95 protein-coding genes and 1 tRNA gene (2 of these 96 cut by a window edge) are annotated in these 113,813 nt (G+C 70.8%); 44 read left to right on the top strand and 52 right to left on the bottom strand.

Annotated features, from left to right (window positions below; genetic code table 11):
• Positions 1–610, bottom strand: partial view of a Kelch repeat-containing protein gene (locus tag I3V78_RS09180; protein ID WP_204486103.1) — the 5' portion only. The gene continues 488 nt to the left of window position 1, outside the view; the window shows 610 of its 1,098 coding nt (coding positions 1–610); the start codon lies at positions 608–610; the stop codon falls past the left edge of the window.
• A gap of 142 nt (positions 611–752) precedes the next feature.
• Here I3V78_RS09180 and I3V78_RS09175 point away from each other — a divergent pair, with 142 nt between their 5' ends.
• Complete coding sequence (locus tag I3V78_RS09175; RefSeq protein ID WP_204486101.1) at positions 753–1,922, top strand: hypothetical protein; 1,170 nt, start codon at positions 753–755, stop codon at positions 1,920–1,922.
• A 72-nt stretch (positions 1,923–1,994) separates the two neighbouring features.
• A complete protein-coding gene (locus I3V78_RS09170; RefSeq protein WP_204486099.1) occupies positions 1,995–3,251 on the top strand; it encodes a cellulase family glycosylhydrolase in 1,257 nt (418 codons plus the stop codon).
• Here the strand turns inward: I3V78_RS09170 and I3V78_RS09165 are convergent, their stop codons facing one another.
• The gene (locus tag I3V78_RS09165; RefSeq protein ID WP_204486097.1) at positions 3,252–3,620 is read right to left on the bottom strand and encodes a YkgJ family cysteine cluster protein; all 369 of its coding nucleotides are present in this window, start codon (positions 3,618–3,620) and stop codon (positions 3,252–3,254) included.
• Positions 3,621–3,780: 160 nt separating this feature from the next.
• Here I3V78_RS09165 and I3V78_RS09160 point away from each other — a divergent pair, with 160 nt between their 5' ends.
• Positions 3,781–4,038, top strand: a complete 258-nt coding sequence (locus tag I3V78_RS09160; RefSeq protein ID WP_204486095.1) for a hypothetical protein — start codon at positions 3,781–3,783, stop codon at positions 4,036–4,038.
• A gap of 15 nt (positions 4,039–4,053) precedes the next feature.
• Here I3V78_RS09160 and I3V78_RS09155 read toward each other — a convergent pair whose 3' ends face one another.
• Both I3V78_RS09155 and I3V78_RS09150 read right to left on the bottom strand, forming a co-directional pair.
• Entirely contained in the window at positions 4,054–5,307 is a 1,254-nt protein-coding gene (locus tag I3V78_RS09155; RefSeq protein ID WP_204486093.1) for an O-antigen ligase family protein, read from the bottom strand.
• Between the two features lie 49 nt (positions 5,308–5,356).
• Positions 5,357–6,658, bottom strand: coding sequence for an OprO/OprP family phosphate-selective porin (locus tag I3V78_RS09150; RefSeq protein WP_338023508.1), 1,302 nt, complete (start codon positions 6,656–6,658; stop codon positions 5,357–5,359).
• A 398-nt stretch (positions 6,659–7,056) separates the two neighbouring features.
• Between I3V78_RS09150 and I3V78_RS09145 the strand changes: the two genes are divergently transcribed.
• From I3V78_RS09145 to I3V78_RS09135, 3 genes are all read left to right on the top strand, one after another.
• The gene (locus tag I3V78_RS09145) at positions 7,057–8,355 is read left to right on the top strand and encodes a porin (RefSeq protein ID WP_338023507.1); all 1,299 of its coding nucleotides are present in this window, start codon (positions 7,057–7,059) and stop codon (positions 8,353–8,355) included.
• A 90-nt stretch (positions 8,356–8,445) separates the two neighbouring features.
• Positions 8,446–9,822, top strand: coding sequence for a glycoside hydrolase family 26 protein (locus I3V78_RS09140; RefSeq protein WP_204486089.1), 1,377 nt, complete (start codon positions 8,446–8,448; stop codon positions 9,820–9,822).
• Between the two features lie 195 nt (positions 9,823–10,017).
• Positions 10,018–12,342 carry a glycoside hydrolase family 3 C-terminal domain-containing protein gene (locus tag I3V78_RS09135; RefSeq protein ID WP_239576362.1) on the top strand — a complete coding sequence of 775 codons (2,325 nt, stop codon included), beginning with the start codon at positions 10,018–10,020 and terminating at the stop codon, positions 12,340–12,342.
• Positions 12,343–12,387: 45 nt separating this feature from the next.
• Here I3V78_RS09135 and I3V78_RS09130 read toward each other — a convergent pair whose 3' ends face one another.
• The 3 genes from I3V78_RS09130 to I3V78_RS09120 all read right to left on the bottom strand — a co-directional run bounded on the left by I3V78_RS09130 (position 12,388) and on the right by I3V78_RS09120 (position 18,590).
• Positions 12,388–14,100, bottom strand: a complete 1,713-nt coding sequence (locus I3V78_RS09130; protein ID WP_239576361.1) for an ABC transporter substrate-binding protein — start codon at positions 14,098–14,100, stop codon at positions 12,388–12,390.
• 257 nt (positions 14,101–14,357) lie between these two features.
• Positions 14,358–16,259, bottom strand: a complete 1,902-nt coding sequence (locus tag I3V78_RS09125; RefSeq protein WP_204486087.1) for a glycoside hydrolase family 30 protein — start codon at positions 16,257–16,259, stop codon at positions 14,358–14,360.
• A 186-nt stretch (positions 16,260–16,445) separates the two neighbouring features.
• Positions 16,446–18,590: a hypothetical protein gene (locus I3V78_RS09120; protein ID WP_204486084.1), complete on the bottom strand. Its 2,145-nt coding sequence runs from the start codon at positions 18,588–18,590 to the stop codon at positions 16,446–16,448.
• A gap of 240 nt (positions 18,591–18,830) precedes the next feature.
• Between I3V78_RS09120 and I3V78_RS09115 the strand changes: the two genes are divergently transcribed.
• Positions 18,831–20,894, top strand: a complete 2,064-nt coding sequence (locus tag I3V78_RS09115; RefSeq protein ID WP_239576360.1) for a glycoside hydrolase family 55 protein — start codon at positions 18,831–18,833, stop codon at positions 20,892–20,894.
• A gap of 30 nt (positions 20,895–20,924) precedes the next feature.
• On the opposite strand, the gene I3V78_RS09110 is transcribed toward I3V78_RS09115, so the two are convergent.
• Both I3V78_RS09110 and I3V78_RS09105 read right to left on the bottom strand, forming a co-directional pair.
• The gene (locus tag I3V78_RS09110) at positions 20,925–22,319 is read right to left on the bottom strand and encodes a sensor histidine kinase (protein ID WP_204486082.1); all 1,395 of its coding nucleotides are present in this window, start codon (positions 22,317–22,319) and stop codon (positions 20,925–20,927) included.
• Positions 22,320–22,328: 9 nt separating this feature from the next.
• The gene (locus tag I3V78_RS09105; RefSeq protein ID WP_204486080.1) at positions 22,329–22,994 is read right to left on the bottom strand and encodes a response regulator transcription factor; all 666 of its coding nucleotides are present in this window, start codon (positions 22,992–22,994) and stop codon (positions 22,329–22,331) included.
• Between the two features lie 108 nt (positions 22,995–23,102).
• Between I3V78_RS09105 and I3V78_RS09100 the strand changes: the two genes are divergently transcribed.
• The 4 genes from I3V78_RS09100 to I3V78_RS09085 are packed head-to-tail and all read left to right on the top strand — an operon-like array spanning position 23,103 to position 28,344.
• A complete protein-coding gene (locus I3V78_RS09100; protein ID WP_239576359.1) occupies positions 23,103–24,185 on the top strand; it encodes an ABC transporter substrate-binding protein in 1,083 nt (360 codons plus the stop codon).
• Positions 24,186–24,204: 19 nt separating this feature from the next.
• On the top strand, positions 24,205–25,875 hold the full coding sequence (locus tag I3V78_RS09095; RefSeq protein WP_204486078.1) for an ABC transporter permease: 1,671 nt from the start codon (positions 24,205–24,207) through the stop codon (positions 25,873–25,875).
• Positions 25,868–26,923, top strand: a complete 1,056-nt coding sequence (locus I3V78_RS09090) for an ABC transporter ATP-binding protein (RefSeq protein WP_204486076.1) — start codon at positions 25,868–25,870, stop codon at positions 26,921–26,923. The genes I3V78_RS09095 and I3V78_RS09090 overlap by 8 nt, the downstream gene beginning before the upstream one ends.
• A complete protein-coding gene (locus I3V78_RS09085; RefSeq protein ID WP_338023506.1) occupies positions 26,911–28,344 on the top strand; it encodes an OprO/OprP family phosphate-selective porin in 1,434 nt (477 codons plus the stop codon). Before I3V78_RS09090 ends, I3V78_RS09085 begins: the two co-directional genes overlap by 13 nt.
• Before the next feature lie 54 nt (positions 28,345–28,398).
• Here the strand turns inward: I3V78_RS09085 and I3V78_RS09080 are convergent, their stop codons facing one another.
• On the bottom strand, positions 28,399–28,992 hold the full coding sequence (locus I3V78_RS09080) for a CAP family protein (protein ID WP_204486074.1): 594 nt from the start codon (positions 28,990–28,992) through the stop codon (positions 28,399–28,401).
• A 376-nt stretch (positions 28,993–29,368) separates the two neighbouring features.
• On the opposite strand from I3V78_RS09080, the gene I3V78_RS09075 reads away from it, so the two are divergent.
• The 5 genes from I3V78_RS09075 (at position 29,369) to asnB (ending at position 34,109) form a co-directional block, all read left to right on the top strand.
• Complete coding sequence (locus I3V78_RS09075) at positions 29,369–30,436, top strand: M12 family metallopeptidase (protein ID WP_239576358.1); 1,068 nt, start codon at positions 29,369–29,371, stop codon at positions 30,434–30,436.
• A gap of 200 nt (positions 30,437–30,636) precedes the next feature.
• A complete protein-coding gene (locus tag I3V78_RS09070; RefSeq protein ID WP_204486070.1) occupies positions 30,637–31,266 on the top strand; it encodes a DUF6249 domain-containing protein in 630 nt (209 codons plus the stop codon).
• A 12-nt stretch (positions 31,267–31,278) separates the two neighbouring features.
• Complete coding sequence (locus tag I3V78_RS09065) at positions 31,279–31,827, top strand: RNA polymerase sigma factor (RefSeq protein ID WP_204486068.1); 549 nt, start codon at positions 31,279–31,281, stop codon at positions 31,825–31,827.
• Complete coding sequence (locus I3V78_RS09060) at positions 31,824–32,120, top strand: hypothetical protein (protein WP_204486066.1); 297 nt, start codon at positions 31,824–31,826, stop codon at positions 32,118–32,120. Before I3V78_RS09065 ends, I3V78_RS09060 begins: the two co-directional genes overlap by 4 nt.
• Before the next feature lie 30 nt (positions 32,121–32,150).
• Positions 32,151–34,109 (top strand): asparagine synthase (glutamine-hydrolyzing), encoded by a 1,959-nt coding sequence (gene asnB, locus I3V78_RS09055; RefSeq protein WP_204486064.1) that lies wholly within the window; start codon positions 32,151–32,153, stop codon positions 34,107–34,109.
• Here asnB and I3V78_RS09050 read toward each other — a convergent pair.
• From I3V78_RS09050 to I3V78_RS09040, 3 genes are read right to left on the bottom strand one after another with little or no spacing between them, the layout of a single operon-like run.
• Positions 34,080–35,066 (bottom strand): 1-aminocyclopropane-1-carboxylate deaminase/D-cysteine desulfhydrase, encoded by a 987-nt coding sequence (locus tag I3V78_RS09050; protein WP_204486062.1) that lies wholly within the window; start codon positions 35,064–35,066, stop codon positions 34,080–34,082. The genes asnB and I3V78_RS09050 overlap by 30 nt on opposite strands.
• Complete coding sequence (locus I3V78_RS39860; protein ID WP_204486060.1) at positions 35,063–36,457, bottom strand: phospholipase D-like domain-containing protein; 1,395 nt, start codon at positions 36,455–36,457, stop codon at positions 35,063–35,065. Before I3V78_RS39860 ends, I3V78_RS09050 begins: the two co-directional genes overlap by 4 nt.
• The gene (locus I3V78_RS09040) at positions 36,454–37,335 is read right to left on the bottom strand and encodes a hypothetical protein (RefSeq protein ID WP_204486058.1); all 882 of its coding nucleotides are present in this window, start codon (positions 37,333–37,335) and stop codon (positions 36,454–36,456) included. The genes I3V78_RS39860 and I3V78_RS09040 overlap by 4 nt, the downstream gene beginning before the upstream one ends.
• A gap of 104 nt (positions 37,336–37,439) precedes the next feature.
• Between I3V78_RS09040 and I3V78_RS09035 the strand changes: the two genes are divergently transcribed.
• Positions 37,440–37,922: an anthrone oxygenase family protein gene (locus I3V78_RS09035; protein WP_204486056.1), complete on the top strand. Its 483-nt coding sequence runs from the start codon at positions 37,440–37,442 to the stop codon at positions 37,920–37,922.
• Positions 37,923–37,932: 10 nt separating this feature from the next.
• Here the strand turns inward: I3V78_RS09035 and I3V78_RS09030 are convergent, their stop codons facing one another.
• Positions 37,933–38,112, bottom strand: a complete 180-nt coding sequence (locus tag I3V78_RS09030) for a hypothetical protein (RefSeq protein ID WP_204486054.1) — start codon at positions 38,110–38,112, stop codon at positions 37,933–37,935.
• A 286-nt stretch (positions 38,113–38,398) separates the two neighbouring features.
• Here I3V78_RS09030 and I3V78_RS09025 point away from each other — a divergent pair, with 286 nt between their 5' ends.
• A complete protein-coding gene (locus I3V78_RS09025) occupies positions 38,399–39,364 on the top strand; it encodes a hypothetical protein (RefSeq protein WP_204486052.1) in 966 nt (321 codons plus the stop codon).
• A gap of 84 nt (positions 39,365–39,448) precedes the next feature.
• Here I3V78_RS09025 and I3V78_RS09020 read toward each other — a convergent pair.
• Positions 39,449–39,525: transfer RNA gene (locus I3V78_RS09020), tRNA-Pro, on the bottom strand.
• Positions 39,526–39,778: 253 nt separating this feature from the next.
• Between I3V78_RS09020 and I3V78_RS09015 the strand changes: the two genes are divergently transcribed.
• Entirely contained in the window at positions 39,779–40,183 is a 405-nt protein-coding gene (locus tag I3V78_RS09015; RefSeq protein WP_204486051.1) for a response regulator, read from the top strand.
• Here I3V78_RS09015 and rpe read toward each other — a convergent pair.
• The gene (gene rpe, locus I3V78_RS09010) at positions 40,172–40,825 is read right to left on the bottom strand and encodes a ribulose-phosphate 3-epimerase (protein ID WP_204486049.1); all 654 of its coding nucleotides are present in this window, start codon (positions 40,823–40,825) and stop codon (positions 40,172–40,174) included. The genes I3V78_RS09015 and rpe overlap by 12 nt on opposite strands.
• Positions 40,826–40,971: 146 nt before the next feature.
• Here rpe and I3V78_RS09005 point away from each other — a divergent pair, with 146 nt between their 5' ends.
• Positions 40,972–42,495: a GAF and HD-GYP domain-containing protein gene (locus I3V78_RS09005; RefSeq protein ID WP_338023849.1), complete on the top strand. Its 1,524-nt coding sequence runs from the start codon at positions 40,972–40,974 to the stop codon at positions 42,493–42,495.
• A 48-nt stretch (positions 42,496–42,543) separates the two neighbouring features.
• Here I3V78_RS09005 and pyk read toward each other — a convergent pair whose 3' ends face one another.
• The 5 genes from pyk to I3V78_RS08980 form a co-directional block, all read right to left on the bottom strand.
• The gene (pyk, locus tag I3V78_RS09000; protein WP_204486047.1) at positions 42,544–43,974 is read right to left on the bottom strand and encodes a pyruvate kinase; all 1,431 of its coding nucleotides are present in this window, start codon (positions 43,972–43,974) and stop codon (positions 42,544–42,546) included.
• Between the two features lie 89 nt (positions 43,975–44,063).
• On the bottom strand, positions 44,064–44,876 hold the full coding sequence (locus I3V78_RS08995; protein WP_420840417.1) for a hypothetical protein: 813 nt from the start codon (positions 44,874–44,876) through the stop codon (positions 44,064–44,066).
• Between the two features lie 150 nt (positions 44,877–45,026).
• Positions 45,027–45,590, bottom strand: coding sequence for a hypothetical protein (locus I3V78_RS08990; RefSeq protein WP_204486043.1), 564 nt, complete (start codon positions 45,588–45,590; stop codon positions 45,027–45,029).
• Entirely contained in the window at positions 45,587–47,050 is a 1,464-nt protein-coding gene (locus I3V78_RS08985; RefSeq protein ID WP_204486041.1) for an NFACT RNA binding domain-containing protein, read from the bottom strand. Before I3V78_RS08985 ends, I3V78_RS08990 begins: the two co-directional genes overlap by 4 nt.
• An 89-nt stretch (positions 47,051–47,139) precedes the next feature.
• The gene (locus I3V78_RS08980) at positions 47,140–47,379 is read right to left on the bottom strand and encodes a hypothetical protein (protein ID WP_204486039.1); all 240 of its coding nucleotides are present in this window, start codon (positions 47,377–47,379) and stop codon (positions 47,140–47,142) included.
• Positions 47,380–47,682: 303 nt separating this feature from the next.
• On the opposite strand from I3V78_RS08980, the gene I3V78_RS08975 reads away from it, so the two are divergent.
• Positions 47,683–48,987, top strand: coding sequence for a glycoside hydrolase family 1 protein (locus I3V78_RS08975; RefSeq protein WP_204496555.1), 1,305 nt, complete (start codon positions 47,683–47,685; stop codon positions 48,985–48,987).
• Here I3V78_RS08975 and dusB read toward each other — a convergent pair.
• Positions 48,966–49,979 (bottom strand): tRNA dihydrouridine synthase DusB, encoded by a 1,014-nt coding sequence (gene dusB, locus I3V78_RS08970; protein ID WP_204486037.1) that lies wholly within the window; start codon positions 49,977–49,979, stop codon positions 48,966–48,968. The two genes, I3V78_RS08975 and dusB, sit on opposite strands and share 22 nt — an antisense overlap.
• 89 nt (positions 49,980–50,068) lie before the next feature.
• Between dusB and I3V78_RS08965 the strand changes: the two genes are divergently transcribed.
• From I3V78_RS08965 to I3V78_RS08935, 7 genes are all read left to right on the top strand, one after another.
• Positions 50,069–51,502 (top strand): TPR end-of-group domain-containing protein, encoded by a 1,434-nt coding sequence (locus I3V78_RS08965; RefSeq protein WP_204486035.1) that lies wholly within the window; start codon positions 50,069–50,071, stop codon positions 51,500–51,502.
• A 168-nt stretch (positions 51,503–51,670) separates the two neighbouring features.
• A complete protein-coding gene (locus I3V78_RS08960; protein WP_239577470.1) occupies positions 51,671–52,600 on the top strand; it encodes an acyl-CoA desaturase in 930 nt (309 codons plus the stop codon).
• Positions 52,601–52,758: 158 nt separating this feature from the next.
• Positions 52,759–53,286 carry an RNA polymerase sigma factor gene (locus tag I3V78_RS08955; protein WP_204486030.1) on the top strand — a complete coding sequence of 176 codons (528 nt, stop codon included), beginning with the start codon at positions 52,759–52,761 and terminating at the stop codon, positions 53,284–53,286.
• A complete protein-coding gene (locus I3V78_RS08950; RefSeq protein WP_204486028.1) occupies positions 53,283–54,068 on the top strand; it encodes a DUF1109 domain-containing protein in 786 nt (261 codons plus the stop codon). The genes I3V78_RS08955 and I3V78_RS08950 overlap by 4 nt, the downstream gene beginning before the upstream one ends.
• Before the next feature lie 115 nt (positions 54,069–54,183).
• Entirely contained in the window at positions 54,184–56,271 is a 2,088-nt protein-coding gene (locus I3V78_RS08945) for a chloride channel protein (protein ID WP_204486026.1), read from the top strand.
• Between the two features lie 42 nt (positions 56,272–56,313).
• Entirely contained in the window at positions 56,314–57,531 is a 1,218-nt protein-coding gene (locus tag I3V78_RS08940) for a CPBP family glutamic-type intramembrane protease (RefSeq protein ID WP_204486023.1), read from the top strand.
• Between the two features lie 21 nt (positions 57,532–57,552).
• Positions 57,553–58,347 (top strand): hypothetical protein, encoded by a 795-nt coding sequence (locus tag I3V78_RS08935; protein WP_239576355.1) that lies wholly within the window; start codon positions 57,553–57,555, stop codon positions 58,345–58,347.
• Here I3V78_RS08935 and I3V78_RS08930 read toward each other — a convergent pair.
• A complete protein-coding gene (locus I3V78_RS08930) occupies positions 58,332–59,666 on the bottom strand; it encodes a serpin family protein (protein ID WP_204486022.1) in 1,335 nt (444 codons plus the stop codon). The two genes, I3V78_RS08935 and I3V78_RS08930, sit on opposite strands and share 16 nt — an antisense overlap.
• 140 nt (positions 59,667–59,806) lie before the next feature.
• On the bottom strand, positions 59,807–61,087 hold the full coding sequence (locus tag I3V78_RS08925; RefSeq protein ID WP_204486019.1) for a serpin family protein: 1,281 nt from the start codon (positions 61,085–61,087) through the stop codon (positions 59,807–59,809).
• Between the two features lie 170 nt (positions 61,088–61,257).
• Between I3V78_RS08925 and I3V78_RS08920 the strand changes: the two genes are divergently transcribed.
• A complete protein-coding gene (locus I3V78_RS08920; RefSeq protein WP_204486017.1) occupies positions 61,258–62,733 on the top strand; it encodes a glycoside hydrolase family 6 protein in 1,476 nt (491 codons plus the stop codon).
• 7 nt (positions 62,734–62,740) lie between these two features.
• On the opposite strand, the gene I3V78_RS08915 is transcribed toward I3V78_RS08920, so the two are convergent.
• Positions 62,741–64,417, bottom strand: coding sequence for a pseudouridine synthase (locus I3V78_RS08915; RefSeq protein WP_204486014.1), 1,677 nt, complete (start codon positions 64,415–64,417; stop codon positions 62,741–62,743).
• Between the two features lie 114 nt (positions 64,418–64,531).
• On the opposite strand from I3V78_RS08915, the gene I3V78_RS08910 reads away from it, so the two are divergent.
• The 3 genes from I3V78_RS08910 to I3V78_RS08900 all read left to right on the top strand — a co-directional run bounded on the left by I3V78_RS08910 (position 64,532) and on the right by I3V78_RS08900 (position 67,431).
• Positions 64,532–65,743 carry an AAA family ATPase gene (locus I3V78_RS08910; protein ID WP_204486012.1) on the top strand — a complete coding sequence of 404 codons (1,212 nt, stop codon included), beginning with the start codon at positions 64,532–64,534 and terminating at the stop codon, positions 65,741–65,743.
• Positions 65,709–66,425 carry a hypothetical protein gene (locus I3V78_RS08905; protein ID WP_204496964.1) on the top strand — a complete coding sequence of 239 codons (717 nt, stop codon included), beginning with the start codon at positions 65,709–65,711 and terminating at the stop codon, positions 66,423–66,425. Before I3V78_RS08910 ends, I3V78_RS08905 begins: the two co-directional genes overlap by 35 nt.
• 142 nt (positions 66,426–66,567) lie before the next feature.
• Positions 66,568–67,431, top strand: a complete 864-nt coding sequence (locus I3V78_RS08900) for a hypothetical protein (protein ID WP_204486009.1) — start codon at positions 66,568–66,570, stop codon at positions 67,429–67,431.
• Positions 67,432–67,465: 34 nt separating this feature from the next.
• Here the strand turns inward: I3V78_RS08900 and I3V78_RS08895 are convergent, their stop codons facing one another.
• The 10 genes from I3V78_RS08895 to I3V78_RS08850 form a co-directional block, all read right to left on the bottom strand.
• Positions 67,466–68,581, bottom strand: coding sequence for a CgeB family protein (locus I3V78_RS08895; protein WP_204486007.1), 1,116 nt, complete (start codon positions 68,579–68,581; stop codon positions 67,466–67,468).
• Positions 68,582–68,636: 55 nt separating this feature from the next.
• On the bottom strand, positions 68,637–69,755 hold the full coding sequence (locus tag I3V78_RS08890) for a glycosyltransferase family 4 protein (RefSeq protein ID WP_338023505.1): 1,119 nt from the start codon (positions 69,753–69,755) through the stop codon (positions 68,637–68,639).
• A gap of 236 nt (positions 69,756–69,991) precedes the next feature.
• Complete coding sequence (locus I3V78_RS08885) at positions 69,992–70,567, bottom strand: hypothetical protein (protein ID WP_204486002.1); 576 nt, start codon at positions 70,565–70,567, stop codon at positions 69,992–69,994.
• Between the two features lie 3 nt (positions 70,568–70,570).
• On the bottom strand, positions 70,571–71,119 hold the full coding sequence (locus I3V78_RS08880) for a peroxiredoxin (RefSeq protein WP_204486000.1): 549 nt from the start codon (positions 71,117–71,119) through the stop codon (positions 70,571–70,573).
• A gap of 13 nt (positions 71,120–71,132) precedes the next feature.
• The gene (locus I3V78_RS08875) at positions 71,133–72,413 is read right to left on the bottom strand and encodes an amidohydrolase family protein (protein WP_204485997.1); all 1,281 of its coding nucleotides are present in this window, start codon (positions 72,411–72,413) and stop codon (positions 71,133–71,135) included.
• 165 nt (positions 72,414–72,578) lie between these two features.
• Entirely contained in the window at positions 72,579–74,111 is a 1,533-nt protein-coding gene (locus I3V78_RS08870; RefSeq protein ID WP_204485988.1) for a ricin-type beta-trefoil lectin domain protein, read from the bottom strand.
• Between the two features lie 141 nt (positions 74,112–74,252).
• Entirely contained in the window at positions 74,253–75,767 is a 1,515-nt protein-coding gene (locus I3V78_RS08865; protein WP_204485986.1) for a ricin-type beta-trefoil lectin domain protein, read from the bottom strand.
• Between the two features lie 262 nt (positions 75,768–76,029).
• Positions 76,030–77,493: a glutamate synthase subunit beta gene (locus I3V78_RS08860; protein WP_204485984.1), complete on the bottom strand. Its 1,464-nt coding sequence runs from the start codon at positions 77,491–77,493 to the stop codon at positions 76,030–76,032.
• A 3-nt stretch (positions 77,494–77,496) separates the two neighbouring features.
• Positions 77,497–82,053, bottom strand: coding sequence for a glutamate synthase large subunit (gltB, locus tag I3V78_RS08855; RefSeq protein ID WP_204485982.1), 4,557 nt, complete (start codon positions 82,051–82,053; stop codon positions 77,497–77,499).
• Between the two features lie 113 nt (positions 82,054–82,166).
• On the bottom strand, positions 82,167–84,101 hold the full coding sequence (locus I3V78_RS08850; RefSeq protein ID WP_204485980.1) for an ATP-binding response regulator: 1,935 nt from the start codon (positions 84,099–84,101) through the stop codon (positions 82,167–82,169).
• 179 nt (positions 84,102–84,280) lie between these two features.
• Here I3V78_RS08850 and queF point away from each other — a divergent pair, with 179 nt between their 5' ends.
• Positions 84,281–84,688, top strand: a complete 408-nt coding sequence (gene queF, locus I3V78_RS08845; RefSeq protein WP_204485972.1) for a preQ(1) synthase — start codon at positions 84,281–84,283, stop codon at positions 84,686–84,688.
• Positions 84,689–84,697: 9 nt separating this feature from the next.
• Here queF and I3V78_RS08840 read toward each other — a convergent pair whose 3' ends face one another.
• From I3V78_RS08840 to I3V78_RS08830, 3 genes are all read right to left on the bottom strand, one after another.
• On the bottom strand, positions 84,698–85,711 hold the full coding sequence (locus tag I3V78_RS08840; protein ID WP_239577466.1) for a serine/threonine-protein kinase: 1,014 nt from the start codon (positions 85,709–85,711) through the stop codon (positions 84,698–84,700).
• A gap of 193 nt (positions 85,712–85,904) precedes the next feature.
• Positions 85,905–86,267 (bottom strand): response regulator, encoded by a 363-nt coding sequence (locus I3V78_RS08835; protein ID WP_204485970.1) that lies wholly within the window; start codon positions 86,265–86,267, stop codon positions 85,905–85,907.
• Complete coding sequence (locus I3V78_RS08830) at positions 86,264–87,919, bottom strand: DUF7125 family protein (RefSeq protein ID WP_204485968.1); 1,656 nt, start codon at positions 87,917–87,919, stop codon at positions 86,264–86,266. The genes I3V78_RS08835 and I3V78_RS08830 overlap by 4 nt, the downstream gene beginning before the upstream one ends.
• A gap of 256 nt (positions 87,920–88,175) precedes the next feature.
• On the opposite strand from I3V78_RS08830, the gene I3V78_RS08825 reads away from it, so the two are divergent.
• The 3 genes from I3V78_RS08825 (at position 88,176) to I3V78_RS08815 (ending at position 93,405) form a co-directional block, all read left to right on the top strand.
• On the top strand, positions 88,176–90,431 hold the full coding sequence (locus I3V78_RS08825; protein ID WP_204485966.1) for a family 2 encapsulin nanocompartment cargo protein terpene cyclase: 2,256 nt from the start codon (positions 88,176–88,178) through the stop codon (positions 90,429–90,431).
• Positions 90,432–90,552: 121 nt separating this feature from the next.
• Positions 90,553–91,968, top strand: coding sequence for a family 2B encapsulin nanocompartment shell protein (locus tag I3V78_RS08820; RefSeq protein WP_204485964.1), 1,416 nt, complete (start codon positions 90,553–90,555; stop codon positions 91,966–91,968).
• Between the two features lie 27 nt (positions 91,969–91,995).
• Positions 91,996–93,405: a family 2B encapsulin nanocompartment shell protein gene (locus I3V78_RS08815; RefSeq protein ID WP_204485961.1), complete on the top strand. Its 1,410-nt coding sequence runs from the start codon at positions 91,996–91,998 to the stop codon at positions 93,403–93,405.
• 3 nt (positions 93,406–93,408) lie between these two features.
• On the opposite strand, the gene I3V78_RS08810 is transcribed toward I3V78_RS08815, so the two are convergent.
• On the bottom strand, positions 93,409–94,119 hold the full coding sequence (locus I3V78_RS08810; protein ID WP_204485959.1) for an Imm52 family immunity protein: 711 nt from the start codon (positions 94,117–94,119) through the stop codon (positions 93,409–93,411).
• Between the two features lie 136 nt (positions 94,120–94,255).
• Between I3V78_RS08810 and I3V78_RS08805 the strand changes: the two genes are divergently transcribed.
• Positions 94,256–95,761, top strand: coding sequence for a Ppx/GppA phosphatase family protein (locus I3V78_RS08805; RefSeq protein ID WP_204485957.1), 1,506 nt, complete (start codon positions 94,256–94,258; stop codon positions 95,759–95,761).
• Between the two features lie 13 nt (positions 95,762–95,774).
• Here I3V78_RS08805 and I3V78_RS08800 read toward each other — a convergent pair whose 3' ends face one another.
• Entirely contained in the window at positions 95,775–96,386 is a 612-nt protein-coding gene (locus tag I3V78_RS08800) for a 2OG-Fe(II) oxygenase (RefSeq protein ID WP_204485955.1), read from the bottom strand.
• Between the two features lie 41 nt (positions 96,387–96,427).
• On the opposite strand from I3V78_RS08800, the gene I3V78_RS08795 reads away from it, so the two are divergent.
• Positions 96,428–97,045 carry a DUF4230 domain-containing protein gene (locus I3V78_RS08795; protein WP_204485952.1) on the top strand — a complete coding sequence of 206 codons (618 nt, stop codon included), beginning with the start codon at positions 96,428–96,430 and terminating at the stop codon, positions 97,043–97,045.
• 14 nt (positions 97,046–97,059) lie between these two features.
• Here the strand turns inward: I3V78_RS08795 and I3V78_RS08790 are convergent, their stop codons facing one another.
• The 6 genes from I3V78_RS08790 to I3V78_RS08765 form a co-directional block, all read right to left on the bottom strand.
• The gene (locus I3V78_RS08790) at positions 97,060–98,355 is read right to left on the bottom strand and encodes a tetratricopeptide repeat protein (RefSeq protein ID WP_338023503.1); all 1,296 of its coding nucleotides are present in this window, start codon (positions 98,353–98,355) and stop codon (positions 97,060–97,062) included.
• Between the two features lie 11 nt (positions 98,356–98,366).
• Positions 98,367–99,002, bottom strand: coding sequence for a TIGR02265 family protein (locus I3V78_RS08785; protein WP_204485949.1), 636 nt, complete (start codon positions 99,000–99,002; stop codon positions 98,367–98,369).
• Positions 98,977–99,600 (bottom strand): TIGR02265 family protein, encoded by a 624-nt coding sequence (locus I3V78_RS08780; protein ID WP_204485947.1) that lies wholly within the window; start codon positions 99,598–99,600, stop codon positions 98,977–98,979. The genes I3V78_RS08785 and I3V78_RS08780 overlap by 26 nt, the downstream gene beginning before the upstream one ends.
• A gap of 245 nt (positions 99,601–99,845) precedes the next feature.
• Complete coding sequence (locus I3V78_RS08775; protein ID WP_204485945.1) at positions 99,846–100,532, bottom strand: HAD family hydrolase; 687 nt, start codon at positions 100,530–100,532, stop codon at positions 99,846–99,848.
• 13 nt (positions 100,533–100,545) lie between these two features.
• Positions 100,546–101,166, bottom strand: coding sequence for a TIGR02265 family protein (locus I3V78_RS08770; protein ID WP_204485943.1), 621 nt, complete (start codon positions 101,164–101,166; stop codon positions 100,546–100,548).
• Positions 101,167–101,326: 160 nt separating this feature from the next.
• Positions 101,327–103,366, bottom strand: coding sequence for a hybrid sensor histidine kinase/response regulator (locus tag I3V78_RS08765; RefSeq protein WP_204485941.1), 2,040 nt, complete (start codon positions 103,364–103,366; stop codon positions 101,327–101,329).
• Between the two features lie 79 nt (positions 103,367–103,445).
• Between I3V78_RS08765 and I3V78_RS08760 the strand changes: the two genes are divergently transcribed.
• The 4 genes from I3V78_RS08760 to I3V78_RS08745 all read left to right on the top strand — a co-directional run bounded on the left by I3V78_RS08760 (position 103,446) and on the right by I3V78_RS08745 (position 107,374).
• Positions 103,446–104,228: a DUF2270 domain-containing protein gene (locus I3V78_RS08760; protein WP_204485939.1), complete on the top strand. Its 783-nt coding sequence runs from the start codon at positions 103,446–103,448 to the stop codon at positions 104,226–104,228.
• A 66-nt stretch (positions 104,229–104,294) separates the two neighbouring features.
• Positions 104,295–105,299, top strand: coding sequence for an isocitrate dehydrogenase (NAD(+)) (locus tag I3V78_RS08755; RefSeq protein ID WP_204485936.1), 1,005 nt, complete (start codon positions 104,295–104,297; stop codon positions 105,297–105,299).
• Positions 105,300–105,413: 114 nt separating this feature from the next.
• Positions 105,414–106,877: an AlkA N-terminal domain-containing protein gene (locus I3V78_RS08750; RefSeq protein WP_204485934.1), complete on the top strand. Its 1,464-nt coding sequence runs from the start codon at positions 105,414–105,416 to the stop codon at positions 106,875–106,877.
• Complete coding sequence (locus I3V78_RS08745) at positions 106,874–107,374, top strand: methylated-DNA--[protein]-cysteine S-methyltransferase (protein WP_204485932.1); 501 nt, start codon at positions 106,874–106,876, stop codon at positions 107,372–107,374. The genes I3V78_RS08750 and I3V78_RS08745 overlap by 4 nt, the downstream gene beginning before the upstream one ends.
• On the opposite strand, the gene I3V78_RS08740 is transcribed toward I3V78_RS08745, so the two are convergent.
• Genes I3V78_RS08740 through I3V78_RS08730 form a run of 3 tightly spaced genes read right to left on the bottom strand, consistent with a single transcriptional unit; the run spans position 107,361 to position 109,410 of the window.
• The gene (locus tag I3V78_RS08740) at positions 107,361–107,741 is read right to left on the bottom strand and encodes a translation initiation factor (RefSeq protein WP_204485930.1); all 381 of its coding nucleotides are present in this window, start codon (positions 107,739–107,741) and stop codon (positions 107,361–107,363) included. The two genes, I3V78_RS08745 and I3V78_RS08740, sit on opposite strands and share 14 nt — an antisense overlap.
• A 20-nt stretch (positions 107,742–107,761) precedes the next feature.
• The gene (locus I3V78_RS08735; protein WP_204485928.1) at positions 107,762–109,087 is read right to left on the bottom strand and encodes a vitamin K epoxide reductase/DsbA family protein; all 1,326 of its coding nucleotides are present in this window, start codon (positions 109,085–109,087) and stop codon (positions 107,762–107,764) included.
• Positions 109,084–109,410: a cupin domain-containing protein gene (locus I3V78_RS08730; protein WP_204485926.1), complete on the bottom strand. Its 327-nt coding sequence runs from the start codon at positions 109,408–109,410 to the stop codon at positions 109,084–109,086. The genes I3V78_RS08735 and I3V78_RS08730 overlap by 4 nt, the downstream gene beginning before the upstream one ends.
• A gap of 38 nt (positions 109,411–109,448) precedes the next feature.
• On the opposite strand from I3V78_RS08730, the gene ygfZ reads away from it, so the two are divergent.
• On the top strand, positions 109,449–110,516 hold the full coding sequence (gene ygfZ, locus I3V78_RS08725) for a CAF17-like 4Fe-4S cluster assembly/insertion protein YgfZ (RefSeq protein ID WP_204485924.1): 1,068 nt from the start codon (positions 109,449–109,451) through the stop codon (positions 110,514–110,516).
• Between the two features lie 15 nt (positions 110,517–110,531).
• Here ygfZ and I3V78_RS08720 read toward each other — a convergent pair whose 3' ends face one another.
• Positions 110,532–111,257 carry an SDR family oxidoreductase gene (locus I3V78_RS08720; protein ID WP_204485922.1) on the bottom strand — a complete coding sequence of 242 codons (726 nt, stop codon included), beginning with the start codon at positions 111,255–111,257 and terminating at the stop codon, positions 110,532–110,534.
• 146 nt (positions 111,258–111,403) lie between these two features.
• Here I3V78_RS08720 and mutM point away from each other — a divergent pair, with 146 nt between their 5' ends.
• Entirely contained in the window at positions 111,404–112,282 is an 879-nt protein-coding gene (gene mutM / locus I3V78_RS08715; protein WP_204485913.1) for a DNA-formamidopyrimidine glycosylase, read from the top strand.
• 3 nt (positions 112,283–112,285) lie between these two features.
• Here the strand turns inward: mutM and I3V78_RS08710 are convergent, their stop codons facing one another.
• Together I3V78_RS08710 and I3V78_RS08705 are read right to left on the bottom strand one after the other, a co-directional pair.
• A complete protein-coding gene (locus I3V78_RS08710) occupies positions 112,286–113,662 on the bottom strand; it encodes a sigma 54-interacting transcriptional regulator (RefSeq protein ID WP_204485911.1) in 1,377 nt (458 codons plus the stop codon).
• Positions 113,663–113,692: 30 nt separating this feature from the next.
• Positions 113,693–113,813, bottom strand: partial view of a serine/threonine-protein kinase gene (locus I3V78_RS08705; protein WP_204485909.1) — the final stretch only. The gene runs 2,576 nt beyond the window's last position; 121 of the gene's 2,697 nt are visible here — the last part of the coding sequence; the start codon falls outside the window, past its right edge; the stop codon is at positions 113,693–113,695.

Below are 113,813 nucleotides of genomic sequence, written 5' to 3'. Positions count from 1 at the left end.
AGTGGACGCCCTCGACGATGGCGAACCCGAAGCCGTTGTCGCGCCCGCCGGCGATGAGCGCGCGCGACCCACTCACGCACACCGGACCGGGGTGGAAGAGGCGCGCCGTCTGTCCCGCGGGCGCCCAGGCCTCCGCCTCGGGTCCGAGGAACTCCGCCCGCGTGCCCCGCTCGAAGTCCTCGTCGAAGTCCGTCCCGAGCACCAGCACCGCCCCGTCCGCGAAGCCCGCGGCGATGGGGCCCGAGCGCGCCGCGAGCAGGGGCGGCCCCTCCTGGAAGCGGCGGCTTCCGGGCTCCCACACCAGCGTGGTGCGCGATTCGTGCGCCTCGGGCGTCTTGCCGCCCAGCACCCGCACCCGCCCGTCCGGCAGGGCCACCGTGGCATGACCCAACCTCGGCTGGGGCAGAGGTGGCAGGGGATGCCACTGGCGGGTCGCCAGCTCCCAGAACAGCACGGTGTCGGAAGGCCGACAGGTGGCGCCGATGCCGTCCGGAAACCAGGCATTGCCCCCCACCAGGAGCGCGCCGCCCGCGACCGGCACCAGACCAAACCCCTCGAGCCACAGCGACGCGTGGGGAACCTTTCCAACGACAGGAAGGGAGGAAGACATGGCGCCATCATTCTCCAATCCCCGCGCGCGTCACACAAAGGACAGCGGCCCCGGTCGGCGGGACACCTGCGAACGGCCTGGAAGAATGAATTCAATGACGCGGGGCGCTGTCGACCTCCCGCCGCCCCATGAGGACACCCGCATGCGTGACACGAAATGGGGACGTTCGCTGGTCGCCGCGCTCTGGATTCTGGGGTGCGGAGCTCCCCCCCCGGGGGGCGAGCCCCCCCTCACGGACGAGCCCCGACGCGCCCTTCTCACGGCGTCCCCCGGCGCGAGCGCCGAATGGAAGGGCTGCCTCTACTCGCTGACGGCGGAGGCCCGCGACGGCGCGAGGTCAGCCGCCCCCGTCCACGATATCCGCCTGCACCGCACGAGCCTGGGCACCTGTCCCTTCGAGGAGCAACACCGCCTGCTGGACACGTCCCACGCGCCGCCCACGCTCTCGCTCGTCGCCGGGGACAAGGGCCTCGCGGTGGGCCATTCCCTGACAGGCGACTCCCCGGCGGCCACGGGCAGCCGGTTCAATCTGTGGCACCTCGCCCCCGACTCGCTCGACGTCCTGCGACGCGAGAGCTTGAGCGCGTCCATCTGTCCTCGCGGCATGGGCACCTGCCTGCCGGGTGGCATCACCCAGGCCAGCCTCGCGGTGTCAGGGGACGCGCTCGTGGTCGAGGGCACCAAGTCCGGCATCATCCCGGGAGAGGTGGGCGAGGGCACCCGGTTCACGGCCACCTACCCGGACTTCTTCACCACCCAGGCGGCGCCCACGGTGCTGGCGCCCCCGGACGAGCACGCCTCGTATGCGAGCGTGGAATGGTCGGGCTGTCACTTCTTCGCGTGGAGCGCGCCCGAGCGCTCCGACACGCCCACCGCCGAGTCCCTCGTCTACGTCACCCGGCTGCCGGGCCGCGGCTGCCCCTGGCGGGCGGAGAGCCGGCTCATCGACCGCACCTTCCAGCCCGGCCCCGTCGCGCTCATGGGCGGCGCCTCGGGGCTCGCCGTGGGCTACAAACGCCACCGCTCCGCCACCGCGGACGCGCCCGTGTCCCTGCGCCTGCTGCAACTGTCCTGGGACGCCCTCCAGGCCGGGCGCGAGGAGAACCTGGAGGTCTGGAAGGACACGCACGGCTTGAGCCGTCCGGGCGCCATCTCCCTGGTGCACCTGTCCGTCCTGCGCGACGAGTCGCTCGTGGTGCTCGGACACAAGGACGGCACCTTCGACGGAGAGCCCGGCAGCGCGCTGCGCTTCCAACTGTCCTTCCAGGATTTTTTCACCAGCACCCGACCGCCCACCTTCGGGGCCTTCTAAACGAGTAAATCCACAAATACCAGGAATCCGGTGTTATACGGGCGCCCTCACCGCTGAAAGGAAGGCTTCCGCATGAACCGGTTCCTCGTGGGGATGAGCATGCTGTCCGTGCTGGCCGTGGCACCCGAGGCCAATGCCAGACGCGCTCCGGAGTCCCTGACCCTCTCCAACAAGCAACTGCTGGTCAACGCCAAACCCTTCACCGTCAAGGGCGTCAACTACCACCCGGTCCCCCGGACGGGGCCCAACAACTGGCCCGATGACTGGACGATGAACCGGGCGGTGGCGTTCAGCGACCTGGCCAAGATGAAGGAGATGGGCGTCAACACCCTGCGGGTCTACGTCCTGTACGACCGGCTGTTCCAGAACTGGGAGGAGCAGAACGATCCCTCGACGGACCCCTCGCGGGTGGATGCCACGGTGCTCGCCAACTACCGCGCCGTGCTGGACGAGGCGGACCGGCAGGGCATCTACGTCATCATGAACTACTTCCTGCCCGCCAACGTGGACCTGCGCTCGGGGCAGCAGGTGAAGTTCGGCAAGGACGCGCGCACGCGGCACAAGCTGCGCTTTCGCAACATCATCAACGTCTTCAAGAACCGCACCGAGTTCCCCATGGTGCTCATGTGGGCGTTCGGCAACGAGAACAACTTCGAGTGGAACCGCGGGCCCATCTCCGCCGAGGCGATGTTCGACTTCTACGGCGAGGCCATCCGCGAGGCGGACCAGCAGGCCGACGCCGCCCATCCCTACACGGTGGTCATCGGGGACAACCCCCAGCTGGACATCCACAACAGCGGCCTGCTCAACCGGGCGCCGCTCGTGGATGTCTGGTCCATCAACATGTACAACACCGAGCAGGGCTTCAAGAACATCATCCAGGGCTACCCGCTCAACAAGCCGCTCCTGTTCACGGAGTTTGGCTATGACGCCTGCCAGCACAACCAGGGCTGTGACACCTCCAACCCCGAGGGCCGGGGCTCGACGTTCGCGCAGCAGCAGCAGGCCGCGTTCTACAAGAGCCGCTGGGAGAACACGATGCTGCCCAACCTCAGCGCGCGCTCGACGAGCAACAAGCTGCTGGGCGGCGTGGCGTTCGAGTGGAACGACGAGTGGTGGAAGGACGGCGCCGGGCCTCGCGATGTCCACAACACCGGGGGCTACACCAACGCGAACCTCGGCCCCGACTACTTCCTGAACGAGGAGTGGTTCGGCCTGTCCACGGCGCTCTTGGACGGAGAGACCAGCGGGCGCTACTACCGCTCCGCGTACAGCGAGCTCAAGCGGATGTGGACCGCGACCACGCTCCAGGCCACCCAGGCCGAGTAGTCACGGCCGCCTGCCGAAGTGGAACGAGAGGTAGCGCTCCCGGACAGCCTCGGGGGCGCCCTCCTGGCCCAGCGCCCGCGCCTGGGTGACCACCGCGAGCGCCTCGTCCAGGGACACCTCCCCCGAGCGCAGCGCCCCGAACAGCAGGCACTCGTACCGGCGGCAGGCGAGCGGCCGCTCGGCATAGACCTGACACACCGTGCCCGAGAGCGCCGCGCACCGCTGGGGCACGTGGCGCCCCCCCTTGTCGTTGGTCACCACGGCGAGCGCGGTCTCGGGCACGCGCTCCGAGGGAGCCAGGGGCACCCGGGAGAACAGCGAGCCGTCGCAGCACAGGCCGCAGGCGCGGCAAAGGGTCTCGAGCGACATGGCGCGGCAGCGTATCCGCCCCCTCCAGGGACGCCAATGGCACGCTCGCCTGCCTGGCCGCTGACGAAATACTTCGACATCCCACCGGTCCGAATAAGGCACCGGGCGCCTCGTCGGACTCAGCACGACACGGAGCGAGCCAACTCCGAGGAGCCTCCCCATGAAGACCGTGTTCACGTGGATGTCCATCGCCTTCACCCTGTACGCGAGCATGCCCGCGCTGGCCGATTCGAGGCGCGACCCCCGCCCGCCCAGTGGCCACCCGGCAACGGTGGACCCCGCGAACCGCGAGCGTGAGGCCCGTGAGCGCGCCGAGCGCGAGCGCCGTGAGCGCGCCAAGCGGGAGCGCCATGAGCGTGAGGCCCGCGATCATGGGCGGCGGGGCACGCACGGCGCCACGGCGGTGGACGCGCGCTGAACGTCACACGACGGCTCAGTCCCGGAGGATCTCACCGCCCTCGCTCAATCCCAGGCCCCACACGAACGCGAAGGACAGGTGCACGCTGGAGTGGAAGGGCAGGTAGTGGACGAGCGACAGGATGTGAAAGCCCACGAAGGACAACAGCGCCCCCGTGGCGGCCAGCGAGCCGCCGCGGTGGCGGCGCAAGAGGGCCCGGGCCAGGAGCCCATGGACCGCGGCCTGTAACACGAGGCCGATCAGCCCCGTCTCCGCCCACGTCGTCAGCCACAGGTTGTGCGCGTCCGTGGCCAGCAGATCCGTGATGTGGGTCTCCGCCTGGGTGCGCAGGGCCGCGGGCTTGTGGTTGCCGAACCCCACACCCACGAGTGGATGCTCGCGCACCAGGCGCCAGCCCACGGACATCGCCAGGGCACGCTCGCCACTCACCACGTTCTCGAGCGCCCGGCCCGCCCGCTCGCTCCAGGCGGGCGTCACCAGCACCGCGACCACCAGCGCCACGGCCACCCCGAGCCCCACCCGGCGCGCGGTGCCGCGCATCAACAACAGCAACGCCAGCACGCACACGACCACCGCCGCGCCGAGCGCCGCCCGCGCGAAGGACACGTAGGTGGACACGAGCAGGGCCAGCACCACGAGGGCCGCCAGGCCCCGGGTGCGCAGCGACCGGGCGCGCCCCACCATCGCCAGGGCGGGACCGAGGACGGAGACCGCGCCATGCGCGAAGCGCAGCCGGTGGAAGAAGAAGCCGCCGGAGGCGTAGTGGGGAGACTCCTCGGTGCCGAAGTTCTCGTGCAGCCGCTCCCGGCTCAGCTTGAGGAAGGCGGGCGGCTCCCACGCCCAGGGCACGAAGTGCTGGTACACCCCCAGCACCGCCGCCACGCCCCACCCCACCGCGACGATGACGCCCAGGGCCACCCAGGGCACGCCCAGCGTGCCGACGCACGCCACCGCCGCGCCCGCCAGGGTGTCCAGCGTCTGGCCGTAGCGCGAACTCCGGGGCCACCGCTCGGCGGCCCCCGTCAGCAGGGCCACCCCAGGAGACACGAGCTGCCACAGACACAACGCGCCGCTGGCCAGCGCGTAGGCCCGTACGTCGGGCGCCAACCGGAGCCGACGCGAGACGAGCAGCCCCAGCGTCAGCGCCACCGCCAGCGCGGCCCCCGCCTGCAAGACCCCCTCCGCCAGGAACAGACCCACCGCGTACAGGCAGAGCGCGGCGGTGGCGAGGGAGCGCGGGCGGGGGCTGGAGGCAGGTGCGGAACCCATGGGGGCGCGCACAGTACCTCACCCGCCCGGGTCCCCGGCGGACCGTCGCCTAGAAGTAGGCCTGGACGCGGTTGAAGAAGGCGATCTCCGTGGGACGGTCGCCGCCATCCGCCGCGCCGCCCGCGAAGGTGGTGCGCTCCGTGCTGAAGGTGATGCGGGCGTTGCCACTCAAGTACCAATGGGCGACGGCGCCCCAGGACTGCGCACCGCTGGCCGAGCGCGAGGGGTCCGCGAAGAGCGGGAAGGCGCGCGGGTCGACGCGCAGCCCGGAGTAGCGGGCGCCCACCTCCACGGCGCCCCAGTGGCCCTCGCTGGGGAGCACCGGGTGGAAGGGCTTCACGCCCTCGTAGGAGGCCTTGCCGCCGAAGAGGACGTAGGAGGCGGACAGCTGCCAGGCGTCGTTCGTCAACCGGGCCACGTCCGCGCCCCGCCGCACGTCCTGCGTGGAGGAGGCGTACTCGGCCATCAGCCCCAGGGGGCCGTTGTAGTAGTAGGCCTGCGGGGAGAAGCGGTAGTGACGACCGCTGGCGACCACCGTGGTCTCCAGGGTGGTGCCCGTGAGGTACGAGAAGAACGTCTGCTGACCCTCGGCGCGCAGCACGGACTCCTGGGTGGCGCCCAGGGTGCCGTACTCACTGCCCGCCGTGCCGGAGATGCCCAGGCCGAGCCCCTTGAGCGCATCCACCGAGCCATTGCGGAACGGGTGCGCGAAGAGCCGGCCCTCCAATTCCACGTTGTCGTCGACGTTGAGGTCCGCGGCGCCGTTGTCGGGCGAGCCGTTGAAGGCCCCCAGGGCGTAGCTCAGCACACCTCCGGAGAAATCTCCGGCGAACTGGATGCCCACCTCGCGGTTGGGCACCAGGCTGGTGGGCAGCGCGAACTCCGGGAAGAGGAGGGCCGTGACGGGCTGGAGCCGCTCGAGGCCCACCGGGGCCTTGAACTTGCCCACCCGGATCCGGAACTGGCGGGCCGGGTGGATCTCCGCGTAGCCGTCCTGGATGGGTTGGGAATTGGGGGCCAGATCCAGCTGGAACCGGAAGTCGACCAGGCCCGCCAGCGTGCCGTCGAAGGTCGGCTGGAAGCGGCGCACCAGGAAGGTGTTGTTGCCCGCGCGCTCCTTGCCCTGGGCGAAGAAGCGCGCATCCGACTGGAGGATGCCACGCAGTTTGAGTTGGTATTGCTTGTCCGCGCTGGAGAGAGTGAAGCCCTCGGCGCCCGCGGTGAAAGAAGGGGGCGGCGTGGACGCGGGAGGAGGCACGGGCGCGGGAGGGGGCGCCGCGGTCGTGGCGGGATTGAGGGCGGGGTCTCGCGGCGTGTCGTCTTTCGGCGGATCCGCATGGGGTTGGGGCACGGGCCCCTGCTGGGCCCAGGCGCCCGCGGACAAGACCAGGCAGGAAGCGGTCAACACCGACCGGGCGAGGGAGGGACGAAGAAGACGACCAGGAAGCCAGGGCCTGCGCATCAAGGCATTCACGTTGGGGATCCGGGGGCGGTTCACGAAAAGGATTCGCCCGTCCTGATGGAACGATTCGCCCCGGGGTTCCCCGGAATCGGCCGACACCGCCCGTGTGACCGGGCAAGCAGCGTGTTGGTGACACTTTCGACACAGAAGCAGGTGCCCGGTGACACTTTGGCGACGCGGTCGTCCCACCGTTGTCCCCTCATCCGCGACTGTGTACGTGAGGGATCGCGCTCCGCACCGGGTGCCCCTCCCCGGCGGATCCGCTTCTTCACGCCATGCACATTCCCGTGTCCCTCCGTACCCTCCTCTTCGTGCTCCTGCAGACCCCCGCCGCGCTCGCCCAGCAGTCCGAGCCCGCCGCCCCGGATCTCCAGCCGCCCCCCGCCGCGGAGCAACCCAAGACGCCCGCCGAGCCTCCCTCTCCGGCGCTCCAGCCGCCCCCCGCGGAGCCGAAGAAGGAGTCGCACTGGTACGACAAGCTTCGCATCCGCGGCTACACCCAGTTCCGCTACAACCGGCTGCCGAGCTTCCGCGTCAACGAGGAGCTCATCAACGACCAGGGTGACCGGTTCCTCGGCAAGAACACGGGCTTTGGCATCCGGCGCGCGCGCGTCATCCTCTTCGGAGACGTGCACGAGCGGGTGTCTGTCTACCTGCAGCCCGACTTCGCCTCGGTCATCTCGGACCAGTACAACGTCGCCATCATGCGCGACTGGTACGCCGACGTCTTCCTGGACTCGCGCAAGGAGTTCCGCCTGCGCGTGGGTCAGTCCAAGGTGCCGTTCGGCTTCGAGAACCTCCAGTCGAGCCAGAACCGCCTCCCCTTCGACCGCAACGACGCCATCAACAGCGCGGTCAAGGACGAGCGCGACCTGGGTGTCTTCTTCTACTGGGCGCCGGACGAGATCCGCCAGCGCTTCAAGCACCTGGTCGACAGTGGCCTCAAGGGCTCGGGTGACTACGGCGTGGTGGGCACGGGCATCTACAACGGCCAGACGGCCAACCGCGCCGAGCGCAACGACACGCCCCACGTCGTGGCCCGCGTGACCTGGCCCTTCCTCTTCGGCAAGCAGTTCGTCGAGGTGGGCGTGGGCGGCTATTACGGCCGCTACAACGTCACGGTCACCCCCACCGCGACGGCGCCCTACGCCCTGCTCGACGGGGCCAATGATCTCGTCGACACCCGCGCCAACCTCAGCCTGATGATCTACCCCCAGCCGCTCGGCTTCGTCGCCGAGTACAACGTGGGCCGTGGGCCGTCGCTGGGCGGCGGGGATGAGGCCTTCACCGTGGCCAGCCGTCCCCTGCGCGGCGGCTATGCGCAGCTCATGTACAAGCTGGATGGCGTGCTGGGCGTCACCCTCATCCCCTACGTGCGCGGGACCCTCTACGAGGGCGGCAAGAAGTTCGAGACCAACGCCCCGCGCTACGACGTCCGCGAGCTGGAGATGGGCGTGGAGTGGCAGATCTACAAGGCGCTCGAGCTGACGGCCGCGTACGCCATCTCCGATCGCACCTCCTCCCGCGCGCCCTACATCCAGCAGCGCGGAGACCTGACGCGCGTGCAGCTCCAGGTGAACTACTGAGCGCGGCGCGTTGACACGGGACCCATCGCATCCCACACTCCGACAAAACGGGAATAACGGCGAAAGCCGCCTCCCTGGGAGATGCCTGCGATGACCCTCAAGTCCCTCTGTCTCACCCTCGCCTCGACCCTGGCCTGCGCGGGCCTGGGCGTCGCCACGAACGCCTCGGCGCAGCCCCTCACGGGGGTGTACCGGGGCGAGGTGTTTTCCCAGCCCAACGCCGTCAACGCCTACTCCATGTGGCTCGGCTACGACGTGCGCATGGGCCAGGGACACCAGGCCAAGGACTCCTGGAACAACATCGAGAACCCCACCTGGCAATTGCAGTCCTGGAGCGCCTGGGTGCAGGCCAAGGCGGGCCGGCGGTTCAACTACTCGGTGTCCATGTTCCCCAGCGGCCAGGGCTCGCTCGCCCAGTGTGCCCAGGGCGCCTACGACACGCGCTTCCGGACGCTCGCCAACAACCTCGTCGCCTACAAGCTGCAGGGCACCATCATCCGCCTGGGCTGGGAGTTCAGCGGCAGTTGGATGCCGTGGTACTCGGGCAACGGACAGCAGGCGAACTTCGCGGGCTGCTTTCGCAAGATCGTGACGGCCATGCGGGCCGCGCAGCCCTCGGCCGGCTTCGAGTTCGACTGGAATCCCAACTACGACATCGCGGCGGGCGACCTGTCCACCACCTACCCGGGTGACGCGTATGTCGATTACATCGGCCTGGACATGTATGACCAGGGTTGGAATGGCCAGTACCCCATTCCGGCGGGGTGCACGGGCACGTGCGCGCTGAGCCGCTGGCAGGGCGTCTGGAGCAGTCAGTTCGCGCCGGCGCTGCTCAAGTTCCGCGACTTCGCGCGCGCCCACGGCAAGCGGCTGTCCATTCCGGAGTGGGGCGTGAACGACGCCGCCACCACGGGCGGCGGGGATGACACCTACTACGTCGGGCAGATGCTCGACTTCATCTTCGACCCCACCAACAATGTCGGCTACCACTCGTACTTCGACGTCCAGGCGGGGGATGGGCACCACCAGTTGTCGAACGTCGACGACAGCGGGGGCAACACCTTCAAGACCGAGTTCCCCAACGCGGCCGCCCTCTTCAAGAGCCGCTTCACGCAGTCGCCGCCCACCAACCCGGCCCCGCAGGTGACCACCACCCAGGCCACCGTCAGCGCCAACCCCGTCACCCGGGGCCAGGGCTTCCAGGTGAACGCCAGCGTCACGTCGCCGGACGCCACCACCGTGGTGGTGAAGTATGAGATTCGCAATGCCTCCACACGCGCGCTGATCTCCGAGAAGGCCTACACCGCGCAAGCCTTCACGGCGGGACAGACGCGCGCCTACGGCTCCACGTTCGTCATCCCCACGTCCGAGCCCACGGGCACCTACCGCGTCGACACGCTGGTGTTCACCGCGGACTGGTCGAAGACGTTGCTGTACCGCAACGACACGACCTTCACCGCGAAGTAGGCCCCTGGCGGCCGGGGAGGACACGCCCCCCGGCCGCCGCGACGCACCGTGTTAGGCCTTTGCGGCCGTTGGGGCGAGAAGAATCCAGAGGTATTGCTTTTCGGTGTGGATTTCTCTGGAGCCCGGAGGCGGACATCCTCGTGTAGTGTTTCCGGCCCGCAACCGCCGCACACGGCGCCGAGGGCCCCCAACGACATGTCCGCACCTTCCAGCGAGTCCAAGAAGTACAAAACGAAAGCCCAGGGACTGGTGTCCCAGATGACCGTGGAGGAGAAGGCCCGGTTGTTGTCTGGGAATGGCGCGTGGACCACGCACGCCATCGAGCGGCTGGGCGTGCCCTCCATCTTCATGGCGGACGGTCCGCACGGACTGCGCCGGGCCACGGGGCCCAACACCGCGGACAGCGTGCCCGCGACGTGTTTTCCGACCGCCTCGGCGCTCGCCTCCAGCTGGAACACGGAGCTGCTCAAGCAGGTGGGCGAGGCACTGGCGCGCGAGGCCCAGACCCACGACGTGCAGTTGCTGCTGGGCCCGGGCATCAACATGAAGCGCTCGCCCCTGGGCGGCCGCAACTTCGAGTACTTCTCCGAGGATCCCCTGCTGGCCGGGCAGCTCGCGGCCGCGTACATCCAGGGCGTGCAGGGCCAGGGCGTGGGCACCTCGCTCAAGCACTTCGCGGTGAACAACCAGGAACACGAGCGGATGATCAGCAGCTCGAACCTGGACGAGCGCACGCTGCACGAAATCTACCTGCCGGCGTTCGAGATCGCGATCAAGGAGGCGCAGCCGTGGTCGGTGATGTGCGCCTACAACAAGGTCAACGGCGTGTACGCCTCCGAGAACGACGTGCTGCTCGAGCGCATCCTCCGGGATGAGTGGGGCTTCGAGGGCTTCGTGGTCTCCGACTGGGGCGCCGTGAGCGACCGGGTCCAGGGCGTCAAGGCGGGCTTGAACCTGGAGATGCCCGGCAGTGGCGAGGTGAACCGCCAGAAGATCATCGCCGCCGTGGAGCAGGGTCGGCTGTCCGTGGAGCGTCTGGACGAGGTCGTCACGGGCCTGCTCACCGTCGTCCTGCGGGCGCGGGACAGCCACCGGCCGGGGACCACCTACGAGGTGGAGCAGCACCAGGAGCTGGCGCGCCGGGCCGCGGGCGAGAGCATCATCCTGCTCAAGAACGAGCAGGGCGTGCTGCCGGTGGACCCGCGCGGCACGGGCAAGGTGGCCGTGATTGGCGCGTTCGCCAAGACGCCGCGCTACCAGGGCGCGGGCAGCTCGCAGGTCAACCCCACGCGCCAGACGCGCGCCTATGACGAGCTGGTGCGGATGGGCGGCGGCGAGGCGCGCTTCGGCTACGCCGCGGGCTATGACCTGGAAGGCATCACCTCCGAGACGCTGCTGGAGGAGGCGCGCACGCTGGCGCGCGGCGCGGAGGTGGCCATCGTGTTCGCGGGCCTGCCGGACAGCCACGAGTCCGAGGGCTTCGACCGCGCCAGCCTGGACATGCCCGAGGGCCACGTGCGCCTCATCGAGGCGGTGAGCCAGGTGCAGTCGCGCGTGGTGGTGGTGCTGCTCAACGGCTCGGCCATCACCATGCCCTGGGCGGACAAGGTCCAGGGCATCGTCGAGGGCTACCTGACCGGACAGGCCGGAGGCGCCGCGCTGGCCGACGTGCTGCTGGGCCAGGTGAACCCCTCGGGCAAGCTGTCCGAAACGTTCCCCATGCGCCTGGAGGACACGCCCACCGCGCTGGAGTTCCCCGGGCTGAACCAGCAGGCCAACTACGGCGAGGGCATCTTCATTGGCTACCGCTACTACGACAAGCGGGCCCTCACGCCCCTGTTCCCGTTTGGCTTTGGCCTGAGCTACACGACCTTCGCCTACTCGGACCTCAAGCTCGGCGCGGCCTCGCTCCAGGAGACGGAGACGCTGAGCGTCGAGCTGAAGGTGAAGAACACGGGCAAGGTGGCGGGCAAGGAAGTCGTCCAGCTCTACGTGCGCGAGGTCCAGCCGCGCGTGGTGCGTCCGCCCAAGGAACTCAAGGCCTTCACCAAGGTGGCGCTCGAGGCGGGCCAGGAGAAGACGGTGCGCTTCGAGCTGAGCCGGCGCGACTTCGCCTACTTCGACAGCACCCAGCATGACTGGGCGGTGAACTCCGGCGCGTTCGAGATCCTCGTGGGCGGCTCGTCGAGGGATCTGCCGCTCCACCAGACCGTGCAGGTGCAAAGCACCCGGCGCGCGCCGGTGACGCTGACGCGCGACTCCACGGTCAAGGAGTTCCTCGACCACCCCAAGGGCAAGGCCGTGTACTCGCGCCTGCTGGAGTCCTTCCTGGGCTACTCCCCGGACAACAAGCCGCCCGAGCCTCCGGGCCTCACCGAGGAGCAGCGGGCGGCCCGGAAGAAGGGCGAGGACTCCACGCTCGTCTTCATCCACGACATGCCGGCCTACAAGGTGGTGAACTTCACCCAGGGCAAGCTGACGGACGCGACGCTGGACGCGTGGATCGCCACCCTGAAATGAGACGACGGGGAGGAGGGCCCCTCGGGGCCCGCCTCCCCCGCCGCATCAGTTGGGCTTCACCTCGGTGAGAACGAAGAGGTTCTCCGGAGGGCTGTTGGGCGACAGCTTCGCGTAGGGGTTCTGCGCGTTGGGGAAGCCCGTGAAGCGGCGCGTGTTGTACTCACCCCAGGACGGGTTGGGGTAGAGCGGGATGGCGGGCGCGTTCTGCACGAAGAGCACCTGCATCTGGTCGGCGAGCTTGCGCTGCTCGGCCTCGTCGCTGGTGGTCTCGAAGGCCTTGAAGAGGGCGTCGGCCTCCTTGCTCGAGAAGCGGTGCCAGTTGCGCGCGGACAGCTCGCCCACGGGCTTGAGGGTCTCGGGGCTCATCAGGTCCCGGTAGAAGTAGTAGGGCGAGGGCTCCTCGGACGTCCAGCCGATGGTCAGGTCGAACTCCCCCTTCTGCATGCGCTCGAAGTAGGGGCTGAAGTCATACGTCTTGAGCGTGGCGTCTACACCCAGGGCCTTGAGGTTCTGCGCCATGATCTGCACGGCGCGCACCTGGTCCGACCAGCCCGTCACCACGTTGATGTCGTAGCGCAGGGGCTTGTTGTCCGGACCCACGCGCACGCCGTCCGCGCCGCGCTTGTAGCCGGCCTCGTCGAGCATCGCGTTGGCCTTCTCCACGTTGAGCTTGGTCCAGTCCCCGGCGCCATCGGCCAGGGCCGCGGCGTTGCGCCAACGCTCGTGGGTGTCACACAGGCCCGAGGCATCCGCGGGCTTGGTGTAGTTGTACATGGCCACCTTGACGAGCTGGTCGCGGTCGATCGCCATGCTGAACGCCTTGCGCACGCGCACGTCGTCGAAGGGCTTCTTGGTGGTGTTCACGTAGAGCATCACCGTGTTGCCCACCAGCGGGAACCAGTAGTGGTTGTGCTCCTTGTTCTTGCTCACGTAGACCTTGTCCACGTCGGGCACGAAGTTGCCCGCCCAGTCGATCTCGCCATTGAGCAGCGCGAGGTTCGCCTGATCATTGCCGGGGTAGGCCGGGAAGCGCAGGCCCTCGATGGCGGGCTTGCCCGGCTGCCAGTAATTGGGGTTGCGGCCGAGCTCGAAGATCTGGTTCTGGAAGACCTTCACCTCGGTGAACGGGCCCGTGGCGACCGGGTTCTCGTTCTTGTAGGTGACCGGATCCTCCACGTCCTTCCACTTGTGCTCGGGCACGATGGGCTGCTGGGAGATGTAGATGAGGCCGGGCACGTAGGCGCGCGTCAGCGTGAACTCGACCGTGTGCTCGTCCGGAGCGGTCACGCCCTCCACGAAGGACCACACGCCGAACAGGTCCAGCGCCTTGTGCTTGCGCAGCAACTCGAACGTGAACACCACGTCCTTGGCCACGAAGGGCTGACCATCCGACCACTTCACCTCAGGCCGGAGGGAATAGGTGACCTTCTTGTTGTCCGCGCTCCACTCATACTTGGACGCCAGCCAGGGCACGTTCTCGCCCTTGAGCGTGTTGAAGACGAACAGGGGCTCATAGACACCCGAGCGCGAGGGCCAGCGCGCGGTGCCCGGCGCGAGCAGGGGATTGAAGTTGCGAATCCACGAGGCCTGCGCCTCCTGGGCGACCGTGAGCACCTTGCTCTTCTGCACCGGAGCCGCGGCCGTGCCCTTGCCCTCCCCTTCCTGCTGCTTGCTCTTCGAACAGCCCGCGAGCCCGCCCCACGACAAAAGGGCCATGCCCATCACGAGCATCCGGCGCGGCATCCATTGCGTCTTCATCACGTGCGCTCCTTATCTTGGATTGAGGAGGACACGCGCCCGGACATCGCCCGAGGGGGCAGGGGTGGTGCGGTCTCCTACCCAGGCGCGCTCTTAGCATGGTTGGCCCGCGTCTCAACCTCTCAACGAGGGAGAAGGGCTGACACACCATGACGCGGCGCACCAGATGCCACGCGGTGCCATGAAGGTGGAAGTCAAACAGCCTGACTGCACCCACGGCGGACCGGTCCGGGGAGCCGGACCGGTCCGCGCGGGGACTAGTTCTTCACCAGCTCGAAGTTGTCGAACGCCGCCCAGTTGGAGGCGTTGGCATCGGTGTAGACGCCCACCTCCACGCTGCCCGTGGTCACCGGGATGTTGTTGATGACGTACTGCGTGTAGTTCGAGACGACGCTGGCACCGATCTCCGCGGTGAGCTCGGCGCCGCCGTGGCCCTTGGCATACAGGCGCAGGATCTTCTGTCCGCCACCCGAGCGCACCCAGACGCTGGCCCGGTAGGTGCCATTGGCCACGCTCTTCACCTGGCCGAACACCTGCTGGTAGGCGGAGGGGGCGAACAGGGTGAGCTTGTAGCTGCCCGCGTAGGGGTAGTCGGTGTCGACCTTGTAGCCCACCTCACCGCTGTGCCACTCCGAGCCCCAGCTCGACGCGGCCGTGCCGGTCTCGAAGCCCGGGTTGGCGAGCAGGTTGGTCGCCGTGCCCGAGCCCTGGCGGGGCCACGTGTACGTGCCCACGGTCTTTGCGGGCAGCGTGGCGAGGAGCTCCTGACCCTCGGAGACGAGCTTGAAGCGCTGGCTCGAGCCCGTCTGGTTGATGACCACGGCCACCAGGCTGTTGTCCGGGTTGAGGAAGGCCACGTTCGTCACGGTGGCGGCCGAGCCGTAGGTGCTGAAGATGCGCCGGGCGCCGGGCTTCACGTACTTGGAGAACTGGCCGATGAGCGAGACCTCGGGCAAGGCCCAGTAGGTGTCGTAGGTATAGGCGTTCTGGATGAACATCGTGGGGCCGGGCGTGCCCGTCCACTGCTCGGGCTTGATGTTGCTGTCCAACATCGTCACCCAGGCGTTGTAGCCGCTGGCCCAGTTGCGGAAGTACTGCGCCATGCGATCCGCGCCGGTGGTGCCCCACCAGGAGCGCTCCGTCATCAGCATGGTCTTGGAGGGCCAGGCATTGCGCACCTGCGTCATGGCGCTCGGATCGCCCGCGTAGTCGTGGAAGGCCACGCCATCCGTGGCGGCGTTGGCCGCCGCGTTGTTGAGGATGGGCGTCACGTAGGACATGGCCGAGTCGAAGTTATGGTCATACGCCCACAGCTTCACGGCGCTCAGGCCATTGGCATTCAACTCATTGCGCACGGCCACGAGCAGCTGCCGCTCCTGGTCCGAGGAGACATAGGTGCTGGGGTAGTCGGGCGCCTGGTACAGGGGCTCGTTCTGCAGCGTCAGGCCATGGATGGGAATGCCCTGGGCCTGGTAGGCCTGCACGGCCCTGCGGAAGTACGTCGCGAGCTGGGGGATATACTGGGACAGCAGGTTGCCGCCGATGAGGCTCTTGTTGTCCTTCATCCACGCGGGCGGGCTCCAGGGGCTCGCGAAGATCTTCAGGTTGGGGTTCACCGCCAGGGCCTGCTTGAGGGTGGCGACGATGTTGTAGTCGATGTCCTTCTGGATGGAGAAGGACGTCAGGTTGGGGTCCGTCTGCCCATAGGGCACGTCATCGTAGGTGTAGAACGTCCGGCCGGTGAAGTCCGAGGCCCCGAACGTGATGCGCACCAGGTTCATGCCCGAGCCCGTCGTGGGGTCGAGCAGCTTCTTGAGGACCTCGGTCCGCTTCGTCGCGGACATGCGCGAGAGGTTGAAGACCGTGGACTCCTCGAGGGAGGTCCCGATGCCCAACATGGTCTGGTATTGGTCGCCCGGGTCCACGTTGAGCGTCGTGGCCGCCGTGCTGGTGGGGTTGGTGAACGCCGCGGACGCCTGGGCGCTCAGGGCGTAGGGCACCGTCATGGGCCCGTTGAACCAGGCGCCGTCTCCGGGATTCTTCTCGGAGCTCCAGATGACCTGGGCCGTCGGACCCGCCATCGCGGACGTCCCCGCGAGCAGACCCATGGCCATGGACAGGGAAACGGCTCGTCCCAGCGCGCTGTGATGACTCTTCATGTCGGGATTCCTCGCGTGACGCGCGGCGGCACTCCACCCGCCAGCCGCGCGGCGGCGGAGTAGCGCATACCCCTTCCCACCCTGTCAATTCTTTCAGGTTTTACTTTGAAGACAGCTTCGTGTCTGTCCAGCGCCGGGAGAAGACATGCCGCGGCAAGTCATACCCAGACAGGGAGCGCCCGCGGGTCAGCCGCGCAGGGGGCCGCCCCGGCCAGAAGGAGGTGGGGACGCCGGCGCGGACTCGCGCGCGCCCTGGCTCCGGGAGTCCGCGCGTTGGGCCTCGCGCTTCGCCTCGAGTTGACGCGTCTGGACGATGTGCGTGCGCTCGGCTTCGCGCGCGTTCATCGGCGCCATGCCGGACTTCAGGTCCGCCGCGGGCCGGGGCGGCGGCGCGGGAGGAGGCGCCGCGGCCGGAGGAGGCGCGGCCGACGGCGCCGCGGTGGCCCGGGCGGGCGCCTTCGCGGGCCCCTTCGCGGGCCCTGGCGCGCCTGGGCGTGCGCCCGTCGCGCGCGCGGGAGCGGGCGGCGCGGCCTTGGCCGCCCGTACCGCCTCCCGCTCGGCCTCGAGCTTCTTCACCTCGACGATGTGCGTGCGCTCGGCCTCCGTGGCCTTCATCTTCGGGGCCGCGCCCACGCGCCGCTGCAATCCGGGCTGGGGGGCCGCGAGGGGATCCCGCTCCGCCAGCGCGACGACGAGCGAGCGCAGGCTCTCGACATAGCCGGTGCGGTACGGACTGGGGTTCTTCTTCGCCACGTCCTCCAGCTCCTCGAGGACACGCGCCACCTGGTCCGGTTGGGGATTGCTGCGCAGACGCTCGAGGATGTCCGCGGCGAAGCGCCCGCCGTTCAGGTCCATGCCATAGAGCGGCGCATGCACGCAGAGGGCGGAGCTCAACAACCGCCGGGCCTCCTCCCCTTCCCCCTTCTGGCAGCGCGCCACCACGGGCGCGCTCAGCGCCCGGAAGACCTGGCGGGCCACGCGCTGGATGAACAGCCCGCCCCCGTTCTGGTAGTTCGCGGTGACGAGCCCGCTCTCGGTGATGAGCTGCAACAGGCGCGGATGCCCCAGGGGCCGGGAGACCACGGGCACGATGCCCAGGAAGCTCGGCTCGCCCTGCTCCTCCCGGATGAGCGTGTAGCGCAAGAGCTTCTGCCCGTTGTCCGTGGCGCCCACCGCATCCAGGGCCGCCACGCTCACGAGCGCCTCGGTGACCAGGGGTCCATTGCCGCCCCCGGGCACCGACCCGCGGGCCGCGAGCAGCAGCGCGCAGGCGGGCGTCAGCGCGGCCAGCGGCGCCACCTGCGCGTCGAGCTTCAGGCTCTGCTCCAGCAGCTCGCTCTTGTCCGCCGCGATCTGGACCGCGCGCAGCAGGGGACCACAGCGCTCGCGCGCCTCCCGGATGGCCTGCTGGAGCAGGTCCGCCAGCGTCTGGGCGGGCTGCGGCAGGGCGCGCTCGGTGAGGTTCAACAGCACGCGGACGACCCAGTTGCCGCCCCAGGGCGCGTCGCGCAGCGCGGGGCCCAGGGCCACGGCGAAGCGCTCCGCCGCGTCGGGCCGGCCTCCGCCGAGCGCGCCGTCGAGGAAGATCTTCGCCATCGTGTTGCATTCCATCCGGCCCAGCGTGTCCGCGGCGCGCATGAACTGGAGCAGGACGGCATGCAGTTCCCGCGAGGGCAGGTCGAGCGCCTCCCCCGCGAGCCGCTGGAGCAGGGGGCGGCACTTCTCCAGCACCGCGGCGCGGTAGGGCTGGCTCGCGGCGGCGCGCAACGCGGCCTGGAACTCCTTCGCGGCGGCGAGGGGACCCGTGCGCGCGCACGACTCCAGATACCGCGCCTCGGCGCTGGCCGTGGCGGTGAGCAGCTTCTCGAACGTCGCGGCGCTCTCGCCGCCGGCCAGATGGGCCGAGCGCGCCACGAGCGCGGCCATCTTGCGCCGGTTCTCCGTGGTCGCCTGCTCCACCTGATCCGCGAGCCGATCCAGCTGGGGCCTGAGCTCGCGCGACAGCAGGCCCTTGAACTCCGCGCCCTGGGAGCCGCTGAGCTGCTCGTTGAGCTGGCTCACGATGCGCGCCGCGCCCTCGCCCTTGTGCTCCATCTGCCCGAGCAGCTGCGCTTCCCGCCGGGCCTGATGGAAGGCGGTGATCTCCGTGGCCTCGCCCAGGAGCCGGGTGCGCATGCCCGTGCGGTACCCCGCATCCGTGGGGGCCTCGTCCAGGAACGCGCCGTCCGACGGGCGGACCTCCGGCGCGGGCTCGGGGGCCGACGCGGGCGCCCGTTTCCGGGGAGCGTCCCGGTTGCCTCCGCCCAGCGCGCGGCGCAGCACGCCCTTCAAGCCCCCACCGGACTTCGGAGAAGGGTTCTTCGCGGACCCGGACGACGGGCCGGACTCTGGCGAAGGGGTCTTGGGCATCGGCCCTGGGAGTCTACCCGCTCTCGCCTGGGCGCGTCAGGCACTCGCGGAGGGCACACGAGCACAGGCCGTCCCACACAAAATTACAAGTTAAACTCGTTTTGCGGCTCTACAAACCGTGTCATAAACCGCCGCCAGACTCGTCTCACCCGGGGAAACCAGATGAACGCGAAGCCAGGATTGCGCTCGATGTGCCTGCTCATGGGGGTGGCGTTGGGGACCGCGGCGCCCGGCGAGGCGGACGCCGCCTGGCGCAGCGTGCTGTACCCGACCACCTGGCAGCCCGGGTACACGAACCCGGGCAACTCCGCCCAGTTCCTGCACGACTTCTCCTACGCGGGCTATCGCGCGCGGAGGGCCGAGCCGCCCGTGCGGATGGACGCGGTGATCGACGTGACCGCGGCGCCCTACTACGCGGACCGCACGGGCGCCTCGGACGTGACGGCGGTGCTCCAGCGCGCCATCGATGACGCGGGAGCGCGCAGCGGAGGCGCCGTGGTGTTGCTGCCCGCGGGGACCTACAAGGTGTCGCCGCCCGCCGGCAAGAACCACGCCCTGTGGCTCAACAAGAGCAACGTGGTGCTCCGGGGACACGGCGCCACGGAGACGTTCCTCTACAACGCCGGAACGGACATGCGCGCGCGCAGCGTCATCCGGGTGGCGCCCCAGACGTCGGCGGTCTCCTGGACGCCCTCCTCCGCGACCAGCACCGCGGTGACGGCGAACCTGCCCACCCTCACCACCCGCGTTCCCGTGGCCAGCGTGAGCGGCTTCGCCGTGGACCAGTGGATCGTCATCCGCGCGGATCTCACCGAGGCGCTCAGCCAGGAGCTCGGCATGGGCAGTGACTGGACGTCACTGCCGGGCGCCTCCTTCTACCGGCGCATCACCGCCGTGGACGCCACCGCGAAGACCCTGTCCATCGACATCCCCCTGCGGCTGGACATGAAGACGCGGGACAACGCGCGGGTCTACAAGGTGGCGGCCCACCTGTCCGAGGTGGGCATCGAGAACCTGGCCATCGGCATGCGCGAGAACTCGACGCCGGGGACCGGCGGCACGGACTTCAGCACGCCCGGGACCGGGGCCTACGAGATGCACGACGCCTCGCTCATCCAGCTCAACCACACGGTCGACGGGTGGGTGGTCAACGTCAAATCCTATCGCCCCGCGTCCAACACGCGGGACATCCACATGCTCTCCAACGGCATCGACATGCTCTTCACGCGCAACATCACCGTGGATGCCTGCGAGCTGAACAAGCCGCAGTACAAGGGCGAGGGCGGCAATGGCTACCTGTATTCCATCCGCGGCAGTGACGGGTTGATCAAGGACAGCGTGGCCTTTGGGGGACGGCACAACTTCGACTTCCGCTCCACGCAGGCCACCGGCAACGTGCTGTTCAACAACCGCGCCTCCAATGGCGACCTGGTGTCTGACTTCCACATGCACCTGAGCGCCGCCAACCTGATGGACAACCTCACCCTGCACCAGGAGAAGTTCGAGGCGGCCGACCGCTCGCCCTACGGCACGACGAGCCACGGGGTCACCACCACCCAGAGCGTGTTCTGGAACACCAACGGCTCGCAGTACCGCTCCGGCACCACGTCCATCATCCGCTCCCAGCAGTATGGCCAGGGGTATGTGATTGGCGTGCGGGGCAGCGCCACCGGCGTGGACCTGTCCACCACGACGAAGACGGCCCCGGTGGACTTCGCGGAGACGGCCTCGTCCGGCAATCTCTTGTCCCCGCAGTCGCTCTACGTCGACCAGATCCAGCGGCGGCTGGGAAGCACGGCGGAGCATGAGGGCAACGTGCTGGTCTACCAGGCGGAGAACATCCAGCCCAGCCAGGCCGACGACACCTCCTCGACGAACATCGATGCCCAGGCGGAGAAGGGCAGCCTGCGCTACCACAACACCCAGGCGGTGGGCGGCAAGGTCACCTACGTCCTGTACCCCCGGACGATCGGCGCCTTCCAGGTCAAGGTGCGGACCAAGAAGAACAATGCCCGGGGCCAGTACCAGCTCGACATCGACGGCGCGCCCCAGGGCACGCCCCAGGACGAGTACTCCAGCGGGACGGTCTACGCGGAGACGGACCTGGGCACGGTGACGTTCACGACCCTGGAGCCCAAGGCGTTCACCTTCACCGTGACGGGCAAGAACGCGGCCAGCAGCGCCTACAACATCGCCGTCGACGCCATCCGGCTCATCCGCCAGTAGCCTGTCGCTCCCCCACGCGTCTGCCCGCGGTCAGGCACGCGTGGGCCAGGACTGGAAGCGCACGGCGGCCGTGAGGCCCACGCCCTCCCGGCCGTCGCGCAGGACGACCTCCGCCGCCATGTGCTCCGCCAGCGAGCGGACAATGGACAAACCCAGGCCGCTGCCTGACTGGGATTGATCCCGGGGCAGCCGGTGGAAGCGTTGGAAGACCCGCTCGCGCTCCTCCGGGGGAATGCCGGGCCCGTTGTCCTCGACCTCCAACCAAGGGACCGCGTCCACACACACGACCCGCACCGCCACCAGACCGCCCGGCCGGTGATACCGGAGGGCGTTGTCCAGCAGGTTGCCCACCACCTCGCGCACCAGCACCGGGTCGGCGCGCACGAACACCTCCGACGCGTGCCCCTCGAAGTGGACCTCCACCCGCGCCCGCAGGGCCTGGGGAACGAAGTCCGCCGTCACCTGGGCCACGGCGCCATTCAGCTCCACCCGCTGGAGCGCGGGCAGGGCGCCACGCTCCTCGGCGCGCACCAGCGCGAGGAGCTGCGTCAACAGCCGTTCCAGGGACAGGGTCGCGCCCTCCACGTCACGCAGGGCCGCGGCGCGCTCGGCCTCCGTCGCCTCCGGACGCAGCGCGAGCGCCAGATGCATGCGCAGCACCGCCAGGGGCGTGCGCATCTGATGCGAGGCATCCCCCGTGAAGCGGCGCATGCGCACGGTGGACTCCTCCAGGCGCGCCAGCAAGGCATTGACCGCCTCGACGAAGGGGCGGATCTCCGAGGGCACGGGCGCGAGCGGCAGCGCTGTGAGCTCCACGGGCGCGGCGCGCGCCTTCTCCTCCACCAGGGCACGAGACCTGGCCAGGGGCCGCAAGCCCCAGCGCAGCGCGGGCCGGGCCGCCAGCGCGGCCCCCAGCAACAGCGCCCCCTCCAGGAGCGCCAACCCGCCCACCATGCGCGCGCGCAGCGCATCGCGCGCCTGGAGTGTCTCCGCCACCTGGACCACCACGGCCCCCTTGAGTCGGGGAATCAGCCGGCTCACGGTGGCGATGCGCACCGATTGACCCCGGAACGCCTCGTACCGGAAGGCCACGGTGTCGCGCGGGGGGACGTGCTCGGCGAAGGGCAGGTCGGCGTAGCCGGTGACGAGCCGCCCCTGGTGCCGGACGGCGTAGTAGACGTTGTCGTGCTCGGCGTTCTCCAACATGCCGAAGGCCGCGGGCGGCAGGTCCAGCGTGAGCTCTCCATCCTCCAGGGCCAGGGTCTCCGCGATGGCCCCCACCGAGCCCGCGAGGACCCGATCCCCGCTGCGCTCCACCACCCCATGAATCAGCCAGGCGCCCCCCAGGCCCAGCACGAGCGCCAACACCGCCAGCGCGCCCGCGAGGGCCACGACGAGCCGCGTGGTGAGGGAGGAGGGACTCATGCCGCGACCTCACGACCCGTCGAGCAGGTAGCCGAGGCCCCGGATGGTCCGGATGGTGGGGCCATCCGGCTCCAGCTTCTTGCGCAGCCGCCCCACGTAGACCTCCAGGGCATTGGGCCCCACCGGCTCATCGTGACCAAACACCTCGGCGCTCAAGCGCTCCTTGGTGACGACCTTGCCCGCGCGGATCATCAAGCTCTCCAACACCGACCACTCCCTCCGACGCAAGTCCAGCGGCCGACCATGCAACGTGGCGGTGCCCGCGGAGCGGTCGAACACCAGTCCGCCCAGCGTCAACGCGGGCGCCGCCTGGCCTTGTCCACGACGCAACAGCGCCCGCACGCGGGCTTCCAGCTCGGCGGGCTCGAAGGGTTTGGGCAGGTAGTCATCCGCGCCCAGATCCAACCCCGTCACCCTGTCGGTGAGTGCCGCCCGCGCCGTGAGGATCAACACCGGCGTCGTCGCGCCGCGCTGCCGCAAACGCTTGAGCACCTCGAAGCCGCTCATGTCCGGCAGCCCCACGTCCAGGATCATCAGGTTGTAGGGAACGAGCTCGGATTCCTCGAGGGCCGCGACGCCATGCGTCACGTGATCCACCGCAAACCCAGACGCGCGCAGTGACGCGGTGAGTCCACGCGCCAGGGCCGCGTTGTCCTCGATGAGCAGGATGCGCAAGCGAGCGACCTCCAAACGCGCGACAGGCTGGTGACAGCATCGTTCCATATCGTGAGGCCTTGCAAGTGAAGACGGGTCCCGCAGTTCCCCGACACCCGTGAGGCTCCCTTGAAACGACTCCTGATGGTCTTGCTGGCGGCGCTGCCGCTGGTGGGTTCCGCGGCCGAGGGCCCGGCGCCCTCGCTCCCCGACGGCTATCCCCGCTCCTACGCGCGCATCATCGAGGAGGCGCGCAAGGAAGGCACGGTGAGCATCTACTCGGCCACCGACTCCAGCGAGGTCGCCCCCCTCATCCGCGAGTTCGAGAACACCTACCCCGGGGTGAAGGTCGAGTACGCGGATCAGAACTCCACGGAGATCTACAGCCGCTTCATCGCCGAGGTGGCGGCCGGTCAAGGCTCGGCTGATCTCGTGTGGAGCTCGGCCATGGACCTCCAGGTCAAGCTCATCAATGACGGCTATGCCCAGGCCTACGCCTCACCGGAGAAGCCGAACCTGCCCGACTGGGCGGTGTGGAAGAACGAGGGTTACGGCGTCACCGCCGAGCCGCTCGTCATCGCCTACAACAAGCGGCTGATGCCGGCGGAGGACGTGCCGCACACGCGCGCGGAGCTGGAGACGCTGCTGCGCACCAAGAAGGACTTCTACCAGGGCAAGGTGGCCAGCTACGACCCGGAGCGCAGCGGCGTGGGCTTTCTCTACATCTCCCAGGACGTGGAGATCAGCCGCGACACATGGAAGCTCGTGGAGGCCATGGCGGGCACCTCACCGCGGCTCTACACGTCCACGGGCGCGATGATGGAGCGGCTCATCTCCGGAGAGCACCTGCTCGTCTACAACATGATTGGCTCGTACGCGTTGAGGCGGCAGAAGAAGGACCCGTCCCTGGGCATCATCTTCCCGTCCGACTTCACGCTGACGATGTCGCGCATCGCCTTCATTCCCGCCGAGGCGCGCCACCCCAACGCCGCGAAGCTGTTCTTGGACTTCCTGTTGTCCAAGCGGGGCCAGGCGATGCTGGCCGAGCGGGACATGGAGCCGGTGCGCACGGACATCCCCAACGACGTGCCCAGTCCTCCCGCCGAGCAGATCCGCGCCATCCGCGTGGGACCGAAGCTGTTGGCCAACCTCGACCAGCTCACCCGCCTGCGCTTCCTCAAGCAGTGGAAGCGCATCGTGCGCGGCCGCTGAACGCCCGGAGAGCTTCCGCATGAATCGTTCGACCCGAATCGGGATCGTCCTGGCGTCCGCCGTGGGCATCCTCGCGCCGCTGCTGCTGGTCGTCTGGCAGAGCTTCCTCGACGGCCCCTTCTTCGCCCGCAACGTGCACCCGAGCGTGGGCGCCTACCAGTTCGTCTTCGACGACCCGGACTTCTACCGCGCCCTGGGCAACTCGGTGCTGGTGGCCACGGGCATGTCCCTCATCGCCCTGCCGGTGGGCGCGCTGCTCGCCTTCCTGTTGGTGCGCACCGACCTGCCTGGTCGGCGGTGGCTCGAGCCCCTCATCCTCACGCCGATGTTCATCTCCTCCATCGTGCTGGCGTTTGGCTTCGTGGTGGCGTTCGGCCCGGTGGGTCTGCTCAGCCTGTGGGTGAAGAGCCACCTGGGCGTGCTGCCCTGGGACATCTACTCGCGCACGTCGCTCATCGTCATCGCGGGCCTCACCCACGCGCCCCACGTGTTCCTCTACGCGGCCACGGCCCTGCGCAGCCTGGGCTCGGACGTGGAGGAGGCGGCGCGCTCCACGGGCGCGGGCCCCCTGCGCGTGGCCCTCACCGTCAGCCTGCCGATGATCCGCCCCGCGCTGCTGTACGCCGCCGTGCTGGTCTTCTTCCTGGGCTTCGAGCTGTTCGGCCTGCCGCTCGTGCTCGCGGACCCCAAGGGCGAGCTGGTGCTGGCCACCTACCTCTACAAGCTGACCAACGTGCTGGGCATCCCCTCCTACCAGCTCATGGCGGTGGTGGTGATGGTCATCGTCTTCATCGCGGTGCCGCTGGTGTGGCTGCAGAACAAACTGCTCCAGGGCGCCAACCGGTACGTGTCCATCAAGGGAAAGGCCCAGAGCTCGCGGCCCATCTCCCTGGGCGGGTGGCGCTGGCCCGCGTTGGCGTTCATCACGCTCTGGCTGCTCGGCGTGGTCGTGGCCCCGGTGTGCGCGCTGGTGCTGCGCGCCTTCCTGTCCACCTGGGGCGAGGGCGTGAGCATCACCGGCGCGCTGACCCTGGAGCACTTCCAGGAGCTGGCGAACTACCCCAACCTCGTCCGGGGCATCACCAACACCCTGGTGCTGGCGGCCGTGGGCGGCGCCGCCTCGGTGGCCGTCTACACGCTCATCAACCTCGCGGTGCACCGCTGGCAGTCACGCTGGGCGCGAGCCATCGACTACATGGTGCTCCTACCCCGCGCCATGCCGGGCATCGTCGCGGGTCTGGCCATCTTCTGGGTCTTCTTGTTCTTCCCGCCGCTGCAACCCTTCCGGCAGACGCTGTTGGCCATGTGGGTGGCCTACACGCTGGTGTGGATGGCCTACGGCATGCGTCTGGTCTCCGGAAGCCTGCTGCAGATTGGACCGGAGCTGGAGGAGGCGGGCCGGGTGGTGGGCGCCACGCCGGCGCGCGTCAGCCGGGACGTCACCCTGCCCCTCATCCGCGCGGGACTGGTGGGCAGTTGGCTGCTCGTCTTCATCACCTTCGTGCGCGAGTACTCCACGGGTGTCTACCTGCTGGGCCCGGGCACGGAAGTCATTGGCTCGCTGCTCGTGTCCCTCTGGGCCGCGGGCGCGGTGGACATCGTCGTCGCGCTCTCGGCCATCAACATCGCGATGGTCGGCTGCGGTCTCTTGTTGGTCACCCTGTTCGGAAGGAAGGCACACCATGGCTAGGCTGCTCGTCGAGGACATCCATGTCCGGCTCGGCACCAACGACATCCTCAAGGGCATCACCGCCGACTTCCGGGACGGCGAGGTGGTGGCGCTGCTCGGCCGCTCCGGCAGCGGCAAGTCCACGCTGCTGCGCTCCATCGCCGGGCTGGAGACGCCCATCCAGGGCCGGATCCAGATCGGTGAGCGCAAGGTCTTCGACGCGGCGGCGAAGGTGAACCTGCCGCCCGAGCAGCGCGACCTGGGGCTCGTGTTCCAGTCCTATGCGCTCTGGCCCCACAAGACGGTGTTCGAGAACATCGCCTACGGGCTGAAGCTGCGCCATCAGTCCAAGGCGGACATCGAGCACAAGGTGCGCGAGGTGCTCGAGGGCGTGGGTCTGGCGGGGTATGGCGATCGGCTGCCCAGCCAGCTCTCGGGAGGCCAGCAGCAGCGCGTGGCGCTGGCGCGGGCGCTCGTCTACAGCCCGCCCCTGGTGCTCCTGGACGAGCCCCTGTCCAACCTGGACGCGAAGCTGCGCGAGGAGGCCCGGGTGTGGATCCGCGGGCTCATCAAGCGGCTGGGGCTCACCGCCGTCTTCGTCACGCATGATCAGGTGGAGGCCATGGCCATCGCCGACCGCATCATGCTGCTGGACGGGGGACGCATGGTGCAGGACGGCACGCCGCAGCAGCTCTACACCGAGCCGCGCAGCCTCTTCGCCGCGGACTTCATGGGGGTCAACAACACCCTGAAGGGACGCATCCTCGAGCGCCGGGGCAACGAGGCCCGGTTGGAGATTGGCGGCCTGTCCCTGTGGGGCCGTCAGCAGTCGGCGACCGAGGGCAGCGAGGCGGCCACCGGCGTCATCCGCGTGGAGGAGATCGCCCTGGCGTCCGGCCCGGGCGAGAACCGCCTTCCCGCGCACCTGGCCAGCTCCCTCTACGTGGGGGGCCGGTGGGAGCACCACTTCCAGCTCGCGGGCCATCCCGTGCGGGCCTCCACGCGCGAGGCGCTGTCCCCGGGTGAGTACATGCTCGCGATCCCCCGGGAGCACCTGTGGATCTTCTAGCCCCCGTCGTCGTCGGCGCGCTGCTGCTGGCCACGCCTCCGGACGACGCGGCGGGCGAGCGGCTCCGCGCGCAGCAGGTGGAGCTCGAGATGCTCCGCGCCCGACTGGAGGCGCTCGAGCAGCTCCAGGCGCAGGACCATGAGCAGCTCACGCGGGTGCGCGCTGGCATGACGCCCATCGCGCCGCAGCTCGTGCCACCCGGCCCGGCCACGGCCCCCGTGGAGACGGCCCGGGCCGCGTCCGTTCCCGCGAAGGACCCCGCCGCCAAGGCCACGGACCTGCAAGTCGAGTGGGGCGCCGGCGCGCCCATCTTCCGCTCGGCCGATGGCGTCTTCTCCTTCAAGCCGCGCGGGCGCATCCTGCTGGATGCCTCCCACACGAGCGGCTCGCGCTACGAGGCCCGCGACCTCACGACCACGGGCTCACGCGCGCTGCGACTCGGCATCGAGGGAGGCGTGGGCGCGCACTTCTTCTACCAGTTCGAGACCGACTTCGCGGAGAACGGCATCGACGTGGTCACCGCCTTCCTGGGCTGGCGCCACAAGGTGGTGGGGCTCGACTACGACCTGCGCATCGGCAACCTCTTCAACGACCGGGGACTCGATGCCTCGACGGGCTCGGACGCGACGCCCTTCCTGGAGCGCACCGTCGTCGGCACGGCCATCCTTCCCCAGCGGGGCTTCTACGGCATTGGCGCCCAGGGCCGGCTCTTCGGGCCCACCTGGCATGCCTCCCTCACGCTCACCGGAGACGACGTCGACAGTAATTACTCCGTCAGCGACAGCCGCACCGTGCTCGCCCGCGTCCATTGGAATCCGGTGAAGACGGCACGCGTCGTCCTCCACCTCGGCGCGTGGGGCTTCACCGAGCAACTCTCCCCGGTGGCGGGCACCGTCACCCGCAACACCACCATCGGAGGCCGGTTCAACGGCAACCTGCGCGTGTCGACGGGTCCCCTCACCGGCGCCACCGGAGACACCGGCTACGGAGCCGAGCTCGGGGGGTACGCGGGCCCGGTGTGGCTCATGGCCGAGCTGGGCCAGCGCGAGGTCCGGCTGGAGGCCCCGTCCCCCTTCATCACCCGGGCCTGGAGCGTCGCGGCCGGCTGGTTCATCACCGGGGAGACGCCGCCCTACAACCCCCGCTTCGGCAACTTCACCCAGCCCCAGGTCCGCCGGTCCGTCGTCGACCAGGGACCCGGCGCTCTCGAGCTGACGGCCCGCTACGAGTCCCTGGGCTTCACCCACGCCGCGCCCGCGGGCCGGGGCTGGGCGGCGACCGCGGGGGTGAACTGGTACCTCAACAGCTTCAGCCGTCTGATGTTGAATGCCATCCGCTGGCACACCGACAACCGCGACGGAGACTTCACGGGCGCGGACGATGGCCAGACCGTGAGTCTGCGCGCCCAGGTCTCCTTCTAGCGCGACAGTCGTTGCGCACCTGCGCGCTTCATCGCCGTCACCCCGCGGATTGGCTCAGCCCTTCTTCTTGGGCGGCGGAACGTTCGCGGCGAACTGGCCCATGACATTGCCCGGGGGCTGGTACTCACAGGCGACATACGTCTCCAGCCACTGACTGCCTTTGAGACTGAAGACCGCGCAGCCCACTTCCGTGGTGTTCTTCCAGATCATCTGCGTGAAGTGGCCGACCTTGGGACTGAACGTCGGGTTCTTGTAGTCGTAGTCCTTGATCTCGTCGTACCAGCTCTTGGTCGCGCGCTCGGCGGCATCCGTGGCGGCAGGCACGGCCGAGCCCGCGCCACTGCTGCCCCCCCAGTAGAGGTTCTCCCCATACCCCGGGGCGAGCCCGGAGTGACCCGCGGAGAGGCCGTCCTGCTGGGCCCGCGTCTTCGCGCGCGTGGCCGCGTACTTCGCGATGCTGTCACTCCACTTCAAGGGAGGAACGCCATGCCGGGCCCGATACTCGTTGTGCCGGGCGAGGATCGTCTCCCGGAAGGCCTTGCGGTAGGCGGCGTCCACCGGGAGCTCGGTGGGATTGCGCGCGAAGGCACTCGAGGCGGTGAGCGCCAGCAGGGAGAACGCGGAGAGCACGACTCGAAAGGGACGCATGGACGGGGAGTCCTCGACGGGCAAGGGACAGCGTACCCGTACCCAACACGCACCCCAGGCCTCCATTTCCACCGCGAGGGACCCCCACGAACCGGAATTTTACATTTGAACAGTAAAGCCCATTTATCTGCTTAAACGATTCAAACAGCTCTTGCTGACTTTACCCGTTTACGTCAATTTATCGGCGCCAATCGCGGCAACGACGTCCGGGAGGGTGCGCGAGCCGCACTCCCGCCCCCGTGCCGCACCATCCGACGAGGACAACATGCTCAACCGTGGAATGCGTCACGTGGCTTTTCTTGCCTTGGGTCTGCTGGGGACCGCATGTGGACAGCAGGAGGAGGCCCTCCCGCAACAACAAGCGTCCCAATCGGAGATGAGCGAGCAGGAGCGCGCGGCGGAGAACGACGCCGTGTACAACTCCCAGTACCCGAAAGGACAGTCCTTCCAGGTCCGACTGGCCGGCTTCGAGGCTCCCGTCACGGCGGTCCTCAAGGGCAACTACGCCTTCGTCGGCGATCAGGTGATCGGTGAGGTCTCGGGCAAGCAGGTGCTGAGCGCGGACAAGCAGGTGATCCTGCACCTGGACGGCGCCGAGCGCGTGCGTCCCATGGGCTCCGGCATCGTCAACGCCACCGGTCAGAAGTGGCCCGGGGGCGTCATTCCGTACGAGATCGATTCCGCCGCCTCGTCGGAGACGCGCACGGCCTTCGCCGGCGCCAAGGCCGACTACGACGCGAAGACCTCCATCCGCTGGGTGGCCCGGACCAACCAGACCGATTACGTGCGCATCATCACCAGCGACGGCTGCTGGAGCTACGTCGGCAAGATTGGCGGGCGGCAGGACCTGTCCCTGGGCAAGGGCTGCGGCGTGAACCCCGCCCGGCACGAGCTCGGCCACGCGGTGGGCCTCGCGCACGAGCAGGTGCGTCAGGACCGCGACCAGTGGGTCACCGTCAACGCGGGCGGCAGCCAGAACGAGATCGATCGGGGCTCGGCGGGCACGCCCATCGGCGCGTACGACTTCGAGTCGATGATGCACTACCGCAACTACTACGTGAACGGCCGCTGGGACTACGTGCCCAAGAATGGCTTCCCGCCCGAGCTGGTCGGCAACGACCGCGTCAACAGCTTCACCGCGGGCGACCTGTCGGCCATCCGCGCCATCTACGGCGGCAGCACCACCGCCTCCGGCGTCTGCTTCTACGCCGACGCGGACTACCGGGGCGAGAGCTTCTGCCTCACCGGCGACAACTCCTTCGTCGGCGCGGCGTGGAACGACCGCATCTCCTCGATCAAGGTCGTGACCTCCGGCTACGAGTGGACCGTGTTCAACGACGCCAACTTCCTCGGTGGCGCGCTGGCCTGCGGCTGCGACGTGCCGAACCTGACGACGTACAACTTCAACGACCTCACCTCGTCGATCAAGGTCAAGAAGAAGTAGGCCGTGGACGGGCGCATCCCGTGTGGCTCCCGGGATGCCGCCTGGATGAGAGGAACCCACACCTCAGGAGTCGCTGGACCCGGACTCCTGGCGTGCACCCCGGCACGTCGGGCGGACACGGGAAAAAATCAGCGCCTGAATCCAGGACGCCCTCTCCGCGAGTCTCACCGCCACCAACCGACAGGCGGGATTCCTCGCGTATGAAGCGTCAGATGCTCCAGATGTGTCTCATGGCCACCCTGCTGGGAGCGGGTCAGGCCTGGTCCCAACCCCCTCCCCCTCCCCCTCCCCCCGAACTCGAGGCGCATCGGGCGGCGGTGGAAGCCGAGCTGGCGGCGGTGGAAGCCGAGGTCGACGCCCAGGCGAAGCACCTGGAGTCCTCATCGGGACGGCTCAGCCAGGATCAGCTCTTCTCGCTGCTCCAGTCCCGCGAGTCGCGGCAGGCGCGCTTCGATCCCACGCCCGTGGTCCTCTGCACCGTCTTCTTCAGTTGTGTGCTGACGGGCTTCCTGGCCTGGCTGTGGGCCGCGGATCGCAAGGCGCGCCGGATCCACGAGACGGTGCGGCTGGTGGTGGAGAAGGGGGCGGAGATTCCCCCGGGGTTGCTCACGCCGCCCCGGAACGAGCCCTCCGACCTGCGCCGAGGCATCATCCTGTCCGCGTCGGGACTGGGGCTGGCGCTGTTCCTGGCGATGATCCCGGGAGAGGAAGGGGCCTGGGGCGCGGGCGCCATGCTGCTGTTCATCGGCCTAGGACATGTGCTCGTCTGGCGTCTGCGCAACGGCAAGGGGCCCTGGGCCACCGCGCTTTCGCCCGAGCCTCGGTCCTGAGCGCCTCCGTCCATGTCCCCGTCCCCTGAAGTCCCCTCGGACGCCGAGCTCATCACCCGGGTGCTCCTCCGGGATGACCGGCGGGCCTTTGGCGAGCTGATGCAGCGCCATCAGTCCGCGGTGCGGGGCCTGCTGCGCCGCCTGACCGGGGGAGATGTGGCACGGGCCGATGATCTGGCGCAGGAGACGTTCCTGCGCGCCTACCAGGGACTGAGGGGCTACCGGGGGGGCGCGAAGTTCTCCTCGTGGCTCTACCGCATCGCGTGCAACGCCTTCTTCAGCCGCGACCGAGGCAGTCGCGAGGTCCCCATGGAGCCCCCGCTCCTGGAAGCCGGAGACACCGGGGAGGCCCCGCCGGACATGATTCTGGAGCGCCATGACCTGGAGCGGGCCCTGGTCGCGCTCAAGCCCCGCGAGCGGGCGGCGCTCGTGCTCACCTACGCCAACGAGCTGACCCACGAGGAGGCGGCCCACGTCCTCGACTGCCCCCTGGGGACGCTCAAGACCCACGTCGCGCGCGCCAAGGAGAAGCTGCGCCGGCAACTCGAGGAGGTCCCATGAATGACCGTGATGAGGAGACCCGGCTCGACACGCTCCTGCGGCACCAGGGCCTGCCCTCGCTTCCGGATGATGGCTTCCAGATGCGGGTCCTCCAGCGCCTGCCGCCCCCGGAGCGGAAGGGACGGCGCGCGCTCGTGTTCCTCCTCACCGGAGTCATGGCGATCGGGGTGCTGGTGCTCACCAGCGAGGGCGGAAACGGCGTGAAGTCCTCCCTGGAGGCCGGCAGCCTGCTCGTTCCCAGCAGCCTCGCCACCGCGCTGCTCTGGTACCTCGTGGATCGATCGAGAGGGTAAGTCCCCCGGCGCCGCTGTAGATTCCCGGTCATGTGTGGAATCGCCGGGGCCGTGGACCTGGAGGCAAGGCGTTCGTTTCCCCGCGAGCGCCTCGTGGCCATGGCGCGAGCCCTCGCGCATCGCGGACCGGACGACGAGCATCTTCACCAGGAGCCCGGCCTGGCGCTGTGTGCGCGTCGGCTCGCCCTGGTGGACCCCGAGGGAGGGCGCCAACCCCTGGCCAACGAGCGCGCGGACATCTGGGTGGCCAGCAATGGCGAGCTCTATGACGCCCCCACGCTGCGAGAGGAGTTGAGCGCCCGGGGCCACGTCTTCGCCTCGCGCTGTGACACCGAGGCGTGGGTGCACCTCTACGAGGAACATGGCGCGGGCACCTTCGCGCGGGCCCGGGGTCAGTTCGCCGTCTCGCTGTGGGACCGCCCCCGCCGGACCTTGTGGCTCGCGAGGGATCGCGTGGGCATCTGCCCGCTGTACTACACCGAGCGCGACGGCTGGCTGCTCTGGGCGTCCGAGGTGAAGGCCCTGCTCGCCTCGGGGCTCGTCCCCGCGCGTCCGGATGTCCGGGGGGTGGACCACCTCTTCTGCTTCCTCGCCGCGCCCGCCTTCCGCTCCTTCTTCGAGGGCATCCGGCCCGTGCCGCCCGGCCACTTCCTCGAGGTCCGCGAGGGCCGGGTCCTCCCGCGCCGCTATTGGGACCTCGACTTCCCGGACACGGGCGAGGAGCGCCAGGAGGAGCGCACCGAGGTGCTCGTGGACGAATTGGAGGCCGTGCTCTCGCGCGCCGTGGCCCGCCGACTGCGTGCCGACGCTCCGGTCGGAGCCTACCTCAGCGGAGGACTGGACTCCACCGTGGCCCTGGCGCTCGCGGCCCGCCAGGGTCACCCCGTGCCCCGGGCCTTCACCATTGGCCTGGTGGGGGCGGGGCTCGACGAGCGGCCCCAGGCCACCGCCGCCGCCCGCGCCGTGGGGGCCGAGCTCGACACCGTGGCCCTGGACCCCACCACCATCGCCGAGACCTTCCCCGCGCTCGTCACCGCCGCCGAGGGCCCCGTGTTCGACACCGCCGCGGCGTGCCTGCTGCGACTCGCCGCCCGGGTGCGCGAGCGGGGCCACAAGGCGGTGCTCACCGGCGAGGGCGCCGACGAGGCCTTCGCGGGCTACCCCTGGTACAAATCGCACCGGGTCCTGTCGTGGGTGGAATCGCACGCGGGCGCATGGGGGCCGCGCCTGTTGCGACGCGTGCTCTTCGGGCTCGTGGGGGGACAGCGCCTGCCCCTGCCAGCGCTGCTCGGCCCGGGCCGCGGCGCCCAGGAGGATCTCTTCGATCCACTCTCGCGTGCGCGGGAACACCTCTACGGCGAGGCCCTGTGGGAACGGCTCGGGGACGCCTCGCCCCTCGAGGAGCTGGACCTGCACCACCCGAGGCGCCACCGCTGGCACCCGCTGCACCAGTCCCTCTACGTCGAGTACAAACTGCTGCTCGCGGGCCACCTGCTGGCGGACAAGGGGGACCGGGTCTCCATGCACTCCGGCGTGGAGGCGCGCTATCCCTTCCTCGACGAGGAGGTCATCGACTTCGCCGCGAGCCTGTCGCCGCGCTACAAACTGCGGGGGCTGACGGACAAGTGGCTGCTGCGCGAGCTGGCCGCGCGCCGGGTGCCCGCGACCCTGGCCCGCCGCCCCAAGGCGATGTTCCGCGCCCACCCCGTCTTCCACGGTCCGCACCGGCCCCGGTGGGCCGAGCAGTTGCTGTCGCCCGAGTCCCTGCGTGCCGCCGCCTGGTTCTCCCCGGAAGGCGTGGCCCGGGCCCAGGCGTGCATCGCCCGGCAACCCGCCTTCGCGCCCCGGCGCTACGTGCTGGAGGCGGGCCTGTCCGGGGTGGTGACGACCCAACTCTGGCACCACCTGTTCCTGGGCGGCGGCCTGTGTGAGCTGCCCGTCTGGAGCCCGCCCCCGCTGTCAGCGCAGGAGCGCGCGCACACGCGCTGAGGGAGGCGGTCCCCCCTCGAGCAACGGCCCGAGCGGCGCCGACGAGAGCGAGTGCCAGAAGAGCAGCCGGCGCGGTCCCGAGGGCGCGCGCGCGAGGGCCAGCAATCCCGCGGCGGCCTTGGCGGTATAGGTCAGGTCCAGCGCCACCCCATCCCGGGCGAAGAGGCTCCGGGCCTCCAGGGCCGCCTCGGTGGGCTGTCCATAACCGGCGCCCAACTGTCCCCGCTCCACCTCGAGGGAGCACGGAGCACTCGCGCCGGCCGCGCGGGTCAGGGTGCGCCGCGCCATCCACGCGAGCGCGCCCCGGTGCGCCGCCCAGGCGCTCCAGACGGCCACGCCCACCACCCGGCACGGGCGCCCGACCAGATGCACGCCCGCCGCGAGCCCCGCCAGCATGCCCCCCGAGCCGAGCACGCACACCATCGCCTCGGGCCACTCGGGCAGTTCCCCGCGGGCGTGCTGCAGCGCCAGTTCCTGCACCGCGGCCACGTAGCCCAGGGCCCCCACCACCGAGCTGCCTCCCGGAGGCAGGAAGTAGGGCCTCCGGCCGCGCCGCTTCAGCGCCCACAGCACGCCGAGCAGCCGGGGCACGGCGGCCCATTCGCCGCTCACGGGCAGCAGCCGACAGCCCTGGGCGGCCGTGGCCCGCAGGGAGTCACGCGCCTCGGGGGAGTCGGGGCCCGGGACGACCACGGCGGTGACCTCGAAGCCGGCCGCCCGTCCGTGAACCGCGGTGGCCAGCAGGTGGTGGGAGCCCGCGGCCCCCACGCTGACGAGGTCCGTGGCCTCCCGCGCGCGCGCATCGGCGAGCAGGGTCGCGAGCTTGCGCGCCTTGTTGCCCCCATACAGCGCATGGGTGGCGCCCTCCCGCTTGACGTACACCTCCCGGCCCACCGACTCGGACACCCACCGGGCCCGCTCGACAGGCGTCGGGGTGATGGAGAAGGCGGGCGTCATGGCCGCCATCCACAGCGCGCCAGCAACGCGAGCAAGGCCAGACTCACCTGCGCCCACGGCAATCCCCGAGGTCTCGGGGCCGGAGGCGCGCACGTGGGCAGCCGCCACAGGGCGTCGAAGTGGGCGAGGAAGTCCGCCACCAGCTCGGGACTCTCGACCTCCACGTCCGTCTCCCACCACGCGCCGTTGAAGGAGTTGGGCGTGTAGTTGGCCTGCCCGCCAATGAGCACGGCCCCTTGCTCGCTGGAGAAGGCCGCCGTCTTGAGGTGCATCATCGCCCCCGCGCCCGAGGCGTGGATCCGCAGCTCGAAGCCGGAAGGCGCCCGGGTGCGGGCGGCCTCGATCACCCGACGGTTGACGAACTGGCGCACGGCGAAGGCGTGCGGAGCGGGCAGCGGCAGGGCGCACAGGTCGTCGATGAGCACCCGCACGGAGACCCCGGCACGCGCCGCGGAGAACAGCCGCTCGAGCATCTCCAGGTCCGAGAAGTAGGTGGTGGCCACGGCGATGTGGCCGCCAGGCGGCACGCGCGTGATGGCGGCTTCCAGGCAGGGGCGGATGTGCTCGCTGTCCAGCACCCGGACCCGCGCCCGCCGCGGCGCGGGCGGAGGCAGCGCGGGGGCCTCGGGGGCCGTCAACGCCTCCAACTCGGGGCGCGGGGGCTGGGGCTGGAAGGGGGGCGAGCCCCGGGCCTCGCGGGACAGCAGGGCCAGGAGGGCGGTGCGCTGGGCCTCGTCCAGCCGCTGGGGAATCTCCAGGGCGAGCTGGAGCGCGCGGCGGGCGGTGTGCCACAGGGCCCGCGCGGCCTCGCCGTCGAAGCACAGCAGGTTCTCGTGCCAGGCGGCCGCCGCGTCGAAGAGGTTGTGCGAGGTGACCGCCCCCCACGCGCCCTGATCGATGACGAGGTTCTTGCGGTGGTCCTCCACGTTGTGGAGCGTCTGCCAGCGCTGCTGCCGGGCCACCCAGTCCCGCGCGCCGAACTCGCGCCAGCGCCGATGGAAGTCCATGCCGGGCAGCCAGGTGCGCCGGGCGTCGAAGCGGGTGTGGAAGAGGTTGGCGTTGAGCACCAGCACCCCCGCACGCTCCAGTTGGTGGCGCACCAGCTCACCCGGCAGGCGCACCCGGGTCGGATCATCGGGCGTGTTGGTGTCGAGCAGCACGACGATGAGGACGTGCGGCTCGCGTCGCCGCTTCTCCAGGAGCCATCCGCCGACCGTGCCCGCGAGGGGGAAGGTCGCATGCCCCGGGCGCAGCAGCGACAGATGGCCATCGGCGGCGAAGAGGTACATCTGCAGCACGATGCTCTCGCGCGCCATCTGGATGAGCTCGTGGAGCCGCTGGAGCAGCCCCCGCGGCTCGCCCACGTAGTCCACCTGGGGGAGCGCGCTCACGTCAGTCGGTCCAGCACGGCACGCAGCAGGCGGGCGCCCCCCAGGGGCGAGTGGGCCAGGCGGGCCGAGATGCTGCGCAACCCCATCTCGTCCGAGGTGGACAAGCGCTTGCCCAGGAGCGCGCGGGCCTGCGCGGGGCGAAGTCCCTCCTCGCGGGCGAACTGCTCGACGCCCCGCTTCCAGGCCCGGTTCATCTGCATCCCCACGCTCACGAGCAGTCCGAGCGTCAGCACGACCTGGAGGCTCACGAGCCAGCGGGGTTGCCGCTGGGCCGCGTGGGCGAGCACCCGCTCGTCCAGGGCCACGTGGCCCCGCTCCTCCCGGGCGTGCAGGCGCATCACCTCGTGCAGCGGCGCATAGGACTGCTCGGGCCGCTCGTCCATCACCACCGGGACATAGAGCGTCATCTCCTCGAAGATGGCCGCCAGCAGGAAGAAGGTGACGGACGGAGACACCCGCAGCAGCAGTCTGTCCACCCAGGTCCAGCGGTGCATCCGCAGTTGGCGCCCGGCATGGAGCTCCGGGCGCAGACGCTCCAGGACGGCGTAGAAGGCGTCCACGTGCACGCGCTCCTCGTCGACGAAGCGGCGCACCCGCCGCTCGGTCAGGGGCGCGAGCCGACCCGGGTACTGCTCGAGGTAGTCGATGACGTAGCGCTCGAAGTGGACGAAAGACTCACAACTGAAGCGCACCGCCAGATGGTTGAGGCGCACCCGCTGGCCGGGGGTGAGGAAGGAGCAATCCCCGCGCATGCGGTAGTGATGCTCGGGGATGAGGAAATGGTCGGGGACGGGGGGAGACCAATCGATGCGGCCCCAGGCCCCGGGCAGCGACGCGGACGAGGAAGGCACGGCGCTCGGGCCAACGCGAAGTTCCATAAGGGATCCGGGAGGATAGCGGGTCCGCGCCCACACGCGTAGAAAAGGCCCGCTCGCCCCCGCCCGGGACTCCTCCTCGGCTGGGCGCAAGGAATGGCCTGACGATGAAAACCCTCGTGGCTGGATTGCTCTGGTTCTCCGCCCTCGGCAATGGCCTGCTCGCCGGGCTCTATTTCGCCTTCTCCGCCTTCATCATGACCTCGCTCGCCCGCCTCGACCGGGCGGCGGGCATCTCGGCGATGAACGCCATCAATGTCGAGATCGTGCGCTCGCTGTTCATGCCGGTGTTCCTGGGCACCACGGTCGCGGGCGCCGTGCTCGCGGGTCTCGCCCTCATGCGCTGGGGTGAACCGGGCGCGCTGCCCATGCTGCTCGGTGGCCTCCTGCAGGTGCTCGGCATGTTCGCCGTGACGGTGGCATTCAACGTCCCCCTCAACAACGCACTGGCCGCCGTCGCCCCCACCAGCGCCGAGGGCGCGACGCTCTGGGCCCGCTATCTGGAGGACTGGACGCGCTGGAACCATGTCCGAACGCTCGCCTGCACGGGTGCGACCGCGCTCCACATCCTCGCCCTCGTGGCGCGTTGAAGCGCGGTTTTCAATCCAGCCAGACCGCGAGGGGACAGGCCTCGATGAAGGCGCGCGTGGCGGCGCTCATGCCACGGCGGCTCGGCATCAAGGCCGTGAGGGTCGAGTCGGCGGTGACCCAATCCGGCAGAACGTGCAATGCGAAGGCGTTGATGTTTTGGATGGGGTTGTCCGAGTCCGAGAAGTTCATGGTGACTCGGTCTTCTTGAAGACGGGAACTGCCGGGTCGTTGTGTTTGCCCATCTTCTCCGTGATGGTGACGTGGACGTCCCGTTTCCTCGGGGTGATGCCATACACCGGGCTCTTGCGACGATCGGTGCTCGCATCGCTATTCAGACACAGGCTGACCGTGCTGTCGGGAGCACCTCCATGCTGAAGTCGAGGCAGTCGTCATCCGCGCGAGTGGAGTGGAACGCCGGGCCGCCCGTGGGCACGTTGCCCTTGAGACAGGAGCAGGTGTGGGATTCACTGCCAACATGCGCGAGAAGGTTCCCTTCACCCCGCTCGTTCGTTGCGTTCTCGTTGTCACCGGCATCGCCGTGCTGCACGCGGGTTGCAAGAAGGACGAGCAACCCGCTGCGCCGCCGACGCCCTCCGCTCCCCCCGCCGTGGCGGCACGAGCCGCGCCCGTGCCACCCGAGGAGACCTACACGCTGTCGAACGTGAGGCTCCGCTATGACGAAAACGAGTCGAAGCTGACCCTCTCGTACGACGTCCGCAACCAGGGCGCCCAGCGCGTCCGGGCACTTCTCTGTCTGGATTCCGTGGACAAGGAGGGATATCTGGTCGAGCAGGGAAATGTCTTCGACCGGCTCAGCCTGCGGGCGGGAGACTCCGACCAGGTGACCGACGAGTCGGATTTCCTCTCCGCGGAAAGCTGGCGAGCGGCGGAGTTCTTCCGACTCTACGTGGGCAAGACGTCCTGCCTCCCCACGGCCGAGCGGCTGAGCGCACTCATTCTCATGGACAAATCCGGACAGGAGCTTCCGACCGATGCTCGGCCCGAGCCCAAAGTCTCTCCAGCCGATAGCGGTGAAGCCACCGGTCCCTGGTTCAAGCTCGAGGAGGTTCAGCTCACCCAGAACGAACAGGACGAGGTGACGGTGGCCTACAAAGTCACCAACCTCGTGAAGGGCCGCGTGACTGGGCATTTGTGCGTCCGACTCATCGATGACAAGCGATGCGACTGCAAGAGCCTCGATTACGCAGAGTCCCCGGCGCTCACCCAGGGCTCGGGCGCATCGGAGCGGCGCACCAGCCGACTCGAACTCACCCACGAGGAGAACTGGGACAAGGGACACTACCTCGTCGCGTATATGGCCCAGCTCGGGTGCACGACCCCTGTCGAGCAGAGCGCCAGCAACGTCCTCACCTTGCTCAAGCCCAGGAACATCCACGCACCGGCGAAGCCCGAGGAGCCGGACGCGGAGGAAGAGCACTAGAAGGGCGTGAAAGAGGCGCGTTGCCTGAGAAAGGCGAAGGGCGCGGACCCCGTGGATTTCTCCGTGGGATCCGCGCCCTTCTGATGGTCGGGGAGACAGGATTCGAACCTGCGACCCCTTGGTCCCGAACCAAGTGCTCTACCAGGCTGAGCCACTCCCCGTCACCGTACGTGCCTTCGCCGGAACTGCTTTCGGGCCGTCGAAGCAGGCGGGGATGTACCCGACCCGCCCGGCTGAGTCAACGCCCTTCCCTCCGCTTTTCATCCGCCCCCCGTTTTCCGGGTAGGGAGCGACCCATCGGTCCCGCATGACCCAGGCCCCGCTCGCCTAACCCCTCTATTTTCCCGGAAATCCCGGATGGAACGACGCTTGCTTGGCACTCCTTTGAACCGCGCAGCCACCCCCGAGGCCCCCATGCTCTCTCCGATCGTCCTGATCTCCGATGATGAGCCCCTCGTGGTGTCGGCGCTCGCCCGGGAGGCCCGCCGCACGGGCCTCGCCTCCGTGGCGGACACCACCTCCCGCCACGTGCTGGAGCTGGCCCGGCAGCACCGCCCCGCCGTCATCATCCTCGACATCCACCAGCACGAGGACGGTCGCGATCTGCTCGCCCGGCTCAAGCAGGATCCCGAGACGCGCGCGTGCAAGGTCATCATCCTCAGCGGCGTGGAGGACCAGTTCACCCGCCATGTGTGCTTCGAGCTCGGCGCGGACGCCTACGAGGTGAAGCCGTTCGACCACACCTTCATGATGCGCGTGGCCCGTATGGCGGGCCTGTTCGCCCTGAGCGCGCAGGGCGCCGAGGCTTCACGGGCGTAGCGAGCGGATGGCCGCCGCGTAGTCCTTCGCGCCGAAGACGTACGAGCCCGCCACCAGCACGCTCGCCCCCGCCTCCACCACCTTCTTGGACGTCTCGGCGTTGATGCCGCCGTCCACCTCGATCTCCGTCTGTAGTCCTCGCGCGTCCAGCATCGCGCGCAGGCGCCGCACCTTGTCCACCGTCTGGGGGATGAAGCCCTGGCCGCCAAAGCCCGGGTTGACGCTCATGAGCAGCACCATGTCCACGTCCCCCAGCACCTCCTCGATGGCGGACAAGGGCGTGGCGGGGTTGAGCACCACCGACGGCCGCGCCCCCGCGTGGCGGATCTGCTGAATCACCCGGTGCAGGTGCGTACACGCCTCCGCGTGCACCGTGAGGATGTCCGCCCCCGCCTTCACGAAGGCGTCCACGTACTTCTCCGGCTCGACGATCATCAGGTGGACGTCCAGCGGCCGCGTCGCCGCCTTCTTGATGGCCTCCACCACCACGGGCCCCAGGGTGATGTTGGGCACGAAGCGGCCATCCATGACATCCACGTGAACCCAGTCCGCGCCAGCGGCCTCCACCGCGCGAACCTCCTCGGCCAGGCGACCGAAGTCCGAGGACAACAGCGAGGGCGATACGAGTACGCGACGGGTCATGCCGGCTACTTAGTCACTTCCCGGCGCGCCGGGTACTGGCTCGTTCGAGGAGCGTCCGGGCGGGAGGGGCCGGTTGGTCACGGGCGGGGCCGTGCTAAGAAGAGCCCTTGTCGTCCGCGCGCCCGCCCCTTCCGGAGTCCTCCTTGGTGCTTCCACAGAGCCAGCCGCCGCCCAGCCCCCCCGACCTCAATCGGCGCCTCAAGAAGCTGACGTCCATCCTGGACGTCGCCAAGGCCATGAGCGCCGAGCGGGACCTGGACTTGCTGCTGCCGCTCATCCTCTACGAGGCCAGCAAGGTGGTGGAGGCCGACCGGTGCTCGCTCTTCGTGCTGGACCGCGAGCGCAACCAGCTCTGGAGCAAGGTGGCCCAGGGCTCCAAGAATGAAATCCGCCTCCCGGTGGGCAGCGGCATCGCCGGCCAGGTGGCCGAGACCGGCGAGGTCATCAACCTGCCGGACGCCTACGCCGACGAGCGCTTCAACCGCTCCTTCGACACCCTGAGCGGCTACCGCACCCAGAGCGTGCTCTGCGTGCCCATGCGCGACGCCAACGGCGAGGTGACGGGCGTCATCCAGGCCCTCAACAAGCTCAACGGCCAGCCCTTCGACTCCGAGGACGAGGAGCTCCTGCTCGCCCTGGGCGCCCAGGCCGCCGGCGCCATCGAGAACGCGCTGCTCCACGAGGACATCAACCGCCTGTTCGAGGGCTTCGTCTCCGCCTCCGTGGTGGCCATCGAGTCGAGAGACCCCACCACCGCGGGCCACTCGGGCCGCGTGGCCAACCTCACCGTGTCGCTCGCCCGCGCGCTCGAGCACGTGCACACCGGGCCCTACGCCCACACCCGCTTCAGCCACAGCGAGTTGCAGGAGCTGCGCTACGCCTCGCTCCTGCATGACTTCGGCAAGGTGGGCGTGCGCGAGCCCGTGCTCGTCAAGGCCGAGAAGCTCTACCCCTCGGAGATGGACGCCCTGCAGGCGCGCTTCCAGCTCGCGCGCAAGGACCTCCAGCTCAAGAGCTACCGTCGGCGGCTCGACGCCGTGCGGGTGCGCGGCACCCACCACCTCCCGGAGATCGACGCCGAGGAGGACGCCCGGCTCGTCCAGGAGATGAAGCACCTGGACGAGGTGCTCGAGTTCGTCCTCACCTGCAATCGGCCCACGGTGCTCGCCCAGGGCAACTTCGAGCGCCTGCACGAGCTCAAGCACCTGCGCTTCGACGACGCGTTCGGCCAGGAGCGGCCCCTGCTCATCGACCGGGAGATCACCTCGCTGTCGATCGCCAAGGGCACGCTCTCCGAGGAGGAGCGCCGGGAGATCGAGAGCCACGTGGAGCACACCTACCGCTTCCTCACGCAGATTCCCTGGACGCGCAACCTGCGCCGCGTGCCGGAGATCGCCTACGCGCACCACGAGAAGCTCAACGGCTCGGGCTACCCGCGCGCCGTGCCCGAGCTGTCCATCCCCGTGCAGTCGCGCATGATGTCCATCACCGACATCTACGACGCGCTCACCGCGAGCGACCGGCCCTACAAGAAGGCCGTGCCGCACACGCTCGCGCTCGACATCCTCTCGCGCGAGGTGAAGAGCGGTCAGCTCGACGCCGACCTGTTCCGCATCTTCGTGGAGGCCGAGGTGGCCCAACGCATGCAGAAGGAAGCCCAGTCGGGCTAGGCGCTACCGCCCGGGCCTTCCGAGAAGAAGGCCCGGGGAACTTCCGTCTCAGCCGCCGATGATGTGCAGGCGGAGGCTGTTGATCTTCCCGGGCTGGCCCACGGGCGCGCCGTAGACGATGACCACGCGGTCACCCTTGCGCGCGAGGCCGCGGGACACGAGCTCCTCTTCCACGCGGCGCACCATGGCCTCGGTGTCCTGGATGGGCTCGAGCACCCGGGGCACCACGCCCCAGAGCAGCGCCAGGCGGCGGCGCACTTCCTGGTTGGGGCTGAAGGCCACGATGGGCACCGACGGCCGGTAGTGCGCGAGCAGGCGCGCCGTCACACCCGACAGCGTGAAGGCCGCGATGAGCGAGGCCCCCGACTGCTTGGCGGCGTGGCACGCGCTCGCGGCGATCACGTCCGGGAAGTGCGAGGGCATGCCCACCGGCGTGCTCGAGGGCCGCGTGAGCTGCTGGGCGCGGATGGTGGACTCGGCCGCGAGCACGATGCGGTCCATCATCTGCACCGACTCGATGGGGAACTTGCCGCTGGCCGTCTCGCCCGAGAGCATCACCGCGTCGGCCGAGTCGAAGATGGCGTTGGCCACGTCGCTCGCCTCGGCGCGCGTGGGCCGCGGGTTGTCGATCATCGAGTTGAGCATCTGCGTGGCCACGATGACCGGCAGGCCCCGGAGGTTGCAGCGGCGGATGATGTCCTTCTGCACGCTGGGCACTTCCTCGGGCGGAATCTCCACGCCCAGGTCACCACGCGCCACCATCACGCCGTCCGTCTTGTCCAGGATGGCGTCCAGGCGGGCGATGGCCTCGGGCTTCTCCAGCTTGGCGATGATGGGCACCGACTGGCCGATCTCCGCCATGGCCGCGCGCGCCATGTCGATGTCCGCGGGCTGACGCACGAAGGACAGGGCGATGTAGTCCACGCCCGCCTTGATGCCGAACACCAGGTCCTCGCGGTCCTTGGGGGTGAGCGCGTCCGCGCGCACCGCCACGCCCGGCAGGTTGATGCCCTTGTTGTTCTTGAGCGTGCCGCCGTGGATGACCTTGGTGCGGATGAGCTTCTTCTTGTCCGTCTCCAGGACCTTGAGCTCCAGCAGGCCGTCATCCAGGAGGATGCGGTCGCCCGGGTTCACGTCCGACGCCAGGTGCGCGTAGGTGGTGGAGACGATCTCGTCGGTGCCCTTGACGCTCTCGTCGGTGGTGATGAGGAACTCACCGCCCTCCTTGAGCTCGGTGCTGCCGGTGATGAAGCGGCCGGTGCGGATCTTCGGGCCCTGGAGGTCTCCGAGGATGCCCACCGCCTTGCGGCACTTGAGCGAGGCCGCCCGGAGCTTGGCGATGTTCTCGGCGTGCTGCTCGTGACTGCCGTGGGAGAAGTTGAGCCGGGCCACATCCATTCCGGCTTCGATCAGCGCCTCGAGCATTTCCTGGCTCTGGCTGGCGGGACCAAGGGTGCAAACAATCTTCGCGCGTCGCATGGCGGCGGAGAATCGGGTCGAGCCACACAAAGGGTCAAGCGACGTCGCCGCGAGCCGGTCGATCGGTAAATTGGTAAAGCGCCGAGCGTTCAGCCGCGCAACAAGAGGTTCAGGTTCTCCCGTTCCCAACGCAGTGCGGCAGCGTAGAGGGGGAACGTCTTCTCGCGCTCCCGGAAGGCGCGCGGATGGTGCACGCGGCGGCCCGTGGCGTTGGCGCTGGGGAAGAGCTGGTGGAGCATCTCGTGGAAGATGATGAACTCCACGAAGAAGGAGGGCACCTCGGGGCGATCCAGCGCCGGGTGGATGCGGATCTCCCGCGTCTGGTGATCGTAGACCCCCAGGCGGATGGACTTGCGGCGGCGGCGCGGGGGCATGCGGCCCCAGCCGATGCGCGCCTGGATGGTGTCCTGGAAGCAGGAGCCGTTGAGGCGATCGAAGAGGACCTGCAGGTCGAAGTGGCTGCCGCGCGGATCGAGGTCGGCCTCGGCCGCGTGGCGCTCCTGGCGGATGCGCGGCTGCTGGCCCCGGATGTAGTCGTCCAGCACGCCGCCGGCGACCCGGTTGCCGCGGCCGGCGTAGTCCGCCACCGCGCGCACCACGCCCTCGGGCGCGTCCAGGAACATGTGGTGCAGGCGCAGTTGCAGCACGTTGGCGCTGCGCCGGAAGGACACCATGGTGGAGCGGTTGTCCGTGACCGACAGCCGCACCGGCATGCGCAGGTTGGCGGACAGGTAGTAGGCGAGCGTCTCCGCGCGCGCCCACAGCTCCTCCCGGGTGGGCTCGGGCGTGAAGGCCCAATCCTCGGGCGACTCGGGCGATTCGGGCGCGAGGGCCACCGGCCGCACGGGCGGCTCGCGCGGCACCGAGGCGAGGCGATGGGAAGCGTCGACCCCACGACGCACGGCCGACGACATGCCCTCCTCCGCGGAGGAAGCACGTGGAACGAAGTAGGAAGGAGGGGTCGGGAGCGACGACACGCGGGCCCCATCGTACCCGTCGGCCTCCGGGACTCAAGGCCGGCGGCGCTCGCCCGCCCGGCCACCGTCACCCCGTCAACCCCGGCCGTGTCGCCCCGTCTCACCGGCGAGCACTTCCCCCAAGGCCTCCACCTGCTCGCGCGTGGTGCCGAACAGCTCCAGCACGCCGTCCATGCTGTCGGCCTCCTCCACCGCCAGGCAGGCATCGCCCCCGGCCCGGGCCTCGGACAGGTCCCCGTAGCGGCCCATCTGCACGCTCCAACTGCCGTCCGGCCAGCGCTCGAAGGGGTAGAGCCGACACGCCACGGGCCGCACCTCCGCGGGCAGCACGCAGCCCTTCCCCGGCGCGTGGAACACACAGGCGCCCGCGCGCGTGCGCAGCGTCAGCCGCACCGGCGCGCGGGCGAAGTACCCCCGGTAGAGCGGACGGCGCGCCTCGTACTCCGCCGCCTCCTCGTGCGAGAGGACTTCCTCGTCGACGAAGCGCCGGGCGGCGAGCCGCGTGTGGGCCTGGATCCGCTCCACGTCCGCGCGCGTGAGCGTGGCCAGGCGCTCGCCCTCCTTCACCTCGCAGCACGAGGCCCCGAGCAGCCGCGGACAGCGGGCACAGACGGAGCCCTGCGGCACCTCGCCCGTCATGAGGCCACGGGCGCCTCTCCGCCGCGCGTCTTGAGCAGCCGCTCCAGGCGCTCGGCCTCGCGGCGCACCACCAGCGTCTTCTCGCGGGTGTAGAGCACCTGGCCCGGCGCACCGCCCTTCACCTTCTTGACGAACTTCACCGGCACCCAGCTCACCTCGCCCCGCGGCTCGCCCTTGGCCCCCGAGTGGTGCAGCGCCAGGTGCGCCGCGTCCAGGAGCACCTCCTGGGACACCTCCACCCCCTTGGGCAGGGGCACCACCACGTGGCTGCCCGACAGGCCCCGCGCGTGCAGCCACAGGTGTCCCGGCCGCGCCACCTTGAAGGTGAGCGTGTCGTTGTCCTCGCCGCCCTTGCCCACCCAGATGCGCTGGCCCCCGTGCCCCACGTACTCCTTGAAGGGCCGGGCCTCGGGCGGACCGTCCTCGCCCGCCGGCTGGTGCAGCACCTCCACCTGCGCGAGCAGCGCCGCCTCGTCCATCTCCTCCACCTGCCGCAGCGCCTCCTGGGCGTGCGCCACCTCGCGCGCCAGCTCCGCCTCGCGCTGGCGCGCGTGCTCCACGCCCCGCATCAGCCGCCGGTACTGGTGGAAGTGCCACTCCACCTCCTCCTTGGGCGTGCGCCTGGGGTCCAGCGTCACGTGGACTTCCTCCATGCCCGCCTCCGTATAAGAGGTGAGCACCACCTCCCGGGCCCCGCGCTTGAGCTGGTAGAGGTTCTGCGTGAGCAGCTCGCCGAGTTGGCGGTGCCGCTCGGCCTCCGGGCCCCGCGCCGCCTCCGCGCGCACCTTCTCCAGCGTCCGCCCCGAGCGCTTGAGCCGCGCCCGGTAGGGCAGCGCCAACCGCCGACGGATGATCTCCGCGCGGCTCGCCTTGTCCTTGGGCCCGAGGAGCCGCTCGGCCGCCTCCGCCAGGGGCAGGAGGTCATCCGGCTTGGGCTCCAGCCGGGAGGGTTGGGCGCGCGTGCGGGCGATCACCTCGTCGTTCACGGGCGCGGGCGGGGCCCACAGTCCACCGGGGTGCAGGGCCCGGCGCTGGGCGAGGCCGTCCCCCGAGAGCATCAACACCCGCTGGGAGTCGGCCGCCAGCAGCACCAGGCCCCCCGGCGCGCCCACCTCCAGCACCAGGCGCCGCCGCGACTCGTCGCTCTGCAGGTCCAGCGTCACCGTGCGGCCCGCCTCCGACCAGGAGAGCCCGGCGAGCTTGAGCCCCACCAGTTCCTGGCGCAGCCAGCGCTGGAAGGGCGCGGGCTCACCCGGCGTGGGGAAGCGCTCGGCGGCGACGGAGAGGCGCGACAGCTCGCCCTCCGCGCACAGGCACACGAGGACGGAGCGCCCGGGCACGCGGCACTCCAGGTAGACGAGCCGGGGCAGCGGACACCAGGCCTTCTGCACCACCGCACCCGTCAGCCGCGCGGCCACCTCCGCCACCACCTGCTCCCACTCCGAGGGACGTAGAGCCACGGCACGGCCTCCTCTGGCGCTAGAAACACGAACGGCCCGGCGGAGAATCCGCCGAGCCGTTCAAACTGCGCCAGATCAGTGGGCTGAGTCTAGCCTTCGTCCTCGGCGGGAGCGGCCTCGGGGGCCGTCTTCGCCGTCCGCTTGCGGGCGGGGGCCTTCTTGGCGGCGGTCTTCTTGCCCGCGGCCTTCTTGGCCGTGGTCTTGCCGGCCGCCTTCTTCGCGGTGCGGGGAGCGGCGGTCTTGCGGGTGGTCTTCTTCGCGGCGGTCTTCGCGGTCTTCGCGGTCTTCTTCGTCGCCGGCTTCTTCGCGGTCTTCTTCTTCGCGGCCATCTTAAAGCCTCCGTTTGTTACCGCCACTCGCTAGGAGTGGGGCCTGCACTCGGCTGAGGAGTGCTTGTGGTGAAGAGTAGAGATGCCTTGCCAGTGTGTCAACGCATGGTGATGTAGTGCAACGCGTGGCGTGCCGATTTTTCGGCATCGCGCGCGTTCGAAGGCCCCGAAACGGGGGAATGAACGCCACGCGCGTGCGCTCCGGAGCCGAATTCTCGGCCCTCGCCGCGTTTCGCGGCACTTCGACACAGGGCTTCAGGCCTGTAGCGCGCGGGGATGCGCGTGCGTACTGTCGCGCTCGCGATGAGTGCTCACGACAGGACCTTCCCCCCCGACTTCACCTTCGGCGTCGCCACGTCCGCGTACCAGGTGGAGGGCGGCATCGAGAACGACTGGGCCGAGTGGGAGCGCGGCGGAAAGCTCAAGGAGGCCCACGCGAGATGCGGGCGCGCGGTGGACCACTGGAACCGGTACGAGGAGGACTACGGCCTGGCGCTGGACGTGGGGGCCACGGCCTTCCGCATGTCGCTGGAGTGGGCGCGCATCGAGCCCGAGCGCGGCCTCATCGACGGCGCCGTGCTCGAGGGCTACCGCGAGCGGCTGCTGCGGATGAAGGCCCGGGGCCTGCGCCCGGTGGTGACGCTGCACCACTTCACGCACCCCACCTGGTTCCACCGCGACACGCCCTGGCACCTGCCCCAGAGCGTGGAGGCCTTCCGCGCCTATGCGCGGGCGGTGGCGCCCCTGCTCGTGGGGCTGGACGCCCTGGTCATCACCCTCAACGAGCCCATGGTGCTGCTGCTCGGCGGCTACCTGCAGGGGCTCATGCCCCCGGGGCTCACCGACGGGCCCAAGACGATGGCGGCGCTCACCAACATGGTGCGCGCCCACGTGGCCGCGCGCGAGGAGCTGCTCGCGGTGCTCGGCCGGGTGGAGATCGGCATCTCCCAGAACACGCTCGCCTTCGCGCCGGACCGACCCTGGCACCCGCTGGACCGGGCCATCGTGCGGCTGGGCGCCCAGGCCTACAACCACGCCTTCCACGAGGCCCTGGTGTCCGGGAAGCTGCGGGTGAACATGCCGGGCATCGGCTCGGCGCGCGCGGACATCCCCGGGGCCCGGGGCGCGTGCGACTTCATCGGGATGAACTACTACACGCGCGCCCACCTGCGCTTCCTCACCCGCGCGCCCTTCCTCGCCTTCCAGTTCCGCGACCCCCACGGCCGGGGCCTCACGGACATTGGCTGGGAGCTGTGGCCCGAGGGCTTCGGCCAGGTGCTGCGCGAGCTCAAGCGCTACGGGCTGCCGGTGTGGGTGACGGAGAACGGCGTGGATGACCGCGGGGGCGAGCGCCGCGCGGCCTACCTCCACGACCACTTGAGCCAGGTGCTCGCCGCGCGCGCCGAGGGCGTGGACGTGCGCGGCTACCTCTATTGGAGCCTGCTCGACAACTTCGAGTGGCTGGAGGGCTGGGGGCCGCGCTTCGGCCTGTACCACGTGGACTTCGACACGCTCGAGCGCCGCCCCACGCCGGCGTGCCACTACTACAAGGAGGTGGCGACCACGCGGCGGCTGCCCCCGGTGCTTCAGCCCAGCGCGGCGCGGTAGTCCACGTCCTGCTCCTCGCCCGGGCCCTGGGGGTCCACGCGCGCGGCGGCGAAGAAGCGGCGCACGGCGTCGCGCACGGCCTCCACCGAGTCGAGCTGGTTGACCTCGTGGCGGAAGGCGGCGGCGCCGCGCAGCCCATGGCCGTACCAGGCCAGGTGCTTGCGGAAGGTGCGCACCCCGGACAGGGACTCGCCATCGAAGCGCAGGTGGGCCTCGAAGTGGCGCAGCACGCCCTCGCAGCGCTCCTCGGGCTCGGGGGCGGGCCCGCCGAGCAGCTCCCGGAAGAGCCAGGGGTTGCCGAGCGCCCCGCGGCCAATCATCACGAAGTCACAGCCCGTGGTGTCCAGCATGCGCCGCGCGTCCTCGCACGTCTTCACGTCCCCGTTGCCGATGATGACCTGGTCGGGGAAGTGCTGCTTGAGGTCGGCGATGACTCGCCAGTCCGCCAGGCCCGTGTAGGCCTGGGCCCGGGTGCGCGGGTGCACGGCGAGCGCGGCGCACCCCGCGTCGAAGAGCACCTCGGCCATGCGCAGGTAGTTCTGCTGGGTGGCGTCCCAGCCCGAGCGGATTTTACAGGTGACGGGCAGGCCCGTGGCCTCGCGGATGCCCCGGACGATGAGCCCCGCCCGCTCCGGGTCGCACAGGAGGGCGCTGCCCGCGCCGTTCTTGGTGATCTTCTTCACCGGGCAGCCCATGTTGATGTCGATGATTCGCGCGCCGTGCTGCTGGCCCGTCACCGCCGCGCGCGCCATGGCCTCCGGGTCGCCCCCGTACAATTGGAGGCTGTAGGGGCGCTCCACCTCGGGATCGAAGCGCAGGTACTTCAGGGTGCGCTGGTTGAGGCGCATGAGCCCCTGGGAGCTCACGAGCTCCGTGGGGCAGAGCGCCGCCCCCATCTGGAAGGCGATGACGCGAAAGGGCATCTCGCTCACCCCCGCCATGGGCGCGAGGATGAAGGGGTTGGGCAGCGTGTAGGGGCCGATGCGGAGCATGTGCTGGCCCACGCTAGCGGATTAGCTGGATTGTTCCAGCCCGGGGGCACGGCCTGCGCGAACGGCGGCCTTTGGTTAAGGTCGCCCCCATGCTGCGCTTCCGCCTCGGAGACATCCCCGTCGAGGTCCGCTTCTCGCACCTGCTCTTCTGCGTGCTCCTGAGCACGTTGATGGTGCGGGACATGCCCGTGCTCGAGCCGGGCGTCTGGCCCTACGTCGCGTTGCACGACACGGCCCACCCCGCGTACGGCCGGACCACACTGCTCGTCGCGCTCGGCTGGGTGGGGCTGCTCTTCAGCGCGGTGCTGGTGCACGAGCTGGGGCACGCGCTGATGCTGCGCGCCTTCGGGCTGCGGCCGAGCGTGCGGCTGCTGTGGCTCGGCGGGCACACGCGGCCCCAGACCCCGGCGTCCCTGCGCTGGTACCAGCACGCGCTGTTCACCGCCGGAGGCCCCCTGGCGGGCTTCTTCCTGGCGCTCGGTGCCCTGGGCGCGTGGCGCTACTTGGCGCCCCCGGACGCCCATGCCGCCCGCTTCCTGCTCAGCTGGTGCTTCGTCATCAACTTCTTCTGGACCCTCTTCAACCTCATCCCCGTGCCCACCCTGGATGGGGGCACCCTGGTGACGACGCTCGCCACGCGCTTCTTCGGCAAGGCGGGCTTCCTCGCCGCCCAGTTCGGGGCGCTGGTGCTCTGCGTGGGGGTGGTGGCCTTCGGGGCCCAGCGCGCCCCGGTGCTCGCGCTGCTCTTCGGGCTCTACGGACTGCAGGCGCTGCGGCTGTTCCTCTCCGCGGCGCGGGGCCAGTTGCGGGTGGAGCCGAGCCCGGTGCCCGCCCCGCTCGCCGACGCCCTGAAGCAGGCCCGCGGGGCGCTCGCGGACGGGCGGCTGGACGAGGCGCGCGCGGGGGGCCGACGCCTGCTGGAGACGCCGGAGTTGCCCCCGGAGTTCGTCTCGCGCGCCCACCACCTGCTCGGCTGGGTCGCCCTCAAGGAGGGCCAGGGCCGCGCGGCGTTGGATCACTTCTCCCAGGTGCGGCGCCACCCGGTGGAGACGCACGCGCTCGCCGCGGCCTTCTCGCTCCTGGGCGACGAGCCGCGCGCGCTCGCGTTGTGGGAGATGGCCTGGAGCGAGACGCACCACCCCACCGTGCTGCACGAGTACGCCGGCTCCCTCATCCGCGCCGAGCGGGTGCAGGCGGCGCTCGGGCTGCCTGGCGTCCAGCCGGAGGCGGCCTTCCTGTGCGCCGGACGCACGCTCTTCACCCGAGGCGCCTTCTCCGAGGCGGCGGCGGTGTCCGAGGCGGGGCTCGCGCATGCGCCCGCTCCGCGCCTCGCCTATGACGCGGCGTGCGCGCACGCCCGGGCGCGTCATCTGGGTGACGCGGTGCGCATGTTGCGGCGCGCCGTGGAGCTGGGCTTCGAGGATGTGTCCTATGCCGCATCCGACGAGGACCTGGCCCCGCTGCACGGGCATCCAGAATTCGAAACCTGGCTGGAGGGCCTGCGGAAATCTCCGAGCGCCTGACACGGCCATGACACGGGGAGGTGTTGATGCGGAATGACGCTGGGCGCACGTGTGCCCGGCCCGCTTCCGCATGAGGGCTCCGTGACCGCACCCACCTCCACCTCCCCATCCGAGCGCGACGAGAAGATCAACTGGCTGGCGTCGCTGCCGTTCATCGGCATCCACCTGATGTGTCTCTTCGTCTTCGCCACGGGCGCGCGCCCCGTGGACGTGGCGGTGTGCGTGGGGCTGTACGTCTTTCGCATGTGGGGCATCACCGCCGGCTTCCACCGCTACTTCAGTCACCGGGCGTACAAGGCGGGCCGCGGCTTCCAGTTCTTCCTGGCGCTCGCGGGCACGCTCGCCCTGCAGAAGGGGCCGCTCTGGTGGGCGGCGCACCACCGCCACCACCACCGCCACTCGGACCAGGAGCAGGACATCCACTCGCCCCTGCAGCGCGGCTTCTGGTGGAGCCACGTGTCGTGGATCCTCAGCGACAAGTACAACGCCACGCGCTACGAGAGCATCAAGGACTACGCGCGCTTCCCGGAGCTCGTGTGGCTCAACAGGTGGCACGCCCTGCCCGGGCTCTTGCTCGCCGTGGCGCTCTACTTCCTGGGCGGCTTCTCCATGCTGGTGTGGGGCTTCTTCGTGAGCACCACCCTGCTCTACCACGGCACCTTCACCATCAACTCGCTCAGCCACGTGTTCGGCAAGCGGCGCTACAAGACGACGGACACCAGCCGCAACAACTGGCTGCTCGCGCTCATCACCCTGGGCGAGGGCTGGCACAACAACCACCACTACTACCAGAACACCGCCAACCAGGGCTGGTTCTGGTGGGAAGTGGACCTGAGCTACTACTCCCTCAAGGCGCTGTCCTGGGTGGGGCTGGTGAAGGATCTGCGCACCCCGAGCGAGCAGGTGAAGCTGTCCCACCTCAAGTACACCGCCGAGGAGCGCGCGGCGCTCAACGCCCCCCAGCGCACCTCGTGGTTCGCCCCCATGGCCGCGCGCAAGAAGGCCGCCGAGGAGAAGGTGCGCGAGGCGCTGGCGGCCGCGGCCGACAGCCTGCCCACCTCGGCGCCCACGCCCCAGGCGCTGCTCAAGCGCCGATAAAGCCGGCCGCCCCGTTTCGCGGCCACGCTAGAGTGGGGGACGTCGCACGCCGACGCTCCCCCGCCCCCCTTTCCGTGAAACCGCCCTCCCCGCCCGCGCGTACCGCCCATGTCCCGGCGCCCTCCGACCCCTCCGCCGGTGACTCGGACGAGGTGCTGATGGAGCGGTTTTGCCAGGGCGAGGCCCAGGCCTTCGAGGTGCTCTTCCAGCGTTACGCGGGCCCCCTGAGGGGCTACCTGACGCGGCTCACCGGCCAGGTGCCGGTGGCCGAGGACTTGTGCCAGCAGACCTTCCTGTCCCTCGTCCAGGCACGCGGGCGCTTCGTGCCCGGCTCGCGGGTGAAGCCCTGGGTGTACGCCATCGCCACCAACGCGGCGCGGGACTGGCGGCGGCGGGGCAAGCACCCCGAGGAGCTCACCGACGGGGGGGAGCTGCCCGCGCACGTGGCCTCCGAGCAGGACGGCCCCCGGGACCACGGCCTGGAGCAGTCGGTGCGGCGCGCGCTCGAGCAGCTGCCCGAGGGCCAGCGCCTGCCCATCCTCCTGCACCGCTTCGAGGGCCTGGGCTTCGCGGAGATCGCCCAGGTGCTGGGGCTCACGGAGTCGGCGGTGAAGGTCCGGGCCCATCGCGGCTATGCCCGGCTGCGCGAGTTGCTCGCCTCCCTGCGAGCGGAGATGAACGGATGAGTCCCGACTGTTCGCGGGTCCTCGAGGCCCTGGGCGCGCCGCTGCCCGCCGACCTGGAGGCCCACCGCGCCACGTGCGCGGACTGCCAGGCGCTCCTCGCGGGCTTCGACGCGCTCGGCGCTCCTCCCCCGGCGCCCCCGCCGACGGCGCCCGTCTCTCCGGGTCTGGAGCGGGCCCGTCACCGCGCGCTCGAGGCCCTGGCCGCCCAACCCCTGGCGCCGCCCTGGTGGCACGAGGCGCTGCGCCTGCTCGGCGTGAGCCTCGGGGTCATGGGCGTCGCGCTGGCGGTGTCCTGGCACATGGGTCGACTGCTCAACACCTCGCCCCCGGGGGTGCGGCTCGGACTGGCCGTCCTGGTGCTGCTCGCCCTGGGCGGCGGGCTCGTGGGGGCGCTCCGGCCCGCGCGGCGTCCGGGGCGCCTGGCGGTGCCCGTGACGCTGGGTGCGCTCGGCGTGGGCGGGGCGCTGGTGCTCGGCGGCTCCGGCGTCACCGTGCACACGCTCGTGCCGGGCTGCCTCGGGTGCATCGGCACCAGCCTGCTCGTGTCGGCCGTGCCGGCGGGGGTCACCCTGGGTGCCCTGCGACGGCTCGCCTTCCAGCCTGTCCGTGCCCTGGCGGCGGGGCTGGCCGCGGGGGCGGTGGGCCTCGTCCTCGTGCACCTGCGCTGTCCGGAGGGGGGAGCCGCGCACCTCACCCTGTCCCATGTGGGCCCCTGGCTGCTGGTGGGCGCGCTGGTCCCCTGGGTCCGGGCCTACCTCCCCACCCGGGTTCACGCGCCGTGAAGCCCAGGCGGCCGTCGCGGGCGTGCCATTGGAGCCCTCCCGTCCACGCGGGCGAGCGGCGGCGACTCCAACGTCCTTGAAACCCTCCAGGGGTGGACGTTTATTAGGCACACCAATGAAGGCCGAGCCTCCGCCCGTTTCCCGACTGTTCTCGCGCGAGCATCTGCGGCGCCTGATCCACACGGCCCTGCAGGCCTTCAACCGCATCCGCCTGCCCGGCCCCACGGTGCTGCCCATCGCAGGCGCGGTGGTGGGCCTGTACGCGGGCCTCGCCGCCGGCATCTTCTCCAACCTCATCGGCGTCATCCGGGGCTTCGCCTTCAACGTCGTCTGGTTGATCGATGCCGTGCGCAATCCCGGCTCGCGCATGCTGCTGTCCGCCTGGGACATGCTCATGACGGCGCGCTGGCACCTGGAGTACGCCATCATCGGCGCGCCGCTCGCGGTGGGGGCGCTGGTGCTCGCGCGCATCATCGAGCCGGGCGGTCCCCGGGACGAGGTGAAGCGCCGGCTGCGCCTGCTCGCCCTGCTGGTGCTCGGCGCGCTCGCGCTCTACTACCCGCTGGTGGCGCTCACGGCGCTCAACCGCGTGTTCGGCCACGCGCACAACACCACGGAGATATTGGCCGAGCTGCCCTGGTGGGTCTTCCTGCTGATGCCGTCCCTCGGTGGCCTGGTGGTGGGGCGCATCCTGCGCGACTACCCGGACACCCACGGCCATGGCCTGCCCGAGGTCGTCAAGGCGGTGAAGAGCAACCAGGAGCTGCCCGGCGGCTTCGGCCTGCTCAAGCTCGTCGCCAGCGCCATCACCATCGGCAGCGGTGGCTCGGCGGGCCGCGAGGGCCCCATCGTCTATGGCGGCGCCGCGTTCGCCTCCACGGTGGGCCGCACGCTGGGCTTCTCGCGCCGGGAGCTCGCCATCCTGCTGGCGTGCGGCGCGGGGGCGGGCATCGCCGCGTCCTTCAACGCGCCCATCGCCGGGGCCGTGTTCGCGATGGAGATCATCCTGCGCGAGTTCGAGCTGCGCGTCTTCTCGCCCATCATCCTCGCCAGCGTGGCGGGCACGCTGGTGGGCCGGGGCACGGTGGGCACCGCGTCGATGATCAACCGCCTGGGCTACCAGATGGTGAGCGGCTGGGAGGTCATCTGCTACGTGGTGCTGGGGCTGCTGTGCGGCCTGCTCGCCTACACCTTCGTGCGCATGCTGCACCACTCGGAGGACTTCTTCGCCGGGCGCATGGAGGGGCGGCTGTCACGCTGGCTCGGCCAGCGCACCCTGTCCACGCGCGCGGGGCTCGGGGGCCTGTGCGCGGGCGTGCTCGCCATGCTCACGCCCACCGTGTGGGGCAGCGGGCACGACTACATCAACCTGGCGGCCATCGGGCACTTGAGCCTCGTGTTCCTCGTCACCGCGTGCGGGGTGAAGCTGGTGGCCACCGCCATCACCTTGGGCTCGGGCGGCTCGGGCGGCACCTTCTTCCCCTCGGCGCTCATGGGCACCATGCTCGGAGGCGCGTTCGGCACGGTGGTGCACTACCTGTTTCCCGCCAGCACCGGGCCCAGCGGCGCCTACGCCATCGTGGGCATGGGCGGCGCCATGGCGGCGCTCACCCGCGGGCCGCTCACGGGCATGATGATGCTCTACGAGCTGAGCGGCAATCACGCCATCATCCTGCCGCTCATGGTGACGTGCACCATCGCCTCGGCGCTGTGCCACTACCTCATCGAGCGCCGCGCGCCCAAGCAGAAGACGGACGCGGAGCTCTTGTCCACCACGCCCGTGAGCGCGCTCATGCGCGAGCTGTCCCCCGTGCCCGCCGGCATGCACCTGCGCCCGCTCATGGACCAGGTCATCACCACCGAGAGCGGCACCCTGCCGGTGCTCGATGGCAACGGGCGGCTCTACGGCATCGTGGAGCTGGACCAGTTCCGGGAGATCTGGCGGGACGAGGGGCTCTACCCGGTGCTCGTGGCGAGCGACCTGGCGCGCAAGGTGCCCCTGTTGTCGCCGGAGACGGACCTGGCGCACGCGCTGCAGCTGATGGACCAGGAGGACGTGGACGCGCTGCCCGTGCAGGGCACGCCGGGCAGCCTGACGTGTGGGCTGCTCACCCGCGCGCGCGTGCGGCGCTTCCTCAACTCGTACCACGCGGGCAAGCCGCTCATCCCCCACCCCGTGGCCCCCACGGAAGTGCTCAACTAGAGTGTCCCCCCGAGGCCGGGAAGCGGACTAGCGTGTCCCGCCATGAACTGGTGGACCGCGCGCGACCCCTCCGCGCTCCTTGAACACGCGCCCTCCCGCGGGCGGGCGCTCGCCGAGGCGGCGCTCGTGCTCGCCACGGTCTTCGTCCCGGCCAACCTCGCCCCGCTCGGCCACGCGCCGCTCGTCGCCGTCACCGTCCTGCTCGCGCTCGGGGGCCTCGTGCTGCTGCGGCCCTGGACGGAGTGGCGCGCGGGCCAGCCGGGGCGCGCCGGGGCCCAGGTGCTGCTCTTCCTCGTCGCGCTCGCGGCGTCCACGGGCAGCAGCTGGACCCGGGAGTCCCCCCAATCGCCCGCCCGGCTCGGGGTGCAGCACGAGCGGGCCCCGACCGGGGGCGCGCGCATCACCGCCGTGACGCCGGGCCGCCCCGCCGAGGGACGCCTGGAGGTGGGCGACCGCATCCTCGCGCTCGACGGCGCGCCGCTGTCCGCGGAGGACCCCGCGGGCGACCTGCGCACGCGCATCCGCGAGGCCGGGGGCGGCGCGGAGACGACCCTGCGCTTCACCCTGGAGCGCGCGGGCGAGGAGCGCGAGGTGGCCGTACCGGTGGGGCCCCGCGCGGGAGCGCCGCTCTTCCAGCCCGGGGCCATGACGTGGCTGTGCCTCAGGGCGCTGGGGATGATCCTCCTCGTGGCGCTGCTGCTCTGGCGCAATGGCCAGGGGCCCGCCCAGGTGGGGCTCGGTCGCGAGGGGCTCGGCCGCGAGGTGCTGCTCGGGCTGCCCGCCATCCCCGCCACCTACGCCGTGCACGTCGCCGCCTCGCTGGTCGTGGCCGTCATCGCCGTGCCCTTCAAGCTGGCCGGCCAGGAGACCCTGGCGCGCAAGGAGGTGGCGAGCGCGCTCGTGGACATGGGCCTGAGCGTGCCGGTGTTCGCCGCCGCCATGGTGCTCGTCACCGGCTTCGAGGAGCTCGCCTTCCGCGGCTTCCTCGTGCCCCGGCTGCGCGTGGTGCTCGGCGAGTGGCGGGGCGCGGTGCTCGTCTCGGCGGCGCTCTTCGGCCTGGGCCACGTGTACGAGGGCACGCTCGCGGTCTTCCAGACGGCGGCGCTGGGCGCCTGGTTCGGGGCCGTCTTCGTCTGGCGCGCCCGCCTGCCCTCGGTGATGGTGGCCCACGCGGCCTTCAACACCATCAACTTCGCCCTCATGCTGTGGCTGCACCGCTCGGGCCTGCTCGACAAGCTCACCCAGCTCGCCCCCAAGTAGGCCCCCTCCCCCAGGCACTCCATGTCCGCCCTGCTCTCCCGCCTCCTGCGCCTGTCGCCCCACACGCCGCCCGTCACCCTGGAGACCGTGCCCCGCGAGGCCTTCTCGGACGCGTTCCTCCGGGAGTTGCACGCCTTCGCCAATGGCCTGATGGCCGAGGGGCTGGAGCACTTCGGCGTGCACGCGCGCTCCAACGACGTGGTGCATGTCTTCCGCCAGGGGGACGGCGCGGGGCGCATCGTCGGCTTCCAGTTCTGGAAGGCCGAGCCCCTGGGCCTGCCCCGGGGCCGCGCCATCATCGGCGGCAAGCTGCGCATCCACCCGGACTTCCGTCAGCGGGGCCTGCACCTGCTGTCCGGGCTGACGTTCCTGGTGCAGGAGAAGCTGCGCCACCCCACGCACCAGCACTACCGCCTGTCCATCGCGAGCCCCTTCGGCTTCGTGTCCATCACCGAGGCGCTCGCCTGGTACCGCCCCTTCGAGCCCCGGCCGCGCACCGAGGAGGAGCGGGCCCTGCGCGAGGCCTTCCTCGCCCTGGCCGCGCAGAGCCACTTCGAGGTGGACGAGGCGAGCGGCCTCTTCGACGTCCACATCCACATGACGGCCGAGACGCTCGGGCGCTACCCGCCCGCGTACTTCGAGCGGCCCGCGGCCCGGGCGTACGCGGCGCTCAACCCGGACTTCCGCACCAACGGCCGCTACGTGGGCTTCTGGTTCCGCTTCACCCCGGACAACCTCGCCGCCCTCACGCGCGCCACCCTGCACCGGCTGATGGGGCGGCGCGCGCGGGGCACCCGGGCTCAGGGCGACACGTAGCGTCCGAGGAAGAGCACGTTGCCCGTGGCCACGTGCTCGATGGTGAAGAGGAAGGGCCGGTTGACGGCGAAGGGCTCGGGGACGGACGGCGGGCCCATGCCCACCTCGGTGGCGGCGGCGGCCTCGGTGCCCAGCTCGTTCACGGACACGAAGGCCTTGTGGCTCGCCGAGCTGATCGTCAGCGCCGCGCCGCGCGCCATGCCCGTGAAGTCCGCCTGGCCGGTGAAGGCCACCTCCATGCCCAGCGAGCGCAGCGGCGGGATGAGCGGCAGGGCCGTCTCCACCTCGAAGCGCGGCATCCGGAGGTCCAGGGAGCGCGAGGACAGGCGCGAGCGGACGTCCTTGAGGAAGGCCGAGGACAGCTGGCCCTCCACCTGCGCGAAGCGCCCCGCATCGGGCAGCACCACGAGCATGCGGAACTCCCGGCCCTGGTAGTCCAGGGACACCGCCTCGAAGCCCTGCCCCTTCATGTACTGCCCCGTGCCGCCCCGCATCGTGGGCACCGGGCGCGTCTGGCCGTCGAGCGCGAGGAAGGGTGCGTCGGCGGTGCCCTGCTTGGAGAAGGGCGTGGCCCACGCGCCCTTGAAGTAGAGCGCGTTGACGAGCATCAGCGCCGTGTCGGGCTTCACCCCGCCCACGGGCAACAGCTCCTTGATGCGGTTCATCGTCTGCTCGGCGACCCAGCCGTTGATCTGCTCGCGGATGGCGGGCGCGTTCTGGGAGAAGTCCACCACGCGCATGCCCGCGCCATACTGCCGGGCGAGCACGTCCAGGAAGGCCGGCTCGAACGCGAAGCCCTGCCGGCCCCAGAGGCCATTGACCACCCGGAGCGTGGGCGGCGTGCCCCCGGTGCCGCCCGCCGTGCCCGGCTGCATCGCCAGCTCCACCGCGTTCATGGCGGGGTGGTGCCGCTCCTGGGACAGCGAGAAGCCGAACACCTCGGACATCTGGGCCGCGGTCTCCCCGCGCGCGCCGGCGTACACCATGCTCAGCGCCTGGGAGATGCTGTACGGCGAGAAGAAGACGTTGGCGCCGGGCTGGCTCAGCCGCAGCAGCGCCGCGCCGAAGTCCGTGTTGCCCGCGACGGCCACCGCCATCTCCTGGGACGTGGCGCCGGGCGCCAGCTCCCGGGGCGCCGACGAGGACACGGCCTCGCCCGGCGCGCCCGTGACGGGCACCGGCGGCTCACAGAGGCAGCGCGTGTCCAGCCCCGGCGACTCCGGTGTGGGCGTGGACTCGGGCGCTGGCGCGGGCCCACAGCCCGTGAGCAGCAGCGCGGTGGCACATCCGATGGCGAATCCCCGGCGGTATGAAGTCATGCGTGTCCTCTCGAGACGGCTCGGTTCGCGCCGCGAACAAGCAAACGCCGTGCACATGCCGGGGCCGAACAACTTCAATGCCTTGCGCCCCCGCGCGCCGCCAGGGGCCCTCGGAAATCCGAGGGCCGCCCCCGCTCGCCTCAGGGAGACACGTAGCGGCCGAGGAAGAGCACGTTCTTCGTGGCCGTGTGCTCGATGAAGAAGAGGAAGGGCCGGTCCACGACGAAGGGCTCGGGCGCGGACGTCAGGACCACCCCCACGGCCGTGGCGGCGGCGGCCTCGGTGCCCTCTTCGTCCACGGCCACGAAGGCCTTGTGGCTCACCGGGCCGAGGCTCAGCGCCGCCCGCCGCATGAGGCCCGAGAAGTCCGCCTGCTCGCTGAAGGCGGCCTCCATGCCCAGCGCGCGCAGCGCGTCGCCCAGGGGCAACTCCGACTCCATCTGGAAGCGCGGCAGCGCGATGCTCATGGGCCGGGCCTTCAGGCGCGCGTGGACGTCGTCCAGCAGGCCCGAGGACAGACGCCCCTCCACCTCGGCGAAGCGCCCCGCCGCGGGCAGCACCACGAGCATGCGGAACTCCTCGCCGCGATACGCCAGGGCCACCGCCTCGAAGCCCTCGCCCGCCATGTACTGGCCGCCCTGGCCCCCCGCCATCATCGGCACGGGCTTGGACCCGCCCGACAGCAGGTGGAAGGGCACCTCGCGGGTCGCCCCCTCCTTGAAGGGCTCCACCCAGGCGCCCTTGAAGTAGAGCGCGTTGACGAGCATCAGCCGCGTCGCGGGCGTCACCCCGCCGGACTGGACCAGGTCCCGGATGCGGCCCGCCGTCTGGTCCTCGACCCACGCATTGATGTCCGCGCGGAGGGCCTCGGGCTCCTGGGTGAAGTCCACCGTCCACATCGCCGCGCCGTAGTCGCGCGCGAGCACGTCCAGGAAGGCCGGCTCGAACGCGAGCCCCTTCTGGCCCCAGGTGGCGCTCACCACGCGGAAGGCGGGCAGGGGTTTGCCCGAGCGGTCCTTGTTCGCGCGGGGCTGGAGCGCCAGGTCCAGCGCGTTGCGGGCGGGGTGCAGCCGCTCCTGGGGCAGGGAGAAGCGCAGGGCCCGCGCCATCTGCGCCTCCGTCTCGCCGCGCGCCCCGGCGTACACCATGCCCAGGGCCTGGGTGATGCTGTACGGCGAGAAGAAGACGTTGGTGCCGGGCGCGCTCAGCCTCAGCAGCTCCGCGCCCAGGTCCGTGTTGTCGGCCACCACCGTGGCCATGTCCTCCACGGCCGTGGCCTTGGGCTTGAGCACGCGCTCCTCGGACGAGCCCACGCGCTTGCCGGGCGGATCCTTGAGGGGCGGGAGTTCGGAGTCGGAACAGGCGGAGAGCAGCAGCGCGGCGGCGCAGGCCAGGACGCGGCGGGGGGAGAAGACAGCCATGGGCATTCACCTCGACGGCGAAGGGTTCACGCCCCCGGAAGCAAGGGCCATGCGCGTGGGACCCGCCGAACAACTTCAATGCCTTGCCTCCCCCGGTGCCCGACAACGCCCTCGGAATTCCGAGGCGGCCCCCTTCCCCCTTTCTCCCAAAACGAGATAAAGCCGGATTCATGACCTTCCCGACCAAGACCCGATTCCCTGTGTCGCGCCGGTTCCTGCCCCTCACGCTCGCCTCGGCGCTCGCGCTGGCCTGTGGCCCGGCGCTGCCCGAGACGGGTCCGGAAGCGCCCGCCCTGGAGCACACCACCCAGGCGGCCACCACCGAGCTCGTCCTCAATGGCGGCTTCAACTCCGACACCACGTCCTGGTGGAACGGCGCCAACACGCAGTCGCGCGTGGAGAACGGGCAGTGGCGGATCGACGTCGCCGGGGGCACCACCAACGCCTGGGACGCCCTCGTCGGGCAGAGCGGGCTGCCGCTCTCGAGTGGTCAGGCCTACACGCTGTCCTTCACCGTCACGGCCACGGTGAGCACGAGCATCCGCGCCACGGTGCAGATGGAGAACGCGCCCTACACCGCCACGCTGGACAAGCAGATCGCCCTCGACGGCACCTCGCGCCGCTACTCCTTCCCGTTCACCTCGTCGGTGGGCACCGCGCAGGGCCAGGTGACGTTCCAGTTCGGAGGCCGGGGCGCCTTCGTCGCGCGGATCGACGACGTCTCGCTCACGCGCACCGATGGCGGCACGACCGTCCCCCCCGCCAACCCCATCGTGATGACCAACGGGTTCTACGTGGACCCGAGCTCCAACCCCGCCGTCTGGGCGCGCAACAACGGCGGTGACGGTCGCGCCGCGCGCATCCAGTCGGACATCGCCAGCAAGCCCATGGCGCGCTGGTTCGGCAACTGGAACACGAACATCCAGACCGACGTGGCCAACTACGTGGGCGCCGCCGCCGCGGCCAACAAGCTGCCCGTGCTCGTGGCCTACAACATCCCCGGCCGCGACTGCGGCAGCCACTCGGGAGGCGGCGCGGGCAGCCCCGACGCCTACCGCGCGTGGATCTCCGCCTTCGCCGCGGGCCTCAACGGCCGCCCGGCCCTCGTGCTCATCGAGCCGGACGCGCTCGCCCAGCTCGACTGCCTGCCCGACGACGCCACCCGGCAGACCCGCCTGGACCTGCTGCGCTACGCCACCGAGCGGCTGCGGAGCGCCGGCAACGCCGTCTGGAGCTACATGGACGGCGGCAACGCGCGGTGGATCGCCCCGGACGTCATGGCGCAGCGGCTGAACGCGGCCGGCACGGCCAACATCCGCGGCTTCGTGGCCAACATCTCCAACTTCTACCCCACGGCGGAGACCCTCACCTACGGCAACGCCGTCAACGCGGCGCTCTCCAACCGCTACGGCTACACCAAGGGCTTCGTGGTGGACACCAGCCGCAACGGCAATGGCTCCAACGGCGAGTGGTGCAACCCCGGGGGCCGCAAGCTCGGTACGCCGTCCCAGGCGGGCGGGGGCGCGGACGCGCTCGTGTGGGTGAAGACGCCGGGCGACTCGGATGGCGCGTGCGGCATCGCCCCGGGCACCCCCGCGGGCCAGTTCAACCCGGAGCTCGCCTGGCGCCTCATCCACGGCACCTGAGCAGACGCTAGAAGGGGGCGGGCCGCGTGAACGTCACGCGCTCGCCCGTGCCGGGGTGGGTGAACGTCAACGCCTCGGCGTGCAGCAGCAGGCGCGGCCCCTCGTGCCCGTAGAGCCGGTCGCCGACGATGGGCGCCCCCAGCCCGAGCGGGTGCGCCGCGTGCACGCGCAGCTGGTGCGTGCGGCCCGTGAGCGGAAAGAAGGCCACGCGCGTGCGCGCGCCCCGCCGCTCCAGCACCCGCCAGCGCGTGAGGGCGGGCTTGCCGTGCACCGGGTCGTGGATCTGCCGGGGCCGGTCGTCCAGGTCCACGCGCAGGGGCAGATCGATGAGCCCCTCGTCCGCCGGGACGCGGCCGTCCACCCAGGCCACGTAGCGCTTGTCCACCGCGCGGTGGAGGAACTGCCGCTGGAGGAGCGCGTGCACGGGGGGCGCGCGCGCCGCGACGAGCAGCCCCGAGGTGTCCAGGTCCAGCCGGTGCACGAGCAGCGGGCCCGGGGCCTCGGGGTAGCGCGCGCGGAGCCGGGCGAGCACCGAGTCCGCCAACGCCTCGCCCTTGCCGGGCACGGACAAGAGGCCCTCGGGCTTGTCGACCACCACGAGCCAGGCGTCCTCGTGCACGAGCGACAGGGCCCCGGGCGCGTGGACCGGGGGCACGAAGACGCGCGGGGGCGCCACGGCGAGCCCCTCCAGCATGAAGGGCAGCAGGGGGCCGCACTTGTCCCGGCACGCGGGGTAGAAGGCGCCCGCGACGCGGCCCCCGGAGGCCGGAGGCGCGCCCCACCAGAACTCCGCGAGCGCCACGGGCACGAGGCCGTGCGCCTGGGCCTCGGCGAGCAGCTTGGGCCCGGCGCAGTCGGCGGCGCCGGAGGGCGGCTCGCGCGAGGCGTAGAGGGCGCGCAGGGGCCGGCGCTCCCCCCGGGCATTGGGGATGGAATAGGTGTCGTGGAGCCGCCGCATGAGCGCGCGGCTGACCCCGTGTCGCAGCCGCTCGAGCGCGCGCCGTCGCCGCTCCAGCCGCGCGAGCCCCGGCGCGAGCGCCCCCTGCTCGGCCTCCCAGACCGCCTCGCTCCGGCGCTTCTCGGCCTTGTCCCCCCGGCTTTTCTGGTCGAGCGCATGCAGGGCCTCGCGCCGCGCGGGCTCGGACAGCGCGGCGCCGAGGAGCCGCTCGCGCTCGGCCTGACGCTCGCGCCGGTTCGCCTCGTGGCGCAGCCGCATCGCCTCGCGCTCGCGGGCCTGGTGGGACGTCAATGCCACGACGGCCTCGCGCGCGGTGGTGAGTTCGGCGGAGGCCTCGAAGGCCTCGGCGCGGGCCGCCAGCGCCTTCACCCCCGCCTCGCCCGGCACCTCGAGGTGGGAGCGGGCCTCGGCGTCGAACACGGGCGGACAGTAGCCCGGCACGCGCCACTGGCCCCCGAGCAGGCCGGAGAAGGCGCGCAGGAAGCCCCAGCGGCCCCCGGGCTCGCGCACGACGAGCACCCCGAACATCTTGCCGCCCCCGGGAGCGTCCAGCGGCGCCGCGGACACGCCCGGGGCGATGGCGCCCGCCTGGAGCTCGGCCCGCACCGCGTCGGCGGCCCGGCGCGCCAGGGCGTGGGGGCCCAGCTCGTCGAAGGGGCTGGGGAAGGCCTCCGGCACGTCACCGGCATCGGGCTGGGGCTCGAAGAGGGTCAATCCGGTCCGCACGCCCTCCGGGTAGCACGAAACGGGCTTCCCGACCGCGTCCAGACGTGTCCACGCCCGTGGACCTGGACCCAAACTTTCCGGGTCCCTATCCGTAGGGGCTAAGCTGCGTCCTGCATGCTCGAGAAGATCCACATCCAGAATTTCAAGTCGATCCTCGACTACACGCTCGAACTCGGGCGGATCAATGTCCTCATCGGCGAGAATGGCGCGGGCAAGACCAACATCCTCGAGGCTTTCGCCACGGCGAGCGCGGCTTCGGATGGCTCACTCGAAATCGAGGAACTCTATACGAGAGGCGTTCGGATCGCCAAGCCATCCATCACGATCAGCTCCTTTCTCCAAAAGAAATCCGCTCAAGCCATCGCGTTGACGCTCACCTCCGCACCGAAGGCCCCCAACAACGACGAAGAGGCCCCCTGGCTCAAGCTCACGCTTCATCCTGATGCCAGCAATATTGACTCTGGATGGCAGGTCGACACCGCCTCCGCCAAGGGGCCAATTTCAAATCTCTCGAATAAGCAAGCGTTCATCGGGGAGCTTCTATCCAATCTGCGCGACATGCGCAGAACCCATAGTGATGCTTCCATGCTGCAGTTTCTAGATAACGCAGTTAATCACCGAAGCAATCTCAGCCTCCAGCAGCAGCAATTAAAGAGTTTCTGCATCTACAATCTCAACCCCTTGGCGCTACGTGGCATCCAGAATACCAGTCGCAGGCTGCCGCTCGGCATCAACGGTGAAAACCTCGACGTCTTCCTTGAGGAACTGACCCAGGCCCAGCGCCGCGAACTCGTGCGCTACAGCAAGTTCATCCCCTGGTTCGACAATCTCCTCATCGACACGCAGGACGAACTGAAATTCAAGGGACATAAACTCGGGCGAAGCACCTCCCGGCTCTACTTCCGGGACCGATTCATGAAGAAAGGCAACAACGTGTTCTCGGCGGAGAACGCGAACGAGGGCATCCTCCACATCCTCTTCTACCTGGCCTTGTTCCTGAGCGACAAGACTCCATCCATCTTCGCCATCGACAACATCGAGACCGCGCTCAACCCACAGCTTTGCCGGGAGTTGATGAAGTCCCTCGCGGCCATGGCCAAGGCCCACGACAAGCAGGTGCTCATCACCACGCACAATCCGGCCATCTTGGATGGGCTCGACCTGCACGACGACGACCAGCGGCTTGTCGTCATTCGCCGCAACGACCAGGGACACACCGAAGGGAAACGAATCAAGCTCAAGCCCAAGACCAAGGACGAATCTCAGTACAAGCTCTCGGAATTGTGGATGCGTGGACACCTCGGCGGTATTCCCAACGCGTTTTGAACCGACCATGCGCATTGGAATCATCGCGGAGGGACGCGGAGACCTCGCCGTCATCTACAATATCTTGAGGGGACTTGGATTCGACTCCGCGGACTTCCAGCCACTGCGTCCCCAGTACGCACTCGACGAAACAGACCTCCACAACATGACGGAGGAGCAGTTCAGCAACTGGGGGCTCGTGAAGCAAGAATGCATGACAGGCACTCAGTTGCATGAGTTCTTGAACAGTCCGCTCGACGAGGATCGACTTGTCGTCATCCACATCGATACCGCGGAGGCGGAGCAACTCGGCTATGACGTCGTCCGACCCTCTGGTTCGACAAAGGACTTCGCCATCGAATTGCGCAAGCGCGTCGCGGTGAAGCTCGACGAGTGGCTCTCCGGGCGCCCCTCAGCCACGTTCCACTACGCCATCGCCGTGGAAGAGACAGAAGCGTGGATCCTGACGCTCCATCAGCAGAAGGACACCTCCACGACGCGCGACCCCAAGAAGGCGCTCCGCAGGGCACTGGACCAGCGGCAGTCGGAAAAGGAGCGCAAGAAACTCTCACAGATGAGCGCCTACGACGCCCACGACACCTTGAGCCGGGACTTCCGTAAGCGACGCACGCTCGCGGACTGCGCCACACGCAACCACAGCCTTCGACTCTTCTTGGAACCGTTTTCCTCCCAAGAGGATTGACCGGCGAGAACACCCTCCTGTTTCACACGCAACACCGCTCCCCGCTGGCGGAGCCCACGTGACTTGAAAAGTCGGTCCTCCCCACTACCTTCCGGGTCAATGAGGCGACCCACGCTCCACGAGGGCGAAAGGAGGCGGCGAAGTGAGTGAGTATCAGTGCTACGAATTCGTGGCGCTTGACCGACCCCTGACCGCGAAGGAGATGGCCGAACTGCGCGCGATCTCGACGCGTGCTCAAATCTCGCCCACACGCTTCTGGAATGAGTACCAGTGGGGAGATCTCAAGGCCGATCCTTCAAGGCTCCTGGCACGTTACTTCGACGCGCACCTGTACTTCGCGAACTGGGGTACGCGTCGTTTGATGCTGCGCGTCCCACGAGCCCACCTTGAAGAGAAGACCCTGCGACCGTTCTTCCAGGGTCGGGGCAGCGCTCGGTTGATGCGTTCGGGCAAGCATGTCGTCCTGGACTTCACGTGCCACACAGAGGAAGCCGAAGATGAAGAGGCGAGCCAAGGCTCACTCGCGGCCCTGCTCCCCCTGCGCGCGGAGCTGATGCGAGGCGACCTGCGCTGTGCATACCTGGCATGGTTGCGCATGGTCCAAGAGGGAGACGTGGACGAATCCACGACGGAGCCGCCAGTTCCGCCTGGACTCACCACGCTCACGACCGCGCAGCACGCGCTGGTGGAGTTCCTCGGCATCGACATCGACCTCCTCCTGGCCGCGGCGCGGGCAAGCGCGAGGCCCGCCTCCGACGCGAACGCGTTCCGCCACTGGGTGACGCGCCTTTCTCCCGCGAGGAAGGAAGCATGGCTCCTGCATGCGGCCCGTGAGCCCGAGTTCCCGCTTGGCTCGGTACTTCTGCGTGCATTCCGCGCGGAACAGAGCCCGGCGAAGGAGAAGCACCGCACGGTTGGAGAACTGAAAGCCCTCGCGCGAACACCTCGCCCCCAACGAGTCCCATCCACCCGCCCGAGAAGCTCACGCGCATCCGTCAAGCGGTGACACCTGGAACATCAAGGCACGGAACCTTGCGGCCTCACCCGCGGTGCTCGCGCGGTCCCCCCGGGCCCCCCACGTGGCCCAGCAACGCCTCCACCTGCACGGCCCGATGCGCGTAGGTGTGCTCGGCCAGCACCCGGCGGCGCGCGGCCTGTCCCAGCTCGCGCACGCCCGCGTCCGTGAGGCAGACGACCGCCTCGGCCACCTCCAGCCCGTCGCGCGCCGCCATGCACTCGCGGCCCGGCTCCAGGAACAGCTCGATGCCCTCCCACCCGTCGGTGATGAGGCACGCGCCCGCGCCCGCCGCGGCGAACAGGTGCGAGGCGGGCGAGTAGCCAAAGCGCGCCATGCCCTCGCGGCTCACGTCGAGCACCGTGCGCGCCGTGCCCCGCATGACGTTGTGCTCCCCGGGCGCCACGTGCCCCACGTAGCGCACGTTGGCCGGCCGGGGCCGGTCCTCCCAGCCCTCGCCCCCGAGCAGGAAGGGCATGTCGGGCAGCAGGTTCGCCGCGCGCAGGAAGAAGGACTCCACGCGCCGCTCCAGGTCCGGCAGCCGGTCGTCCAGGAAGGCCAGCGCGCAGTCGAAGCGGGGCTCGGGGGACACGGGGAAGTGCACGTCCGGATCCACCGCGCCGTACACCGGCACGCAGTCGCGCGCCCCCAGGTCCCGGTAGGCGAGCACCACCCGGTCTCCCCCGCCCTGCGTGAGGATGCGGTCATAGCGCGGCACCAGCGCGCGCAGGGGCGCCTCGGGCTCGCCGAGCAGGCGCTCCAGCGTCACCGGCGCGTCCAGGTCCCAGTACACCACCTGCGTGCGCCCCGAGCGCAGCTCCAGCACCCGCGCGTCGAGCCACGCGTCGTGCGCGCCCACCGCGCTGGCCTTCACCACCACGTCCGCGCCCCGGGCCTCCTCCAGGCAGCGCTCCAGGGCCGAGGTGTCCTCCACCGGGTAGACGACGACCCGCGCCCACGGGGCGGGCACCTGCTCCCCGGGACGGCGGCCCGCCAGGTCCGGCTCGTAGAAGGTGATGCGGTGCCCCCGGGCGTGCAGGGCCCGGAGGATGCCGCAGTAGTACATGGCGGCGCCGTTCCACCAGGCCGAGGCGAGGCTCGCGCCGAAGAAGGCGATCCGAAGTCCGTGACCGCGCCGCATGTCCCGCTCCTCGTGCAGAAGTACCGGACGCGGGCCCCACCTCCCCGCGTCCCGCTCAGGTCGCCCGCGCCCGTTGAGACAGGGGGGACGACACCCGCTGGGATTCCTCACCCAGGCGGGCGTAGACCGCAAGGTAGGCATCCGCCAGGCGCTCGGGAGAGAACGCCAGGGCCCGGGTGCGTGCGAGGGTGGACATCCGGCCGCGCAGGGCGGGCTCGGCCACCAGGCGGCGCAGCGCCCGCGCGAGCATGTCCGTGTCGTCCGGTGGCACGAACACCGCCGCGTCCTCCCACCTTTCGCGAAGCGAGGGGATGTCCGCCAACACCAACGCACACCCGGCGAGTCCGGCCTCCAGCGCGGCGACGTCACTCCAGGCCTGGCGCGCGGGCTGGACGAAGAGCGAGGCGCGGCCGAGGTAGCTGGCCTGGGCGGAGGAGGACAGCTCGCCGAGCAGCCGCACGGAGCGGGCCCGCATCTGGCCACCCTCGGGGTGCTCGCGGCCACCGGCCACCAACACGGGCCAGTCCACCCGGGGCGCCACGGCCTCGAGCACCTGGAGGTTGTGGGCCTCGTCCCACCACGCGCCCGTGGCGAGGATGAAGGGCTCGCGCACGCGCGCGGGCGGGAAGTCGGCGGGCGACAGGCCGGGCGGAATGACGCTCGCGGCGGGCAGGGGCCCGTGGTGGCGCTCCAGCGAGGCCAGGAGGTCCACGGAGGGCGTCACCACATGGCCGGCGGCGCGCAGGCCCCGCGTCACCTCCCAGCGGGCGAGCCAGTCGCGCTCGGGCGCCGACGCGCCGCGCACGGCCTCGTTCCACGCCAGGGGGCAGTCGAGCCCCACCACCAAGGGGGCGCGCCGGAAGGGCAGCACACCGTGGCGGGCGCCGCACAGGTGCACGGCGTCCGGCGCGTCGCGCGCCTCCAATTCCAGGAGCCACGCCCCCGCGGCGTCCATGTCCTCCCAGACGGCGTCGGTGGGCTCCGCGCGCCACGTGCTCTGCTCCACGCGCAGGCCGGGAAGGCCCAGCAGGCCGTGCCACTGGGCCGCGGTGAGGGGCGCGCCCAGGGTGGCCAGCGTCACCGCCACGCCGCGCTCCCCCAGCGCCCGGCACAGGGCCAGCGAGGACGCCCATGCCGTCCCCCCGGTGGGGGTGGACAGCAGCACCCGGCGCACGGGGCGCCCTCCGCGGGGATGCGCGGGAACGGGATGCCGGAGGGAGGAACGATCACGCATGGGTAGACCCAGGGGTAACACGGCCCCGGGCCCCCGCCAGACGACTCGCACCGCGGACCGAGGGTCCGGTGAACGGAAGCGCTCGCGCGGCGCCGACTCGTCAACGCTTGGGGTGTGCGGCCGAGGACACCCCGTCCGCCGGTCCCCGCGAGGGGCTTGTCAGCCCCGACTCGGGTTCAGGGCTCGGTGAGCCGTACCTCGAGGCCCTCGGGCATCACGAGCTCGTCCTCCGAGCCATGGACGTACGCCGTGGCGGGCCAGTCCACCGCGAGCACGCCGCCCACGGGACCCCCCTGCCAGTCCAGCTCGAGCTGGAAGGACTGCTCGCACCGGCGTTGCTTCACGCACGCGGGCTTGAACATCAGGGGCGTGGACACGGACAGCGTCCCGACCCCGGGGGTGCCCTCGAGGATGAGCACCTCGGGCTCCAGGGGCGTCCCCGCGCGCACGAGCCGCGCGCGCACCCAGGGCCTCGCGGCGGTGGTCGCGCCCTCCGGGGGCAGCCAGCGCACGGAGAGGTCGACCCGGAACCAGCCCTCCACCTCCTGCTCGTCCTCCTTCGGCTGGGTCACGACGACCCGCAGCGCGCGCCGGGCCTCGGGCGCGCGCGCATCCAGCCACAGGGTGCGGCCCTGGAGGACCGCGTCCTGGCCCCAGTAGTCAGGCGGGGAGGTGGCCAGCAGCGCGGCCGAGCCCAGCAGCAGGACCCCGAGCGCGGCGCATCGTCGGGCGAGGGAGGGAGCCGGACGCATGGGCTACTTCTTGGCCGGAGCCGGAGCCGGGGCCGGAGCGGGCGTCGCCGCGGCGTCCGCCTTGGGCTTGCGCAGGGGGCACGAGGCGATGGCGCCGTTGGGGTCCACCGCGTCCTTGCCCTGGTCCACCTTGAGGATCTTCCGGTCCTCGCCGATGACGAAGGTGTAGCGGTTGGCCAGGTTCATCACCGGCATCTTCACGTCGTAGAGGCTCGTGAGCTTGGCCTCCGGATCCGGCACGAAGGCGAAGGGCGCCTTGAGCGAGTCCTTGAACTTGATGAGGTCCGCGGCCTCGTCGGTGCTCACCGCGAGCAGCTGGCCGCCGAGCTTCTCCACGTCCTTGTAGCGGTCGCGGTAGGCCGTCAGCTCCTTGGTGCAGCCGCCGGTGAAGGCCTTGGGGAAGAAGGCGAGGATGACGGGGCCCGCCTTCACCATCTCCGAGAGCGAGTGGGACTTGCCGGAGGTGTCCTGCACCGTGAAGTCGGGCGCGACCTCTCCAGCCTGGGGGGTGGCTCCCGCGAGGAAGCCGGCGACGAGCGTGGCAGTGAGCATGCCCGCAGGCTTATCACTTCTCGCCCATGCGCGCCCACACGGACGCGGCGGCTTCGCGGGCCTGCTCGGCCACCACGCTCGGGTTGACGGACAGGGGCCGGCGCGCCCACACCCGCCACACCCCGTCCACCATGACCGACTCCACGTGGCGCGAGCCCAGGCCGAACGCCACGTGCCAGGCGAGGTTGTCCGCGGTGAGCGGCGTGGCCGGCAGGTAGTCCATGACGAGCAGATCCGCCACCGCGCCCTCGCGCATGGGGCCCAGTTGCAGCCCGAAGGCCTGCGAGGCCAGGCGCTGGCCGTTGGCCAGGTAGCGCAGCACGTCGATGGGCTGCCCCGCGTCGCGCGAGCGCAGCCAGGCCGCCTGCGCCTCGGCGAACATGTCCGCGCTCACCCCGTCCGCGCCCAGCGTGGCCCGGTGGCCGAACTTCAGGGCCGGGGCGTAGCCCACCTCGGCCTCCATGTTGGAGCGCGGGGTGTGCGCCAGCCACGCCCCCGTGGGCAGCAGCTGCGCCAGCTCCGGCCACGCCAGGTGGCCCACGTGCGCCAGCACCGTCTGCGCCGACACCAGCCCGCCCTCCACCAGCCGCGTCACCGGCGAGGCGCCAAAGCGCTCCGTGGACAGCGTCTCGTCGAGCGGATCCTCCGCCAGGGGCACGTGCAGGCCCGTGCCCGAGCCCTTCAAGGCCTCGGCCAGCCCCTCCAGGGCCTCCTTGCCCACGGTGAAGAGCGGCGCCGAGCCCACCTGCCCGCGCAGCCGGCCCCGCGCCTTGCGCGCGAAGGCCACCGTCTCCTCCAGCCCCTCTTCCCGCCCCAGCGCGCCCCGGCGGTCCGTGACGGCGTAGGACAACACGCCCCGCACACCCACCTCGTGCAGGCCCCGGCCCACCCGCATCAGCGCGCCCTGGACGGCCCGGGGCGAGGAGTGCAGGTCGAACAGGGTGGTGGTGCCGCACTGCAGCGCCTCCAGGCCGCCGGCCGTCGCGGCCACCTGCACCGCGTCCAGGTCCAGCGCGTCCTCGTAGCGCCAGCGCACCTTCTCCAGGAGCTCCTGGTAGCCGTCCAGCTTCGGCCGGGGCATGCCCCGGCCCAGGCTGGCGTAGAGCCGCTGGTGCGCGCTCACCAGCCCCGGGAAGACGAGCTTGCCCGAGAGCGCGAGCACCTCGTCATCCGGCGCGGCGGCCAGGTCCGGTCCGCGCGCCACGATGCGATCGCCCTCGACGCGCAGGTCCACGCGCTCGACGCACGCCGGCTCGAGTTCGACAACGATGCCACCCTTCAGGAGCGTGCCCACCCGTCCCTCCGTCAATCCACGGCTGCCCAACCGTAGCACTCCCCTCCCCCGCGTCCCACCCCCGAGGCACCCGGACCCCGCGTCCAGGGCGCCGAAAACGCACGGGGCCTCCCGTCCGATGGACAGGAGGCCCCTGGGCTCACGACCCGGACGGGTCGGGCGCGCCTACTGGTACCACTTCTGGTTGTTGGCCCCGTTGCACTCCCACTGGTGGAGCTTGGCGCCGCTGCTGCTGTTGATGTTCACGATGTCCACGCACTTGTTGGCCTGGGGGTTCACCAGGTCCCCCGCGCCGCTGAGGATGAACTTCTGGGCCGGGTTGCCGCTGCAGTTGGCGATCTGGATGATGGCGCCGTTGGTGACCGCGCCCCAGGCCACGTCCATGCACTTGCCCAGCGCGCGGACCGAACCATCCGAGTACCACTGCCAGCTCTGCGCGCCCGTGCCGTTGCAGTCCCACATCTGCAGCTGCGTGCCGTCGTTCGTGTTCGAGTTCGGGATGTCGATGCACTTGTTGTTCAGCCGCGACTTGATCGCCTTGCCGCCCGTGCTGCCGCCACCGCTCGTGGTGGTGAGCGCCAGGCCGAACTGGCTCAGGATGGGGTTGAGGGGCTGGTAGAACGAGCGCGTGGCCGAGTTGCCGCAGTTGCCCGTGGTGCCCGAGGTGACGCCCTGGGCCTGGTTGCCGGCGATGAACGAGCCACCGGAGTCACCCGGCTCGGCGCAGGCCGTCGTCTGGGTCATGCCGTAGACGGGGCCGTTGGAGTAGTTCACCGTGATGTTCTTGGCCTCGAGCACGCCACAGCGCCAGCCCGTCGTGGAGCCCGAGCGGCAGAGGCTCGCGCCCACCGCGGCCTCGTTGGAGCCGTGCACGGGCACCAGGCCGTTGGAGTAGTTGTACACGTAGGGCGTGGAGACCCACGAGCCGTTGGTCTGCACCCAGGCCCAGTCGTTGGTCGGGAAGGTGGAGCCGCGCACGGTGCCCTGGGCCACGCCGCTGCCGTTGGTGGCCGTGCCCACGCCGCCGCAGTGGCCCGCGGTCACGAAGCCGCCATTCACCGAGAAGCCGATGGAGCAGCGCGCGTTGCCCGTGCCGTACGCGTCACCCCCGCGGATGTCGTACACCGTCCGGGGCTCGCCCGCGGCGTGCTCCACGCGCACCGAGGCCTCCTCGCCCAGGCCGCTGTCGGCGATGAACGCCTTGGCGAGCGACGGGTCCTCGGCGAAGACGACCACGGTGTTGGTCTTCACGTCCACGTACCAGCCGCCCACGCCGCGGGGGGCGCGCGTGGCGCGCTGATCCAGGGCCGACTGCACCCGGTTGAGCTGGGCCAGGGTGCGCGGCACGAGCTTGGGCTCGGCGCCCGCGCGCAGCACCTGGGGCATGCCCGCCTCGTCGGTGACGGCCACGATGAGGGCCGTGCCCTCCTCGTTCATCCACGCGCCGGCGAACGTGTCGCCCAGCTCCGCCGCCAGGCGCTTCTCGGTGTGCGCCGCGAGCGTCTCCACCGCCATGCGGCGCAGGGACTGCTCGGGGGTGAGCCCCAGGTCGCGCTGCATCGCGGCGAGCACCTCCGGAGCGGTCTCCGGCACGGACAGGGGAACGGCGGCGGGCACGGGGGAGGCCAGGGCGGACATCCCCACGACGCCGGTGCACAGCGCCGTCAGGGTGGAGAACGTGCGGAACATGCGGTTCATCGGGTGTTTCCTTCTGAAGTCTGGGGTTGGGAGGCGGCACGCGGCGGGGGAACCCGGGGGCTCACCCCGCGCGCGCGTTCAACGACGAGAGGGGACGTCACCACCGCGCTGGGAGGGAAGCCCCTCCCAGGGAGCGACGGCCTACTGGTACCACTTCTGGTTGTTGGCGCCGGTGCAGGTCCACTGGATGAGCTTGGCGCCGCTGTTCTGGTTGTGGTCCACGATGTCCACGCACTTGTTGGCCTGGGGGTTCACCAGGTCCCCCGCGCCGCTGAGGATGAACTTCTGGGCCGGGTTGCCGCTGCAGTTGGCGATCTGGATGATGGCGCCCGCGTCCACCGAGCCCCAGGCCACGTCCATGCACTTGCCCAGCGCGCGGACCGAGCCATCCGAGTACCACTGCCAGCTCTGCGCGCCCGTGCCGTTGCAGTCCCACATCTGCAGCTGCGTGCCGTCGTTCGTGTTCGAGTTGGGGATGTCGATGCACTTGTTGTTCAGCCGCGAGCGGATGGCCTTGCCGCCCGTGCTGCCGCCGCCCGAGGTCTTCAGCGTCAGGCCGTACTCCTGGAGGATGGGCTTGAGCGGGAAGAAGAAGGTGGTGCCGCCGGTGGAGCAGTTGCCCGAGCCGCCCGAGGTCACGCCCTGGGCCTGGTCACCGGAGATCCACGAGCCACCCGAGTCACCGCCCTCGGCGCAGGCGTTGGTCTGCACGGCGCCGTACACCGGGCCGTTCGCGTAGTTGATGGTCGCGCCGCGCGCCTGGATGGTTCCACAGCGCCAGCCCGTCGTGGAGCCCGAGCGACAGACGGAGCTGCCCACCGTGGCCTCGTTGGAGCCGGCGACATTGGCCACGCCGCCCGCGTAGTTGTTCACCCAGGGCTGGGCCACCCACGAGCCGTTGGTCTGCACCCAGGCCTGGTCCTTGCCGGGGAAGGTGGAGCCGCGCACGGTGCCCTGCGCCACGCCGCTGCCGGTGGTGTTGGTGCCCACGCCGCCACAGTGGCCCGCGGTCACGAAGCCGCCGTTCACCGCGAAGCCGATGGAGCAGCGCGCGTTGCCCGGGTAGTACGCGTCACCGCCACGGATGTCGTACAGGGGGCGGTACTCCTCGCGCGACACCTCCACGCGCAGGCCCTCCACGTCCGCGCCGCTGTCGGCGATGAAGCCCTTGGCGAGCGCCTCGTCCAGCGCCGTCACCACCACGCTGTTGGTCCGCACGTCCACGCTCCAGGCGAAGATGCCGCGGGGCGCGCGCTCGGCGTTGCGGTCCAGCACGGTGCGCATCCGCTCCAGCTGGGCCAGCGAGCGCGTCACGAGCTTGGGCTCGGCGCCCTGGCGCAGCACCTGACGCATGCTGGACTCGTCGGTGACGGCCACGATGAGGGCGCTCCCGTCCTCGTTCATCCACGCGCCACCGAACGTGTCCCCCAGCTCCGCCGCCAGGCGCTGCTCGGTGTGCGCCGCGAGCGCCTCCACCGCCATGCGGCGCATGGACTGCGCGGGGCTGAGCCCCAGGTCGCGCTGCATCGCGGAGAGCACCTCGGGCGAGGCCTCCGGCACGGACATGGGGACCACGGCGGGGACGGGGGCCGCCAGGGCGGACATGCCGGCGAACAGGGCGGTGAGGGCGGTGAGAGCGGGGAGCTTACGCGTCATCGGACATTCCCTTGCTTGGGGGGAGGAGGAGGAACCTCTGCTTCGTCGTGGAGGAAGCCGGACGCGTACAGGTCGGGCGCCGGGCTTCCACGATTCAGCATTTCTCCTAATTCTTATCCCGTAGTCAAAGGAATTCGGGCAAAACTCTCAAATCCCAATAAGCCTGTAAACTTTCAATCACTTGGTGCCCGCAACGACAACGGGCCCGAAACGACCGGGCCCGTTGGGGGAACCGCGCGGGAGTGAGGGGGCGGAGCGGGGCTCAGCCGATGGCGTAGTCCTTGCCGCGGGTGGGCAGCGCCGAGTCGCCCTGGGCGAGGTAGGCGTCGACGGAGCGGGCCGCCTCGCGGCCGTCGGCGAAGGCCCAGACGATGAGGCTCGCGCCGCGGTGGGCGTCCCCCGCGCAATACACGCCGGGCACGGAGGTGGCGAAGTGCGCGTCCACGTGCACGTTGCCCCGGGGCGAGAGCTTCACCCCGAGCTGCTCGGCGAGCACCCGGGTGTCCGGTCCCGCGAAGCCGATGGCGAGCACCAGGAGGTCCACCTCGAGGGCGCTCTCCGAGCCGGGAATCTCCACCAGCCGGGGCTTGCCCTCGGCGTCGGGCCGCACCTCCACCTTCACCGTGTGCACCGCCTCCAGGCGGCCGTCCCGGCCCGACAGGCGCTTCGTGACGAGGCCGAACTCGCGCTGGCCGCCCTCCTCCTGACTGGAAGAGGTGCGGAAGACGAGGGGCCAGCGGGGCCAGGGGTTCTCCAGGGCGCGCACCTGGGGCGGCGGCGGCGCGTAGGACACCTGCATCACGTGCGCGGCGCCCTGGCGCAGGGCCGTGCCCAGGCAGTCCGAGCCCGTGTCGCCCGCGCCGAGGATGAGCACGCGCTTGCCGGCCGCGTCGAAGCGGGGCTCGAGCGAGGTGAGCCCGGCCAGCACCCGGTTCTGGTGCGTGAGGTAGTCCATGGCCATGACCACGCCGGACAGCTCCCGCCCGGGCACGTCCAGGTCCCGGCCGCGCTGGGCGCCGATGCCCAGCACAATCGCGTCGTACTGCTCGCGCAGCGCGGCGTAGGTCGGCTCGCGGCCCACGTCCACGCCGCAGCGGAACTCGATGCCCTCGGCCTCCATCAGCTTGAGCCGCCGCTCCAGCACGGACTTCTCCAGCTTGAAGTCGGGGATGCCGTGGCGCAGCAGGCCGCCGGGCCGGTCATCGCGCTCGAACACGGTGACCCGGTGGCCGGCCTGGTTGAGCTGCGCCGCCGCGGCGAGCCCCGCCGGACCCGAGCCCACCACCGCCACGCGCTTGCCGGTGCGGTGCGCCGGAGGCCGGGCCGTCACCCAGCCCTCGGCGAAGGCGCGCTCGATGATCTCCTTCTCCAGGTGCTCGATGGTCACCGGATCCTGATCGATGCTGAGCACGCACGCCGCCTCGCAAGGCGCGGGGCACAGGCGGCCGGTGAACTCGGGGAAGTTGTTCGTGCCGCTCAGCGCGACGTACGCCTCCTTCCACCGGCCACGGTAGACGGCGTCGTTGAACTCGGGGATGGGATTGCCCAGCGGACAGCCCTGGTGACAGAAGGGCACGCCACAGTCCATGCACCGCCCCGCCTGGCGCTTGGCCTCCTCGGGCGGAAACGGCAGGTAGAACTCGCGCGAGTCCTTGAGCCGCTCGGCCTTGTCCCGCTTGGGCGCGGAGACGTGCTCCCACTCCTGGAAACCGGTCGTCTTGCCCATGGCTCACTCTCCTCCCACGACGTGCAGGCGCGGCAGCTGGGTCGGCGGCGGGCGGCGCGCCGCCCGGCGGGCCTGGAGCACGCGCTTGTAGTCGGTCGGCATCACCTTCACGAACTGCGGCACCATCAGCTCCCAGTTGTCGAGCACCCGCCGCGCCAGCGTACTGCCGGTGTGGTGCAGGTGCCGCTCGATCATCCCGTGCACGAGCCACAGTTCGGACTCGTCCACCAGCGACTCCAGCTCCACCATCTCCAGGTTGCAGCGCGCGCGGAAGGAGCGGTCGCGGTCGAGCACGAAGGCCAGGCCTCCGCTCATGCCGGCGGCGAAGTTGCGCCCGGTGGGCCCGAGCACCACCACCACACCGCCCGTCATGTACTCGCAGCCGTGGTCGCCCACGCCCTCCACCACCGCCTGGGCGCCGCTGTTGCGCACCGCGAAGCGCTCGCCCGCGAGGCCCCGCAGGTACACCTCGCCGGCCGTGGCGCCGTAGAGCACCGTGTTGCCCACGAGCACGTTCTCCTCGGGCACGAAGCGGCTGTCCTGGGGCGGGTAGACGATGACGCGCCCGCCGGACAGGCCCTTGCCGAGGTAGTCGTTGGAGTCGCCCTCCAGCTCCAGCGTCACGCCGCTGGCGAGGAACGCGCCGAAGCTCTGACCCGCCGAGCCCCGGAGGCGGATGCGCAGCCGGCCATCCGGCAGGCCCTGGGCTCCGTGGCGGCGCACGAGGTCGCCCGAGAGCATGGCGCCCACGGCGCGGTGGGTGTTGCTCACCGGGCGCACGAGCAGCGTGGGCGGCCCGCCGTCCAGCGTGGCGCGCGCGAGCTGGATGAGCTCGTGGTCCAGGTGGTCCGACACGTCCTTGATCTGGGACGTCTCGCAGCGCCGGGACTCGGACTCCGGGGCGCGCGAGGGCGCGAGCAGGCCCGAGAGGTCCACGCGGCTCGCCTTCCAGTGCTTCACCGAGGGAATCTGCCGCAAGAGGTCCACCCGGCCCACCAGGTCGTCGAGCTTGCGCGCGCCCATGGCGGCCATCTTGCGGCGCAGGTCCTCGGCCACCATGTAGAAGAAGTTCACCACGTGCTCGGGCTTGCCGTGGAAGCGCTCGCGCAGCCCCGCGTCCTGGGTGGCGATGCCCACCGAGCAGGTGTTGAGGTGGCACTTGCGCAGCATGATGCAGCCGAGCGCGATGAGGCTCGCGGTGGCCATGCCGAACTCCTCGGCGCCCAGGAGCGTGGCGACGAGCACGTCCTGGGCGGTGCGCAGGCCGCCGTCCACCTGAAGGCGCACGCGCCCGCGCAGGCCGTTGTGCACGAGCACCTGCTGCGCCTCGGCCAGACCCAGCTCCCAGGGCAGGCCCGCGTGCTTGACGCTGGACAGGGGCGAGGCGCCCGTGCCGCCCTCGTAGCCGGAGATGACCACGCCGCCCGCGCCCGCCTTGGCCACGCCCGCGGCCACCGTGCCCACGCCCACCTCGCTCACGAGCTTCACGCTCACGCGCGCCGTGGGGTTGACGGACTGCAGGTCGTAGATGAGCTGCGCCAGGTCCTCGATGGAGTAGATGTCGTGGTGCGGCGGCGGGGAGATGAGCGTCACCCCGGGGGTGCTCCAGCGCACCTTGGCGATGCGCTCGTCCACCTTGGGTCCGGGCAGCTGACCGCCCTCGCCCGGCTTGGCGCCCTGGGCCACCTTGATCTGCAATTCGGCGGCGTTGACCAGGTACTCGGTGGTGACGCCGAAGCGGGCGCTGGCCACCTGCTTGATGGCGCTCTTGCGCAAATCGCCGTTCTCGTCCGGCACGTAGCGCCGGGGCTCCTCGCCGCCCTCGCCGCTGTTGGAGCGCCCGCCGATGCGGTTCATCGCGATGGCGAGCGTCTCGTGGGCCTCGGCGCTGATGGAGCCAAAGGACATGGCGCCCGTGACGAAGCGCCGCACGAGGGCGTCCGCGGACTCCACCTGCTCCAGGGGCACGGGCGTGAGGTCCGGCACCACCTCCAAGAGGCCGCGCAGGTTGCAGTGCGCGCGCGACTCGTCGTCCGCCAGCCGCGAGTACTCGGCGAACGCGGCCGTGTCATGGGCGCGCGCGGCCTGCTGCAGCTTGGCGATGGTGGCCGGGTTCCACTTGTGCGTCTCGCCCCGGCGGCGCCACTGGTACTGGCCGCCCACGCTCAGCTGCGCCACCTCGTGCTCGGCCGAGGGGCCGAAGCCCCGCGCGTGGCGCTCGTCCACCTCGCGGCCCAGCTCGGTGAGGCCCACGCCCTCCACGCGCGAGGGCGTGCCGGTGAAGTGGCGCTCCACCAGGGAGCGCTCCAGGCCGACGATCTCGAAGAGCTGCGCGCCGCGGTAGGACTGGAGCGTGGAGATGCCCATCTTGCTCATCACCTTGAGCAGGCCCTCCTCCACCGCGTGCACGAAGTTGGCCCGCGCCTTGTCCACGGGCAGCTTCAGCTCGCCCGCCTCCACCAGGGCGTCGAGGGTGTCCAGGGCCAGGTACGGGTTGACCGCGGACACGCCGTAGCCGAAGAGGCAGGCGAAGTGGTGCACCTCGCGCGCCTCGGCCGTCTCCAGCACGAGGCCCGTGTACATGCGGATGCCATCGCGCACGAGCCGCTGGTGCACCGCCGACACGGCGAGCAGCGCGGGAATGGGCGCATGGGCCGCGTCCACGCCCCGGTCGCTGAGCACCAGCACGCTCACGCCCGCGTCCACCGCCTCCACCGCCGCGTTGCACAGCTGCTCGAGCGCCGTCGCCAGCGCCTGGGCGGCGTCCTGCCCGTGCACCGGATAGACGAGGCTCAGGCGATGCGGCTCGAAGATGCCGTCATTGCGGATGGCGGCCAGGGTGGCCAGCTGCCCGTTGGTGAGGATGGGGCCCGGCAGGGACAGGCGGTGGCACTGCTCCGGCGTCTCCTCGAAGGTGTTGCCCTCGGGGCCCAGCCCCGTGGCGAGCGTCATCACCAGCGACTCGCGGATGGGGTCGATGGGCGGATTGGTCACCTGCGCGAAGAGCTGGTGGAAGTAGTTGAAGAGCGTGGGCGCCTGGTCGCTGAGCACCGCGAGCGGCGTGTCCGTGCCCATGGAGCCCACGGGCTCCTTGCCGCTCTCCGCCATGGGCTGGATGAGCAGGCGCAGGTCCTCGTCCGTGTAGCCGAAGGCGCGCTGCAGCCGCCACAGCTCCTCGTCCCCGGGCCGCGGGAGCGCGGGCTCCGTGGGCAGGTCGTCCAGGGTGGACACGTTGTGCTCGAGCCAGCGGCGGTAGGGCCAGCGCGTGGTGATGTCGCGCTTGACCTCCTCGTCCTCCAGGATGCGGCCCTCGCGCGTGTCCACGAGCAGCATGCGGCCCGGGGTGAGCCGGCCCTTGCGCCGCACCTGGGCGGCGGGCACGTCGATGACGCCCGTCTCCGAGGCGAGGATGATGCGGTCGTCCTCGGTGACGAGGTAGCGCGCGGGGCGCAGGCCGTTGCGGTCCAGGGTGGCGCCGATGAGCTGCCCGTCGGTGAAGGCGATGGCGGCGGGCCCGTCCCACGGCTCCAGCAGCGCGCTGGAGTACTCGTAGAAGGCGCGCCGGTCATCGCTCATCTGCGCGTGACCCTCCCACGCCTCGGGGATCATCATCATCATGGCGTGGGGCAGCGGCCGGCCGCCCAGGGCCAGCAGCTCCACCATGTTGTCGAACTGGGCCGAGTCGCTCTTGCCCGGGACGATGATGGGGAAGAGCGGCTCCAGGCTCCCGCCGAACTTGGCCGACTGCAACAGGCCGCGCCGCGCGTTCATCCAGTTGCGGTTGCCGTGCAGCGTGTTGATTTCCCCGTTGTGGGCGATGTAGCGGAAGGGCTGCGCCAGCTCCCACGTGGGGAAGGTGTTGGTGGAGAAGCGCGAGTGCACGAGCGCCAGGGCGCTCACGCAGTCCGGGTGCTGCAGGTCCGTGTAGAAGCGCGGCAGCTGGCGCGGCAGCAAGAGGCCCTTGTAGATGAGCGTCTCCGCCGAGAAGCTCGCCACGTGGAACTGGCCGTCCGGATCCAACGCCCGCTCGCGGATGCGGCGCTCGGCCAGCTTGCGGATGCGGAAGAGCTTGCGCTCGAAGGCGCTGGGCACCACGCGGCGCCGGGCCACGAAGAACTGCCGGATGACGGGGGCGGCCTCGCTCGCGAGCTTGCCCAGGTGTCCGGGCTCCACGGGCACGTCGCGCCAGCCGAGCACCCGCTGACCCTCGTCCGCCGTCACCTGCTCCAGGGCCGCCTCGCACGCGATGCGCGCCTCGGTGTCCGCGGGCAGGAAGACCATGCCCACCGCGTACTGGTGCCGCGGCGGCAGGGCGAAGCCCAGGCGCTCCCGCTCGAAGAAGCGGTGCGGCAATTGCATCAGGATGCCGGCGCCATCCCCGGTATCGGGATCCTTGCCCGCCGCGGCCCGGTGGCTCAATCGATTGAGCAGCTCCAGGGCGTCCTCGACGATGCTCCGCGATTTTTCACCCCGGATGTGGGCCACGAACCCCACACCACACGCATCGTGTTCGGTGTCCGGCTCGTACAGTCCATAACGGCCCGGGCCTTGCTCCGACATCTCTACTCCCCTCGCTGCGGATGAACCACGCGTGAACCGCCGACTTTAACGCGTTGCTTCCGACGAGGGTAAGAAAGTCACGACATCCAGGGGCCTGGTAACTCCGCCGCTCTCTAGGGAACCAGACGGGAGGAGGCACGCGACGCAACGGGCGTGGGCGCGTGGAGTACACCAGGAGTCTCATCGACCGGACCCGGGCCGACGTCCTCCCCGTCCTCCCCCAGGTCCATCACCGAGCGCACGGCGGCGAGCAGTTCCGCGTCGTCGTACGGACGGGCGCACTGGGCGCAGTCGGGCTGGGCCCAGGCGGGCCGCGCCGCGCCGGCCAGGACGATGGGGATGGGCCGGGCGCGCGGCAGCTCCGCGAACGCCGCCAGGAAGATGCCCAGGTGGGTGGGCGGCGCGCTCGACGACAGCAGCACCAGGTCCACCGGCTGCGACGAGGCCCGGCGCAGCGCCTCCACGCCGTCATGGGCGGTGAGCACCTCGAAGCCCTCGGCGCCGAGCACCCGCGCGGCCACGGACTCCTGGTGGGGATCCTCGTCCAGCAGCAGCACCCGGCGGGGCAGCCGCCGCACCTCGCCCCCGGCCATGGCGGGCAGTCGCAGGGTGAAGGTGGAGCCCTCGCCCTCGGCGCTCGTCATGGACAGCGCGCCCCCGTGCAGCCGGGCGATCGAGTCGCTGATGAACAGCCCCAGGCCCAGGCCGCCGAAGTGGCGGTGGGACGAGTTGGCGGCCCGGTAGAAGCGCTGGAAGAGGCGCGTCTGGTCGGACGCCGGCACGCCGATGCCCCGGTCGCTCACGTGGATGTGGGCCTGCCCGTCCCGCGACGCCACCTCCACGCAGATGGGCTCGCCCGCGGGGCTGTACTTGTGCGCGTTCTCCAGCAGGTTGACGAGCACCTGCTCCAGCCGGTCGCGGTCTCCCTGGACCCAGACGCGCTCGCGGGGCACGGACAGCGAGAAGGGCCGCTCGAAGGCATGGCGGAACTGGTCCACCACCTCGGCCACCAGGTGGCCCACTTCCAGGGGCGCGGGGTGCAGGGTGAGCCGACCCAGCTCCAGCCGGGACACGTCCAGCAAGTCGTTCACCAGGCCCGCCAGCCGCTCCACCTGGCGCTTGGACTTGATGACGCTGGAGAGCTCCACGGGCTGGCCCTGGGCGAGCCGCCGCTCCATGGAGAAGAGCGTGAGCTTGAGCGGGGTGAGCGGCGTCTTGAGCTCGTGCGAGGCGATGGACATGAACTCCTCGCGCACCTGAAGGGCCGCCTGCGCCTCGCGCAACAGCCGCGCGTTCTGCACCGCCACGGCCACCTGGCCCGCCGCGGCGCTCCACAGGTCCAGCTCGCGCATGGAGAAGGACGGACCGGGCTCCTTGTAGAGCACCAGCAGGCCGAGCGCCCGCTTCTGCGACAAGAGCGGCACCGCAGCGTACAGCGCGCCCGCGCCCTCGCCGCGCTCCACGCCAATCTGCGGCTGGCGCGTGGCGAGCGCCGCGGCGAACGAGTCGGTGTGCATCTCGGGCGGCTCCGCGGCCCCGGTGGCCAGGTCGGACACGGCCACGCGGCGCGGCGGCTGCCCCTCCTCGGCGAGGTACACCTCGGCGCGGCGCACCTGGGCACAGCGCACCACGGCCACCACCGCCGCCTTGCACACGCTGTCCACGTCCAGCGTCTCGCTCACCTCGTGGGCGATCTCCTGCAGCGCCTGGGCGAACGTCACCTCGCTGTCCGTCCCCGAGGGCTCGAAGAGCAGCCACGTGCCCGGCTCCTCCCCCGTGCGACAGGGACGCGCCTGGACCCGCGCCTGCCGGAGGCCCGCGGTGATGACATGGCCGGAGTGACCCCGGCCCTCGCGCAGGGCCCGCTCCAGGGCATCGCGTCCCCACCCGGCCTCCAGGAAGGACAGCACGCGCTCGCCCACCTGTACGGCCAGACCCGTCTTGGCGGTGAAGTCGGGCTCCACCCACGTGACGCTCAAGTCCGCACCAAGCCGCATCATCCCCTGGGGGACGCATGCGAGCAGGTCCTGGAAATCGGGTGGAGGCATGGGCGGGCTGCTCCAGCACATACGCCCCACGCCCCCGCGACCACAAGGCGGTTGGCGGCCCCACGGCCCCGGCGAGGCCAGGGGCGTTGAAGGCCGGACAGCCAGGGGACCTGTCGGGTGGGCGAGCGTTCACCATTGGCGACTGGAAACGGCGGGGTGTGTGCTAGACGACACCCGCTATGGCTTCCCAACCCACCAAGGAACTGAAGACCTTCGTCAACCCCGCGCAGGATCGCGACTACGAGATCGCCTTCGATGTGCCGGAGTTCACCTGCCTGTGCCCGCTGACGGGCCAGCCCGACTTCGCGCGCTTCCGCATCCGCTACGTGCCGGACGAGCTGTGCGTGGAGCTCAAGAGCCTCAAGCTCTACATGTGGGCCTACCGCGACGAGGGCGCCTTCCACGAGAAGGTGACCAACACCATCGCCGACGACATCGTGAAGGCCATCCAGCCGCGCAAGCTCACCGTGGAGGGTGACTTCTTCGTGCGCGGCGGCATCGGCACCGTGGTGACCGTCACCCACGAGAAGCCGGCCGGGCGCCGTCCGGCGGCGAAGAAGGCCGCCGCGCCCGCGCGCCGCAAGTAGCCCTGGGGCTCAGCGCACCGTCAGCCGCTGCACGAGCTCCGCCCAGTAGGACTGGGTGGACACGAGCCCCGCGCCCAGGCCGCCCGTGGCGATGAGCCCCGCGGCGAGCCAGCGCGTCCAGGGCCGCGCGGGGCCCGGCGTCTCGCGGGCCAGCTGCCCCACCCCGGCCAGCTCCTGCTGGGTGAGGTGCAAGAGGGCCTCGCTCTCGGTGAGCCGGTCGCGCTGCCGCAAAAAGCCCACCAGGAAGGCCTCGCAGGACATCGTCACGCGCTCGGCCAGGAAGGCCTCCAGCTCCCGGCGCATCGCGCCGGCGTGGGGGAAACGATCCTCGGGCCGCACGCTCAGGGCGCGCTTGACCACGTCCGTGAGCGGCCGGGGCAGGTGGGGCGCCACCTTGTGCAGGGGCTTGTAGTCCCCCTCGCGGATGCGCGCGAACACCTCGCCCGCGCTGCGGCCCTGGAAGGGGCGCGTGCCCGTGAGCGCCTCGTAGAGCAGCACCCCGAGCGAGAACAGGTCCGTGCGCCCGTCCACCGGCGCGCCCGTCACCTGCTCGGGGGACATGTACGAGGGCGTGCCCACCGCCATGCCCTGCGCGGTGAGCGTCTCGAGCGTGGAGTCCTTGGCCACGCCGAAGTCCATGAGCTTCACGTCCCCCGCCTTGGTGATCATCACGTTGGCGGGCTTGAGGTCGCGGTGGACGATGCGGCGGAAGTGCGCGTGCTCCAGCGCATCCGCGATGCGCGCCCCCACGGCGGCTGTCACCTCGGGCGGCAGTGGCCCTTCCTTGAGCAGCTCGTGCAGCGTGGGGCCGTCCACGTACTCCATCACCATGAAGAGCACGTCGTTCTTCTCCACCAGATCGTACAGGGTGACGATGTTCTGGTGGCGGAAGGCCGCGAGCGCGAGCGCCTCCCGGCGGAAGCGCGACACGGACTCCTTGTCGCGCAGCGGGTCGGCCAGCATCTCCTTGATGGCCACCTCGCGCTGCAGCATCTCGTGGAGGCCCCGGTACACCTGGGCCATGCCGCCGCGGCCCAGCTCTCCGAGCACGCGGTAGGCGCCTATCTTGCGATGTTTGACGACGGGCTTGTCGGTGGAGGGCACGCGCCCGAGGCTAGCCACTCGCCCGCGGCGCGTCGACCCACCGCGCCGCGCGGATCAACACCCTGAACCCTCGCGGGGACAGTCTCGCGGTAGAAGTTGGCGCTCACCACCCTCACGTGAGGGAAACCGGACCCATGACCCGGGTGATGGCATCCAACAGGTGCTCCAGCCGGAAGGGCTTCTTGAGGAAGAACTGCCAGCGCGCCTGGACATGGCGAGGCTCGGTTTCGCTCATGAGGATGACGGGAATCGCGTCCAGGCCGGGCGTCTTGCGCATCACGTCCAGCACCTGCAGTCCGGAGAAGATGGGCAGCATCACGTCCATGAGGACCACGTCCGGCCGGAACTCGCTCAGGTGCTGGAGGGCCTCGCGGCCGGTGCCACACACGAACACCTGATGGCCCTCGTCGCGCAGCACGTCGGCCACGATCTGCTGCACGTCGAACTCATCCTCCACGACGAGCACGGTGCTCATGGGCCGCCCCCGTCCCCGCGGCTGCCCCGTGGACCCCGGCGCGAGCCGCCCGAGCCCCGCGTGGGCTTCGGGCGCGCGTCCTTCTTCTTCGTCGTCTTCTTCGCCGCGCGCGCCTTCTTGGAGCGCGCCGCGGACGCCCCGCCGCGCTCGGTGTCGTCCGGGTCCCGGGCGTCATCGCGCATGCGGCTCATGCCGCTGAGGATGGACTCCGCGGAGCGGAAGGAGTCGGCCACGTCGATGCCGTCCTGGGAGATGCGGAACTCGCGCAGCGAGGTGTCGTAGCGGCTCTCGCGCATCTTCATGATGGAGAGCAGCCGGCGGATCTGCGAGCGCATCTCCACGTAGCGCAGCAGCACCACGCTCTCCACCACGTTGGCCAGCTCGGCGGTGGGCAGGTTGAGCTGGGGCTGGAAGAGCTCCAGCTCGTCCGTCATGACGGTGGTGACGTCCAGCGAGCGCAGCTGGTTGGTCAACGCCGACAGGAAGCGCGGCATGCGCTCCTGGTACACCGCCGCGGCGCGGAAGCCCTCGGCGCCGTCGACGAACAGGCGCCGCAGCCCCTTGGACCCCTCCAACCGCAGGGGCTCCAGGAGCTGCTCGGCGAGCGCGTCCATGAAGTGCTCGAGCGGCGGCTGCCAGACGAGCGTGATGCCGCCCTCGCGCACGTAGCGCCCCAGGGGCAGGCCCACCGCCTCGGCCTTCTCGATGAGGCGGGGCGGCGGCTCGTAGAAACCAAAGTACATGCCCTTCTCGCCGCGGCGCGCGCCCTCCACCAGGAACGACAGCCCGAGCAGCGTCTTGCCCGTGCCCGGCGCGCCCAGGAGCGCCGTGGTGGAGCCCGAGGGCAGGCCGCCCCCCAGCATCTCGTCGAGCCGCGGCAGTCCGAAGGCCATGCGGTGGCGCATCTCCTGTCCGGAGCTCACCGGGTGGGCGAACTGCACCTCGGTGCGCGGGTGCACGACGATGCCCGCGGAGGAGATCTCCACCTCGTGACGGCCGCGCAGGTAGTTGCTGCCGCGGAACTTGTGCACCGTGAGCTCGCGCACCGCGCGCGGGCCGATGAGCTGGTCGGACAGCTCCAGCACCCCGTCCACCAGGGTGTGCTCCACGTGCGTGCGCTCGCGCACGTTGGACAACAGCAGGGTCGTGCACCCCAACAGGCTCATGAGGGCCTGCAACGAGTGGATGAACTCCCCGTAGGCCTGACGCGAGGAAGCGAACTGCTCGGCGCTCTCCATTCCGTCGATGACGAAGATGGTTGCGCGGCGCTCCCGAAGGGTGGCCCGGATGAGCTCCAACAGCCCGGCGAAGCCCTCGTCCCGCACCTTCTGGTAGCCGCTGATGTAGTAGACCTTCTCGGGCACCGACTCCATGCGGAAGAAGCTCAACTGCTCCAGGTGCCGCAGCATCTTCCCGTGCGACTCGATGAGCAGCGTCATGTAGACACACCGCCCGTCATCGCGCGCGATGTGGTTGAAGCAGAACTGATTGGCCAGGATGGTTTTACCGCTGCCCGGAGGCCCCATCAGCGCGTAGGTGCCCCCCTGCTTGAGCCCTCCCTGGAGGATGAAGTCGAGCCGGGGAATACCGCTGGTAACACGCCCTTCGTGCGCCTCCGTGTCGCCTGCTCCACGTGTCTCCGCATTACTCATCGTCCATCCCCTTGGCGGCGCGGACTCGGGAGCCGCTCCTGGCCGTGTGCCACAAGCAGCGGGGTCCGGCCAGCGGGGCCAGCGATGCATTGACATGTCAGTGCACTCACGGAAATTTTCCCGTGGCAGCATTGCATTCAGTGGTATCTATCCATTTCCCAACATCCACGGGCCGGGTGATGTACCCTGGTCCAGGGGATTTGATGTCTGGTGCCACACGCTCGTACGCAGAGTGTGGGTTGGGGGAGGACCCTGCATGTCCAAGTCGCACGCGAAGCAACCCTTTGAGTTGCCCGATTTCTATGTCCCGTGGCCCGCGCGTCTGAATCCCAATCTCGAGGGAGCCCGCGCGCACACCAAGGCTTGGTCGCGCCAGATGGGCATCATCGATCCGCCCGAGCGCGAGCCCGAGATCTGGGATGAAGCGAAGCTGGATGCCATGGATTATGCGCTCCTGTGCGCGTACACGCATCCCGAGGCGCCCGGTCCCGAGCTGGATCTGATCACGGACTGGTATGTCTGGGTATTTTACTTCGATGACCATTTCCTGGAGGTCTACAAGCGGCCCCGGGACATCGCGGGCGCCAAGAAGTACCTGGATCGGCTGCCGTTGTTCATGCCGGTGGACATGTCGCCGCCGCCCGAGCCGACCAACGCGGTGGAGCGCGGGCTGATCGACCTGTGGGCGCGCACGGTGCCCTCCAAGTCGCTCGCGTGGCGGCGCCGGTTCTTCGAGAGCACCAAGGCCCTGCTCGAGGAGTCCAACTGGGAGCTGCTCAACATCAGCGAGAAGCGCGTCTCCAACCCCATCGAGTACATCGAGATGCGCCGCAAGGTGGGTGGCGCGCCCTGGAGCGCGGACCTCGTCGAGCACGCCGTCTTCGTCGAGGTGCCGGACCGCGTGGCCGCCACCCGGCCCATGCTGGTGCTCAAGGACACGTTCGCCGACGCGGTGCACCTGCGCAATGACCTCTTCTCCTATCAGCGGGAGATCCAGGAGGAGGGCGAGCTGTCCAACTGCGTGCTGGTGATGGAGCGCTTCCTGGACGTGGATCCGCCCCGCGCCGCCGAGCTCACCAACGACATCCTCACCTCGCGGCTCCAGCAGTTCGAGAACACGGCGCTCACCGAGCTGCCCTCGCTCTTCGCCGAGTACGGCCTGAACCCCGCGGAGCAGGCCAGCGTGATGCTCTACATCCGGGGCCTGCAGGACTGGCAGTCCGGCGGCCACGAGTGGCACATGCGCTCGAGCCGGTACATGAACAAGGGCAACCGCTCCGGCCCCGAGCTGAACATCCCGCTCGGGCCCACGGGCCTGGGGACGTCGTCGGTGCGCGTGCGGCTGACGCCCGGCGCCCTGGGGCTCATGCGGATGCGCAGCTACGCCCACGTGCCCTACTCGGCCGTGGGGCCGCTCAAGCTGCCCAAGTTCTACATGCCGTACAAGACGTGGGTGAACGGCAACCTGGACGCCGCGCGGCGACACTCCAAGGAGTGGGCGCGCGACATGGGCATGCTCGTGTCCCTGCCGGGCATGACCGGCGCCTACATCTGGGACGACCACAAGTTCGACGTGGCGGACGTGGCCCTGTGCGGCGCGATGATCCACCCGAACGCCACCGGCCCCCAGCTCAACCTGACGGCCTGCTGGCTCGTGTGGGGCACGTACGCGGACGACTACTTCCCGGCCTTCTATGGCAACACGCGCGACATGGCGGGCGCCAAGGTGTTCAACGCCCGGCTGTCCCTGTTCATGCCGGATGACCCCAAGACCCTGACGACCGTGCCCCTCAACCCCGTGGAGAAGGGCCTCGCGGACATCTGGGCCCGCACGGCCGGCCCCATGGAGCCCGAGGCGCGCAACCAGTTCCGCCGCGCCATCCAGGACATGACGTCCAGCTGGTTGTGGGAGCTGGCCAACGTGGCGCAGAACCGCGTGCCGGATCCGGTCGACTACGTGGAGATGCGTCGCAAGACGTTCGGCTCGGACCTGACCATGAGCCTGTCGCGCCTGGCCCACGGCCACGGCATCCCGGCGGCCATCTTCCGCACCCGGCCCATGCGCGCGCTGGAGAACTCGGCCGCCGACTACGCCTGCCTCACCAACGACGTCTTCTCCTACCAGAAGGAGATCGAGTTCGAGGGCGAGCTCAACAATGGCGTGCTCGTCGTCGAGCGCTTCCTGCAGCTCGACTCGCTCGAGGCCGTGGAGGTCGTCAACAACCTGATGACCGCGCGCATGAAGCAGTTCCAGCACATCGTCGCGCTGGAGCTGCCCATCCTCCTCGAGGACTTCGGTCTGGACGAGGACGGCAAGGCCCGGGTGATGCGCTACGTGGAGCAGTTGCAGCAGTGGATGGCGGGCGTGCTCCGGTGGCACCAGGCCGTGGACCGCTACAAGGAGTTCGAGCTGCGCGCCTCCCACAAGCCGTTCCTGCCGCGCTCGGTCCCCAAGGGGCTGGGCACCTCGGCGGCCCGGCTCGCGTCCGTGTTCTCGGGCGGCAAGACCTAGGCCTCGTCGCGTCCGGTGGGCGGGGGGCCCCCGGACGCGCGCACACGCAGTCCCTCTTTCAGTTCTCCGCAGCCGTCGTTTCCGTGTCTTTTCCTCCATATCGAAAGGGAGCAGGTAGGTCATGACCAGTCCAGTGGGCAAGCCGGGTGATGAGAAGCAGCAGCTGAGCCTTGGAACGCAGGCGGCGCGTCAGCTGACGACGACCACCAAGTCGCAGCCGCAGATGCAGGGCATCTCCTCGCGGTGGCTGCTCAAGCTGCTGCCGTGGGTGCAGGTCAACGGCGGCATCTTCCGCCTCAACCGCCGCCTGAGCTACACGCTGGGCGACGGCCGGGTGAGCTTCGTGAGCACCGGCTCCAAGGTGCAGGTCATCCCCATGGAGCTGACCGAGCTGCCCCTGCTGCGCGAGTACGAGGACGTGGAGATCCTCTCCGCCCTGGCCAACCGCTTCGAGCAGAAGGAGTACAAGGCCGGCGAGGTCATCACCCAGGCGGGCCAGGAGGCCGACGCCATCTTCCTCATCGCCCACGGCAAGGTGAACAAGCTGGGCAAGGGCAAGTACGGCGACGAGGGTGTGCTCGAGGTGCTCGCCGACGGCGACCACTACAGCTACCAGGTGCTGCTCGAGTCCCAGGACTACTGGCAGTACACCTACAAGGCCGCCACGCCCTGCACCATCCTGGTGCTCCAGCAGTCCTCGTTCGAGTCCGTGATGGCCCTCTCCCCGTCGCTGCAGAAGCACGTGGAGGGCTTCAAGGCGCGGATGAAGAACAAGAAGCAGGACAGCACGGGCGAGGCCGCCATCGAGCTGGCCGCGGGCCACCACGGCGAGCCCACCCTGCCCGGCACGTTCGTGGACTACGACACGCACCCGCGCGAGTACGAGCTGAGCGTGGCGCAGACGGTGCTGCAGATCCACAGCCGCGTGGCCGACCTGTTCAACGATCCCATGAACCAGACGCAGGAGCAGCTGCGCCTGACGGTCGAGGCGCTCAAGGAGCGCAAGGAGCACGAGCTCGTCAACAACCCGGAGTTCGGCCTGCTGCACAACGCCGACCTCAAGCAGCGCATCCACACGCGCGGCGGTCCCCCCACGCCCGACGACATGGACGAGCTGCTGTCCACCGTGTGGAAGGAGCCGTCCTTCTTCCTCGCCCACCCGCGCGCCATCGCCGCGTTCGGCCAGGAGTGCAACCGCCGGGGCATCTACCCGACGAGCATCGAGTTCAACGGCAACATGATCCCCGCCTGGCGCGGCATCCCGATCGTGTCCTGCAACAAGATTCCCATCAGCGACACGCGCACCAGCTCCATCATGCTCCTGCGCGCGGGTGAGAAGAACCAGGGCGTGGTCGGTCTGCACCAGGCCGGCATCCCGGACGAGATCGAGCCCAGCATGAACGTGCGCTTCATGGGCATCAACGAGAAGGCCATCATCAACTACCTGGTCACCGCCTACTTCTCCGCGGCGGTGCTCGTGCCCGACGCGCTCGGCATCCTCGAGAGCGTCGAGCTCGGCCGTTCGCACAACGACTAGTCCCCCCCGTTCACGAGGAGTCCATTCATGGAGAATCCGACGAATCCGGGCAACGGGGGCGCCCCCGACGGGCGGCAGTTCAGCCTGTCCACGCTCGCCGCCCGGCAGCTGACGACGACGACCAAGTCGCAGCCGCAGATGGAGAGCATCAGCCCGCGCTGGCTCCTGCGCATGCTCCCCTGGGTGCAGGTGTCCGGTGGCGTGTTCCGCGTCAACCGCCGCCTGACCTACCTGGCGGGAGACGGCCGGCTGAACTTCAGCAACATCGGCGCCAAGGTGCAGGTCATCCCCCAGGAGCTGCAGAAGCTGCCGCTGCTGCGGGGCTTCGACGGCGATGACCTGGTGGTGTCGAGCCTGGCCAACCAGTTCGTGCAGCACCAGTTCAAGGCGGGCGATCTCATCGTCCGCAAGGGACAGCCCGCCGAGCACGTGGTGCTGCTGGCCCACGGCCGGGCCAACAAGCTGGGCACGGGCAAGTACGGGGACGAGGTCGTCCTCGACGTGCTGGGCGATGGCGACCACTTCGGCGACCAGTCCGTGGTGGAGCACAACGACTTCTGGTCCTACAGCGTCAAGGCGCTCACCCCTTGCACGGTGATGATGCTGCCCCAGCGCACCTTCGAGCTGCTCATCCAGCAGTCTCCCGCGCTGGGCGTGCACGTCGAGGAGTACAAGGCGCGCCTGCGGCGGCCCCAGGACAAGTCGGGCCAGGCGGCCATCCAGCTGGCCGCGGGCCACCACGGCGAGCCCACCCTGCCGGGCACGTTCGTGGACTACGAGCTGCGGCCCCGCGAGTACGAGCTGAGCGTGGCGCAGACCGTCCTGCGCATTCACACCCGGGTGGCGGATCTCTTCAACGATCCGATGAACCAGGTGGCGGAGCAGCTGCGGTTGACCGTCGAGGCCCTGCGCGAGCGCCAGGAGCACGAGATGATCAACAACCGGGAGTTCGGCCTGTTGCACAACGCCGACCTCAAGCAGCGCATCCAGGCGCGCAAGGGTCCGCCCACGCCGGACGACCTGGACGAGCTGCTCAGCCGGCGGCGCAAGTCGCGCTTCCTGCTGGCCCACCCGCGGGCCATCGCGGCGTTCAGCCAGGAGTGCAACCGCCAGGGCGTCTATCCGACGTGCGTCGAGGTGCAGGGCCGTCAGGTCATCGCCTGGCGCGGCGTGCCCCTCTTGCCGAGCGACAAGATCCCCATCCACCCGGACCGCACCACGTCCATCATCGTGATGCGCACGGGCCTGGAGGATCAGGGCGTCGTCGGTCTGCACAACACGGGCATCCCCGACGAGATCCAGCCCAGCCTGTCGGCGCGGCGCATGGACACGACCCAGCAGGCCATCACCGAGTACCTGGTGAGCGCCTACTACTCGGTGGCGCCGCTGGTGCCCGACGCGCTCGGCGTGCTGGAAAACATCCAGTTGGGCCGCTGAGTCTCACCCCGCGAGCGGCGCCAGGAGGCCCCCGGCCTCCAGCCGCTCGCGGACCAGCGCGGCGAGCGCTCCGTGCGCCGCGTCCTCTCGCCGGAAGGGCTCGGGAGTGAGGGTGATGAGCGTGCCCAGCTCCCCCACGGGCTCCACCCGCACGGGCCGGGGCAGCGACGGCACCCGCCCCCGCGCGCGCGAGAAGTACGTGAACCAGCCGATGCAGTCCCCTCCGGGCTCCGCGAGCCGCTTGGAGGCGGGATCCGCGGCGGAGACCACCACACACCGCTCCGGCTCCCAGGCGCGCACCAGCGCGTGCACCACCCGCTTGAGCACCGGCACCGTGAGCACCCGCTCGGCGGTGGGCCCCGCGCCCGGCAGGTGCAGCAGGCACCCGTTGGCGTAGAAGGGCACGCCCGAGCCACAGGTGAAGTGCAGCTGCCCGCCCCGGCCGGTGTGCTCCTCACCCGTCCAGGCATCGAAATAGAACGCGTCCCGACCCAGCCGGTACTTCTTGCGCTCGAAGAAGCGCAGGAAGGTGTCGCGCGTGGGCTCGAAGGGCAGCGTCAGCGCGTTCTTGCGCGAGTAGGCGTACTCGAACCAGCGGCCATAGGCGGGATCGCTCTCGGCGAGCAGCGCGAAGAGCAGCGCGGCGCGCCGCGCGCAGTCCTCGGCCGACTCCTTGCGTCCCGTCCAGTGGGCTCCCGCCTGGAAACGTTCCATCCCCCATTTCATACCCCATGGGTAACAAGGGCACCATGGGGAAGTGTATCCGGCACCCAACGCTGGCTCCCGACACGGGGACGGCGGATGACCTCATGCGTCGGGCGCCGTCCGAACTTTGATAAGCAGGGAGGCCATGTCCTCCCCCACTCCTCCCCAGACCGTGCTCGCCGCCATCGACGTGGGCACGAACGCCGTCCGCCTGGAGCTGGCCCGGCCCGACGCCGACGGCGCGCTGGAGACGCTCCACCAGGAGCGCGACCCCATCCGCCCGGGCGAGGGCGTGTTCGCCACCGGCGCCATGCCCGAGGAGACGGCGGACCGGCTCCTGTCCACGCTGCGGCGCTACGCGGCGCTCTGCCGTCGGCACAAGGCCCGGGTGCGCGCGGTGGCCACCAGCGCCATGCGCGACGCGCGCAACCAGCAGGAGATCGTCCAGCGGGTGCGCGACGAGGCGGGGCTCAACCTGGAGGTGGTGAGCGGCAAGGAGGAGGCGCGGCTCATCTGCCTGGGCGTGCTGCACCGCAAGCCCGCCAACGCGCGCTCGCTGCTGGTGGACATCGGCGGGGGGTCCACCGAGGTGGCGCTCGCCACCGGGGAGAAGCCCGAGGAGCTGTGGAGCCTGGCGCTCGGCTCGGTGCGCATCACCGAGATGTTCGACGCCTCGGGCAAGGTGACGCCCAAGCAGCTGCGGCTCATGCGCAGCTACGTGGAGGAGCAGCTGCGCAAGGCCATCCCGGAGAAGCTGCCCAACGCGCCGCGCCTGGCCCTGGGCTCCTCGGGCACCATCAACGCCGTGGTGGGCTACGCCGCGAGCGAGGGCACCGCGCACGCCTCCGTGCGCCAGCTCACCAGCGCCGTGGACACCCTGTCGGAGATGACGCCGGAGCGGAGACGCAAGCGCTTCGATCCCCGGCGCGCGGACATCATCGTCGCGGGCGCCACCATCCTCGAGCGCGCGGCCCGGCACCTGGGCGTGGAGAGCATCATCGCCGTGAACCGGGGCCTGCGCGACGGGCTGCTCGTGGACCTGCTCTACCGCCAGGACGAGCACCGCGAGGATCACTCGCTGGCGGACGCGGCCGTGGTGATGGGCCGGCGCCTGTTCTTCGACGAGAAGCACGCGCGGCAGGTGGCCCTGCTCGCGCTCACGCTGTTCGATGACCTGGCGGCGCTGCACAACCTGCCCCTGTCGTGCCGGCCCTACCTGGAGACGGCGGCGCTCCTGCACGACGTGGGCAACGCCGTGAGCTACGAGCGCCACCACAAACACACCTACTACCTCATCCACAACAGCGACATCCCGGGCCTCACCGAGCACGAGCGCGAGCTCGTCGCGCGCGTGGCGCGCTACCACCAGCGCAGCCCCCCCGAGCTCAACCACTCGGGCATGCAGGGGCTGAGCACCGCCGAGGCCCGGCTCGTGCGCAAGCTGGCCACGCTCTTGCGCGTGGCCAACGCCCTGGACAGCGGCCACCACCAGCCCGTGAAGGAATTGCGCGCCACCAACGGCCGGGACGCCGTCACCCTGCACTTCAAGGTGCGCCACCCCGTGGACCTGGAGCTGTGGCAGGTGGAGCACGAGACGGCCCTGTTCCGCCGCGTCTTCGGCAAGCGGCTGGTCTTGCACGTCAGCCGCTAGCCCGCGGGCCGCCCTACCCCGCCGTGCGCCCGTAGTACCAGGCGGTGAGCGCGAGCCGGGGCGCGTGCGCGGCGAGCACCTCGTGCTCGATCCGCTCGCTGAGGAACACCACGAGCGAGTCGAGCCGGGGCGCCACGTCCACCACGCCCTCCCCGGTGTACAGCCGCAACACGCCGCCCTGGGCGGGCTCCCAGCCGGGGTTGAGGTAGTAGATGGCCGTGACGCGCCGGTTGGACTGGCCCGGGAAGGCATCCGCGTGCCGGGCGTACCGCTCGCCCTGGCCCGGGTAACAGGCGAGCTGGAGATCGAAGCGCCCGAGCCCCAGATAGGCCTCCGCCGAGAGCGCCTCGCCGAGCTGGGTGAAAGCCGCGTGCATCCGGGCGAAGGCGGGCTCGTCCGCTCCAGGCTCCACCCAGGTGATGAGGTCGCCCCGGGTGGCGGTGTCCAGGGTGTGGTCCGCGCCCCGGCGAATGCCCGCGGGACGGAGCCGGCCCGCGTCCACCCGGGCGAGCGCCTCGGCGCGCAGGGCCAGGGCCTCTGGCTCGCCCAGCAGGCGATCACGGGTGAACCACCCCCGCTCGCCGAGTGATTGGATGTCTTCGTTTCGCGGGGACACCGGGAGCATGGCGCGGTGAACCCTACCCCAGCCGGTTAGAATCCGGAGCCATGCGCCTCCTCCTGCGGATGTTGCCCGTCCTCCTGGCCCTCGTCGTCGGCGCCGTGGGCGCCTTCCTGTGGACCCGGCCCACCGCCGAGCCACTGCCGGACACGCCCGCGCTCGTCACCCGCGTGCGCGAGGTGGCCCGCCTGGAGACGCTGTCCGTCTCCCTCTACAAGAAGGTGGAGTTCTCCCCGGAGCCCCGGCCCACGGACACGCTGTGGAAGGACGTCATCAACTGGGCGAGCTACAGCCTGCACACGCCCCGGGGCCGCGCCATCGTCTTCGCCGACGTGCACCTGGGCTACGACTTCGGGCGCTGGGACGACACCGCGCTGCGCGTGCAGGGCCGGCGCGTGGACGTGCTCCTGCCCCCGCTCGAGGTGAAGGTGGAGCTCAAGCCCGGGGAGACGGAGATCATCGGCTCCAACCTGGACAGCGCCCAGACGACGCTCCTGCTGGAGAAGGCCCGCGAGGCCTTCGAGCGCGAGGTGAAGGGGGATGCGCGGCTCAAGGCCCGGGCGCGGGCCTCGGCGGAGAACACGCTGCGCGTGCTGTTCCTCTCGCTGGGCTTCCGCGAGGTGCACGTGGTGGACGTGCTGCCCGCGCGCGCCACCGCGGGGTGACGGGACGCGGCGCCTCAGCCCGGCAGGAGCCCGCCGTCCCCGAGCCGGAACGTGCCGGGAATGCCCTCCCCGGCATGACCGAGCCCGCCGAGGGCCGCCACCGCCGCCGCGTCCGCCTCCCGGCACACCAGCGCGAACTCCCGCCAGCCCAGGTGCACGCGCCAGGGGCCCGCGCCCACCTCGGCCTCGAGCCGCCGCCGCTGGGCCTCCGTGAGCAGGCGGGCGCCGTCGTACCCGTCCCCGCCCGCCACGGCCCACAGCCCGCCAGCGCCCCGCGCGAGCACCACCTGGCCCGCATCCACCCGCACGGCCCGCACGGGCGCGGGCGCGGCCTCCAGGTGGCGCCAGGCCCACGCATCCACCTGGGCCGCGGACGGCCCCGCCGCCCCGAGCGCCGACGCCGGCAGGTAGCGCACGAAGGCCGCGTCCTCCAGCACGTAGAAGACCTCCAGGCCGCCGCCCGCCGGACGGTGCAGCGCGCCCCGGGCCTGGTGCACGAAGGCCGCCGGCCGCAGCACGGGCCGCACCCGGGCCTCCAACGCCCCAGGGCCCGACAGGGAGCCCGACATGGCGCCCGACATGGCGCCCGACGTGGAATCCGCCTCGGGGGCCGCCAGCGCCTGGAGCCGCGCCACGCACCCGGCCACGGCCTCCGCCAGGGAGCGCCCGCCCTCCAGGGACTCGGCGTGGAGCGCCGCCATCTCCACCCGGGCCACCTCCCCCGAGGCGAGCTTCACCAGCAGGTGCCGGCCCTGCCGCCGACACGCCACCCCGGCCCGGTGCAGCGCGGCCAGCAGCCCGGCGGAGAACGCCGCGAGGGACACGGGCCCCGCCAGCTCGGGCGGGGGCGCCGCGGCCGCCGCCTCCACCTCCGCCTGGAGCAGGCGCGCCTCGCCATCCAGCGGATCCTTCTCCAGCACCTCGGCCACGAGCGCCCGGGCCCGGGCCCGCTCTCCCCGCTGGAGCGCCAGCACGGCGAGCACCTTGAGGGCCTCGGGGTCTCCCGGGTTGAGGGCGAGCGCCTCGCGCAGCGCCCCTTCCGCCTCGCCCGAGCGCTCCAGTCCGAGCAGGGCCCGCGCGAGCCCCAGACGCACCTGCACCTCCTGGGGGAAGTCGCGCCGCAGGGCCTCCAAGAGCCCCAGGGCCTCGCGCTCGGCGCCCGCGTTCATGAAGGCGTGCGCCAGGGCGAGCCGGAGCATGGGGCCCGGGTCCCCCTGGGCGGCCGCGCGCAGCCGCTCCAATTCGGCGTCCACGAGGGGCTCGCCCGCCTCCACCTTGCGACGAATGCGCTCCAGGGCCAGGAAGTCCACGGCGGCGCAGTCTAGCGCCAGGAGATGTCGAACTCCCGCGCCAAGGGGCCCGTCTGCACGCCCTCCACGTGGATGCGCCGGGTGTCCATGTGCTCGAGCAGCGCCACCAGCAGGCCCTCGTGGAAGGCGGCGGGCAGGACGTCGTGCGTCATGACGAAGCGGCAGTGCTGGGGACCGAGCCACTGCACCGCGCGCGTGCCGGTGAGCGACAGCTGGTAGGCGGCGGGCAGGTGGTTCATCAGCCGCTTGGCCTCGCGGCGCAAGAGCTGGCACATGGCGCGGCCGGACTCGGAGTCCAGGAAGTCACGGCCCACGCAGTTGCCCAGCAGCCACAGGGCGTGCGCCACATCGCCATGGCGCTGGGCCAAGGACGGCACCGCCTCGGCGAGCAGCCGCAAGAGCACGCTGGCCGGGTAGTTGAAGAACTCGAGGAAGTTCGTCTGGCCACACGCCGCGGTGCTGCGCGCCACCAGGGACTCGTCCCCCAGCGCGCGCACGGCCTTGAGCGTGCCGCGCAGGAACAGGCCCCCGACCATGTCCTCGGACGTCGTCAGCGCCAGCGTCCGCGACCACGCGGCCTCCTGGTCCCAGGACGCCACGGCCTCGGACCAGCGCACCGCCTCACTGCCACCAGAAGTCGCATTCACTGTCGAGCCCACCTGTCTGACGACCACTGACCCGCACCGAGCGTCCCCCCCACAGCTCCAACGACGTCTGCATCACGCCCTCGTGAAAGGGATAGGGCATGAAGTCGTGTCTGGAGATGAGCCGCCCGCACTGGGGGCCCATCCACCGCACCGCGTACTCCCCGAAGCTCACCGAGGTGCGCCACGCCACCGGCAGCGTGGACTGGAGCTGGCGCGGACTCAGGGGCCGCAGCGACAGCATCACCTTGCCCGCGCCGAGCCGCAGGAAGCGGTGGCCCACGAGCCGACCCAACTGCCGCAGCGCCTCCTCCGAGCCGCCGTACGCCTCGGCCAGCACCGGCAGCGCCGTGGCCACCATCCGGTAGTGCATCGCCACGGGGTAGTTGAAGAAGTCCAGGAAGCGCGTCTCGCCGCTGTCCGTCAGACAGCGCCGCGCCAGGTCGTGCTCGCCGAGCGCGTGCAAGACATCCATCGTGCCATTGAGGAACAATCCCTTGAGGGTGTGATCCGGAGAGGACAGACAGATGCGCCGCTCGAGCTCGCCTTGCCAGCCGTCTGTCTTTTCCCATCCGGTGCGCGCGCCGAGACCCACGACCATGAGTGCCCCCTTGGTGGCAACCAGTCCGTGCGAGGAGCCCGCGAGAGTAAGTCATCGCGCACGGGCTGTCAGCACTCACCCTCACGCCCGCCTCTCTTTTTCCGAGCGCCGAGGACAAACACGCGCCGTCTGTCCATTCCGCTTGTGGGTTTGCACTCCCGGTAGATGTGTCTACCGGGATGCTGAAAGCATTCAGTCAGATGAAATGACCGGCTACGCCGTGAAATGGGATTACCACGTGCGATTCAGGGCTCGGGCAGGAGCCAGGCGGCCAGCTCCCCAGGCAGGGAAGTGTAGTCATTGATCACCCAGTGGGCCCCCGCCTCGCGCAGGGCCTCGGCGGGCACCAGCGTGGTGACGCCCACGGCGAACATGCCCGCCGCGCGCGCCGCGAGCACGCCGTTGATCGCGTCCTCGAAGACGACACACGCCGCGGGCTCGGCGCCCAGGGCCCGGGCCGCGGCGAGGAAGAGGTCCGGGAAGGGCTTGCCGCGCGTCACGTGCTCGGCGCCGATGACGTGCGGGAAGAAGGTGTCCAGGCCGGTGCCGCCGAGCACGAAGTCCCGGTTGACGCGCGGCGCCGCCGAGGCCACCGCCAGGCCCCGTCCCGCCGCCTTCAGGCGCGTGAGCAGCGCCCGCGCTCCGGCCAGGGGCCGCAGGTGGGGCGCGAAGAGCTCCCGGTAGTGCGCCTCCTTCCGCTCGGCCAGCCGCGTCAGTTCCTCGGGCGCAGGGGTGTGGCCCAGCAGCACGGGGAGGATCTCCTCGTTGCGCTTGCCGGCGAACTCGCGCTCGAAGCGCTCGCCGGAGACCTCGAGCCCGTGCGCGCGGGCGAACGCGCTCCACGCCTGGACGTGGAAGCGCATGTTGTCGACGAGGGTGCCGTCCAGATCGAACAGGGCGGCGGCACAGGGACGGGGGAACGGGGAGGACATGCCCCGGGCCCTATCACGACTCCCAGGACACCTCGTATTCGCTCTCCAGCGTGGAGAGTTGCTGACCGCGCACCCGCGCGTCCCGGGCGCTCGCCTTGTCCAGCACGCCCATGAGGATGCCCTCGTGGAACGGATAGGGCATGAACTCGTGGCGCATGGTGAGCCGGCCCCGGGTGGGACCCGTCCACACCACGGTGCGCGTGCCGAAGCTCACCGAGGCGCGGTAAGTGGAGGGCAGGTGATCCACCAGGCGCCGCACGTCGCCGTTGGCCAGCAGCAAGAGCGCCATGCCCGCCGCGGACGACAGGAAGTTGTCCGCCGCCCGGTAGCCCAGCGCGCGCAGCGCCTCGTCGAGCCCGCCGCAGCGCGCCTCGAGCAGCCGCGCCGCGCTGAACAGCATGCGCAGGTTGGCGCTCACCGGGTAGATGAAGAAGTCCACCGGCTTGTCCTCGCCGCCCGCCCGGAGGCAGTCGCGCACGGCGGACTCGTCCCCCAGACAGCGCACCGCATCCAAGGTGGAGCGCAGGAACATGCCGCGCGCCGTGTCCGTGGGCGACGCCATCGCCAGGCGCAACGCCAGGTCCTCGTCCGAGCCGGGCGTGACCGAGCCCACATGACAGTCGTGCGTGTACATACGTTCCTCCCTTGTAGCGGAGCCCCCAGGGGTGCGCAGCGTAACCGTCTGGATCGCACGTGTCAGCGCGGCGACCTCTGTCGGTTGGCGGGCAGTCACTGCCACCACATCATTGCCGTGGCGCTGTAGACGGGGCGGGAGCCAGCCACGCAATCCCCGCCTAATCGGGAGCGACGCCCTCCGCCGCGGGCTGGCCGAGGAAGTCGTCCAGGGCGCCCACGTCGATGGGCTTGCGGAACACGGCGTCCACCAGGGCGAGGTTGGCGCGGTTCTGTCCACGCACGTCCATGCCCGTCACGATGGCCAGCAGCGCCCGGGGCGAGCGCGCGCGCAGCTCCCGCGCCACCTCCCACCCGGACAGATCCGGCATGACGGCATCCAGCAGGGCGGCGTCGTAGTGCCGCTCGCCCCACATCTTGAGCGCCACCTCGCCGTTGGGCGCCACCCGCACGTCGTAGCCCTCCTCGCCGAGCACCTCCGCCATCATCCGCGCGTTGTCCGGATCGTCGTCCACCACGAGCACCTGGCGCGTGGCGCTCGGACGCCGCACGGGCACTCCGGGGCCCGCCGGGCCCGTGGCTCGCGCGGCGGGCCCGGTGTCCGGCGCGCGCGCGAGCGGCAGGCGCACGACGAAGGCCGTGCCCCGCCCCTCGGGCAGGTTCTCCACCGTGAGCTCTCCCCCCCACCGGCGCACCTGCTCGCGCGACACCGCCAGGAGGAGCGAGCGCTGGGGCGCGCCCACCTCGCGGCTGAGCGGCTCGAACATGCGCGTCATCTCCTCGCCCTCGTAGGGCACGCCCGCGTCCTCCACGCGCAAGAGCGCCTCGCCGCCCGGCGTGGCGCGCGTCTCCACCACCACGCGGCCGCCCCGGTCCCCCAGCCGCTCGCGCTCGGCCAGCAGCAGGTTCACCACCAGCTCGCGGAAGAAGCCGGCGTCGGCCCGCACCGCGCCCGGGTCGCCCAGCCGCGGCTCCACCGACACCGGGTGCTCGCGCTGCTCCAGCTCCGGCCCCGCCAGCTCCAGCGCCTCGCGCACCGTGGCGTCCACCTGCACGTCGCCCAGCTGCTCCTCGGTGCGCTGGACGTTGAACTCCTGCAGCCGCGCCACCAGCTCGCCCACCTGGCCCACCGTCTTGTCCAGGGCGTCCAGGTGCTCGGGGTTGAACTCGCGCCGCAAGAGCGTGATGCGCAGGCGCAGCACGTTGAGGAAGTTGTTGAGCGCGTGCGCCGCGCCCGTGGCGAGCTGGCCCAGCGCCTGGGTCCGGGTGCGCTGCAACAGCCGCCCCTGCAGCCGCCGCAGCTCGTCGTGCGCGCTGAGCAGGGCCTTGCTCTTGGTGGCCGCCTCGGTGCGGTCGGTGAAGGTCTGGATGACGCCGGCCAGGTCCCCGCCCTCGTCGAAGATGGGCGTGGCGCTCAGCTCCAGGCTCACCTCGCCGCCCCCGGGCCGCTCCACCGCCATCCACACCCCGTGCACGGGCGCGCGCTCGCGCAGCGCCCGGGTGAAGGGCATGTCCCCCACCTTGAAGCCCGTGCCCTCCGGGTGGTGCGCGTTCACCTGCGAGAGCACCGTGGCGAGCGCCATGGACGAGCGCGGGCCCACCACCGAGCGCACCGGCACCCCGAGCAGCCGGCTCACCGGCGGCGAGGCGAAGGACACCGAGCCGTCCACCTCCACCAGCATGATGCCCACGTCCACGTGGTGCAGGACCGACTCCATCACCGCGGCCTCGCGAAAGCGCACCTCCTCCGTCTTGAGCGCCCGGGCGTAGGAGGCCTGGGCGGAGGCATGCGCCTCGCCCACCAGCTCCACGATGAAGGAGGCCACCTCCGCCTCCACGCGACGGCCGTTGCGCCGCGCGTACAGGTGCAGCAGCACCTCCTCGAGCGCCTTGAACTCGCGCGCCAGGTCCTCCGCCTCGAAGCGCTGGCTGTAACGCCGTGCGCCATGCGGCCGGACGACCTCGGGCCAGAGCAGCAGGGCGTCCTTTCCCCGGTCCCTGAGCAGCCGGACGAGCTCGTCCATGAGGGCCCGGAGGGGCACCCGCAGGTCCCGGCCGGGCAGGTCCAGCTCGTACGTCTCCACGCGCAGGCGCTTGGCCCACAGGCGCACCACGCGCTCGGGCTCGTCCTCCAGCAAGGGCAGGAGGGCCTCCACGGGATCGACCGGCGACGGGGTGTCTTGGAGGAAGGGAATGCGCATGGTTCCTCCGCGGAACAGTGGGCATGGTGGGCCCGAGAGGCCAGCCAGACCGCCCCCGACAACCCTGGGAGGGGCGCGGATGGCCAACGACATGACCGAGCGCGACAAGGGCGAGGACGCGCCGCCCCCGGTGTCCGACGCGGCCATGGCGCAGCTGTTCCGGGGCGAGCTCAGCCGCTCGGACACCTGGCGCTCGCGCCTGGACACCACCACCAACTGGGCGCTGACCACCAGCGCGGCCGTGGTGTCCTTCGGCCTGTCGAGCACCGGCTCGCCCGTGGTCTTCCTGGTGGGCATCTGGCTGGTGCTCACCTTCCTGCTCATCGAGGCGCGCCGCTACCGCTACTACGACCTGTGGATCCGCCGGGTGCGGCTCCTGGAGAACGGGTACTGGGTGCCGCTGCTGCGGCGCGAGCCCATCGATCCGGACGCCATCCGGGAGCTCGTCACGCTGGTCGAGCGGCCGCAGATCCACCTGTCGCTCTTCTCCGCCATCTCCACCCGGCTCAACCGCGCGTACGGGCCCATCCTGCTCGTGCTGACCACCACCTGGTTCGTCAAGGTGTACAGCCACCCGCGCCCGCCCCGGGACCTGGACGACTTCCTGCACCGCGCGGCCGTGGGGCCCCTGCCCGGCGAGGTGGTGATGGGCTTTCTCCTGGTGCTGATGCTCGGCTTCACCTACCTGTTCGCGGCGTCCTTCTTCACCCGCGCGCCCATGGGCGAATTGCGCACGCTGCCCAGGGGCCGGCGCGCCGCCTTGTGGGAGTCCTTCTACCGGCCCTACGCCACGCGCGCGCCGCGCCGCCGGGGCGGCGCCGGGGCCGGGCCGGGGCCGCGTCAGACTCCGCCCATGCATTAGCCGGGCGGGGGGCGCGGCGGGTTTTCCTCCTTCCGACCCCTCGGGTTTTGTGGTTGAAGCGGCGACATGACGACTCCGCGTACGGTCACGGTCATCAATGGCGACGGCATCGGCCCCGAGGTGATGGCGGCCACCCTTCGCGTCCTCCAGGCGCTCGAGGTTCCCCTGCAGTTCGAGAGCCGGGACGCCGGCGCCGAGTGCATCGCGAAATTCGGCACCAACCTGCCCGACTCCACCGTGGAGTCCGTGCTGCGCAACGGCGTGGCGCTCAAGGGCCCCACGGGCACGGTGGTGGGCGGCGGCATGGCGAGCGCGAACGTGGGCCTGCGCAAGCGCCTGGACCTGTACTCCGCGCTGCGGCCCGTCAAGAGCGTGCCCGGCATCAAGACGCGCTATGACGGCGTGGACCTGGTCGTGGTGCGCGAGAACACCGAGAGCCTCTACGCGGGCCTGGAGCACATCATCGTGCCGGGCGTGGTCGAGTCCCTGAAGATCATCACCGAGAAGGCCAGCACGCGCATCGCGCGCTTCGCCTTCGAGCACGCGCGCAAGCACGGCCGCAAGAAGGTGACGTCGGTGCACAAGGCCAACATCATGAAGCTGTCGGATGGCCTGTTCCTGGACTGCGCGCGCAAGGTGGGCCGCGAGTACCCGGAGATCCAGTACGAGGAGGTCATCGTCGACAACATGTGCATGCAGCTCGTGAAGGATCCGAGCCGCTATGACGTGCTGGTGATGGAGAACCTCTACGGCGACATCCTGAGCGACCTGTGCGCGGGCCTCGTGGGCGGCCTGGGCCTGGTGCCGGGCGCCAACATCGGCGAGCGCACGGCGATGTTCGAGGCGGTGCACGGCACGGCGCCGGACATCGCGGGCAAGGGCCTGGCCAACCCCACCGCGCTGATGATGTCCGCGGTGATGATGCTCGACTTCCTGGACATGGGCCCCGCGGCGCGGCGCTTCGAGGGCGCGCTCGCCAAGGTGCACGCCGAGGGCACCGCCCGCACGGGCGACCTGGGCGGCGGCGCCACCACGCGCGACTTCACCGACGCCGTCATCGCCGCGCTGTAGTCCCCCATCGAAGTCCCCGGCCGTCCTCCGTCCGGGAGGGCGGACCCGATTCTCGCGGTCGGGTCCGAAAACGGCCAGACACGCCCCCGGCGGTCACGCTACGACAGCCGGGTGATGACGCCGCTCGTCCCCGACACCTGCTACCGCGCCCTGAGCGCGCGCGACCGCCGCTTCGACGGGCTGTTCTTCGTGGGCGTGGCCACCACGGGCATCTACTGCCGGCCCGTGTGCACGGCCCGCACGCCCCGCGCCGAGCGCTGCACCTTCTACCGCTCCGCCGCCGAGGCCGAACAGGCGGGCTTCCGGGCCTGTCTGCTGTGCCGTCCGGAGCTCGCCCCGGGGCACGCGCCCGTGGACGCGGGGGCCCGGCTGGCCGCGGCCGCGCTCGCGCGCATCGAGGCCGGGGCGCTCAACGAGGCCTCGCTCGACGCGCTCGCCGGGGAGCTGGGCGTCACCAGCCGCCACCTGCGCCGCGTCACCGAGGCCGCGCTGGGCGTGTCCCCCGTGGCGCTCGCCCAGACCCGGCGGCTCGCGCTGGCCAAGCAGCTGCTCCAGGACACCGCGCTGCCGCTCGCCGAGGTGGCCTTCGCCAGCGGCTTTCGGAGCGTGCGGCGCTTCAACGCCCTGTTCCAGGCGCGCTTCGGTCGGCCGCCCTCGGCCCTGCGGCGCGGCGACGCGGAGCGCCCCGCCCCACCCGCGCTCGTGCTGCGCCTGGACTACCGCCCGCCGCTCGCCTGGGAGACGCTCCTGGGCTTCCTCCAGGGGCGCGCCCTGCCCGGCGTGGAGCACGTGGCCGACGGCGCGTACCGGCGCACGGTGCGGCTGGGTGACACCCAGGGCTGGCTCGTGGTGCGCGCGGACCCCGAGCGGCCCGCGCTCCGGGCCGAGCTGTCCCTGTCCCTCGCGGGCGCGCTGATGCCGGTGGCCGCGCGGCTGCGCGCCCTCTTCGACCTGGACGCCCAGCCCGCCCTCATCGCGGACTGCCTCGCGCGCGAGCCGCTCCTGGCGCCCCATGTCCAGGCGACACCGGGCCTGCGGATGCCCGGGGCCTTCGATGCCTTCGAGATGACGGTGCGGGCCATCCTCGGCCAGCAGGTGTCGGTCCGGGCGGCCACCACGCTGAGCGGACGGCTCGTGGCGCGCTTCGGCGAGCCCGTGGCGTCCCCCGGCCCCCACCCGGCGCTCACCCACCACTTCCCCCGGCCGGAAACCCTCGCCTCGGCCACCGAGGACGCGGTGGCCGCCCTGGGCCTGCCCGGCGCGCGCGCCCGGACGCTCCTGGCCGTCTCCCGCGCCCTCGCCGAGGGCACGGTGCGCCTCGAGCCCCACGCCGACGTGGAGCAGACGCTCGCGGCGCTCCAGGCCCTGCCGGGCATCGGCCCGTGGACGGCCCACTACATCGCGATGCGCGCCCTGCGCTGGCCGGACGCCTTTCCCGCGAGTGATCTCGGCATCCGCAAGGCGCTCGGCGGGGCGACGGCGAAGGCGGCCGAGGCCCGCGCCGAGGCGTGGCGGCCCTGGCGCACCTACGCGGTCATGCACCTGTGGAATTCCCTCTCGACCGGAGCCGGCGGATGAGCCTTGAGACCCCGAACCTCTACAGCACCACCCTGGCCAGTCCCGTGGGCCCGCTGCGGCTGTTCGCCACGGCCGAGGCCCTCACCGCCGTGTACCTGGAGAACCACCGGCACGCGCGCGCCCTCACGGCCACGCCCCACGAGGCCCTGCCCGTGCTGCGCGCGGCGGGCACCCAGCTCGCGCAGTACTTCGCGGGCGAGCGCCAGGGCTTCGAGCTGCCCCTGGCCCCCGAGGGCACGCCCTTCCAGCACGCCGTGTGGGCGGCGCTCCGGGAGATTCCCTGGGGCCACACCTGGTCCTACGCCCAGCTCGCGCGGCACCTCGGCCGGGACGGGGCGGCGCGGGCCGTGGGCTCCGCCAACGCGCGCAACCCCCTGTCCATCCTGGTGCCCTGCCACCGGGTGGTGGGCGCCTCGGGGAGCCTCACGGGCTACGCGGGGGGCCTCGCCGCCAAGCAGTGGCTGCTGGCCCACGAGCGGCGGCTCACCCCACGGTGACGCGGCGCACGCCCCGGGCCTCGAGCAGCGCGGGCAGGCGCTCGCGCTGATCGCCCTGCAAGACCAGCGTGTCGCCCTCCACCGTGCCCCCGCAGCCCAGCGAACCCTTGAGGGCCTTGAGCCACGTGTCGCGCTCGGCCTCGGACAGCTCCAGCTGCTCCACCACCGTCACTTCCTTGCCCCCGCGGCCCTTGCGCTCCATGCGCACCACGGCGCGCGCGGGCCCCCGGGCGGGCGCGGCGGCCTTCACCGGCGCGGGCGGCGGGCCGGGCGGCAGCGCCTCCCGGTTCAGACCCAGCGCGGCGAAGGGGTTGTGGAAGGGCGCCGGGGCGGCGGGCGCCTCCGGCTTCTTGTCACGCTTGCCCATGGGGCGGGGACTCCCGGGGTTCAGTGGGCCTGGTGCGCCTGGAGGGCCCGCGGCGCGGGCAGCGTCTTGAAGGCCTCCGCGTCCGGGTTGCCGTCCGCGAGGATGAGCGCGGTGAGGAAGGGCGGGAAGGCGGCCGCCTCGCGCCCGTTGACGACCACGAGCGGCGTGCCCCGCAGCTCGTGCTGCTTGGCGTAGGCGACGTCCTCCTGGAGCTTGCGCTGGGTGTCCTGCGCGTTCACGCACGCCTCCAGCTGCGAGCGGGGCACCGAGCCCGAGGCCAGGATGTCCATGATGGCCGGGCCGCTCGTGAGCGAGCGCTGGGCCTCGAAGAGCTTCTCGCGCAGCGCCCAGTAGTCCGAGGCGCCCTCGAGGCAGATCTGCCCCTTGGCGGCGAGGCAGCGCGTGCCCGAGCCATCACTGAGCTGCGGCGGCAGGGAGAAGTTGCACGCGCTGTCGAGCGGGAACTGGCGCGCCTCGAGCGACAGCTTGCCCTCGGGCAGGCGCTGCTTGATGACGGCGAGGGCCTCCACCAGGGACTTGCAGTGGGGGCAGCGGCTGTCGGTCCACTCCACCATCTTCACCGGCGCGCTGGCGGGGCCGTACTGGCGGCGGGCGGGGAAGGCGGCGGGCAGGGGCGAGTCCTGGCGGTACTTCGCCAGCGCGTCGGACACGGCCTGCTTCTCCTCGGAGGAGAGGCTGGCCAGGTAGTCCGGCAGCGAGCCGAGCGGCGCCTGGGCCATGGACGCGGCGCCGGCCCCGGCGCGGGGCGTCTGCGCGCCCGGCACGAGCACGGCGACATAGGCGGCCACCGCGAAGCCTCCGGCCCACTTGAGGGTCTCTCCCCACTCGCCGGCCTGGGGCAATACGGCGCCCGGCAGGCCCTTGAAGGCCACGACGGCGAAGGCGGCGGTGAGCGCGTAGGTGCCCAGACACGTGGGGCAGAGCACGCCGACGCTGGCGCTCGCGGCGGCGAACACGCCACAGGCGACCAGGCCCGCGGCGGCCGTCAGGCGCAGCCCGTTGGCGGCGGCCCGCACCGGGCGGCCGCCCCTGGCCCAGACGAGGTAGAGCGCCGAGAGCGCCACGGCGACCAGGCCCCACACGACGCCCAGCCCCGCCACCGGCATGTGGAAGAGCCCGTGCAGGGCGCTGGCGAAGGGCGAGTTCCACACGGTCTCGCAGTTGACGCGCTCGGAGACGCCGCACACGGTGGCGCCGCCCTGGCGCAGGGTGAGCAGCTGGCTCCACTGGAAGACGGAGAGCGCGCTCTCGGCGAGGCCCAGGGCGAGCAGCGCCTGGGCGCCACGAACGGGGGGAGGAGGGGGCGGATTGGCCTTCTTGCTCATGCGTGCTCCGGAGGGGGGGTCATCAAGACGAGGAGGCGGGCGTTGGCGGGGCCATCGTTGGTGACGCCGTGCTCCACCCCCGCGGGGGCGAAGAGGACGGCGCCGGGGCCCTGGAGGGTCTCCTCCGCGCCCAGCTGGAAGCGGCACTGCCCCTCCAGCACGGTGTACACCTTGTCCGAGGCCGCGTGCCGATGGGGCTTCTGCGACTGGCCGGGCAGCAGGCAGTACACGTCCAGGAAGAAGCGCTCGGACCCGAAGAGGTGGTGCTTCTGGAGCTTCCCGGCCGCGAAGCCCAGGTAGTCCGACAGGTGTTTCACATCCATCGTGGCATTCACTCCCGGCCCTCTATATAGCGACGCTCATGCAACCGCTGTCTCTGCATTTTCTTCACGAGCAGGCAGGCGCCCGTTTTCAAGAGCTTCAAGGCCGGGAAGTCGTGGCCGACTACGGGAACGAGGCGGCCGAGTACCGCGCCGCCCGGACAGGCGTGGCGCTCCATGACGCCACCTACCGCGAGGCGCTGCGCATAACCGGGGAGGACCGCACAACCTTCCTGCACGGCATGGTGACCCAGGACGTGAAGGGACTCGTGGCCGGGGCCTCCACCTACGCGGCCTTCATCACCGTGAAGGGCGCCATGGTGGCGGACGCGCGCATCCTGCGCCGCGACGCGGACCTGCTGCTGGACCTGGAGCCCGGCCTGGGCGCCAAGGTGCGGGAATTCCTGGAGAAGTACCTCATCTCCGAGGACGCCGAGCTGCACGACGCCACCGAGGAGGGCGGCCTCTTGCGGCTGCTCGGCCCCCGGACGCCCGAGCTGCTGACGGCCGCGCTCGGCGCGCCCTTCGAGCCCCTCGCCCAGGACGCCACGCGCGCCGGGCGTCTGGCGGACCAGGACGTGCTGCTCTTGGGCAACACCCGGCTGCAGGCCCAGGGCGTGGACGTGTGGGTGCCGCGCGCGGGTCTGGAGGCGGTGTGGAAGGCCCTCGGGGCGGCGGGCGCGGCCCTGGGGCTCCAGCCGCTCGGCTGGCGGGCGCTCGAGGTGGTGCGCGTGGAGGCCGGGGTGCCGCGCTACGGCCAGGACATGGTGGACACCACCATCCCCCTGGAGGCCAACCTCACCCACGCCATCTCGTACAACAAGGGGTGCTACATCGGGCAGGAGGTCATCGCCCGCGCCACCTTCCGCGGCCACATGAACCGAAAGCTCGCCGGCCTGCGCCTGAGCGCGGACGCGGCCGGGCCCGGCACCGAGCTCAAGAAGGACGGCAAGAAGGTGGGCTGGCTCACCAGCGTGACGCGCTCGCCCGGCGCCGCCGAGCCCCTGGCCCTGGGCTACGTGCACCGCGACCACCTGGAGCCCGGCACGGTGCTCACCGTGGGCGAGGGCCCCGCCGAGGCCACCGTCACCGCCCTGCCCTTCGCCTGACGCCCGGCGCGCGCGCTAGAGCTGCGCGCTCCGGCCGCCGTCCACCGCGAGCACCTGGCCGGTGACGTAGGGCGCGTCCCGGGCGAGGAACAGCACCGCGCGGGCCACGTCCTCCACGCTCCCCTCGCGCCCCAGGGGAATGCGCCGCAGCGTGTCCTCGCGCGCCGCCGCGTCGAAGTCCTCCGGGAAGGCCACCGTGCCCGGGGAGATGGCGTTGACGCGCACGTGCGGCGCCAGCTCCACCGCCAGCGCCCGCGTGAGCATGATGAGGCCCGCCTTGCTCACCGAGTAGTGCGCGTAGCCCCCCACGGGCCGCTCCCCGGCGATGTCCGTGAGGTGCACCACCAAGGGGGACGTGCCCGCGCGCAGCGAGGGCAGCAGGGCCTGGGTGAGGAAGAAGGGCGCGTCCAGGTTCACCCCCACCATCGTCTGGTACTGCGCGCGGGTGATGGCGCCAAAGGGCACCGCCGCGTAGAGCCCCGCGTTGTGCACCACCACGTCCAGGGCGGGATGGGCCGCGCGCACCTCGGCGCCCAGCGCGTCCACCGCCTCGGGCCGGGACAGGTCCGCGGTGTGGACGGTGACCCGCCGCCCGAGCACCTCGAACTCCTCCGCCAGCGCCCGCACCGACTCGGCGGAGCGGTTCGCGTGCAGCGCCAGGTCATACCCGGCCTGGCCCAGGGCGCGCGCCACCGCGCTGCCCACACGCACGCCGGCGCCGGTGATGAATGCGGTCGTCATGGCCGCCTTCCTTAACAGAGGCCGCCGGGCCAGTCAGCCGGCCGAGCGCCCTCCGCCTCCCACCTCCGAGGTCTCGTCCACCGGAAGGACCGCTTGAGTCGTCCCCTCGGGCGCCTTACTTTAAAAGTCACGGGAGGAACGAGACCATGGCGGAAGTCCCCGAGGTGGAGACGCTGGTGAGGGACCTGCAACAGGCGGTGGTGGGCAAGCGCTTCACGGGCGCGGAGGTGCGCGTGCCCCAGGCGGTGCGCTTCCCCCGGGCGAGTGTGTTGTCCGAGCGGCTCGCGGGGCGGCGGGTGGTGTCCGCGCGGCGGCGGGCCAAGTTCATGCTCCTGGCCCTGGACGACGGGCAGGTGCTGGCCCTGCACCTGATGCTCTGGGGCAACCTGGAGCTGCGCGGGGCCATCGGCACCCGGCCCGAGCACACGCTCGTGGTGCTGGGCCTGGAGGGCGGCGAGGAGCTCGTCTTCAGCGACGAGCTCGGCTACGCGCGGGTGGCGCTGGCGCCCGCGAGCGAGCTGACTGAGCGGCTCAAGCTCGACGAGTTGGGTCCGGAGGCCCTGTCGGACGACTTCTCGCCCGAGGTGCTCGCGCGCCAGTTGCGCCGTCGGCGCGGCCCCCTCAAGACGGTGCTGCTCAACCAGCGCGTCTTCGCGGGGCTCGGCAACCGGGACGCGGACGAGAGCCTGTGGGTGGCCCGGCTGCATCCCCGCCGGGTCGCGGGTTCCCTGGGCCCCGCGGAGCTGGTGCGGCTGTACGAGGGCATCCGCGAGGTGCTCGACGAGGGCATCCGCCTGCGGGGCACCCAGCGCGACCTCTTCGGGGTGCAGGGCGGCGCGAAGCACCACCGCAACGTGTTCGGCCGCACGGGCGAGTCCTGCCCCCGCTGCGGGGACCGGGTGCGCGCGGGCAAGCTGGGCGGACGCAACACCCACTGGTGCCCCACCTGCCAGCCCGAGCAGGACGTCACCACGGCCCTGCCCTCGGGGGAGGCGGCGCCGGCGGACCCGCTGCTGAGCGCCTGAGGCCTACCCGTCCGAGCCGCCGGAGCGGCCCGCGTCCAGGCCGTGCTTCTTCACCAGCTTGTAGAGGTACATGCGGTCGATGCCCGCCTCCCGCGCGGCGCGGGAGATGTTGCCCTCGCAGCGCGCGAGCAGGTCACGCACGTAGTCCTGCTCGAAGCCGTCGATGAGCCGCTCCTTGGCCTCCTTGAAGGGCAGGGACAGCTCGGGCGTGGAGCGGCCCCGGGCGGCGCGCGGGCCTCCGGGCGGCGTCATCTCCGGCAGGGCGTCCTCGCCCAGGTTCACCACCTGCTCCACCACGTTGCGCAGCTCGCGCACGTTGCCCGGCCACGGGTACTGGGCGAGCAGGGCGCGCGTCTGGTCGGACAGCGTGCCCTGGGGGCGGCCCATGCGCCGCAGGAAGTGGTCCACCAGGAAGGGGATGTCCTCGGGCCGCTCGCGCAGCGGGGGCAGCACCACCTTGAGCACCGCGAGCCGGTGGTAGAGGTCCGCGCGGAACTTCCCCTTGTCCACGGCGCTCTCCAGGTCCACGTGCGTGGCGGCCACCACGCGCATGTCCACCGTGCGGTACTCGTTGGCGCCCACGCGCTTGACCTGCCGGCGCTCCAACACGCGGAGCAGGCGCGGCTGCAAGTCCAACGGCAGCTCGCCCACCTCGTCGAGGAACACCGTGCCCTCGGAGGCGCGCTCGAAGGCGCCGGCCCGCTCCGTCTGGGCCCCGGTGAAGGCGCCCTTCACGTGGCCGAACAGCTCGCTCTCGATGAGCGAGGGGGCGACGCCCGCCAGGTCCACGATGACGAAGGGGCCCTTGGCGCGCGGGCTCTCCTTGTGGAGGGCCTCGGCGCACAACTCCTTGCCCGTGCCCGTCTCGGCCTGGATGAGCACGTCCGAGGTGCCCGCCGCCATGCGCTCGAGCAGGGTGAAGACCTCGCGCATGCGCCGGCTGTGGCCGACGAGCCCCCCGAAGCTCTCGCGCGCGGACAGGAGCAGCGCGCGCGCGCGCCCCTCCTGGGGCACGAGCTTGAGCGACACCGAGCCCACGTCCCACTCCGAGCCCGGCCCCAGTTCCAGCTCGGAGAAGCGCAGCCCGTCGCGCAGGGAGCCGTTGCGCGAGCCCAGGTCGCGCGCGAGCACGCAGTCCTCGCGGACCTCCAGCGACAGGTGCTGCCGGGAGACCGTCTTCTCCGTGAGCACGATGTCGGCGGTGGAGTCCTTGCCCAGCACGTACGTGCGCCCCGGCTCGAGCACGTGGCTCTTGCCGGCCTCGGGGCCCGACAGCACCAGCAGCTTCAACCGGACCCGGCCAGACCGGACCTTGCGCGGCAGGGTGGCCGTCGCCGTCCGGGCCTGGGGCGGCCCACCCTCTTCATCCCACTCGGACACGGCGGGGACTCTAGCACGCGGGCCGGGGGCTCAGGGGCGCCGGCCCTGGTGCTTGGGGGATTCGCGCGCGGGCGCCATCCACGCGAGCACCTCGGCGGCCCGCCCCTCCTCGCCAGCGCGCAGGAACAGGTCGCGCGCCTGCCGCGCCTGG

The sequence above is a fragment of the Archangium primigenium genome (assembly GCF_016904885.1).
GTDB classification, from domain to species: Bacteria; Myxococcota; Myxococcia; order Myxococcales; family Myxococcaceae; genus Cystobacter; species Cystobacter primigenius.
Note: the sequence above shows the minus strand (reverse complement) of the source record. Positions and strands in the feature narration are given on the sequence as shown.

What these genes read in the sequence shown, in the direction of transcription:
- I3V78_RS09175 (WP_204486101.1), top strand. Translation starts at nt 753, where the DNA reads ATGCGTGACACGAAATGGGGACGTTCGCTGGTCGCCGCGCTCTGGATT.
- I3V78_RS09170 (WP_204486099.1), top strand. Translation starts at nt 1,995, where the DNA reads ATGAACCGGTTCCTCGTGGGGATGAGCATGCTGTCCGTGCTGGCCGTG.
- I3V78_RS09165 (WP_204486097.1), bottom strand. Translation starts at nt 3,620, where the DNA reads ATGTCGCTCGAGACCCTTTGCCGCGCCTGCGGCCTGTGCTGCGACGGC.
- I3V78_RS09160 (WP_204486095.1), top strand. Translation starts at nt 3,781, where the DNA reads ATGAAGACCGTGTTCACGTGGATGTCCATCGCCTTCACCCTGTACGCG.
- I3V78_RS09155 (WP_204486093.1), bottom strand. Translation starts at nt 5,307, where the DNA reads ATGGGTTCCGCACCTGCCTCCAGCCCCCGCCCGCGCTCCCTCGCCACC.
- I3V78_RS09140 (WP_204486089.1), top strand. Translation starts at nt 8,446, where the DNA reads ATGACCCTCAAGTCCCTCTGTCTCACCCTCGCCTCGACCCTGGCCTGC.
- I3V78_RS09135 (WP_239576362.1), top strand. Translation starts at nt 10,018, where the DNA reads ATGTCCGCACCTTCCAGCGAGTCCAAGAAGTACAAAACGAAAGCCCAG.
- I3V78_RS09130 (WP_239576361.1), bottom strand. Translation starts at nt 14,100, where the DNA reads ATGAAGACGCAATGGATGCCGCGCCGGATGCTCGTGATGGGCATGGCC.
- I3V78_RS09125 (WP_204486087.1), bottom strand. Translation starts at nt 16,259, where the DNA reads ATGAAGAGTCATCACAGCGCGCTGGGACGAGCCGTTTCCCTGTCCATG.
- I3V78_RS09115 (WP_239576360.1), top strand. Translation starts at nt 18,831, where the DNA reads ATGAACGCGAAGCCAGGATTGCGCTCGATGTGCCTGCTCATGGGGGTG.
- I3V78_RS09110 (WP_204486082.1), bottom strand. Translation starts at nt 22,319, where the DNA reads ATGAGTCCCTCCTCCCTCACCACGCGGCTCGTCGTGGCCCTCGCGGGC.
- I3V78_RS09095 (WP_204486078.1), top strand. Translation starts at nt 24,205, where the DNA reads ATGAATCGTTCGACCCGAATCGGGATCGTCCTGGCGTCCGCCGTGGGC.
- I3V78_RS09090 (WP_204486076.1), top strand. Translation starts at nt 25,868, where the DNA reads ATGGCTAGGCTGCTCGTCGAGGACATCCATGTCCGGCTCGGCACCAAC.
- I3V78_RS09080 (WP_204486074.1), bottom strand. Translation starts at nt 28,992, where the DNA reads ATGCGTCCCTTTCGAGTCGTGCTCTCCGCGTTCTCCCTGCTGGCGCTC.
- I3V78_RS09075 (WP_239576358.1), top strand. Translation starts at nt 29,369, where the DNA reads ATGAGCGAGCAGGAGCGCGCGGCGGAGAACGACGCCGTGTACAACTCC.
- I3V78_RS09070 (WP_204486070.1), top strand. Translation starts at nt 30,637, where the DNA reads ATGAAGCGTCAGATGCTCCAGATGTGTCTCATGGCCACCCTGCTGGGA.
- I3V78_RS09065 (WP_204486068.1), top strand. Translation starts at nt 31,279, where the DNA reads ATGTCCCCGTCCCCTGAAGTCCCCTCGGACGCCGAGCTCATCACCCGG.
- I3V78_RS09060 (WP_204486066.1), top strand. Translation starts at nt 31,824, where the DNA reads ATGAATGACCGTGATGAGGAGACCCGGCTCGACACGCTCCTGCGGCAC.
- asnB (WP_204486064.1), top strand. Translation starts at nt 32,151, where the DNA reads ATGTGTGGAATCGCCGGGGCCGTGGACCTGGAGGCAAGGCGTTCGTTT.
- I3V78_RS09050 (WP_204486062.1), bottom strand. Translation starts at nt 35,066, where the DNA reads ATGACGCCCGCCTTCTCCATCACCCCGACGCCTGTCGAGCGGGCCCGG.
- I3V78_RS09040 (WP_204486058.1), bottom strand. Translation starts at nt 37,335, where the DNA reads ATGGAACTTCGCGTTGGCCCGAGCGCCGTGCCTTCCTCGTCCGCGTCG.
- I3V78_RS09035 (WP_204486056.1), top strand. Translation starts at nt 37,440, where the DNA reads ATGAAAACCCTCGTGGCTGGATTGCTCTGGTTCTCCGCCCTCGGCAAT.
- I3V78_RS09030 (WP_204486054.1), bottom strand. Translation starts at nt 38,112, where the DNA reads ATGAACTTCTCGGACTCGGACAACCCCATCCAAAACATCAACGCCTTC.
- I3V78_RS09025 (WP_204486052.1), top strand. Translation starts at nt 38,399, where the DNA reads ATGCGCGAGAAGGTTCCCTTCACCCCGCTCGTTCGTTGCGTTCTCGTT.
- I3V78_RS09015 (WP_204486051.1), top strand. Translation starts at nt 39,779, where the DNA reads ATGCTCTCTCCGATCGTCCTGATCTCCGATGATGAGCCCCTCGTGGTG.
- rpe (WP_204486049.1), bottom strand. Translation starts at nt 40,825, where the DNA reads ATGACCCGTCGCGTACTCGTATCGCCCTCGCTGTTGTCCTCGGACTTC.
- pyk (WP_204486047.1), bottom strand. Translation starts at nt 43,974, where the DNA reads ATGCGACGCGCGAAGATTGTTTGCACCCTTGGTCCCGCCAGCCAGAGC.
- I3V78_RS08990 (WP_204486043.1), bottom strand. Translation starts at nt 45,590, where the DNA reads ATGACGGGCGAGGTGCCGCAGGGCTCCGTCTGTGCCCGCTGTCCGCGG.
- I3V78_RS08980 (WP_204486039.1), bottom strand. Translation starts at nt 47,379, where the DNA reads ATGGCCGCGAAGAAGAAGACCGCGAAGAAGCCGGCGACGAAGAAGACC.
- I3V78_RS08975 (WP_204496555.1), top strand. Translation starts at nt 47,683, where the DNA reads ATGAGTGCTCACGACAGGACCTTCCCCCCCGACTTCACCTTCGGCGTC.
- dusB (WP_204486037.1), bottom strand. Translation starts at nt 49,979, where the DNA reads ATGCTCCGCATCGGCCCCTACACGCTGCCCAACCCCTTCATCCTCGCG.
- I3V78_RS08965 (WP_204486035.1), top strand. Translation starts at nt 50,069, where the DNA reads ATGCTGCGCTTCCGCCTCGGAGACATCCCCGTCGAGGTCCGCTTCTCG.
- I3V78_RS08960 (WP_239577470.1), top strand. Translation starts at nt 51,671, where the DNA reads ATGTGTCTCTTCGTCTTCGCCACGGGCGCGCGCCCCGTGGACGTGGCG.
- I3V78_RS08955 (WP_204486030.1), top strand. Translation starts at nt 52,759, where the DNA reads ATGGAGCGGTTTTGCCAGGGCGAGGCCCAGGCCTTCGAGGTGCTCTTC.
- I3V78_RS08950 (WP_204486028.1), top strand. Translation starts at nt 53,283, where the DNA reads ATGAGTCCCGACTGTTCGCGGGTCCTCGAGGCCCTGGGCGCGCCGCTG.
- I3V78_RS08945 (WP_204486026.1), top strand. Translation starts at nt 54,184, where the DNA reads ATGAAGGCCGAGCCTCCGCCCGTTTCCCGACTGTTCTCGCGCGAGCAT.
- I3V78_RS08940 (WP_204486023.1), top strand. Translation starts at nt 56,314, where the DNA reads ATGAACTGGTGGACCGCGCGCGACCCCTCCGCGCTCCTTGAACACGCG.
- I3V78_RS08935 (WP_239576355.1), top strand. Translation starts at nt 57,553, where the DNA reads ATGTCCGCCCTGCTCTCCCGCCTCCTGCGCCTGTCGCCCCACACGCCG.
- I3V78_RS08930 (WP_204486022.1), bottom strand. Translation starts at nt 59,666, where the DNA reads ATGACTTCATACCGCCGGGGATTCGCCATCGGATGTGCCACCGCGCTG.
- I3V78_RS08925 (WP_204486019.1), bottom strand. Translation starts at nt 61,087, where the DNA reads ATGGCTGTCTTCTCCCCCCGCCGCGTCCTGGCCTGCGCCGCCGCGCTG.
- I3V78_RS08920 (WP_204486017.1), top strand. Translation starts at nt 61,258, where the DNA reads ATGACCTTCCCGACCAAGACCCGATTCCCTGTGTCGCGCCGGTTCCTG.
- I3V78_RS08910 (WP_204486012.1), top strand. Translation starts at nt 64,532, where the DNA reads ATGCTCGAGAAGATCCACATCCAGAATTTCAAGTCGATCCTCGACTAC.
- I3V78_RS08895 (WP_204486007.1), bottom strand. Translation starts at nt 68,581, where the DNA reads ATGCGGCGCGGTCACGGACTTCGGATCGCCTTCTTCGGCGCGAGCCTC.
- I3V78_RS08885 (WP_204486002.1), bottom strand. Translation starts at nt 70,567, where the DNA reads ATGCGTCCGGCTCCCTCCCTCGCCCGACGATGCGCCGCGCTCGGGGTC.
- I3V78_RS08880 (WP_204486000.1), bottom strand. Translation starts at nt 71,119, where the DNA reads ATGCTCACTGCCACGCTCGTCGCCGGCTTCCTCGCGGGAGCCACCCCC.
- I3V78_RS08870 (WP_204485988.1), bottom strand. Translation starts at nt 74,111, where the DNA reads ATGAACCGCATGTTCCGCACGTTCTCCACCCTGACGGCGCTGTGCACC.
- I3V78_RS08865 (WP_204485986.1), bottom strand. Translation starts at nt 75,767, where the DNA reads ATGACGCGTAAGCTCCCCGCTCTCACCGCCCTCACCGCCCTGTTCGCC.
- I3V78_RS08860 (WP_204485984.1), bottom strand. Translation starts at nt 77,493, where the DNA reads ATGGGCAAGACGACCGGTTTCCAGGAGTGGGAGCACGTCTCCGCGCCC.
- gltB (WP_204485982.1), bottom strand. Translation starts at nt 82,053, where the DNA reads ATGTCGGAGCAAGGCCCGGGCCGTTATGGACTGTACGAGCCGGACACC.
- I3V78_RS08850 (WP_204485980.1), bottom strand. Translation starts at nt 84,101, where the DNA reads ATGCCTCCACCCGATTTCCAGGACCTGCTCGCATGCGTCCCCCAGGGG.
- queF (WP_204485972.1), top strand. Translation starts at nt 84,281, where the DNA reads ATGGCTTCCCAACCCACCAAGGAACTGAAGACCTTCGTCAACCCCGCG.
- I3V78_RS08840 (WP_239577466.1), bottom strand. Translation starts at nt 85,711, where the DNA reads ATGGCCCAGGTGTACCGGGGCCTCCACGAGATGCTGCAGCGCGAGGTG.
- I3V78_RS08835 (WP_204485970.1), bottom strand. Translation starts at nt 86,267, where the DNA reads ATGAGCACCGTGCTCGTCGTGGAGGATGAGTTCGACGTGCAGCAGATC.
- I3V78_RS08830 (WP_204485968.1), bottom strand. Translation starts at nt 87,919, where the DNA reads ATGAGTAATGCGGAGACACGTGGAGCAGGCGACACGGAGGCGCACGAA.
- I3V78_RS08825 (WP_204485966.1), top strand. Translation starts at nt 88,176, where the DNA reads ATGTCCAAGTCGCACGCGAAGCAACCCTTTGAGTTGCCCGATTTCTAT.
- I3V78_RS08820 (WP_204485964.1), top strand. Translation starts at nt 90,553, where the DNA reads ATGACCAGTCCAGTGGGCAAGCCGGGTGATGAGAAGCAGCAGCTGAGC.
- I3V78_RS08815 (WP_204485961.1), top strand. Translation starts at nt 91,996, where the DNA reads ATGGAGAATCCGACGAATCCGGGCAACGGGGGCGCCCCCGACGGGCGG.
- I3V78_RS08810 (WP_204485959.1), bottom strand. Translation starts at nt 94,119, where the DNA reads ATGGAACGTTTCCAGGCGGGAGCCCACTGGACGGGACGCAAGGAGTCG.
- I3V78_RS08805 (WP_204485957.1), top strand. Translation starts at nt 94,256, where the DNA reads ATGTCCTCCCCCACTCCTCCCCAGACCGTGCTCGCCGCCATCGACGTG.
- I3V78_RS08800 (WP_204485955.1), bottom strand. Translation starts at nt 96,386, where the DNA reads ATGCTCCCGGTGTCCCCGCGAAACGAAGACATCCAATCACTCGGCGAG.
- I3V78_RS08795 (WP_204485952.1), top strand. Translation starts at nt 96,428, where the DNA reads ATGCGCCTCCTCCTGCGGATGTTGCCCGTCCTCCTGGCCCTCGTCGTC.
- I3V78_RS08780 (WP_204485947.1), bottom strand. Translation starts at nt 99,600, where the DNA reads ATGGTCGTGGGTCTCGGCGCGCGCACCGGATGGGAAAAGACAGACGGC.
- I3V78_RS08775 (WP_204485945.1), bottom strand. Translation starts at nt 100,532, where the DNA reads ATGTCCTCCCCGTTCCCCCGTCCCTGTGCCGCCGCCCTGTTCGATCTG.
- I3V78_RS08770 (WP_204485943.1), bottom strand. Translation starts at nt 101,166, where the DNA reads ATGTACACGCACGACTGTCATGTGGGCTCGGTCACGCCCGGCTCGGAC.
- I3V78_RS08765 (WP_204485941.1), bottom strand. Translation starts at nt 103,366, where the DNA reads ATGCGCATTCCCTTCCTCCAAGACACCCCGTCGCCGGTCGATCCCGTG.
- I3V78_RS08760 (WP_204485939.1), top strand. Translation starts at nt 103,446, where the DNA reads ATGGCCAACGACATGACCGAGCGCGACAAGGGCGAGGACGCGCCGCCC.
- I3V78_RS08755 (WP_204485936.1), top strand. Translation starts at nt 104,295, where the DNA reads ATGACGACTCCGCGTACGGTCACGGTCATCAATGGCGACGGCATCGGC.
- I3V78_RS08750 (WP_204485934.1), top strand. Translation starts at nt 105,414, where the DNA reads ATGACGCCGCTCGTCCCCGACACCTGCTACCGCGCCCTGAGCGCGCGC.
- I3V78_RS08745 (WP_204485932.1), top strand. Translation starts at nt 106,874, where the DNA reads ATGAGCCTTGAGACCCCGAACCTCTACAGCACCACCCTGGCCAGTCCC.
- I3V78_RS08740 (WP_204485930.1), bottom strand. Translation starts at nt 107,741, where the DNA reads ATGGGCAAGCGTGACAAGAAGCCGGAGGCGCCCGCCGCCCCGGCGCCC.
- I3V78_RS08735 (WP_204485928.1), bottom strand. Translation starts at nt 109,087, where the DNA reads ATGAGCAAGAAGGCCAATCCGCCCCCTCCTCCCCCCGTTCGTGGCGCC.
- I3V78_RS08730 (WP_204485926.1), bottom strand. Translation starts at nt 109,410, where the DNA reads ATGGATGTGAAACACCTGTCGGACTACCTGGGCTTCGCGGCCGGGAAG.
- ygfZ (WP_204485924.1), top strand. Translation starts at nt 109,449, where the DNA reads ATGCAACCGCTGTCTCTGCATTTTCTTCACGAGCAGGCAGGCGCCCGT.
- I3V78_RS08720 (WP_204485922.1), bottom strand. Translation starts at nt 111,257, where the DNA reads ATGACGACCGCATTCATCACCGGCGCCGGCGTGCGTGTGGGCAGCGCG.
- mutM (WP_204485913.1), top strand. Translation starts at nt 111,404, where the DNA reads ATGGCGGAAGTCCCCGAGGTGGAGACGCTGGTGAGGGACCTGCAACAG.